Annotated in this window: 107 protein-coding genes, 1 pseudogene and 1 riboswitch (2 of these 109 running past the window's edge); of the genes and pseudogenes, 46 read left to right on the top strand and 62 right to left on the bottom strand. The window is 34.0% G+C overall.

The window, feature by feature from the left end; all coding sequences use genetic code 11:
- A protein-coding gene (locus FDY99_RS11880) for a LysR substrate-binding domain-containing protein (protein WP_074230344.1) crosses the window boundary here: on the bottom strand, positions 1-577 show its 5' portion. The gene continues 374 nt to the left of window position 1, outside the view; only the first 577 of its 951 coding nucleotides appear in the window; its start codon is at positions 575-577; the stop codon falls past the left edge of the window.
- A gap of 107 nt (positions 578-684) precedes the next feature.
- Here FDY99_RS11880 and FDY99_RS11875 point away from each other — a divergent pair, with 107 nt between their 5' ends.
- From FDY99_RS11875 to FDY99_RS11855, 5 genes are all read left to right on the top strand, one after another.
- A complete protein-coding gene (locus tag FDY99_RS11875) occupies positions 685-2,172 on the top strand; it encodes a catalase (protein WP_139421708.1) in 1,488 nt (495 codons plus the stop codon).
- Positions 2,173-2,273: 101 nt separating this feature from the next.
- Positions 2,274-3,041 carry an enoyl-CoA hydratase-related protein gene (locus FDY99_RS11870; RefSeq protein ID WP_139421706.1) on the top strand — a complete coding sequence of 256 codons (768 nt, stop codon included), beginning with the start codon at positions 2,274-2,276 and terminating at the stop codon, positions 3,039-3,041.
- Positions 3,042-3,073: 32 nt separating this feature from the next.
- Positions 3,074-3,505, top strand: coding sequence for a deoxycytidylate deaminase (locus tag FDY99_RS11865; protein WP_102978713.1), 432 nt, complete (start codon positions 3,074-3,076; stop codon positions 3,503-3,505).
- A 20-nt stretch (positions 3,506-3,525) separates the two neighbouring features.
- Entirely contained in the window at positions 3,526-4,437 is a 912-nt protein-coding gene (gene xerD / locus FDY99_RS11860; protein WP_139421704.1) for a site-specific tyrosine recombinase XerD, read from the top strand.
- Entirely contained in the window at positions 4,437-4,955 is a 519-nt protein-coding gene (locus FDY99_RS11855) for an NUDIX hydrolase (RefSeq protein ID WP_139421702.1), read from the top strand. Before xerD ends, FDY99_RS11855 begins: the two co-directional genes overlap by 1 nt.
- 9 nt (positions 4,956-4,964) lie before the next feature.
- Here the strand turns inward: FDY99_RS11855 and FDY99_RS11850 are convergent, their stop codons facing one another.
- The 9 genes from FDY99_RS11850 to FDY99_RS11810 all read right to left on the bottom strand — a co-directional run bounded on the left by FDY99_RS11850 (position 4,965) and on the right by FDY99_RS11810 (position 14,634).
- Positions 4,965-5,423, bottom strand: a complete 459-nt coding sequence (locus FDY99_RS11850; protein ID WP_139421700.1) for a heme-binding domain-containing protein — start codon at positions 5,421-5,423, stop codon at positions 4,965-4,967.
- Positions 5,423-7,198, bottom strand: coding sequence for an Ig-like domain-containing protein (locus FDY99_RS11845; protein ID WP_139421698.1), 1,776 nt, complete (start codon positions 7,196-7,198; stop codon positions 5,423-5,425). The genes FDY99_RS11850 and FDY99_RS11845 overlap by 1 nt, the downstream gene beginning before the upstream one ends.
- Before the next feature lie 25 nt (positions 7,199-7,223).
- Positions 7,224-8,486: a serine hydrolase domain-containing protein gene (locus FDY99_RS11840; protein ID WP_139421696.1), complete on the bottom strand. Its 1,263-nt coding sequence runs from the start codon at positions 8,484-8,486 to the stop codon at positions 7,224-7,226.
- A gap of 127 nt (positions 8,487-8,613) precedes the next feature.
- Positions 8,614-9,543 carry a 2-hydroxyacid dehydrogenase gene (locus tag FDY99_RS11835; protein ID WP_139421694.1) on the bottom strand — a complete coding sequence of 310 codons (930 nt, stop codon included), beginning with the start codon at positions 9,541-9,543 and terminating at the stop codon, positions 8,614-8,616.
- 47 nt (positions 9,544-9,590) lie between these two features.
- On the bottom strand, positions 9,591-9,983 hold the full coding sequence (locus FDY99_RS11830; protein ID WP_228448783.1) for a GxxExxY protein: 393 nt from the start codon (positions 9,981-9,983) through the stop codon (positions 9,591-9,593).
- Positions 9,984-10,150: 167 nt separating this feature from the next.
- Entirely contained in the window at positions 10,151-10,675 is a 525-nt protein-coding gene (locus tag FDY99_RS11825) for an acyl-CoA thioesterase (protein WP_139421692.1), read from the bottom strand.
- Positions 10,676-10,681: 6 nt separating this feature from the next.
- Positions 10,682-11,425: an HU domain-containing protein gene (locus FDY99_RS11820; protein ID WP_139421690.1), complete on the bottom strand. Its 744-nt coding sequence runs from the start codon at positions 11,423-11,425 to the stop codon at positions 10,682-10,684.
- A 171-nt stretch (positions 11,426-11,596) separates the two neighbouring features.
- Complete coding sequence (locus FDY99_RS11815; RefSeq protein WP_139421688.1) at positions 11,597-13,729, bottom strand: TonB-dependent receptor; 2,133 nt, start codon at positions 13,727-13,729, stop codon at positions 11,597-11,599.
- Positions 13,730-14,001: 272 nt separating this feature from the next.
- Positions 14,002-14,634: a WG repeat-containing protein gene (locus FDY99_RS11810; protein WP_228448782.1), complete on the bottom strand. Its 633-nt coding sequence runs from the start codon at positions 14,632-14,634 to the stop codon at positions 14,002-14,004.
- Positions 14,635-15,116: 482 nt separating this feature from the next.
- On the opposite strand from FDY99_RS11810, the gene FDY99_RS11805 reads away from it, so the two are divergent.
- A complete protein-coding gene (locus FDY99_RS11805; RefSeq protein WP_139421685.1) occupies positions 15,117-17,897 on the top strand; it encodes a bifunctional aconitate hydratase 2/2-methylisocitrate dehydratase in 2,781 nt (926 codons plus the stop codon).
- A gap of 307 nt (positions 17,898-18,204) precedes the next feature.
- Entirely contained in the window at positions 18,205-20,472 is a 2,268-nt protein-coding gene (locus FDY99_RS11800; RefSeq protein ID WP_074230357.1) for an aconitate hydratase, read from the top strand.
- 50 nt (positions 20,473-20,522) lie between these two features.
- On the opposite strand, the gene FDY99_RS11795 is transcribed toward FDY99_RS11800, so the two are convergent.
- From FDY99_RS11795 to FDY99_RS11785, 3 genes are all read right to left on the bottom strand, one after another.
- A complete protein-coding gene (locus FDY99_RS11795) occupies positions 20,523-21,206 on the bottom strand; it encodes a LytR/AlgR family response regulator transcription factor (protein ID WP_139421682.1) in 684 nt (227 codons plus the stop codon).
- Positions 21,193-21,939: a sensor histidine kinase gene (locus FDY99_RS11790; protein WP_228448781.1), complete on the bottom strand. Its 747-nt coding sequence runs from the start codon at positions 21,937-21,939 to the stop codon at positions 21,193-21,195. The genes FDY99_RS11795 and FDY99_RS11790 overlap by 14 nt, the downstream gene beginning before the upstream one ends.
- 266 nt (positions 21,940-22,205) lie before the next feature.
- Positions 22,206-22,553 carry a hypothetical protein gene (locus FDY99_RS11785; protein ID WP_139421678.1) on the bottom strand — a complete coding sequence of 116 codons (348 nt, stop codon included), beginning with the start codon at positions 22,551-22,553 and terminating at the stop codon, positions 22,206-22,208.
- A 166-nt stretch (positions 22,554-22,719) separates the two neighbouring features.
- On the opposite strand from FDY99_RS11785, the gene FDY99_RS11780 reads away from it, so the two are divergent.
- The 3 genes from FDY99_RS11780 (at position 22,720) to FDY99_RS11770 (ending at position 27,946) form a co-directional block, all read left to right on the top strand.
- Positions 22,720-23,553, top strand: a complete 834-nt coding sequence (locus tag FDY99_RS11780) for a DUF5694 domain-containing protein (protein WP_139421676.1) — start codon at positions 22,720-22,722, stop codon at positions 23,551-23,553.
- An 83-nt stretch (positions 23,554-23,636) separates the two neighbouring features.
- Positions 23,637-25,760 (top strand): outer membrane beta-barrel family protein, encoded by a 2,124-nt coding sequence (locus FDY99_RS11775; RefSeq protein ID WP_139421675.1) that lies wholly within the window; start codon positions 23,637-23,639, stop codon positions 25,758-25,760.
- A 56-nt stretch (positions 25,761-25,816) separates the two neighbouring features.
- On the top strand, positions 25,817-27,946 hold the full coding sequence (locus FDY99_RS11770; protein ID WP_139421673.1) for an outer membrane beta-barrel family protein: 2,130 nt from the start codon (positions 25,817-25,819) through the stop codon (positions 27,944-27,946).
- A gap of 235 nt (positions 27,947-28,181) precedes the next feature.
- Here the strand turns inward: FDY99_RS11770 and FDY99_RS11765 are convergent, their stop codons facing one another.
- The 11 genes from FDY99_RS11765 to FDY99_RS11715 form a co-directional block, all read right to left on the bottom strand.
- A complete protein-coding gene (locus tag FDY99_RS11765; protein ID WP_139421671.1) occupies positions 28,182-28,892 on the bottom strand; it encodes a HesA/MoeB/ThiF family protein in 711 nt (236 codons plus the stop codon).
- A 14-nt stretch (positions 28,893-28,906) separates the two neighbouring features.
- Positions 28,907-30,025: a 2-iminoacetate synthase ThiH gene (gene thiH / locus FDY99_RS11760; protein WP_139421670.1), complete on the bottom strand. Its 1,119-nt coding sequence runs from the start codon at positions 30,023-30,025 to the stop codon at positions 28,907-28,909.
- Positions 30,026-30,129: 104 nt separating this feature from the next.
- Positions 30,130-30,906, bottom strand: a complete 777-nt coding sequence (locus FDY99_RS11755) for a thiazole synthase (RefSeq protein ID WP_139421667.1) — start codon at positions 30,904-30,906, stop codon at positions 30,130-30,132.
- On the bottom strand, positions 30,903-31,517 hold the full coding sequence (thiE, locus tag FDY99_RS11750; RefSeq protein ID WP_139421665.1) for a thiamine phosphate synthase: 615 nt from the start codon (positions 31,515-31,517) through the stop codon (positions 30,903-30,905). Before thiE ends, FDY99_RS11755 begins: the two co-directional genes overlap by 4 nt.
- 19 nt (positions 31,518-31,536) lie before the next feature.
- The gene (locus FDY99_RS11745) at positions 31,537-32,121 is read right to left on the bottom strand and encodes a thiamine phosphate synthase (RefSeq protein WP_139421663.1); all 585 of its coding nucleotides are present in this window, start codon (positions 32,119-32,121) and stop codon (positions 31,537-31,539) included.
- Positions 32,118-33,929, bottom strand: coding sequence for a phosphomethylpyrimidine synthase ThiC (gene thiC, locus FDY99_RS11740; protein WP_139421662.1), 1,812 nt, complete (start codon positions 33,927-33,929; stop codon positions 32,118-32,120). The genes FDY99_RS11745 and thiC overlap by 4 nt, the downstream gene beginning before the upstream one ends.
- Positions 33,930-33,942: 13 nt before the next feature.
- The gene (gene thiS, locus FDY99_RS11735; protein ID WP_139421660.1) at positions 33,943-34,149 is read right to left on the bottom strand and encodes a sulfur carrier protein ThiS; all 207 of its coding nucleotides are present in this window, start codon (positions 34,147-34,149) and stop codon (positions 33,943-33,945) included.
- A gap of 57 nt (positions 34,150-34,206) precedes the next feature.
- A riboswitch (TPP riboswitch) is annotated at positions 34,207-34,307 on the bottom strand.
- A 426-nt stretch (positions 34,308-34,733) separates the two neighbouring features.
- Positions 34,734-35,411: an RluA family pseudouridine synthase gene (locus tag FDY99_RS11730; protein ID WP_076561984.1), complete on the bottom strand. Its 678-nt coding sequence runs from the start codon at positions 35,409-35,411 to the stop codon at positions 34,734-34,736.
- A gap of 6 nt (positions 35,412-35,417) precedes the next feature.
- A complete protein-coding gene (locus tag FDY99_RS11725) occupies positions 35,418-35,741 on the bottom strand; it encodes a hypothetical protein (RefSeq protein ID WP_139421658.1) in 324 nt (107 codons plus the stop codon).
- The gene (gene panB / locus FDY99_RS11720) at positions 35,741-36,556 is read right to left on the bottom strand and encodes a 3-methyl-2-oxobutanoate hydroxymethyltransferase (RefSeq protein WP_139421656.1); all 816 of its coding nucleotides are present in this window, start codon (positions 36,554-36,556) and stop codon (positions 35,741-35,743) included. The genes FDY99_RS11725 and panB overlap by 1 nt, the downstream gene beginning before the upstream one ends.
- Before the next feature lie 59 nt (positions 36,557-36,615).
- Positions 36,616-37,329, bottom strand: a complete 714-nt coding sequence (locus FDY99_RS11715; protein WP_074230373.1) for a Crp/Fnr family transcriptional regulator — start codon at positions 37,327-37,329, stop codon at positions 36,616-36,618.
- 90 nt (positions 37,330-37,419) lie between these two features.
- Here FDY99_RS11715 and FDY99_RS11710 point away from each other — a divergent pair, with 90 nt between their 5' ends.
- The 9 genes from FDY99_RS11710 (at position 37,420) to FDY99_RS11670 (ending at position 47,289) form a co-directional block, all read left to right on the top strand.
- On the top strand, positions 37,420-39,795 hold the full coding sequence (locus FDY99_RS11710; RefSeq protein ID WP_185148751.1) for a heavy metal translocating P-type ATPase: 2,376 nt from the start codon (positions 37,420-37,422) through the stop codon (positions 39,793-39,795).
- A gap of 109 nt (positions 39,796-39,904) precedes the next feature.
- The gene (gene ccoS, locus FDY99_RS11705; RefSeq protein WP_074230375.1) at positions 39,905-40,126 is read left to right on the top strand and encodes a cbb3-type cytochrome oxidase assembly protein CcoS; all 222 of its coding nucleotides are present in this window, start codon (positions 39,905-39,907) and stop codon (positions 40,124-40,126) included.
- A 5-nt stretch (positions 40,127-40,131) separates the two neighbouring features.
- Complete coding sequence (ccoN, locus tag FDY99_RS11700) at positions 40,132-42,390, top strand: cytochrome-c oxidase, cbb3-type subunit I (RefSeq protein WP_139421652.1); 2,259 nt, start codon at positions 40,132-40,134, stop codon at positions 42,388-42,390.
- Between the two features lie 18 nt (positions 42,391-42,408).
- Complete coding sequence (locus FDY99_RS11695) at positions 42,409-42,606, top strand: cbb3-type cytochrome oxidase subunit 3 (protein WP_066675109.1); 198 nt, start codon at positions 42,409-42,411, stop codon at positions 42,604-42,606.
- Positions 42,607-42,616: 10 nt separating this feature from the next.
- Complete coding sequence (locus tag FDY99_RS11690; RefSeq protein WP_139421649.1) at positions 42,617-43,495, top strand: cbb3-type cytochrome c oxidase N-terminal domain-containing protein; 879 nt, start codon at positions 42,617-42,619, stop codon at positions 43,493-43,495.
- Between the two features lie 94 nt (positions 43,496-43,589).
- On the top strand, positions 43,590-45,044 hold the full coding sequence (ccoG, locus tag FDY99_RS11685) for a cytochrome c oxidase accessory protein CcoG (protein ID WP_139421647.1): 1,455 nt from the start codon (positions 43,590-43,592) through the stop codon (positions 45,042-45,044).
- 11 nt (positions 45,045-45,055) lie between these two features.
- On the top strand, positions 45,056-45,508 hold the full coding sequence (locus FDY99_RS11680; protein WP_139421645.1) for a FixH family protein: 453 nt from the start codon (positions 45,056-45,058) through the stop codon (positions 45,506-45,508).
- Entirely contained in the window at positions 45,499-46,260 is a 762-nt protein-coding gene (locus FDY99_RS11675) for a sulfite exporter TauE/SafE family protein (protein ID WP_139421642.1), read from the top strand. The genes FDY99_RS11680 and FDY99_RS11675 overlap by 10 nt, the downstream gene beginning before the upstream one ends.
- A gap of 12 nt (positions 46,261-46,272) precedes the next feature.
- Complete coding sequence (locus FDY99_RS11670; protein WP_139421640.1) at positions 46,273-47,289, top strand: alpha/beta hydrolase fold domain-containing protein; 1,017 nt, start codon at positions 46,273-46,275, stop codon at positions 47,287-47,289.
- 236 nt (positions 47,290-47,525) lie between these two features.
- On the opposite strand, the gene FDY99_RS11665 is transcribed toward FDY99_RS11670, so the two are convergent.
- The 12 genes from FDY99_RS11665 to FDY99_RS11610 form a co-directional block, all read right to left on the bottom strand.
- A complete protein-coding gene (locus FDY99_RS11665; protein WP_139421638.1) occupies positions 47,526-48,425 on the bottom strand; it encodes a hypothetical protein in 900 nt (299 codons plus the stop codon).
- Between the two features lie 146 nt (positions 48,426-48,571).
- Positions 48,572-49,852 (bottom strand): serine--tRNA ligase, encoded by a 1,281-nt coding sequence (serS, locus tag FDY99_RS11660; RefSeq protein WP_102981237.1) that lies wholly within the window; start codon positions 49,850-49,852, stop codon positions 48,572-48,574.
- A 90-nt stretch (positions 49,853-49,942) separates the two neighbouring features.
- Positions 49,943-50,449, bottom strand: a complete 507-nt coding sequence (locus FDY99_RS11655; protein ID WP_139421636.1) for a hypothetical protein — start codon at positions 50,447-50,449, stop codon at positions 49,943-49,945.
- Between the two features lie 34 nt (positions 50,450-50,483).
- A complete protein-coding gene (gene asnB / locus FDY99_RS11650) occupies positions 50,484-52,385 on the bottom strand; it encodes an asparagine synthase (glutamine-hydrolyzing) (RefSeq protein ID WP_139421634.1) in 1,902 nt (633 codons plus the stop codon).
- A gap of 354 nt (positions 52,386-52,739) precedes the next feature.
- Entirely contained in the window at positions 52,740-54,002 is a 1,263-nt protein-coding gene (locus FDY99_RS11645; RefSeq protein WP_139421632.1) for an oligosaccharide flippase family protein, read from the bottom strand.
- Positions 53,999-55,141 carry a glycosyltransferase gene (locus tag FDY99_RS11640; RefSeq protein WP_139421630.1) on the bottom strand — a complete coding sequence of 381 codons (1,143 nt, stop codon included), beginning with the start codon at positions 55,139-55,141 and terminating at the stop codon, positions 53,999-54,001. Before FDY99_RS11640 ends, FDY99_RS11645 begins: the two co-directional genes overlap by 4 nt.
- A gap of 80 nt (positions 55,142-55,221) precedes the next feature.
- Positions 55,222-55,710, bottom strand: coding sequence for a hypothetical protein (locus tag FDY99_RS11635; RefSeq protein ID WP_076562001.1), 489 nt, complete (start codon positions 55,708-55,710; stop codon positions 55,222-55,224).
- Between the two features lie 24 nt (positions 55,711-55,734).
- The gene (locus FDY99_RS11630) at positions 55,735-56,865 is read right to left on the bottom strand and encodes a hypothetical protein (RefSeq protein ID WP_139421628.1); all 1,131 of its coding nucleotides are present in this window, start codon (positions 56,863-56,865) and stop codon (positions 55,735-55,737) included.
- Positions 56,866-56,898: 33 nt separating this feature from the next.
- Positions 56,899-57,684, bottom strand: coding sequence for a (Fe-S)-binding protein (locus tag FDY99_RS11625; RefSeq protein WP_074230390.1), 786 nt, complete (start codon positions 57,682-57,684; stop codon positions 56,899-56,901).
- Positions 57,685-57,767: 83 nt separating this feature from the next.
- Positions 57,768-59,099: a (Fe-S)-binding protein gene (locus FDY99_RS11620; protein WP_139421626.1), complete on the bottom strand. Its 1,332-nt coding sequence runs from the start codon at positions 59,097-59,099 to the stop codon at positions 57,768-57,770.
- Between the two features lie 11 nt (positions 59,100-59,110).
- Positions 59,111-60,061, bottom strand: coding sequence for an MlaD family protein (locus FDY99_RS11615; RefSeq protein ID WP_074230392.1), 951 nt, complete (start codon positions 60,059-60,061; stop codon positions 59,111-59,113).
- A 129-nt stretch (positions 60,062-60,190) separates the two neighbouring features.
- Entirely contained in the window at positions 60,191-62,332 is a 2,142-nt protein-coding gene (locus tag FDY99_RS11610; RefSeq protein ID WP_139421624.1) for a peptidylprolyl isomerase, read from the bottom strand.
- 258 nt (positions 62,333-62,590) lie between these two features.
- Here FDY99_RS11610 and lon point away from each other — a divergent pair, with 258 nt between their 5' ends.
- From lon to FDY99_RS11595, 3 genes are all read left to right on the top strand, one after another.
- A complete protein-coding gene (lon, locus tag FDY99_RS11605; protein ID WP_139421622.1) occupies positions 62,591-64,999 on the top strand; it encodes an endopeptidase La in 2,409 nt (802 codons plus the stop codon).
- 75 nt (positions 65,000-65,074) lie between these two features.
- Positions 65,075-66,187, top strand: a complete 1,113-nt coding sequence (locus FDY99_RS11600; RefSeq protein WP_139421620.1) for an AI-2E family transporter — start codon at positions 65,075-65,077, stop codon at positions 66,185-66,187.
- A 109-nt stretch (positions 66,188-66,296) separates the two neighbouring features.
- Positions 66,297-66,674, top strand: a complete 378-nt coding sequence (locus FDY99_RS11595; RefSeq protein WP_139421618.1) for a MauE/DoxX family redox-associated membrane protein — start codon at positions 66,297-66,299, stop codon at positions 66,672-66,674.
- 88 nt (positions 66,675-66,762) lie between these two features.
- Here the strand turns inward: FDY99_RS11595 and FDY99_RS11590 are convergent, their stop codons facing one another.
- Positions 66,763-68,121, bottom strand: coding sequence for an acyl-CoA dehydrogenase family protein (locus FDY99_RS11590; protein ID WP_139421617.1), 1,359 nt, complete (start codon positions 68,119-68,121; stop codon positions 66,763-66,765).
- A gap of 202 nt (positions 68,122-68,323) precedes the next feature.
- On the opposite strand from FDY99_RS11590, the gene FDY99_RS11585 reads away from it, so the two are divergent.
- The 10 genes from FDY99_RS11585 to FDY99_RS11540 all read left to right on the top strand — a co-directional run bounded on the left by FDY99_RS11585 (position 68,324) and on the right by FDY99_RS11540 (position 76,774).
- Positions 68,324-69,235 carry a DUF4349 domain-containing protein gene (locus FDY99_RS11585; RefSeq protein WP_139421615.1) on the top strand — a complete coding sequence of 304 codons (912 nt, stop codon included), beginning with the start codon at positions 68,324-68,326 and terminating at the stop codon, positions 69,233-69,235.
- Positions 69,236-69,425: 190 nt separating this feature from the next.
- A complete protein-coding gene (locus tag FDY99_RS11580; RefSeq protein ID WP_139421613.1) occupies positions 69,426-69,626 on the top strand; it encodes a hypothetical protein in 201 nt (66 codons plus the stop codon).
- Positions 69,627-69,644: 18 nt separating this feature from the next.
- Complete coding sequence (locus FDY99_RS11575) at positions 69,645-70,292, top strand: hypothetical protein (protein ID WP_139421611.1); 648 nt, start codon at positions 69,645-69,647, stop codon at positions 70,290-70,292.
- Between the two features lie 124 nt (positions 70,293-70,416).
- Positions 70,417-72,057, top strand: coding sequence for a glucose-6-phosphate isomerase (gene pgi, locus FDY99_RS11570; RefSeq protein ID WP_139421609.1), 1,641 nt, complete (start codon positions 70,417-70,419; stop codon positions 72,055-72,057).
- Positions 72,058-72,059: 2 nt separating this feature from the next.
- Positions 72,060-72,884, top strand: a complete 825-nt coding sequence (locus FDY99_RS11565; protein WP_139421607.1) for a class I SAM-dependent methyltransferase — start codon at positions 72,060-72,062, stop codon at positions 72,882-72,884.
- 19 nt (positions 72,885-72,903) lie between these two features.
- Positions 72,904-73,788, top strand: coding sequence for a bifunctional 5,10-methylenetetrahydrofolate dehydrogenase/5,10-methenyltetrahydrofolate cyclohydrolase (locus FDY99_RS11560; RefSeq protein ID WP_139421605.1), 885 nt, complete (start codon positions 72,904-72,906; stop codon positions 73,786-73,788).
- Between the two features lie 6 nt (positions 73,789-73,794).
- The gene (locus FDY99_RS11555; protein ID WP_139421602.1) at positions 73,795-74,424 is read left to right on the top strand and encodes a 7-carboxy-7-deazaguanine synthase QueE; all 630 of its coding nucleotides are present in this window, start codon (positions 73,795-73,797) and stop codon (positions 74,422-74,424) included.
- Positions 74,425-74,584: 160 nt separating this feature from the next.
- Positions 74,585-75,337: an MlaE family ABC transporter permease gene (locus FDY99_RS11550; RefSeq protein WP_074230404.1), complete on the top strand. Its 753-nt coding sequence runs from the start codon at positions 74,585-74,587 to the stop codon at positions 75,335-75,337.
- Entirely contained in the window at positions 75,337-76,152 is an 816-nt protein-coding gene (locus FDY99_RS11545; protein WP_074230405.1) for an ABC transporter ATP-binding protein, read from the top strand. The genes FDY99_RS11550 and FDY99_RS11545 overlap by 1 nt, the downstream gene beginning before the upstream one ends.
- A complete protein-coding gene (locus FDY99_RS11540; RefSeq protein WP_102978720.1) occupies positions 76,136-76,774 on the top strand; it encodes an outer membrane beta-barrel protein in 639 nt (212 codons plus the stop codon). Before FDY99_RS11545 ends, FDY99_RS11540 begins: the two co-directional genes overlap by 17 nt.
- Before the next feature lie 35 nt (positions 76,775-76,809).
- On the opposite strand, the gene FDY99_RS11535 is transcribed toward FDY99_RS11540, so the two are convergent.
- The gene (locus FDY99_RS11535) at positions 76,810-77,127 is read right to left on the bottom strand and encodes a hypothetical protein (protein ID WP_139421601.1); all 318 of its coding nucleotides are present in this window, start codon (positions 77,125-77,127) and stop codon (positions 76,810-76,812) included.
- Between the two features lie 101 nt (positions 77,128-77,228).
- Positions 77,229-78,035 carry a M48 family metallopeptidase gene (locus FDY99_RS11530; protein ID WP_074230408.1) on the bottom strand — a complete coding sequence of 269 codons (807 nt, stop codon included), beginning with the start codon at positions 78,033-78,035 and terminating at the stop codon, positions 77,229-77,231.
- Positions 78,036-78,138: 103 nt separating this feature from the next.
- Here FDY99_RS11530 and FDY99_RS11525 point away from each other — a divergent pair, with 103 nt between their 5' ends.
- On the top strand, positions 78,139-78,684 hold the full coding sequence (locus tag FDY99_RS11525) for a DUF4251 domain-containing protein (RefSeq protein WP_139421599.1): 546 nt from the start codon (positions 78,139-78,141) through the stop codon (positions 78,682-78,684).
- A 98-nt stretch (positions 78,685-78,782) separates the two neighbouring features.
- On the opposite strand, the gene meaB is transcribed toward FDY99_RS11525, so the two are convergent.
- Complete coding sequence (meaB, locus tag FDY99_RS11520) at positions 78,783-79,778, bottom strand: methylmalonyl Co-A mutase-associated GTPase MeaB (protein ID WP_139421597.1); 996 nt, start codon at positions 79,776-79,778, stop codon at positions 78,783-78,785.
- A 132-nt stretch (positions 79,779-79,910) separates the two neighbouring features.
- Here meaB and FDY99_RS11515 point away from each other — a divergent pair, with 132 nt between their 5' ends.
- Positions 79,911-80,204: a c-type cytochrome gene (locus FDY99_RS11515; RefSeq protein ID WP_139421595.1), complete on the top strand. Its 294-nt coding sequence runs from the start codon at positions 79,911-79,913 to the stop codon at positions 80,202-80,204.
- Positions 80,205-80,231: 27 nt separating this feature from the next.
- Entirely contained in the window at positions 80,232-80,519 is a 288-nt protein-coding gene (locus FDY99_RS11510) for a cytochrome C (RefSeq protein ID WP_139421593.1), read from the top strand.
- Between the two features lie 163 nt (positions 80,520-80,682).
- Here FDY99_RS11510 and FDY99_RS11505 read toward each other — a convergent pair whose 3' ends face one another.
- From FDY99_RS11505 to FDY99_RS11475, 7 genes are all read right to left on the bottom strand, one after another.
- Positions 80,683-81,675: an enolase C-terminal domain-like protein gene (locus FDY99_RS11505; RefSeq protein ID WP_139421591.1), complete on the bottom strand. Its 993-nt coding sequence runs from the start codon at positions 81,673-81,675 to the stop codon at positions 80,683-80,685.
- A gap of 4 nt (positions 81,676-81,679) precedes the next feature.
- Positions 81,680-82,303 (bottom strand): hypothetical protein, encoded by a 624-nt coding sequence (locus tag FDY99_RS11500; protein ID WP_139421589.1) that lies wholly within the window; start codon positions 82,301-82,303, stop codon positions 81,680-81,682.
- Positions 82,304-82,329: 26 nt separating this feature from the next.
- Positions 82,330-82,842: a tetratricopeptide repeat protein gene (locus FDY99_RS11495; protein ID WP_139421587.1), complete on the bottom strand. Its 513-nt coding sequence runs from the start codon at positions 82,840-82,842 to the stop codon at positions 82,330-82,332.
- A complete protein-coding gene (gene prfH / locus FDY99_RS11490; RefSeq protein ID WP_139421585.1) occupies positions 82,829-83,527 on the bottom strand; it encodes a peptide chain release factor H in 699 nt (232 codons plus the stop codon). Before prfH ends, FDY99_RS11495 begins: the two co-directional genes overlap by 14 nt.
- A 2-nt stretch (positions 83,528-83,529) precedes the next feature.
- The gene (locus FDY99_RS11485; protein ID WP_139421583.1) at positions 83,530-84,075 is read right to left on the bottom strand and encodes a nucleotidyltransferase family protein; all 546 of its coding nucleotides are present in this window, start codon (positions 84,073-84,075) and stop codon (positions 83,530-83,532) included.
- A gap of 86 nt (positions 84,076-84,161) precedes the next feature.
- Complete coding sequence (locus tag FDY99_RS11480; protein ID WP_139421581.1) at positions 84,162-85,553, bottom strand: RtcB family protein; 1,392 nt, start codon at positions 85,551-85,553, stop codon at positions 84,162-84,164.
- Between the two features lie 27 nt (positions 85,554-85,580).
- Positions 85,581-86,315, bottom strand: coding sequence for a hypothetical protein (locus FDY99_RS11475; protein ID WP_139421580.1), 735 nt, complete (start codon positions 86,313-86,315; stop codon positions 85,581-85,583).
- 873 nt (positions 86,316-87,188) lie between these two features.
- On the opposite strand from FDY99_RS11475, the gene FDY99_RS11470 reads away from it, so the two are divergent.
- The 3 genes from FDY99_RS11470 to FDY99_RS11460 are packed head-to-tail and all read left to right on the top strand — an operon-like array spanning position 87,189 to position 90,429.
- A complete protein-coding gene (locus FDY99_RS11470) occupies positions 87,189-88,622 on the top strand; it encodes a DUF4836 family protein (protein ID WP_139421578.1) in 1,434 nt (477 codons plus the stop codon).
- The gene (locus tag FDY99_RS11465) at positions 88,615-89,262 is read left to right on the top strand and encodes an ATP-binding cassette domain-containing protein (RefSeq protein ID WP_139421576.1); all 648 of its coding nucleotides are present in this window, start codon (positions 88,615-88,617) and stop codon (positions 89,260-89,262) included. Before FDY99_RS11470 ends, FDY99_RS11465 begins: the two co-directional genes overlap by 8 nt.
- A gap of 6 nt (positions 89,263-89,268) precedes the next feature.
- Positions 89,269-90,429: an FtsX-like permease family protein gene (locus FDY99_RS11460; RefSeq protein ID WP_139421574.1), complete on the top strand. Its 1,161-nt coding sequence runs from the start codon at positions 89,269-89,271 to the stop codon at positions 90,427-90,429.
- A gap of 50 nt (positions 90,430-90,479) precedes the next feature.
- Here FDY99_RS11460 and FDY99_RS11455 read toward each other — a convergent pair whose 3' ends face one another.
- From FDY99_RS11455 to FDY99_RS11435, 5 genes are all read right to left on the bottom strand, one after another.
- On the bottom strand, positions 90,480-90,980 hold the full coding sequence (locus FDY99_RS11455) for a hypothetical protein (RefSeq protein ID WP_139421572.1): 501 nt from the start codon (positions 90,978-90,980) through the stop codon (positions 90,480-90,482).
- 274 nt (positions 90,981-91,254) lie between these two features.
- Complete coding sequence (locus FDY99_RS11450) at positions 91,255-91,575, bottom strand: hypothetical protein (RefSeq protein WP_139421570.1); 321 nt, start codon at positions 91,573-91,575, stop codon at positions 91,255-91,257.
- Positions 91,576-91,579: 4 nt separating this feature from the next.
- Positions 91,580-93,697 carry a methylmalonyl-CoA mutase gene (gene scpA, locus FDY99_RS11445; RefSeq protein WP_139421568.1) on the bottom strand — a complete coding sequence of 706 codons (2,118 nt, stop codon included), beginning with the start codon at positions 93,695-93,697 and terminating at the stop codon, positions 91,580-91,582.
- Between the two features lie 364 nt (positions 93,698-94,061).
- Positions 94,062-96,173, bottom strand: coding sequence for a prolyl oligopeptidase family serine peptidase (locus FDY99_RS11440; RefSeq protein WP_074230424.1), 2,112 nt, complete (start codon positions 96,171-96,173; stop codon positions 94,062-94,064).
- Positions 96,174-96,342: 169 nt separating this feature from the next.
- Positions 96,343-97,293: an isopenicillin N synthase family dioxygenase gene (locus FDY99_RS11435; protein ID WP_102978746.1), complete on the bottom strand. Its 951-nt coding sequence runs from the start codon at positions 97,291-97,293 to the stop codon at positions 96,343-96,345.
- 175 nt (positions 97,294-97,468) lie between these two features.
- Here FDY99_RS11435 and menD point away from each other — a divergent pair, with 175 nt between their 5' ends.
- Positions 97,469-99,145, top strand: a complete 1,677-nt coding sequence (gene menD, locus FDY99_RS11430) for a 2-succinyl-5-enolpyruvyl-6-hydroxy-3-cyclohexene-1-carboxylic-acid synthase (protein WP_139421566.1) — start codon at positions 97,469-97,471, stop codon at positions 99,143-99,145.
- Positions 99,146-99,351: 206 nt separating this feature from the next.
- On the opposite strand, the gene FDY99_RS11425 is transcribed toward menD, so the two are convergent.
- Both FDY99_RS11425 and FDY99_RS11420 read right to left on the bottom strand, forming a co-directional pair.
- Positions 99,352-99,978: an aminotransferase class IV gene (locus tag FDY99_RS11425; protein WP_074230427.1), complete on the bottom strand. Its 627-nt coding sequence runs from the start codon at positions 99,976-99,978 to the stop codon at positions 99,352-99,354.
- A complete protein-coding gene (locus FDY99_RS11420) occupies positions 99,962-100,939 on the bottom strand; it encodes an aminodeoxychorismate synthase component I (protein WP_139423806.1) in 978 nt (325 codons plus the stop codon). The genes FDY99_RS11425 and FDY99_RS11420 overlap by 17 nt, the downstream gene beginning before the upstream one ends.
- A gap of 47 nt (positions 100,940-100,986) precedes the next feature.
- Here FDY99_RS11420 and FDY99_RS11415 point away from each other — a divergent pair, with 47 nt between their 5' ends.
- From FDY99_RS11415 to FDY99_RS11400, 4 genes are all read left to right on the top strand, one after another.
- Positions 100,987-101,721 carry a hypothetical protein gene (locus FDY99_RS11415; RefSeq protein WP_139421564.1) on the top strand — a complete coding sequence of 245 codons (735 nt, stop codon included), beginning with the start codon at positions 100,987-100,989 and terminating at the stop codon, positions 101,719-101,721.
- A 69-nt stretch (positions 101,722-101,790) separates the two neighbouring features.
- Positions 101,791-102,528 (top strand): beta-carotene 15,15'-monooxygenase, encoded by a 738-nt coding sequence (locus FDY99_RS11410; protein WP_139421562.1) that lies wholly within the window; start codon positions 101,791-101,793, stop codon positions 102,526-102,528.
- The gene (locus FDY99_RS11405; RefSeq protein ID WP_139421560.1) at positions 102,525-103,625 is read left to right on the top strand and encodes an AI-2E family transporter; all 1,101 of its coding nucleotides are present in this window, start codon (positions 102,525-102,527) and stop codon (positions 103,623-103,625) included. Before FDY99_RS11410 ends, FDY99_RS11405 begins: the two co-directional genes overlap by 4 nt.
- 16 nt (positions 103,626-103,641) lie before the next feature.
- Positions 103,642-103,896 carry a DUF3820 family protein gene (locus tag FDY99_RS11400; RefSeq protein ID WP_115950005.1) on the top strand — a complete coding sequence of 85 codons (255 nt, stop codon included), beginning with the start codon at positions 103,642-103,644 and terminating at the stop codon, positions 103,894-103,896.
- 66 nt (positions 103,897-103,962) lie between these two features.
- Here the strand turns inward: FDY99_RS11400 and FDY99_RS11395 are convergent, their stop codons facing one another.
- The 4 genes from FDY99_RS11395 to FDY99_RS11380 all read right to left on the bottom strand — a co-directional run bounded on the left by FDY99_RS11395 (position 103,963) and on the right by FDY99_RS11380 (position 108,681).
- Positions 103,963-104,337 (bottom strand): VOC family protein, encoded by a 375-nt coding sequence (locus FDY99_RS11395; protein ID WP_139421558.1) that lies wholly within the window; start codon positions 104,335-104,337, stop codon positions 103,963-103,965.
- A gap of 26 nt (positions 104,338-104,363) precedes the next feature.
- Entirely contained in the window at positions 104,364-106,355 is a 1,992-nt protein-coding gene (gene uvrB / locus FDY99_RS11390) for an excinuclease ABC subunit UvrB (protein ID WP_139421557.1), read from the bottom strand.
- A gap of 158 nt (positions 106,356-106,513) precedes the next feature.
- Positions 106,514-108,307 carry a M56 family metallopeptidase gene (locus FDY99_RS11385; RefSeq protein WP_139421555.1) on the bottom strand — a complete coding sequence of 598 codons (1,794 nt, stop codon included), beginning with the start codon at positions 108,305-108,307 and terminating at the stop codon, positions 106,514-106,516.
- Between the two features lie 5 nt (positions 108,308-108,312).
- Positions 108,313-108,681: a BlaI/MecI/CopY family transcriptional regulator gene (locus FDY99_RS11380; protein WP_102978754.1), complete on the bottom strand. Its 369-nt coding sequence runs from the start codon at positions 108,679-108,681 to the stop codon at positions 108,313-108,315.
- A gap of 111 nt (positions 108,682-108,792) precedes the next feature.
- On the opposite strand from FDY99_RS11380, the gene FDY99_RS11375 reads away from it, so the two are divergent.
- The gene (locus tag FDY99_RS11375) at positions 108,793-109,992 is read left to right on the top strand and encodes a PQQ-dependent sugar dehydrogenase (protein WP_139421553.1); all 1,200 of its coding nucleotides are present in this window, start codon (positions 108,793-108,795) and stop codon (positions 109,990-109,992) included.
- Positions 109,993-110,130: 138 nt separating this feature from the next.
- Here FDY99_RS11375 and FDY99_RS11370 read toward each other — a convergent pair whose 3' ends face one another.
- From FDY99_RS11370 to FDY99_RS11355, 4 genes are all read right to left on the bottom strand, one after another.
- Positions 110,131-111,507 carry a tryptophanase gene (locus FDY99_RS11370; RefSeq protein ID WP_139421551.1) on the bottom strand — a complete coding sequence of 459 codons (1,377 nt, stop codon included), beginning with the start codon at positions 111,505-111,507 and terminating at the stop codon, positions 110,131-110,133.
- 209 nt (positions 111,508-111,716) lie between these two features.
- On the bottom strand, positions 111,717-112,334 hold the full coding sequence (locus FDY99_RS11365) for a DUF502 domain-containing protein (RefSeq protein WP_066675318.1): 618 nt from the start codon (positions 112,332-112,334) through the stop codon (positions 111,717-111,719).
- A 7-nt stretch (positions 112,335-112,341) separates the two neighbouring features.
- The gene (gene miaE / locus FDY99_RS11360; protein WP_066675320.1) at positions 112,342-112,923 is read right to left on the bottom strand and encodes a tRNA-(ms[2]io[6]A)-hydroxylase; all 582 of its coding nucleotides are present in this window, start codon (positions 112,921-112,923) and stop codon (positions 112,342-112,344) included.
- A gap of 74 nt (positions 112,924-112,997) precedes the next feature.
- Positions 112,998-114,092 carry an acyltransferase family protein gene (locus FDY99_RS11355; protein WP_139421549.1) on the bottom strand — a complete coding sequence of 365 codons (1,095 nt, stop codon included), beginning with the start codon at positions 114,090-114,092 and terminating at the stop codon, positions 112,998-113,000.
- An 81-nt stretch (positions 114,093-114,173) separates the two neighbouring features.
- On the opposite strand from FDY99_RS11355, the gene FDY99_RS11350 reads away from it, so the two are divergent.
- Both FDY99_RS11350 and rplU read left to right on the top strand, forming a co-directional pair.
- A complete protein-coding gene (locus FDY99_RS11350) occupies positions 114,174-115,067 on the top strand; it encodes a GLPGLI family protein (RefSeq protein WP_139421548.1) in 894 nt (297 codons plus the stop codon).
- A 78-nt stretch (positions 115,068-115,145) separates the two neighbouring features.
- Positions 115,146-115,343, top strand: a pseudogene (rplU, locus tag FDY99_RS11345) (50S ribosomal protein L21) (its annotated part continues 180 nt past the right edge of the window); the annotation flags it as partial.

Raw genomic sequence — 115,343 nt, 5'->3', positions numbered from 1 at the left:
AAACTTTTTCTACATTCAGTTCTTCAGGAACAATAAATGTATTTTTCTTGTTTGCCTCAGTATCTGAACTGTAGATCATCAATTCTTCATTAAATAAAAAGTCCTGATAAAATTCGTTGGCGTTGTCATAAGGCGTAGAAATAATTCCGGCATCTAGTTCACCTGCTTTTAAAGCTTTAATGATGTTATCCGTCGTCATTTCCTTTACATTCATCTGAATTTTAGGATTATCCTGCAAGAAATGGAAAATTTCTGTTGGCAGAATGAACGAAGAAACTGTTGGAATAATTCCCAGATTAATAGTTCCTCCCAAAATATTATTTAATAAATTAGCCTTGTTTTTAAGCTCATTTACAGCCTCGATGATTACTTTAGCTTGGTCTATTATTTGCAGTCCTACGTCAGTGGTTCTGATTGGATGAGTTGTTCTATCAAAAACCTTTACATCCAGCTCATCTTCAAACTTCTGTATCATTGCACTTAATGTTGGCTGAGTAATAAAACACGCTTGAGCGGCTTTACCAAAATGCTTATACTTATCTACAGCGATAAGATATTCCAATTGCTGAATGTTCATTTGATTAATATTATCTATGACAAAGATATAACGTTTTTGGCAGAAGCCATTAAAAATTCAACTAAATTTGATTCTGAAAAATGGAATGAATCTCAAATCATAACTATATGGATAATAAAAAATTAACGACAAGCAGCGGAGCACCTTATTATGAACACCAGGATTCTCAAACAGTCGGAGCGCGTGGTCCGGTATTGTTACAAGATTTTATCTTACAGGAAAACCTTGCTCATTTTGTGAGAGAAAGAATTCCTGAAAGAATTGTTCATGCGAAAGGAAGCGGGGCTTACGGAAAATTTACAGTCACTCATGACATCTCGAAATATACAAAAGCTAAATTATTTTCTCAGGTAGGAAATGCTTGTAAAATGTTTGCCCGTTTCTCTACCGTGGGTGGCGAAAAAGGAAGTGCGGATACCGCAAGAGATCCGAGAGGATTTGCTTTAAAATTTTATACAGAAGACGGAAATTGGGATTTAGTAGGAAATAACACTCCAGTTTTCTTTATTAAAGACGCTAAAAAATTTCCGGATTTTATACATACTCAAAAAAGAGTTCCAAAAACCAACCTGAAAAGCGCAACCATGATGTGGGATTTCTGGAGTTTAAATCCCGAATCGCTGCACCAGGTTCTTATTCTAATGTCTGACAGAGGTACACCTTATGGTTTTAGACACATGCACGGTTTTGGCTCTCATACTTTTTCGATGATTAACAGTCAAAATGAAAGAGTTTGGGTGAAGTTCCATTTTAAAACAAAACAGGGAATTAAAAACTTTACCGACGACGAGGCTACAAAAATGGCAGGAGAAAATCCTGATTTTGCACAGGAAGATCTTTGTAATGCAATCGAAAACGGTGATTTCCCAAAATGGACGATGTACATGCAGGTAATGACCGAAGAACAGGCAAAAGAATTCAGATGGAATCCTTTTGACATCACTAAAGTTTGGTTTCAGGGAGATTTCCCTTTAATTGAAATTGGTGAAATGGAACTGAATGAAATTCCAGCAAATTATTTTGCTCATGTAGAACAGTCTACTTTCTCACCAAGTAATTTGATTAACGGAATCAGCTTTTCTCCAGATAAAATGCTTCAGGGAAGATTATTTTCTTACCCAGATGCACATCGATACAGAGTAGGTGTAAATTCTCATCAGCTTGAAGTAAACAGATGTCCGTTTGCAGTCAACAATTACCAAAGAGATGGTTTTATGGCTGATTCAAGTGAATATCAGGATAAGCCAAACTATCATCCAAATAGTTTTGATGACATCCAACCAGATTCGTCTTATAAAAATTTCGAATATGAGTTAGACAGTAATCATGTTGCTAATTTGAACAGAAATGAAAATGACGACGATCACTACACCCAACCCGGACTTTTATATACAAAAGCAATGAATCAGGAGGACAGAGAACACCTGGTAAACAACATCATAGGAAGTATGAAAGGAATTAACGGCCCCAAAAAAGATGAGATTATCAACCGTCAAATATGTCATTTTTTCAGGACAAATATTGAGCTTGGCATGAAAGTGGCATCAGGATTAAGTATCAATATAGACGCCAACATGATGAATCATTTTAAGTAAACTATTAAATAATAAACACTTAAAAGGGAAAAAAGTTAATTTTTTCCCTTTTTATTTGTAAAAAATTTTTAATTTGCAGGTTCTTAAAGATTAAGAAAATAATGACTTACGAAAATATACTGCTAAAGAAAGAAGAAAAAATGGCTGTAATTACAATCAACAGACCTGAAAGTTTAAATGCATTGAATGCACAAACTATAAAAGAAATCAGTGCTGCATTGGATCAATTACAATCTGATAATGAGGTAAGAGTAATTATTTTAACAGGAAGCGGAGAAAAATCGTTCGTTGCTGGTGCAGATATAAAAGAATTTAGTAACTTTAATCAGGAGAAAGCAGAAGAATTAGCAAGAAACGGACAAAATGTTCTTTTTGACAAAATAGAAAACCTGTCTAAACCGGTAATTGCTGCAGTAAATGGCTTCGCTTTAGGCGGAGGTTTAGAATTGGCAATGTCATGTCACATCAGATATGCATCTGAAAATGCTAAACTAGGTCTTCCTGAAGTAACTTTAGGTCTTATTCCGGGGTATGGAGGAACCCAAAGACTTCCAAAATTAGTAGGAAAAGGAATTGCAAATGAAATGATTTTTTCAGCAAAAATGATTCCTGCGCAAAAAGCAAAAGAAATTGGTTTGGTAAATGAAGTTTTCCCAATAGGTGAACTTCTTTCTAAAACAGAAGAATTGGCAAAAACAATTGCAAACAATTCTCCAATGGCAATTTCACGCGCTATTAAAGCAACCAATCTGTCTGATACTGATAAAGGTTTTGAAACCGAAATTAAATTTTTCGGTGAGCTTTTTGACTTAGAAGACAAAAAAGAAGGAGTTTCAGCTTTTATTGAAAAAAGAAAGCCTAACTTCTAATATACCAACACAAATTATTTCGAAAACAACCGATGCAGAAGTATAATAAGTTTGATAAAGCTTATCTAAAAATGGCTCAGGAATGGGCAAAACTTTCCTATTGCGAAAGGAAACAAGTAGGAGCTCTTATTGTAAAAGATAGGATGATTATTTCAGATGGGTACAATGGTACTCCGTCAGGATCTGAGAACTGCTGTGAAGACGAAACCGGGAAAACCCATTGGTACGTTTTACACGCAGAAGCAAATGCAATTTTGAAATTGGCAGGCTCTACACAATCTGCCCGTGGTGCGACACTGTACCTTACTTTATCGCCTTGTAAAGAGTGTAGCAAACTAATTTTACAGGCAGGGATTTCAAAACTAGTCTACATTAATGCTTACTCAGATGATGAGGGAATTGCTTTTTTAAAAGAACACCAAATTGAAATAATACAAGTTTCCGAAAATGAGTTAGAAATTTAATTTAAAAAAAACACAACACGATGACTTGGGATGAAAAAATTAAAGATTTCGAAATCTTTCTGCGCTTTGAAAGAAATTTTTCAGAAAACACACTCGACGCTTATATCCGCGACATTAAAAAACTTAAAGATTACGCAGTAGGCGACCTCGAAAATACAGGTCCTGAAAAGATTACGTATGATAATCTTCAGGAATATATTTTCAAACTATCTAAACAGAAATTCAGCGAACGATCACAAGCAAGATGGATTTCTTCCATTAAAGCTTTCTTCAGGTATTTACTGGAAGACGAAATTCGTCATGATAATCCTTCAACATTGTTGGAAGGACCTAAATTAGGTTTATATCTACCCGATACATTAAGCCTTGCTGATATTGAAAAAATCATCGAAGCTATCGAAAGAGGCTCAGACTTAGGCAAAAGAAATCATTGCATCATTGAAGTGCTTTATGGTTGTGGACTCAGAGTTTCTGAATTAATTGATATTAAAATATCTAATATCAATTTTAAAGAAAACTATATTAAAGTTATCGGGAAGGGCAACAAAACACGTTTTGTTCCTTTAGCACAATACACTGCAAAACTTTTGAAAGAATACATTACTGAAGTACGTTCTAAAAACAAAGCCAACAAAAAAAACGAAGACACTCTTTTCCTTAACAGTAGAGGAACTTCAATGTCTCGCGTGATTGTATTTATTATTATTAAAGAATTAACAGATAAAGCGGGAGTGAGTAAGAAAATCTCTCCGCACACATTCAGACATTCGTTTGCTACGCATTTGTTACAAAACGGAGCCGACTTACGTTATATTCAGGAAATGTTGGGACATTCAAGCATTACAACAACCGGAATTTATACCCATTTAAAAACAGAAGAACTTCGGGATGTGATACTAAATTATCACCCGAGAAACTCTAATATTGCTTAATGAAAATATTAAAATTTTGTCCGAATTGCGGAAATAAAACCCTCAATTGGGACGGAGAAAAAAAATGGAGCTGCGCTGAGTGCAGCTTCACTTTGTATAATAATGTTGCAGGAGCTGTTGCTGTAGTAATTCGCTGTGGAGATGAAATCTATTTAACACGAAGAAATCAGGAGCCTAAGAAAGGGAAACTTGATTTAGCCGGAGGATTTGTAGACCCGAAAGAAAGTGCAGAAAACACTTGTAAAAGGGAACTTTTTGAGGAACTTCAGCTTGAAATTGATATTAAAAATCTAAGATATCTAACGAGTCTTCCGAATGTATATCAATACAAAGAAATTGATTATAATACGATTGATTTGTTTTATGAATATCGTGTTTCTGAGAAGTTTGAAGTGAATATAGAATTGTCTGAGATTTCAGAAACCCAATGGATTCCAATTTCTGAAATTAACCTTGATGATATTGCTTTTGATTCTCAGAAGAAATTCTTCGAACAGTATTTAAAAGATTTTAATTAGAATTATTTTCTAGTATTTTTTAGAATCTAAAATTCCTTTAAAATAATTATTTAAAAGCAGCCTATCTTCTTTAGAAAGGTTGGCTTCTGGGTGATAAACAATATAAGCAGGCATTGGCATTACTTTGCTTTCAATAGTTTGTATCGAATGCTTAAGCATATTTTGCTTTAAATCTTTATTGTAACTCCCCCAAACAGAAAAATTCAGATGCTCTCTTCCGTCATTAACATGACTTTTCACCGACCAAGAGAACGGAGCTATATAAGCATATTTAGGATAAACCGTTTCATCGGAATGACAATCGTAGCAAGCATTTTTCAATAATGCAGCGACTTTGGGTGGCGTATTTTCAACCTTAACAAAATTTTTGTTTTGATCTACAGGTTTATTTACTTTATCAACCGGAATAAACTGAATCATTGCAAAACCTACCAAACACCAAAAAACGATTTTCTTAAACTTCTGCATTATCTTCTTAATTCAAGATTTCTATTCGTTCCTCTAGTTCCAGAATTGTTATTCTGAATTGAAGAATTATTTGTTGGGTTTGTTGTCGATTTATTCTCGTTAGACTGAGCTTTTGCAGCACTTGTGGCTGTTCCGAATTTACTGATATCAAGTACTTTTGTATCTTTCAGATCCCAGGTTTCTCTTGAAGTCCATAAAGGTCGAATAACTGCAGTTTTATAATAAGTATAAGAATCTTCTGCAAAAGTAGAAGTTTCAAAATCTGCAGGATCCCAATATCCGTTTTCATTATTATCTACCAAAATTCGGATAATATATTCTGCAGGTTTCAATACATCAAACGTAACCGAATTTCCGCTGGTATATACTTGATATATTGCTTTTTCTGAAGAATCTAAAAGTTGCAGCCAGTATTTTTTAGTCGGAGCATTTTGAAGTATCACTTCTAAAAGTCCGTAATTTTCAATCTTATCAATTTCAAAATCGAAACGTTTAGACTCAGAATTTTTTTCATAATAAGAAGAAATCGTAGTTTTTGGAATCGTTAACTGATATTTCTTTCCGGAAATGAAATCTGATGTTATTAAAATCTGATAAGGATTGGTCTCTGATATTTTCGCAGTAAATGGTTGTACCGTTGTACTGTCAATCTTTAAAGTCCACTTCTCTGGGTTAATTTTGTCGATGAGATAAGTGGATGAGATTTTGAAAGCAGTTTTCGGAGGCAATAAAGCCCCTCCATTTTCGCTAATAACATCCATTACGTTCTTCTTATTGTATTTATAAAAAGAAACAACAGTATCCTGCTTTGTTCCGGTGTCGTAGCTGAACTCTAATTTTTCGTTCACAGTTTGCCCAACATCACTTTTTACCGCATCAAACCAAATCTTCACAGAATCTGATTTTGGCTTATGAGTCACTTTGATGTCTTTTAGTTTTTCGCTTACCGAAAGTACTTTTACCTCTTCAGGATTCCCTTCAAAAGTCATCAAAATTCCTCCCGGCATTTCTTTTAACTCAGGGTTTTTAAACAGCTTTTTAGAAGGAAATAATTTTAAATTTAATCCGGAAATAGATTTTTCAACAACAACAGTGTCTTTTTGAAATGCTATTTTTTCTTTTCCAGGATTGTAAATAGAGTTCTCGTTATCGTCATCAAAGGCAATAATCTTGTATTTTCCTTTGGCAAGATAATTTAGTTCATAATATCCGTCATCATCTACTTTGGTGATGTAATATGGTTTCTGTTTATAATCCATACTGTCTTTCAACTGATAAAGACCAACCACCATTTTGTTATCAGAACTGCTTTTCTTTTTTAAAGCTAATGCATCTGTAACCACTCCACTGATGTACAGATCATCAAGCTTTTCGCCCGTAGAAAAAGCAAAATTATAATATCTCAATACATTACCTTCGCTGTTATCAACGATTGCATTTCCAAAATTGAAATTATACGTAGTATTTGCCTGTAAAGTATCTGTCCACTGAATCACCATATATTTATTGGCAATATTCGAAGGGAGAATTCTCTTAATATTCTTAATAGGTGGCGAAATATTAAGATTTTTATTAATATCCTTTAAAGTAATATATTCATTAAAATCAATACGAAGTTCTTTAATGTCTCTTCTTACATTGACTCTTGCAGAATCTATATTTGAACCTATAGCTTCAGGAGCCAAAGTATCTTTAAGACCTCCAATTGGTGAGCCTACTCTTGCACAAGACTGTACAAGAATTCCGATGATGAATAAAAGAAGAAATCTTTTCATGAAATTATTTGAGCAAAAATAAACATTATTCTCCAAAAACCTCAGTTCCTGTTTTTAAAGTGTCCTGATTATCATTCATAATGCTGTGAAGTTTATCTTTCTGAGGTGGAAAATCTTCGAAAAGACCCGACAAAGCTAAAGCTGAGTAAACTCTACCAGAATACTTGTTTCCTATAGCAATAATGGTCACTTTTGATTTTAAAAGATGGGCAAAAACAGAATTTGTACCGTGCCACCAACCGTTGTGATAGGTTAGCTTTTCTCCGTTATCAAAAATTTTCATTCTGAAACCTAAACCATAATTATTTTGACCTGCTTTTTCATTGCTGTAAGGCGCAAAAACCATTTGCATCAATTCCGGCTTTAAAAAATCTTTAGAAAACATTGCTTTCGAAAAATTAAAAAGATCTCTTGGTGTGGTATAAACATTTTTATCCCCGTAAATGAGGTCTAATCTGTCTAAAGGATACAGTTTATTTCCGCCAAAATAAAATGATTGTGATGCTGTAGGAATATCTTTTTCCTGAAAAATATACGTATTCGTCATTTTCAGCGGAGTGAAAACCATTTCCTTCATTGCTTGTGGAAAAGGAGTTTTAGTAATTTTCTCAATCAACAAAGCCAAAAGCGCATAATTGGTATTGCAATACATAAATCCTGTATCAGTATCTCTCGCCAATTCAGGTTTGTATTTGATGATCATATTCAAAACATCCTGATTTGTAATGTACGTTTTAGAAAGTTCTGCAGGAGCAGGTTGAATTTTAGTAATAAAATATTCGTATTTCGGCAGTCCGCTTCTTTGGTCTAATAAAGTCTGAACCGTCACATTAGGATAAGGAAATGCAGGGAAAAACTGTGTTAAATGGTCTGTTAATTTTATTTTTCCAGCTTCAATTAACTTCATCATTGCCATTGCCGTCAATGTTTTTGAAACTGAAGCAACATGCAATGCCATATTTTGATTTATAGGATTTTGATTTCCTTCTCGTGCAAAACCTCTGTAATTTTCATATAAAATCTGATCTCCCTGTGCGACCAAGAAACTTCCACTTAAATTACCTCTTTCCCAAACCTTTTTATAATACTGGTCGATATAATTTACGGCGTAATCTTTATCAAGAAGATTGAAATCTCCTGAAGCAAAAACTTTAGTTAAATCTACATTTCCATAGTTGGGAAGATTGGTCGTAGATTCTGCTGTTGCAGATTTGTTTTCAGATTTGTTTTTACAGGAAAATAGAAATAAAAATACGGTGGTAACAAGTACGAGGTTAAGCTTCTTCATGGGTTCAAAAAATGAACGGCAATTTAATAAAACTCCATTCAAATATGAAAAGGCGATTGTCAATTATGAATTATTTAACATAAAATTTCACACCCTAAATGAGTAATCTAATTCGTTGGTTTTTACATTAACAAAATGATGCAATAATTTTATCTACAATTACTTGTGCCAATTTCTCTTTGCTTTGATGAGTCCAGCCTGCAATATGAGGCGTTACGATTACTTTTTCTGAATTTAAAAGATAGCCTAAGTCGTCATTGTCTGTTTCTAGGTTTTCAAAAGAAGCTTTTTCATATTCTAAAACATCAAGACAAGCACCTTTCACTTTTCCGGCTTTTAAGGCTTCAACTAAATATCTCGTTTCAACATTCTTTCCTCTTGCGGTATTAACGAAATAGAAATCATTTTTCATTTCATTAATAAACGTTGAGTTAACCAAATAATGAGTTTCCTCCGTCATAGGAATATGCAAGCTTAAAACTTCCGCTTTTTCTTTTAATTCTTTCAAAGAAACCTGCGTTGCAAACTCATCTGAAAGATCAGGAAGAATATCATGAAAAATCACCGTACATCCAAAACCTGAAAGTCTTTTTGCAGTAGCTTTTCCCATGTTTCCATAACCGATAAGACCAACAGTTTTCCCCAATAATTCATCACCACGATTTTCTTCACGTAACCAAATTCCTTTTTTCACTTCATTTGAAGCAATGAAAAGACGGTTCATTAAAATCAGCAACATTCCAACTACATGTTCAGCAACGGAATCTCTGTTCCCTTCAGGAGAATTTATTAATTGAATCCCCTGTTTTTCAGCAACAGGAATATCAATATTTTCCATACCCGCTCCTACTCTTGCAATGAATTTCAGATTGCTTGCTTTTTCTAAGAAATTTTTGTCTAAAGGAATTCTGCTTCTGATAATTACTCCATCATAGTTTTGAATTTTACCACAAACCTCATCATACGAAGACGTAAAATCTTCTTCCAAAATAAAGTTCTTCGCTAAAAGTTGTTCGATAATAAGAGGGTGATTTTTATCTAATAATAAGATTCTCATGATTTTAAACACTAATTACACTAATATTTTTCACGAATGCCACTAATTTATAATATTCCGTTGATTACTCTTTTTACTCCATTTTTAAAATGAAGCGTATTAAAATTAATCAACATTCCCAATCTACAATTACTTAACCGTAAGTAAGTAAGAATTTGAGCCAGATGAATGTCATTTAAAGCTTCAACCGATTTTACTTCTACAATAAATTTATTTTCAATAAGTAAATCTAATCTGTAACCAACATCCATTTTTATTTGGTCATAAATTAAGGGCATTGGTTTTTGCTTTTCTACAAATAGTCCTTCTTTTTTCAGTTCATACAACATACATTCTTCATATGCACTTTCTAAAAGTCCAGGACCTAAAGTTTTATGAACTAAATAGCCGGATTCGTAAACAATTTTTGAAATTTCATTTTCTGAAATATTGGTTGTCATATTTGTGTTTTTATTTAAACACTAATATCACTAATTTTTCTCACAAATACCACAAACACAACTTGAAATATTTAAGTGCTATTCAGGATTTTCCAACACTAATCTTTCGCATAAATAAAAAAAATAATTTGTGGAAATTAGTGCAAAAACATTTGTGTTATTTGTGTTTAAACCGTTTCTCCTGCAAATAGCTTTTTCAATTCTACAGAATCTGTTGGCTTCATTCTTCCCGAAAGGATCAACGATAATTCTTTTCTTCTTAAAGCAGCTGCGAATCTTTCTTTTTCAAGCTCGGTTTCCGGCTCCATCTGAGGAATTGGGATTGGGCGGTTAAACTCATCAACCGCAACGAAAGTATAAATTCCTTTATTCGTTTGAATTTTTTTCTGGTTGATTGGATCATCTAACCAAACATCCACATAAATTTCCATCGAAGTTCCGAATGCACGTGAAACCTTAGATTCCATCACAACGATTCCTCCTTCCGGAATTGGATGATCAAAAGAAACGTGGTTCACAGAAGCTGTTACCACTCTTCTTTCGCAATGTCTGGTTGCAGAAATTGATGCGCAACGATCCATTCTAGCTAACAACTCACCTCCAAAAAGGTTTCTCAGTTGGTTGGTATCATTGGGAAGTACGATATTCGTCATTACCGTCAGAGATTCTGACGCCTTTTTTATTTTTGTCATTTTGATTTACTTTTTTTTGGAATTGGGTTTCCAAGTTTTTGCAGCCTGCTTTATTGAATCTTTTTTAAGAGAATCCACTTTAAAAGCTTTTACAGAATCTGCTCTTTTTATCTGTGCCGAATCTATTTTTACCGGCATTTTCTTTTCAATTCTCTTTGTTTTGGTCTGTACCGAAACATCATCAAAAGATTTTTTTCCAAAGAGAAGTTCCTGTTGAGTATATCCTAAATATAATATTCCTAAAACCGGAATGATAAAAAGGAAAATCCAAAGAATTGATTTATTAAATTTATAATCTTTCTCAGGGTTTATAGGGCTTTCGAAAGAGTCACCTTCATTGATATCGGAGAAACGAATTTCTTCCAAACCATAAAAATCAGGATGATCAGATTCTAAACGATTTCCGTTGAAATGAAGTTCTCCGTCTTCAAGAAAAATAGTTCCGAGATTCTGGATCTCCAAAGTATGCTCTGCCTGAAGTTTTTTCTTCCAAAAATCAGTCTGAATCTGCAATTCGCTTTCAGCCGCTTCTTTTGAAATTGATTTTTTATTGCTGATAAAATCTACCAAATCATCAGATGAAACCTGATAATCGGAATGGAATGCAATTTTTGAAGAAGGAGGAAGAATACTTCCGTTGTCTGAGTTGATGACCGCTTTAGAATTTTCCAGAGAAAATACACCAAACTTTGGAACAGTAACCGTTCCAAATTGTTTCAAATAGTCTAAAATGTAAGCTGAAATATTCATTTGGTGGCAAATTTATGACTTTTTCGTGACTTTTTGGAAGATTTATTTGTAATGTATAACAAGCAATACTTTCAAAAAATTAAAACTAAAAAAGACTGCCGAAACAGTCTTTAAAAAATTTAATCTGAACTAACTTGAAATATATTGATATGAAATGGTGTTGAAATTTAATTATTGAATTTTCCAGCTGATCCCAAACATAAAATTGGTTCCTGCCTGAGAAAAATAAACTGGACCGTTGTAAACATACCCGTTGTTTACATATTTTTGATTAAAAATATTATTCACCAAAAGCTTTAAAGCAACCTCATGTTTTGCGATTTTAAAATCATACTGGGCATTAAAATCTGTAAGTAAATAATCATCAAGTTGCAAACTCTGAGTTTCTGTATTATCTAAATATTGCTTTCCAACAAACTGATTCATCAAGGCAAAGTGGAAATTCTTAGTTGGATTGTATTTCAGGCTAAGATTGGCAATTAAATTAGGTGAAAAAGAAATTTCAGTATTCCCAAGCTCGGTAATCTCTTTTTTATTTTTAATTCTAAAATCAAGGTTTCTGTTTTGACTCACACTTACATTTGCTGAGATTTCCCATTGTTTTGAAAGTTTTGCCAAAGCTCCAATTTCTACACCTCTTCTGTAACTTTTCCCGGAATTGGTTCTGATAAACTCTCCGATATTACTGATCTGACCGTTTAAAACCAGCTGATTCAGGTAATACATATAATAAAGATTGGCTGTAAAAGCTACTTTTCCAAATTGCTTTTCAATTCCTGCTTCAAAATCATGAAGCTTTTCTGATTTCACATCATTGTTTGATATTAAATCATCACGATTGGGCTCACGTTGCGCATGAGCATAAGAAAAGAAAACTTTTCCGTTGCCTAATTTATAATTAACTCCCGCTTTTGGATTAAAAAACAGCCAGTTTTTATTAAGATTCGCACCTTCTCCATCGCCTTCCATTAAGATTTTTGTATCGTAATCGATATTTCTCAACTGAAGATCTCCAAAGAATTCAAAATCATTTACTTTAATTAATGCTTTGGCAAAAGCAGCAGCCTCAGTTTTCACCGAACGATTACGGTAATATTCATATTCATCAATATTTGGAAAATACACTCCGGTAACATTCCCATAATGTTTTCCGTAATACTGATTTCCTACTAAACCGAAATTCAAATCTAGATTTTCAAACTTTCCGTACAAGGTAGAAACCAAGCCGTAAAAATCATTATTCAACCATTTTTTCCTGATAAAATCAGTTTGATTTACCGGAGAACCGTTTAATTCAAACACCGGAAGATTGTAGTTGGAATAATGCGTTGCTTCCTCATCTTCTTCGTTCACTCTTACGTAATTTTCATAAAACCCTCTTCCTTTTGTGTAATGGAGAGTCGTTTCAAGATTCCAACGCTCGTTGATGTTTTGCTCCCATAAAAACTGATAATGATTTTGTCTGTAATTATCCGTTTCGTTATCATAAAACTTTTCCTCTCCTGTAAAAAGATCTGTATATTGACCGGAATAATTTAATCTAGGATTTGTTTCCCAAGTCTGCCTATCTATTCCGTTCCAGGCTTGATACGTTTTTTCTTTACCTCCAAAAGCCATCAAGCGAAGTTTTGTTTTCCCTTCCTCAAATAAAGCTGTGAAATTGTAAGAATTTAAATCTGAAAAAGCTCTGTCGATATATCCATCAGAATGAATATATGAATATCTTCCCATTACAGAAAGTCGATCTTTCCAGAATTTACCGGAACCTACCTCAGCTGAATATTTGTACGTATTAAATGATCCGTAGCTGTCATCTGTTTTGAAATAAAACTTTTCTTCAGGCTCTTTAGAAATAATATTAATACTTGCTCCAAAGGCAGAAACTCCGTTATTAGATGTCCCCACACCTCTTTGAATCACAATTTGTGAAGCCGAGCTCGTAAGATCCGGAACATTCACGAAGAAAGTTCCCTGACTTTCAGAATCGTTGAACGGAACGCCATTCATCATCACATTAATTCCTCTTCCGGCAACTCCACGAATTCTAAAACCGGTGTAACCAACACCATTTCCGGCATCAGAAGTTGAGATAATTGAGGTTTGATTTTTTAAGAGAATAGGTAAATCTTGTCCGAGATTTCTCCCGTCAAGATCTTTCTGAACATTGATGATTTCTTTGGCAACAGGAAGTCTTTTGGTAAAGTTGACAGCTTCAATTTCTCTGATTTTCAGAGAATCATTATTTAGAGTTTGTGCAAAACTCAGGGAACTTGCGGTAAGTCCTAAAAAAAACAATCCTTTCATTCTTATAAATTTTAAAAATTTAATGGAATAAAAGGGGCGATTAAAGTAATGTAACAATTTACTAATTTAACAGTCTAACAATGAAATTGGTAAATTTCTACACTGTTATATTGGTACATTTTCAAATTTCCCTAAACAGCATTACCCGTTCCAGGTTCATTGGGTATAATCTCAGCCCCGATTGGAGCACCCCTTTATTTCAGCGGCAAAATTACTAAAAATATGTGAATTAAAAATATTTTGAAATTGAGATTCAGATTTAACTATAAAACTTAGTAAGATCGGTTGTAAGAATCTATATAATAATAGTTTTTATCATCTTTTGTGACTTCAAACATTTTGCCCAATTTCCAGCTGTAATTCCTTTTTATATCTGAATATTCAAACGGAATGATAATCTTATTATTGATATCAATCACACCAAATTTATCATTATACGTTGCCACGATCATCGGATTTGCCAAATCATTGCCTTCCAAAATATAGAGATACTGATAACTTGGATAAATGGTAAACTGATTGCGATCTGATGGGTTTTTAAATTTCGAATCTTCAATAATTCCGTATTTTTTGTTTAAAATATAGGCATGAAATAATGCTTTTTTCAGTTCCAAACTACATTTTCCCAAATCAGCATCTTTATATTGATAAACTTTTTTGCCCGATCTATTAATTCTGAAGGTAATTTTATCTTTTTCTACAGTGGCAAAATCTCCGCCTCCAAACTTTCTGATTTTCTCGTTGGGAGAGTTTAAAAGGTTGCAATCTTCACCAAAAAACATCACCAAATCATACTCCGGCTGAATTACAAATTTTCCTTTTTGATTGACGAAGCCCGATTTTCCATTCTTTTTTTGCGGAATCAGCAATGGCACTTCTTCATTAACCACAGGAAGTTTCGACACATCATTTTTTACAATGTTTGACTTTACTGTATTTTTTGATCTATTTAAATTATTCTTTTTAAGAGTTTTAGATTGAGAAAAAGCAAAAACGGAACACGTTATTAAAAAACCCAGCTTCAATTTCCTTAGAATCATCTTATGTTTATTTTGTACCAAAAATAGAAAATATAAAATTCATATTTATAAAGAATCTAAATAATTTCAACCTTACAAAATAGTAAAATTTCGTAAATTTGGGAACATTTTCAAGTGTTTAACAACGGAAAACTAAATTTTGAAGGTTTTTTTGATAAATCTAAAATAACATCAGTTCTTATCTGTTAAATTTTTATTTCAGAAAAGATTTTCAATAAACGGCTTCAATTTCCGATAACAAACTTAGAAAGCTTTACGAATAAATCGTAGAACAATTGAAAGTGATGCGTATTAGGAATTTTATTAAATCCAAAAGCGCGTTTAAAAATGAAAAGACTTCTAGAATTATGAATATTTATCAGGATTACATCCAAGAAATCGAAGAAAGAAAAAACCAGGGACTCCACCCAAAACCAATTGACGGCGCAGATTTATTAAGCGCAATTATTGAGCAAATTAAAGATACAGCAAACGAATACAGAGCTGATTCTCTTAAATTTTTTATTTATAACACTTTACCGGGTACAACAAGTGCTGCAGGGGTAAAGGCTAAGTTTTTAAAGGAAATTATTCTTGGCGAATCTGTGGTTGAAGAAATTACTCCAGCTTACGCTTTCGAATTATTATCTCATATGAAAGGTGGACCTTCTATCGAAGTTCTTCTTGATTTAGCTTTAGGAAATGATGAAGCAACTGCAAAACCGGCTGCTGAAGTTCTTAAAACTCAGGTTTACTTATATGATGCTGATACAGCGCGTTTAAAAGAAGCTTTCGAATCTGGTAATGTAATCGCTAAAGATATTTTGGAAAGCTATGCAAAAGCAGAGTTTTTCACTAAACTTCCTGAAGTTGCAGAAGAAATCAAAGTAGTTACTTTCATCGCTGGTGAAGGTGATATTTCTACAGATTTATTGTCTCCTGGAAATCAGGCACACTCTCGTTCAGACAGAGAATTGCACGGTAAATGTATGATCACACCTGAAGCCCAGGACGAAATCAAGATGCTTCAAGCTCAACATCCTGATGCAAGTGTAATGCTTATCGCAGAAAAAGGAACAATGGGAGTTGGTTCTTCTCGTATGTCTGGTGTAAATAACGTTGCACTTTGGACTGGGAAACAAGCAAGTCCTTACGTACCTTTCGTAAACATCGCTCCGATCGTAGCAGGAACAAACGGTATTTCTCCAATCTTTTTAACGACTGTTGATGTAACCGGAGGTATCGGAATCGACCTTCAAAACTGGGTGAAAAAAGTTGACGAAAACGGAAACCCTGTTCGTAATGAAAATGGTGATATTGTTTTAGAAGAAAAATATTCTGTTGCTACTGGAACTGTTCTTACAATCAATACCAAAGAAAAGAAATTATACAACGGAGATGTTGAATTGAAAGATATTTCAAAATCATTTACTCCTCAAAAATTAGAATTTATCAAAGCGGGCGGATCTTACGCCATCGTTTTTGGTAAAAAAATTCAAACTTTTGCTGCAAAAACTTTAGGAATTACAGCTCCTACAGTTTTCGCACCTTCAAAAGAAATTTCTATTGAAGGACAAGGTTTAACGGCTGTTGAAAAGATCTTCAACAGAAATGCAGTGGGTGTTACTGATGGTAAATTATTACATGCAGGTTCAGACGTTCGTGTAGAAGTAAACATTGTTGGTTCTCAGGATACGACAGGTTTGATGACTTCTCAGGAATTGGAATCTATGGCTGCAACCGTGATCTCTCCAATCGTAGACGGAGCTTATCAGTCAGGTTGTCACACTGCTTCAGTTTGGGATAAAAAAGCTCAGGCTAACATTCCTAAATTAATGAAATTCATGAACGATTTCGGGGTTATCACAGCTCGTGACCCGAAAGGTGAATATCACGCAATGACAGACGTTATTCACAAAGTTCTTAACGATATTACGGTTGACGAATGGGCAATCATCATCGGAGGTGATTCTCACACAAGAATGTCTAAAGGTGTTGCTTTCGGAGCTGACTCTGGAACTGTAGCTTTAGCTTTGGCAACTGGTGAAGCATCAATGCCGATTCCTGAATCTGTAAAAGTGACTTTCAAAGGTGATATGAAAGAGCATATGGATTTCCGTGATGTAGTTCACGCAACTCAGGCTCAGATGTTGAAGCAATTTGACGGAGAAAACGTTTTCCAGGGTAGAATCATTGAGGTTCACATCGGAACTCTTCCTGCTGACCAAGCCTTTACATTTACAGACTGGACTGCAGAAATGAAAGCAAAAGCTTCTATCTGTATTTCTGAAGACGATACTTTGATTGAATCATTGGAAATTGCGAAAAGCAGGATCCAGATTATGATCAACAAAGGGATGGATAACCATAATCATGTTCTTCAAGGTTTAATTAACAAAGCAAACAAGAGAATCGAGGAAATCAGAACGGGTGACAAACCTGCTTTGACTCCGGATGCTAATGCAAAATATTACGCAGAAGTAGTTGTTGACCTAGACATTATTGTTGAGCCAATGATCGCTGACCCGGATGTAAACAATGACGACGTTTCTAAAAGATACACACACGATACCATCAGAGACCTTACTTTCTACGGCGGTGAGAAAAAAGTTGACCTTGGTTTCGTAGGTTCTTGTATGGTTCACAAAGGCGATTTGAAAATTGTTTCTCAGATGTTGAGAAATCTTGAACAGAAAAATGGTAAAGTAGAATTCAACGCACCATTGGTTGTTGCTGCTCCTACTTATAATATCATTGACGAACTAAAAGCTGAAGGTGACTGGGAATTATTAGAAAAATATTCAGGTTTTGAATTTAATGATAATGCTCCAAAAGGTGAAGCTCGTACTCAATATGAAAATATGATGTACCTAGAGCGTCCAGGTTGTAACCTTTGTATGGGTAACCAAGAGAAAGCTGAAAAAGGAGATACTGTTTTGGCAACTTCTACAAGACTTTTCCAAGGAAGAGTGGTTGAAGATTCTGAACGTAAAAAAGGTGAATCTTTATTAGCATCGACTCCAGTTGTTGTTTTGTCTGCGATTATTGGAAGAATTCCAAATATCGACGAATACAAAGAAGCTGTTGAAGGAATTGACTTAACGACTTTCGTTCCATCTATCAAAGAATTGGTTACCGTTGGTCACTAATAGATTTTAAATTAAAGTCGCAAAACTTTTTAAATATAAAATGGAAGATTTCTTTTTGAAGTCTTCCATTTTTTTGTTTAGAATCTTTCCATTTAAGAGCGACTGGAATTATTTTAACCTATGTCAATGATTCAAGATTTAATTTTTCTTAACTTCATAGATATAAAAAATAGTAGTTATTCATCTAATTAGTCCTATTTTATGAATGGTAGGAATAGTATTTGATGAACTTATTTTGAAAAAACTTCCGGCTTTAGTTTTAATTAAAAACCCGGAAAATTATTAGAAAAGAAAAATTAAAATAGATATGACTTTCGACATTGACATGATCAAAAAAGTGTACGAGCGTTATCCTGAAAGAATTGCTGCGGCAAGACAAATTACAGGAAAACCACTCACACTTTCAGAAAAAATCCTTTACACACACTTATGGGAAGGAAACGCAACACAAGAATATGAAAGAGGAAATTCTTATGTAGATTTCGCTCCGGATAGAGTTGCAATGCAGGATGCCACTGCGCAAATGGCACTTTTACAATTTATGCAGGCTGGAAAAGCCAAAGTAGCAGTTCCTTCAACGGCTCATGCTGATCACCTTATTCAGGCAAGAGTAGGTGCAGAAGCAGATCTGCAGGAAGGAATTAATAAAAACTCTGAAGTTTTCAACTTCTTAAGTTCGGTTTGTGATAAATACGGAATTGGTTTCTGGAAACCGGGAGCCGGAATCATTCACCAAGTTGTATTAGAAAACTACGCATTTCCAGGTGGAATGATGATCGGGACCGACTCTCATACAGTAAATGCAGGAGGTTTAGGAATGGTTGCCATCGGAGTTGGTGGAGCTGATGCGGTAGACGTAATGGCCGGAATGGCTTGGGAACTGAAAATGCCAAAATTGATAGGTGTTAAATTAACAGGAAAAATGTCTGGCTGGACTTCAGCAAAAGACGTTATTCTAAAAGTGGCAGGAATTCTTACCGTAAAAGGAGGAACGGGATGTATCGTAGAATATTTCGGAGAAGGAGCAGAATCTCTTTCAGCAACAGGGAAAGGAACGATCTGTAACATGGGTGCTGAAATCGGAGCTACAACTTCTACTTTCGGATATGATGATTCAATGAGAAGATATTTAGCAGCTACAGGAAGACAAGATGTTGTAGATGCTGCTGATAAAATTGCTGAACATTTAACAGGTGATGCTGAAGTGTATGCAAACCCTGAACAATATTTCGATCAATTAATAGAAATCAATCTTTCTGAATTAGCTCCTCATTTGAACGGACCTTTTACTCCAGATTTAGCGACTCCTGTTTCTGAATTCAGAGCTAAAGCTGAAGCAAACGGATGGCCTCTTGAAGTTGAATGGGCATTGATTGGCTCTTGTACGAACTCTTCTTATGAAGATCTATCGAGAGCAGCTTCTATTGTAGAAGATGCAGTTGCAAAAGGGGTAAAACCTAAAGCTATTTTAGGAATTAATCCTGGTTCTGAGCAGGTGAAATTTACTGCAGAAAGAGACGGCTTCTTAGATTCTTTCAGAAAATTTGAAAATGCAAGAATCTTTACCAATGCTTGCGGACCTTGTATCGGGCAATGGGACAGAGAAGGTGCTGAAAAAGGAGAGAAAAACTCGATTATTCACTCTTTCAACAGAAACTTTGCAAAAAGAGCCGACGGAAACCCAAATACACATGCTTTTGTAGCATCTCCGGAAATGGTTGCAGCAGTGGCGATCTCCGGAAGATTAGATTTCAATCCGATTACAGATACTTTAACCAACGAAGCTGGTGAACAAATTAAATTAGATGAGCCAAAAGGTTTTGAATTGCCTGCAAAAGGATTTGCTGTAGATGACAACGGATATCAAGCTCCTTCTGCAGACGGATCTAGTGTTCAGGTCAATGTAAGTCCAACTTCAGACAGACTTCAGTTATTGGAAGAGTTCCCAGCTTGGGATGGTAAAAATATTACCGGAGCAAAAGTTTTAATTAAAGCTTTCGGAAAATGTACCACCGACCACATTTCTATGGCTGGACCATGGTTGAAATACAGAGGTCACCTTGATAATATTTCAAACAACATGTTGATTGGAGCAGTCAATGCTTATAACATGGAAACCAATCACGTTAAGAATGAATTAACTGGTGAATACGGAGAAGTTCCGGCTGTACAAAGAGCTTACAAAGCTGCAGGTGTTCCGACTATTGTTGTAGGAGATCAAAACTACGGTGAAGGTTCTTCTAGAGAGCACGCTGCAATGGAACCTAGACATCTTGGTGTGAAAGCCGTTTTGGTAAAATCATTTGCAAGAATTCATGAAACGAACCTTAAAAAACAAGGAATGTTAGGAATTACTTTTGCCAATGAATCTGATTATGATAAAATTTTAGAAGACGACACGGTTAACTTCTTAGATCTTGATCAGTTTGCTCCAGGAAAACAATTGACTTTAGAATTTGTACATGCTGATGGAACGAAAGACATTATCTTAGCCAATCACACGTACAACGATCAGCAAATTGATTGGTTTAAAGCAGGTTCTGCTTTGAATTTAATTAAGCAACAGGAAAACTAAAATTTAGTTTTTATCATACATAAAAAGCAACTTCCATTGAAGTTGCTTTTTTATTTCAGTTTTTCCAAAAGATTAGATCTATATATTTCTCCCACAGAAATTTCATGTTCCGAAATCAAAATTACTTTTTTTGAATTTAGGCTTTTCACTTTATTTAAATTTAAAATAAAAGATTTGTGAATTCTCGTAAAGTTTGCCGGAAGCTGATTTTCGAGAGATTTCAGAGTATCTAAAACAATGTATTCTTGAGTTTCCGTTTTGATGTTGGCGTAATCTTTAATGCTTTCCACATAAAGAATTTCATCAAAATTAATGCGGTGTTGCTGACCCGAAGATTTCACGAAAAAATGTCCGGTTTCATTAGCTTCAGTTACAGGAAAACGTTCCTGAGCCTTCATAACGCTTTTGCTAAAACGATCAAAAGAAATTGGTTTTAAAAGATAATCGACCACATTGTGCTCATATCCTTCTAAAGCATATTCTGAATAAGCCGTAGTTAAAATATACTTCATTTTATCGCCGACGATTTTCATGAAGTTAATCCCCGTTAATTCCGGCATTTGAATATCTAAAAAGACAAGATCTGCATTGTTCTTCTGAATAAATTCTAAAGCTTCAATAGGGTTTTCAGTAGAAAAAATAAGCTCAAGAAACGGAATTTTCTCTACATAACTTCTGAGGAGTGATACTGCGAGCGGTTCGTCATCAACAATAATGCATTTAATTTTCTTCATTCTTCAAATCAATCTTTAAATCTACGGTAAAATTGGTTTCCGTTTCAATCATATTCAGCTCGTATTTTTTAGGATACAAAATTTCGAGTCTTTTCCTTACATTTTCAATCCCGATTCCGGAAACAGAATCCTTCATTTTCTCTTTTTTAAAATTTGAAAGATAAAAATGCAGAATTTTATTGTTATCTGAAATTTTCATATCAAAACCTTTGTTTCTAAAATCTCCGTGTTTAAAAGCATTTTCAACGAAAGGAACTAAAAGCATCGGCGAAATATTCAGCTTTGGATGCGACAGCTTTTTTTCCACATTTAATAATTCTGGATTTTTAATTCTCAATTTTTCTAAAGCAATTAAACTGTCTAGATAACCAATTTCTTTATCTAAAGTAATAAAATCTTTCTCAAGATCCTTTGTGCTGTATCTTAATAATTGTCCCAATTCTTCAATGGCAGGCAAAGCCTTATCTGAATTTTGATACACTAAAGAATAAATATTATTTAATGTATTAAAAATAAAATGCGGATTGATCTGAGTTTTCAAAGCTTTGAGTTCGGCAGATTTTTTTTCCTGAATCAATTGTTGGCGTTCTTCTTCTCTTTTAAAAAATATATTGAACAAAGCTAGTGCAGTACTGATGAACAATGTATTAGAACTATAAAAAACATTATCAAAATAATAAAACCAAAGCGAAGTACCTTCAGCATAATTACCATGTCCAATAAAAATCGGCATAATCAACTCTTCTGACAAATATCGAAAGATCACAAAACAGCCGACACTGATAAAAAAGCCAAAAATCGTTAAATACAGCTTTTTGATATTAAAGAAAAACGGAACTATATAAAAATAATTAATATAAAAAACGATAAAACTAACCATAAAAAATGTGGCATTCAATAAAGCGTGATCAGTTTTCCATATTAATATCGGTATCAAAATGGAAAAAGTAACATTAAGAATCCAATAAAATAGGTGTAAAAATAAAATCTGTTTTGCTTTCATCGTAATTCTTTATTATTAACTATAATTGGTTGAGAGGAGTAATAATGCAAATATATTGAAACAGGTTTTGTATTTCTGTTCTCAATCTTTAAACTGCTTTTTTTAGGTAATCTATATTTAAATTCAGACTTACCCAAAATTTCAGAAGGTATTTTCAGCTCAGAAACTAAAGCTATATTTTCATCTGAAAGATTTTTTATTTCTAAAGTTACTGGCGCTTTCACTTTATTAATAGTAATGCTTTCGTTCGGAGCTATTGTCATTGTTTTCCAAACATCTACTCTATGATTATTTACATCAGGATGCATAAAGACCAAACCTAAAAGGAGTATTATACTTTTCATTTACCAAAAATAGATACAATAAGTATATCTAAAACTTTCCAAATCTACAAACACCCGTTTTTTATCGACGAAAATATTTTGGTCGGATTTAAATTGGTTCAAATCTAAACGCTATTTCATAAAAAAAGCTTTGAAGATACATTTGTACCAATAAAAAATTAAATATATGAAATCTTTATTCACACTTATTCTGAGTCTTCTTTGTATCTATTGCTACAGTCAAAAAAAAATCAATGTCATTCTAGTAGGAACAATGCATTTTAATAACCCCGGTAAAGATGCTGTCAAATCAGAAGAAATTGATATTCTAAAAGATTACAGACAGAATAGCTTAGAAAAAATCACAAATAAAATTGCAAAAAAATATAAACCATCAAAAGTTTTTGTAGAATACCCAAGTAAAAACCAGAAAACACTTGAGAAATTTTACGATTTATACAAAGCTGGAAAACCTTACTTCCAAGAAGATACTCTTACAAAATCTTGGCAGAAAAGATATTTTGAAGAAGGCGAGATCTTCCAATTTGGTTTCAGACTTGCAAAAAAAGCTGAGAATACAAAGGTTTATGCGATGGATTACCCTGCTGAGATGAGATTCGATCTTTTTCAGCAAAAGGCAAAAGAAATGCAAACAATAGAAGAATCTGCATTTCAGGAAAAAATAAAAGAATCCAGTAATAAAAAGAACTCATGCTTTTCCAAAAGCGATTTAGCGAACATTTTAAAATGCTTTAATACAGAAGAAGAGCTACAACAAAATAAGGGTATATATATTAATCTATTCAACAGATTAAACAAAACACCTGATTTTTATGGGTCTGATCTTGTATCCGGTTGGTATAGAAGAAATCTAATAATGTACTCAACTATTCAAAACACAGTTTCCAATAATGATGAAAATATTGTCATCATCGTTGGTCAAGGTCACGCAGCAATGATGCAGGAGTTTATAAAACTGGACGACAGATTCAATCTGATTAAAATTTCTGAGGCACTGTAATTAAGAATTCCTGAGTTTTCTACACATAATTTATTCCTTTTCTTAAAACTATTAAGAATTTAATCTTAACCAAAACCAGAAGAATGAAAACAAAAAACTTACTGATTATATCTTTTTTTCCAATAGTTTTATTTTCGCAAAAGAAAAATGACAGCCTCAAAACTATAGAACAAGTTAATATTCTTGTGAAGAAAAAACTCCTTCTCGAAAGAAAAGCTGATCGTCTTATTTTTAATGTTGAAGCTTCTGTAGCTTCTCAAGGAATGGATGGTGCTGAAACATTGGCCAATGTTCCGATGTTGAAAGTAGATGATAATCTGGGAAGCATTTCTATTGCAGGAAAGAGCAGTGTAAATGTAATGGTCAACGGAAGAATACTGAATCTTTCGGGAACAAATCTTATTAATTATCTGAAAACAATACGCTCGGAAAACATAGCCAAAATAGAAGTAATCACTACTCCACCAGCAAAATATGAAGCTCAGGGAAATAGTGGATTGATCAATATTATTCTTAAAAAAAATCCAAACTTAGGCTGGAGCGGATCAGTGAATACAGGATTGAACCAAAGAACTTACTCAGGTGGAAATTCAACAGGATCATTAAATTATCAGACTGAAAAACTTAGCTTATCTTTAAAAACAAGTTATGCAGACGGAGCAAAGCGCTCAGAAGAAAACTACAGTATTTTAGGTGCTTCCCAAAACTACAGCCGTTCTGTAAGAAAAGATATGTGGAAAGAATTGACGCCTAACCTAAATCTTTCGTACAAGCTCAATAAAAACTCTGAGATCGGAATGGAATACATCTATGCTCATCAGAGATCTGGGATGGATATTGTAAACGAAACAAGAAATGTTGATACCGACTTATCCGTAGAAAACCTTTTAACAAAGACTTTTCACCGCGAAAAAACTCCAACTCATACTTTGAGTGCTTATTATGATTTAAAATTAGATTCATTGGGAAAAAAATTGAGTTTTGCAGGAAACTTTTTTAAAAATAATTCTGATACAGATGTTAACTTTTCAACATTGAAATTGAGTGATAATTCAATACAATATGTCAATACAAGATCAATTGTTGAGCCACAGGTTTTTTCTTTGCAAGGAGACTTGGAACTCCCGTTTTCTTTTGGCACCATTGAAACTGGACTTAAATTTAATCAGTTTAAAAACTCTACCGATTTGCAATATTTTAACATTATTAACAATCAATATATTCCTGATTTGCAAAGAGCCAATTTGTTTGAATATAAGGAAGAAAATTATGCTGCTTATTTTAGTTATGCTAAAAGTTTTGGGGAACATTGGGAAACCAAAGCAGGGCTTCGTTATGAAAACACTCAGGCTCAAAGCTTTACTCCATCAACAAACTTAGAAAACAAATACAATTACGGACAATGGTTTCCATCGGCTTTTGTTTCTTATAAAAAGGAAAAAAATGTCTTCAGCCTTTCTTATTCAAGAAGAATCAACCGTCCAAGTATGAGCAATCTTAATCCTTTCAGATGGTATGAGAACCCATATTCATATTCATCCGGAAATCCTTTGCTTAAGCCATCTTACATTAACAATCTGGAATTGGGATATACTTACAACAGCAAATTTTCTGCAAGCATTTATTATTTGAAACTTAAAAATGGTTTCGGGCAAGTTGCTTTAATCGATGGACTTTCTCAAATAGGAACTTATCTTAATTATTACGATAATAATTTTTACGGATTCAATGCTTCTTACACTGATCAGTTTTTCAAATTCTGGGAAACGAGTCTGTCTTTAAACGGATCACTTATGGATTCAAAAGTATATAATCTTGATGCAGAAACTCAAAATGGCCATTATATTAGCTACTCATTTAACAATACATTTACTGTAAACAAAAATAAAACAGTATTCTTTTTCTTAAACTACAGTCAGGATTTACCTTATAAAAATGTAAATTCTTCGTTTCATAATTTTTCTAACCTAACTTCAGGAATAAAAGTTTCATTGATGGAAAAGCAGTTACAGATCAATGCAACCGTAACTAATATTTTTGCACAAAGATACCGTGGTGATAAGTATTTCAAAGACAATAGTCAACATTTTAATAATTATTGGGACGGCAGAAGCTTCCGTTTAAACATAAATTACACATTAGGAAACAACAAAAAGAAACGAAGTACAAAAAGCATCAGTTTTGAAGAAAAAGACAGAGCGCAATAAAATTTTGTAACAAATTTATTTTTTTGTCGTCTAACTGAGTAGATTTAACTCACATTATGAAGAAAATACTACTTACTCTCTCAATTTTAGCTTCAACTTTAGGTTTTTCCCAGGAAACTAAAGACAATAAAGAAACCAAAGAAAAAGAAATTGAAGGTGTTATTATTACCAAAACTAAAAAAGCCGTTGAGCAGAAAGCCGACCGTACGATTTTTGATTTTTCTGAGCAACCAAGCTTAAATTCAGGCTCTTTGATGGAAGGGGTAAAAAAACTTCCAGGTTTAGTTGTTTCTGATATGGTGGGAATGATGTATCAGGGAAAACCTTTGGATGTTTATATGGACGGAAGACCGCTGAACATTTCAAGCAACGAGCTGAACGCTTTTCTGGAAGGAATGCCTGCAAATTCTGTTGAAAGGATCGAAATAATTACACAGCCCGGTGCAGAATTTCCTGCAACATCGGGAGGAGCAATATTAAATATTATTACAAGCAAATCAGCAAAAAATTATCTTACCGCGGTGTACAATGGAGGTTACCGTTTTTCAAGCTATGATAAATACAGAAGCAGATTTAATAATTCAATCGCCTTAAACTCAAGAAACAAATGGTTTGGATGGCAGGTCAATTTAGGTCAATACTACCGTGAAAGCTTATCGCTTTCTGAATTCGATGGGCTTACTAGAAACCACTCTAATTCTATGGGAAGAACCTATTATATGAATTCTGCTTTCACTTTCGAGCTTGGAAAAGACAGATTATTGTTGAACTACGACATCAATCACAATAATGGAGGTGCAGATGTTGTTGCTGACCAATTTATAGGTGGAGTTACCACATCCAATTATTCCAGTGATACAAAAGGATTAAGACAGGAAGTTGCTGCAACCTATCAGAAAAAATTTGAGGATAAAAATAAAAAACTTGATTTTAAAGCAGTTTACACCAATAGCGATTCAGAATTTAATCAATTTGGAAATCAATCATTAAATAACTCTTCTTTATTTAATCTATATAATTTCAGAGTAGATTATTCTCAGCCTCTGAAAATTTTAGATGAAGGAAAGGTAAGTTTTGGTGGATTGTATGATCAACAAAATTTTGAAACGAAAAACGGAAATCTCATTAATCTTGATTATACAAGACAAACTACCTCTGCCTATTTAGAATTTCAGGCAACTCTGAAAAAGTTTGATTTCATCGCCGGAGCGAGAGCTGAAAATTATGATATTACAGGAATTACACGATTCTATGATGATAACAATAATTTAAAGGAAAGCAATTTAAATCCGTTCAAAAAGTTTAAGGTCTTTCCAAATGCCAGTGTTCAGTACAATTTAATGAAACAGCTTTTCGTTAATGTTAACTACAACAAAAAAATAAGTTTGCCGAGTGTTTCTCTACTAAACCCGAATAACAATACACTTACAACGGAAACTGTTACATCAAACGGGAACCCAAATTTACAGCCAACGATTTATGATAATGCTGAAATCAAAATCAGCGCATTTGATTATGCTTACATTGGCTACAACACCAGTTGGGTGAAAAATCAGATCGTACAGAGAGTTTCGAGAGAAGGTAATTTTATTAAAAACGAACAGGTACAAGTAAACAGCATCAGAACGCATAACTTTAATTTTGGAATGCCTATTCCGTTTATGTTATTTACAACTCCTTTTAGCGAACTGATGAAATTCAATGTGAATCCTGATAAAATGAATTTATTATACGTTTATACTGGTTATCAGTTTCAGGAAATGCCCGATGTAAAAACAAAAGGTTTCTGGATTTTCAGCGTAATGGGACAATTTATTCTACCAAAAGACATCAGATTTCAGGCAAATTATAACGTAATACCAAAAGGAGGAAATTTCTATTATTTCCAAATTGACAAACCTTTAAATAATGCGTTTGATCTTACAATATCAAGAAAATTTATGAATGATCGTCTAAATCTTTCATTGTATGCAAGAGATGTATTTAATCAAAACAAGAGTGTAATTGTTGCCGTTTCTCCGGAAAGAAATGTATTTACATCTAATAAATACGACAGCAGAAGTTTCGGAATCACCGTAAATTATAAAATTCCAACCAAAAATAAGTTGGCAAAAGAAGATCCGAACATGATTAAATCAACCAATCAAAGCGACAGCAATGGTGGAATTTTGCAACAAGGACAATAATTTATAAAATAAAATTTATCCAAAATCTCAACCATTATATATTTCAATAGAAACGGGCTTTTTGCCCGTTTTTTTATGCCTGTTTTTTTCTACAGGCTTTAACCAAAATTTATTAAATGTGAAAAAATTAACTATTTACTTTTAAAATTGACAGTAGTAAAACCACCCCGCCAAAAATTTAAAGAATTTTCGCCACCCTCCAAAGGAGGGGAATTTTAGCTTGTGCACTCTAGGTTTAGAAATCAATTGTTTGGAATCTCCAGTTTAAAGTATCAATTAATGTGATTTGATTTAAATTTAATGGCAGGTCAGTTATTATCTTCAACACTTGGTTTGCCATCATGCTTCCTACAATTCCTGGCAAAGCACCTAAAACTCCGAGACTGTCACAATCCGGAAGATCTTCATTAAAAGGAGGTTCCGGGAAAATATCTCTTAAATTTTTGCTTCCATTATAATTGAAGATAGCAACTTGTCCGGAAAAACCGAGAATGCTTCCGTAAACTAAAGGCTTTTTAAGCTTTACACAAGTATCATTAACTAAATACCTCGTTTTAAAATTATCGGAACCGTCAATAATCATATCAAACTGAGAAAAAATTTCTTCAGCATTAGAATCATCAATCTTATTTTCAATTCCGATAAAATTGACTTGACGATTAAGGTTTTTCACAAAGTCTTCTGCACTTTTCACTTTTGATCTCCCTACAGAATTTTCATTATGAATGATTTGTCGGTTTAAATTGTGCAATTCAACCTCATCAAAATCTGCAACGCCCAAAGTTCCAATTCCGGCCGCAGCCAAATATTGAATGACAGGACTTCCCAAACCTCCTGCCCCAATCACCAAAACTTTAGCGTTCATTATTTTTCGCTGACCTTCCAAACCGATTTCTTCAATAAAGATCTGTCGGCTGTATCTTGAGAAAATATCTTCGTTTTTCATGAATCATTTTATAATTAAATTCCACTGTAAACAGCATCCCAATCTTTCATTATTGGGTCATAGCCTGCATTTTTAATAATATTTTTAATTTCCCCCATACTTCTTTCATCGCTGGTTTCAAATTGTTCCAACGACTCTTTATCCACCGCATAACCTCCCGGATTGGTTTTCGAAGCTGCACTCATTGCTGTTGCGCCTAAAGAAATGATATTATTTCTAAATTTTTCGCTCTCTCTTGTTGAAATAGAGATTTCCAAATCTTCATTCCAGATTCGGTAAGCACAGATCAATTGGAGTAGATCTTTATCAGACATAATAAAATTGGGTTCAATAATTCCTTCCGCTGGTCGAAGTCTTGGAAATGAAACTGAATATCTACTTTTCCAATATTGTTTTTGAAGATAATCAATATGAAGTGCGTTGAAAAAACTGTCAACCCGCCAATCTTCCAAACCAAGCAAAACACCCAATCCCATTTTATGAATTCCGGCTTTGCCAATTCTGTCGGGCGTTTCCAGACGAAAACTGAAATTTGATTTTTTCCCTTTTGGATGATATTCTTTATAAACTTCCTGATGATAAGTTTCCTGATAAACCAAAACAGCATTCACACCTGCATCATGAAGCTGCCGATATTCTTCTTCCGACAAAGGCTGAACTTCAATCGAAATATTCGCAAAATGCGGCTTCAACAGACGAACAGCATTCAAAAAATAATCAATTCCAACTGTTTTATTTGCTTCTCCACTTACCAGCAAAACATGATTCATTCCCATTGATCTTAAAACCGTAGCTTCGACCAACAATTCTGTATCAGAAAGTGTTTTCCTTTTGATCGAATTATCTAAACTGAAACCGCAATACGTACAAATGTTCTGACATTCATTACTCAGGTACAACGGCGCATACAACTGAATGGTTTTCCCGAACCGTTTCTGAGTAATTTGCTGCGTCATTTTCGCCATTAATTCTAACTTTTGAGCAGCAACAGGAGAAAGAAAGTTGAGGAAATCTTCTATCGTTTTATTCTTTTTCTGAAGACTATTTTCCACATCAGATAACGTCACTTTTTCAAGCTTTGCTTTTACCTCATCCCATTGGTATTTTTCAAAAAGATCTTTAAAACTTTTCATACATATTTGTATTAATCAAAATGATGCATTCAATAATATTTTTAAATAGGATTTCATCCTATCCTTTATTAAATCGTCCCTTCAGGACTCTTTTATTCATTGTTTTAATCAAACAAAAAAGAAGTCAGTGGGCTTGATGCTTCCGCATGGTTCCCGATAGCTCCTAAACCAGATTCAAAAGCTCTTCTTCCCGCAATTACGCCTTCTTTAAAAGCCAATGCCATATTTACAGGATTTCTTGCAACAGCAATTGCTGTATTTACCAAAACCGCATCAGCTCCCATTTCCATTGCTTTTGCCGCATCAGACGGTGCTCCAATTCCGGCATCAACAACAACAGGAACATTGCTTTGGGCGATAATAATTTCTAAAAAATCTAAAGTTCTTAAACCTTTATTCGTTCCAATCGGTGCTCCCAAAGGCATTACAACGGCTGTTCCTACATCTTCCAGACGTTTGCACAAAACCGGATCGGCATGAATATAAGGCATCACAACAAATCCTAATTTTGCCAATTCTTCTGTTGCATACAACGTTTCAATCGGATCGGGTAACAAATATTTTGGATCCGGATGAATTTCTAATTTCACCCAATTGGTTTCCAAAGCTTCTCTTGCCAATTGCGCTGCCAAAACCGCTTCTTTCGCTGTTCTTGCTCCTGAAGTATTCGGTAAAAGATGAGATCTTGTAGGTTTTAAAGCATTCAACAAGTCATCTTCTGAAGATTGCGAATCGATTCTTTTTAATGCCATTGTCACCAATTCACTTCCGGAAGCGATGATGGAATCCGTCATTTCTGAAAGATCTCCAAATTTTCCGGTTCCTAAAAATAATCTCGATTTAAAAGTTCTGTCTGCTATAATTAATGGTTGATTGTTCATTGCATTGCTATTTTAAATTCGTTGATAATAGATGGTTGATTGGTGATTTGCCCAGAAACGGCGACTCCATAAATTCCTATTTGTTGTAAGAGGTCGATGTCTTTCAAAACCACTCCACCAATGGCGAATATTTTTGGTATTTCTAATGATTTTGACTTTAATTCTTCAATAATCTTCTCATAACCTTCAAAACCAAGAATAGGACTTAGTTGTTCTTTAGTTGAAGTAAATCGAAGTGGTCCCAAACCGATGTAATCGCATGATTCATTCATTCTTTGCAAAACATCAGAAATGGAATTTGCCGTTCCACCGATAATTTTATTTTCTCCTAAAATCTGTCTTGCAATATCAATCGAAGTATCTTTTAAACCTAAATGAACACCGTCTGCATCGATATCTTTTGCAATCTGAACATGGTCATTAATGATACAAACTGATTGGTATTCTGAACACAGCAGTTTTGAATTTTCACAAAGCTTAATAAACTCATTTTCGGGAGCATTTTTCCAACGAATCTGAATCCATTTTATGCCGTTGTCTAAGGCCTTTTTTATATTTAGTTCCTGTTCGGATTTTGTAAAACCTTGAGAAATATATTGTAGTTTTTCCATTTTTAAATTTGAATACATCTTAATAAACTATATTCTGGCGGCATTTTCTGAAAACGTTTAAAGGTTCATCACTTTCCCATATTGCGCCTAACAAAGCCACTCCATCAACATTATTATCAAAAACGTGATGAATATTATTTTCGTTAATTCCTCCCAAAGCAATTAGTTTAACATTAGAATTGTCTCGTTTTTTAATATCATTTAAAATCGTTGAATTTTCCCCATATCCTTTTTTAGAAATACTTGGAAAAACCGGACTGATAAATGCATATTCCCACTCTTTATTCAATTGATTAAAAGTTTCAATATCATGAACAGACGTTGATTTTTTTTTATCTGTAAAAGATTGATACAAGCCATTTTTTCTGTCAATTTCTCTGAAATGAAATCTTGAGATGTTAAAGTTCTCAGCCAAATCGTAATGACTATGCAAAACCAATTGAGAGTAAAATTTTGAATCTATCTTTTGAATAAAATCCTTCATTTCATTTTGACCAATAAAAGGCTTTCTGATATGAAGCAAATCCAAACCTTCTCGAAATAGTTGATTGATGATCTCAGTTTCATTTTGAACAAGTTCTTCGGGAGAAATTACAATGATCATATATAAATTTCTTTTCCTTTTTCGATGAATTCCTGAGATTTATCAAACATTCCTTTTTCTGCAGATTCACGGATCTCCTGTGTGATCTTCATTGAACAGAATTTTGGTCCACACATTGAGCAGAAGTGCGCAATTTTTGCTCCGTCCGCAGGAAGTGTTTCATCATGATAAGATCTTGCCGTATCCGGATCAAGAGAAAGATTGAACTGATCTTCCCATCTGAATTCAAATCTTGCTTTACTCAACGCATTGTCTCTGTATTGCGAACCGGGATGACCTTTCGCCAGATCTGCAGCATGAGCAGCCAATTTATAGGTGATCACCCCAACTTTTACATCTTCTTTATTGGGGAGTCCCAAATGCTCTTTCGGAGTCACATAACACAACATCGCGCAACCGAACCAACCGATCATTGCTGCACCAATTCCTGAAGTGATGTGATCGTACCCCGGCGCAATATCCGTCGTTAAAGGACCTAATGTGTAAAACGGAGCTTCGTCACAAACTTCCAATTGCTTATCCATATTTTCTTTGATCATGTGCATCGGAACATGACCGGGACCTTCAATCATTACCTGAACATTGTGTTTCCAGGCAATTTTTGTTAGTTCACCTAAAGTTTCCAATTCAGCAAATTGCGCTTCATCATTGGCATCTGCAATTGAACCCGGGCGAAGACCGTCACCTAAAGAAAAGGCAACGTCATATTTTTTCATGATCTCGCAGATCTCCTCGAAATGAGTGTACAAAAAGTTTTCTTTATGATGAAACAAACACCATTTTGCCATGATAGAACCTCCTCTGGAAACAATTCCCGTCACCCGTTTTGCCGTTAAATGAATATATCTTAATAAAACTCCAGCGTGAATCGTGAAGTACGAAACTCCCTGTTCTGCCTGTTCAATCAAAGTATCTTTAAAAATTTCCCAAGTGAGATCTTCCGCAACACCTTTTACTTTTTCCAAAGCCTGATAAATTGGAACTGTGCCAATCGGAACCGGACTGTTTCTGATGATCCATTCTCTGGTTTCGTGGATGTTTTTTCCGGTTGACAGATCCATAATTGTATCTGCTCCCCATCTGCAAGCCCAAACTGCTTTTTCTACTTCTTCTTCAATACTCGATGAAACAGCACTATTTCCAATGTTCGCATTAATTTTAACCAAAAAATTTCGTCCGATGATCATCGGTTCGCTTTCCGGGTGATTGATATTGTTGGGAATAATTGCTCTTCCTGCTGCAATTTCGTCTCTTACAAACTCAGGAGTAATTTTGCTTTTCGGAGTTCTTGCCCCAAAATTATTTCCCTGATGTTGAAAAGCCATGTCTTTTGAAACAGAATCCAGTTGCTCGATTCTTTGATTTTCTCTGATGGCAATATATTCCATTTCGGGAGTGATAATGCCCTGTTTTGCGTAGTATAATTGAGTAACTTCCTGTCCTTCTTTTGCTACTTTCGGTTTGTGATTGTAAGAAAAACGCAACTCATCCAGTTTTGAATTGGCAAGACGTTTTTTCCCGTATTCTGAGGTAATTCCGTCTAAAACTTCGACATCATTTCTATGCAAAATCCATTGTTCACGAATTCTTGGAAGTCCTTTTTCGATATTAATTTCAGAATTTTCATCGGTGTAAGGTCCTGAAGTATCATACACTGTAACAGGTGGATTATGTTCTAATGTTCCGTTGGTAAGTTTTGTCGGACTTAGCTGTATTTCGCGCATCGCTACATTGATTGGATGAATTTTCCCTTCAACATAGATTTTTTTTGAGTTTGGAAACGGCGAACGTGTGATTTTATGAGCCATAAAAATATTTTTTTTAACCGCCTTGAGTAGCAGTGATAATTAAAATTGAATCTTGGTTGTTGAGAATGGTTTCCGCCCAGAATGCCTGCGGAATAATGCGATTGTTGAGCGCTACGGCAATCCCTTTTTTCTTTTCAGGTAATTCCATAGCGATAAGTGCTTCCAGCGTTTTGGGAAGTACATCAAAATTTCTTAGTGTGTGATTGATCGTGAGCTCCATTCCTAAATTTTTAAATACACTTTAGGAATGCCCATCATTGTACAATAGAATGTACAGCAAAGTCATCTCACTTTTTCCTACGCTAGTATGATCTAGAAATCAGGTTCAAAGGGTAAAGTCTCAGCCTGTTTTGTCAACAGACACCCCTAAAGTTGGGAGCGAAGTTAGACATTTTTTTAAAATGGGCAAAATTTTTTGAAGGAGAGGGAAGTTGGGGGAGGGAAGATGGAAGTTTTAAATGTTTGAAAATATTGTTTTTTTTATCTCGCTGATCTTGGAGATCACGCAGATGTCTTTTTATTTTATACTGGAAAGATTCGAGTTGAAATTCTTATAAGATGACAATCTTTATATTTGGTTTTCAAATATTTAAATAAATGACTTCCCATCTAGCCCCGATCGCAACGGCATCCTTTTGGGTTGCGGGGGAGCGAAGCGGAGCCGTAACCCAAAAGATATAGTGGAAAGCGGGAAAAAGCTCCTAAAAAGTAGAAAAGTAAATCTGAATTCTAGATTTGAAGAAAATAAAAATGGAAACCAGATTATCTCTAATTTCCATTTTATAACTTATTTCTAAATTAATATTATTCTTCGCAAGCTCTCCAAATCGCGTCATTCTGCGGAACAGGGGCAACGATTGTTACCTCCTCTTTTGTAACAGGATGTATAAACTGAAGTTTTCTGGCGTGAAGATTAATTCCTCCATCCGGATTTGAACGAGGCGCACCATATTTTAAATCACCTTTAATCGGAACTCCGGTTTTTGATAACTGTGCTCTGATTTGATGATGTCTTCCGGTTTCCAGATCAATTTCCAAAAGAAGATAATTATCCAGAGTTTTAATAATATTGTAGGTAAGAATTGCTTCTTTTGCCCCTTCGGTAACTTTCGTAAAAACGATCGCTTTATTATTTTTTTCGTTTTTCTGAAGATAATGAACCAATCTTTGGCTTTGCGGAATCATTTCTTTAGCTACAACCGCCCAATACGTTTTCTTAATTTCTCGGTTTTTAACCATTTGAGTCAATCTTGAAAGCGCTTTTGAGGTTTTAGCATAAATAACCAAACCAGAAGTTGGCCGATCGATACGATGTACCAAACCCAAAAAAACATTTCCGGGTTTATTATCTCTTTTTTTGATGAAATCTTTAATGGAATCGAGTAAAGGTTCGTCACCGGTTTTATCGCCCTGAACGAGTTGCCCTACTTTTTTATTGATAACTAAAAGGTGATTATCCTCAAAAACGATCTGTTCTTCCATACTACCTTAACGATTCTGTGATCTGCTCACAAAAGAAATAACCACTCCACCTAAAAGACCAATCGTTTTTATAACGTTAAGACTTGAATCCATTGGTAAAAATGCTCCGATGATACACAAACCTGCCGCAGCGTACATTGGGTACATAAACTTAGTATGCATCAACATTCTTCCCTGAACGATAAAACTGATTCCAATTAAAATATAAAATAATCTTGCTGAAAGAAGATAATTAATATTATCCGGGAAAATTCTAAACCAACCTGCAGCTAAACAAATGATTGCTAAAATTGATAAAATCCCCTGTGTTGCCTGTAAATTACTTTTCATTAATAGCTTTCATTTTGGTTAGGGAAATCAGCACTTTTCACGTCTTTCACGTATTGAGAAACTGCTCCCGTAATTTCTGTATATAAATCTAGGTATCTTCTTAAAAATTTTGGAGAGAAACCTTTGTTCATTCCCACCATATCATGATATACCAAAACCTGTCCGTCACAATGAGGCCCGGCTCCAATTCCGATTGTTGGAATCGAAATACTTTCCGTCACTCTTTTAGCCAAATCTGCAGGAATTTTTTCAAGAACAACCCCAAAACATCCTAATTCTTCAAGCAATTTTGCATCGTTGATTAATTTTTCAGCTTCAGCTTCTTCTTTAGCCCTCACTTTATAGGTTCCAAACTGATAAATAGACTGTGGTGTTAATCCCAAATGTCCCATAATAGGAATTCCGGCATTGATGATCTTTTTAATTGATTTTGAAATTTCTTTTCCACCCTCAATTTTAATCGCATGAGCACCCCCTTCTTTCATCATTCTAACTGCAGATTCAAGTGCGATATCAGGATTACTTTGGTAAGTTCCGAAAGGAAGATCTGCAATTACCAATGCTCTTTCTACCCCTCTCACCACACTTTGAGTGTGATAAATCATCTGATCTAATGTAATAGGAAGTGTTGTTTCAAAACCCGCCATTACATTCGCCGCAGAATCTCCGATAAGAATGGTATCAACACCACCGACGTCAACCATTTTTGCCGTTGTAAAATCGTAAGCGGTAAGCATTGTTATTTTCTCCTTGTCGAATTTCATTTTTCGCAAGGTTTCTGTAGTAACTCTTTTAATTTCGGAATGAACAGACATAATGTATATGATTGTTTAAAGTTAAAAAGTCGGCTTTCGCCGACTTATATATTTGGATTTTACAAAACTACGTGTCCTAGTTTCATTAATTTATCGTGGTTGAGAATTTTGATGTTTCTACCGTCTACTTCGATGAGACTGTCACCTTTAAATTCGGAGATCAATCGGATAGCACTTTCGGTAGCAGTTCCGATAATGTTGGCAATTTCTTCTCTTGTTAAAGAAATTTTGATAAAACCTTCAGGATCTGTCCCTAATTTTTGTTCTAAAAGAATAAGGATTTCTGCCAATCTTTCTCTTACTGTTTTTTGAGCCAAGAAAGTAATCGTGTTGGAAGACTCTCCCAATTCATAAGATATTTTCTGAAGCATTACAAAAGACAACTGTGGATCAACTTCTAATAAGTCCATAAAAATATCTGCAGGTAAGAATGTGCATTCAACATCAGTCATTGCTTCTGCCTTTGCCTGAAAATTTTCTCCACACAACAATGCACGATATCCTATAATATCACCTTCTTTTATAAATCTAAGAATTTGATCTTTACCAAAAGATCCTGATTTTGACAATTTAGCAGCCCCTTTTTCTATCACGTAAACCCCTTTCGGAGTTTCGCCATCGTCAAAGACGATATCGTGTTTTTGAAAAACGAGTTTCTTTTTTGCGTTGATATATCTTTCATAATCAGTATTGGAAAGTCTTTCTTTAAAGGATTTATCATTAAAAACCCTTGCGAATCTTTCTTCAATAGCAATCTGTTGTTCCTGCGACATTGTAATATGACATTTATCACAAAAATAGAACATTTAAACTCTATAAACAAAAAAAAATGTTATAATTTTGTAAGTCAATAATTTATGAAGGTGAGCGAGAACTGTTTTCATTGCGGACAAGGGATAGAAAAAGAACGAATTTCTTTTGACGAAAAAATTTTCTGTTGTACCGGCTGCAAATCTGTTTATGAAATTTTAAATACCAATAATCTCAGTAATTTTTACGAGCTAAACAAAAAAGCGGGCATCAGACCTGAAGAAAATTCTTCTCAGTTTGATTACCTCGACACCAAAGAAATTTTTGACAGAGTTACAGATTTTTCTGAAGGTAATACAAGTCTTGTCACATTCAGAATTCCGGTAATCCACTGTTCTTCTTGCATTTGGCTATTAGAAAGCCTTCATACCTTACATAAAGACATTCATTATTCTCAGGTAAACTTCACAAGAAAGACGTTACAGGTTTCTTTTAATCATAACGAATTAAAATTAAGCGAATTAGCTAAATTTTTAACCAATCTTGGATACAAACCAGCAATCAATCTTGAAACAGCCGAAAAAAACGAAGACAATTTAGATAAATCTTTATTGGTAAAACTTGCGATTGCAGGATTTGCTTTCGGTAACGGAATGTTTTTGGCCTTTCCGGAATATATCGGCGGCGAAGATTACTGGATGGAACATTACAAAGGTTTATTCCGAATTTTAATGTTCTTGCTTTCGGTTCCTGTTGTATTTTATTCTGCATCTGATTATTACAAATCTGCTTGGTATGGTTTAAAAAACAAAATTGTCAATATCGACGTTCCTATTGTTTTGGGAATTTTTGTGCTATTCGGAAGAAGTATCTACGAAATCGCCACCGATTACGGTCCGGGATATTTTGATACTTTGTGCGGACTTTTATTCTTCATGCTTTTAGGGAAAATCTTCCAGAAAAGAACGTACAGTTCGCTTTCTTATGACCGAGATTACAAATCATTCTACCCGATTGCAGTAACGAAAGTTGATTTTAATGGAAAGCAGGAAAATATTTTGCTTTCAGAAATTAAAATCGGTGACAGAATTTTAGTAAGAAACCACGAAATCATTCCTGTAGATGCTATTTTGATTAGCGGAAACGGAAATATCGACAATAGTTTTATTACAGGTGAAAGTGAAAGTATTTCTAAAAACCCAGGTGATAAAATCTTTGCCGGAGGAAAACAGATCGGTTCATCTTTGGAGCTTGAAGTCATTAAAAATGTCGACCAAAGTTACCTTACCCAACTCTGGAACAAAGAAGCTTTCAAAAAACACGAGACCGGACTTGATACTTTAATCAACGACATCAGTAAATATTTCACCTTTATTATTTTAGGAATTGCGCTTGTTGCAGGAATTTATTGGTATTTCATTGATTTGGAAACCATGTTCCAGGTTATTTCTGCTATTTTAATTATTGCCTGTCCTTGTGCTTTGGCATTGTCTTCTCCGTTTACTTTCGGTCACATTATGAGAATTTTAGGCCGAAATAAATTTTACGTAAAAGATACTTTAACGATTGAGAAAATTGCAAAAGTCGACACTTTAGTTTTCGATAAAACCGGAACAATTACTCACAGAAAAAAATCAAACATCAGATACGAAGGTTCTGAAATTCAGAAATTTGATTTATTAAATATTAAAAGTTTAGTTAAAAACTCAAATCATCCGCTTTCCAAATCTTTGTATGAAGTTCTGGAAATAAAAGATGACTATTTCCCTGTTGATAATTTTGAAGAAATCTCAGGAAAAGGTTACGAAGCAAGTGTACGAGGAAATATTTATAAAATAGGTTCTGCAAAATACAATAATCAGGAGTCTAAAAATCTTGAAACCGCAGTTTATATCAGCAAAAACAATGAGTTTATCGGTAAATTTATTTTTAAAAATGAGTACCGAGAAAACCTTAGAAATCTTTTCACAAAACTAATCAATTATAAGATTTTCATTCTAAGCGGAGACAATTCTTCTGAAGAAAATCAGCTTAAAGAAATCATCCCGAATTACAGCTCGATGGCGTTTAACCAAAACCCGGAAGACAAATTGAATTACATCAAGGATCTTCAGGATAAAGGTTTAAAAGTGATTATGCTTGGTGACGGTTTAAATGATGCCGGAGCTTTAAAACAAAGTAACGTAGGAATCGCAATTTCTGACGACAGCAACAGCTTTACGCCATCTTCGGACGTCATTATGAATGGAGAAAAAGTATCGCAACTTGATAATTATTTAAACGTTTGTAAAGGTTCGATCACGATTGTAAAACTGACCTTCCTGATTAGCTTTTTATACAATGTTGTTGGTTTAACCTTTGCTGTAACCGGAAATATGAGTCCGCTATTTGCAGCTTTAATTATGCCTGCAAGTTCGATTACTGTCATTTCTTTCACAACGATTTCCACCTGGATTCTTGGGAGAAACTATTTCAAAAAACAGCCTTAAAAGCCCTTATTTAGACTGATTTTAAATTAGCCAAACCTAGTATTTCGTGATAATTGTCATTATTTTTCACTAATTTTGAACCCCGAAAATAGGTTAATTTTGTTGTCAGATGGATATTCTATATTTAATGATCTTATGCAGCGTTTCTTTGGCTGTAGTTTTTCTGGTCGTATTTATAGTTTTCGCCAGAAAAGGGCAGTTTGAAGATGACGAATCTCCAGCTGTGAGAATACTTTTTGACTCCGATGAAATAAAGGAAAAAGAAGACACTGGCAACAACAACGATAAGAAAAAAGGAGATAATAATAAATTTGAAGAAAAAAGTGAATAGTTAATATGGAGACACAAAAGTTTAGTTATGACAACAGTATTGTTCGTGCATTCCTTTACGCGACCATAGTTTTTGGAATTATAGGTTTCGTGTTTGGACTTACGGCAGCATTGATGCTTTTCTATCCTGAGCTTCCTGAGTTTTTGTTTGGAACTGACGATACAACAATCAACAGTCTTGCATCAGGAAACATACAAGGGTTAATTAATACCAACGGTGCGTTAGGGTTTGGTAGAATAAGAATGCTACACACCAACACGGTAATCTTTGCATTCGTATGTAATATCGTTTATGTAGGGGTTTACTACTCTACCCAAAGATTATTAAAAACAAGAATGTACAGCGATACTTTATCGTGGATTCATTTCTGGACATGGCAATTTATGATTGTTGCTACGTTTATCACATTTTTTATGGGGATCAACACTTCAAAAGAATATGCTGAGCACGAGTGGCCAATCGATATATTAATCGCAGTTTCGTGGATCATTTTCGGAGCGAACATGATTTTAACGATTGCAAAAAGAAGAGTAAGACATCTTTACGTAGCTATTTGGTTCTATCTTGGAACTTGGGTTGCTGTAGCGATGCTTCACATATTCAACAACTTAGAAGTACCTTTAACGTTCTCTGGCTGGAAATCTTATTCAGCATATGCAGGAGCAAAAGATGCCATCGTACAATGGTGGTATGGTCACAATGCGGTAGCGTTCGTATTAACGACTCCGGTTTTAGGTTTAATGTATTATTTCTTACCTAAAGCGGCTGACAGACCTGTATTTTCATACAAACTATCAATCATTCACTTTTGGTCATTGATTTTCGTATATATCTGGGCTGGTCCTCACCACCTTCAGTATACAGCTTTACCGGCATGGGCTCAAGCAGTGGGAACTGGTTTCTCAATTATGCTTATCGCACCATCTTGGGGAGGGATGCTGAATGGTCTTCTTACTTTAAGAGGAGCTTGGGATAAGGTAAGAGAAAATCCTATTTTGAAATTCTTCGTCGTTGCAGTTACCTGTTATGGTATGGCAACTTTTGAAGGACCTCTTTTAGCAACAAAAAACATCAATAAAATTGGTCACTTTACAGACTGGGTAATTGGTCACGTACATTTAGGAGCATTAGGATGGAATGGTTTTATGGCATTCGGTGTAATCTATTATTTGGTACCGATCATGTGGAGAACCAAAATGTGGTCTGTAAAATTAGCAAACTGGCATTTCTGGTTGGGTACTTTAGGGATTATTTTCTACGCAGTACCAATGTATATCGCAGGATTTACTCAAGGTTTGATGTGGAAACAATTCAACCCAGACGGAACTTTATTGTGGAAAAACTGGCTTGATACCGTTACTGCAATTATTCCTTACTTTAAAATGAGATTCTTAGGTGGATTATTCTATCTTTCAGGAGGTCTTTTAATGGTAGTGAATGTTTACATGACAATCAAAAAAGGATCTTTCCAAAAAGAAGTTCCTGCAGAAGCACCTGCTTTGGCTAACATCAGCAACAGACGTAAAGAGGGAGAAGGTCTTCACCTTTGGTTAGAAAGAATGCCAATCTTGATGACAGTTTTAGCATTGCTTACAATTTCTGTAGGTAGTATGGTAGAAATTATTCCTACTTTATCATTAAAGAAAAGTGTACCTACAATTTCTGCGGTGAAACCTTATTCACCATTAGAATTAGAAGGTAGAGATCTATATATCCGTGAAGGTTGTAACGCTTGTCACTCACAAATGGTAAGACCATTCAGAGACGAGATTGTAAGATTTAACGGTAAAAACGGACAGTACTCTAAAGCTGGAGAATTTGTTTACGATAGACCTTTCCTTTGGGGATCTAAAAGAACTGGACCAGATTTGCATAGAGAAGGTGGTAAAAACCCAAGTTCTTGGCACTATAAGCATATGTACAACCCAAGACAAACGTCTGCTGGTTCTATTATGCCACGTTACCCTTGGTTGATTTCAAATAATCTTGACCGTTCTCAAATGGTAGACAAAATCAAGTTTATGAAAAACACCTACGATGTACCTTATACAAAGGCTCAGATTGATACTGCAGATAAATGGGCAGACAATCAGGCAGCGAAAATTGTAAAAGATATCTTCGTAGAAGCGGCTGACCTTAAAGAAGCTTATGCTAAAAAACCTCAGGGAGAATTAGAGAAAAAAGAGATTATCGCTCTTATCGCTTATCTTCAGAGATTGGGTACTGATATTAAAACGACAGAAATAAAAACAGCTAGTAACTAATAAAATTAAAAGTTTACTATGATTCCTCAAAACTTTAAAGATATATTATCCAATACTGAAAATGCAGGTTTGTATCAAACATTGGCTCTGATTTTCTTTATGTTGTTTTTCGTTGCTTTGATAATCTATGTTTTTAGCAGGCCTAAAAAATATTACAAAGAAGAAGAGCACGCTCCACTTGGGGATGACGAAGATGATTTTAATTTAAAAAATTAAACTATTTATTATGAGACAAAGAACACCGGTTGTTGTAAACATTTTAATAATAACAGTATTATTAGTAATATTTTATTATTTATTTGTTCAGAGCTACTCGTTTTTAGCTTCACCATATTTCTGGGGAACTGTTGTGATCAGTGCTATTTTAGCATACATTCACAGCGCTATCGGAGATTTGATTGAGAACAATAAATTTAAAAAATTAACGGTTGAAGAAAAGTCTGCTTACTTAGCTGAAAAGAAAATTCCTTTCTTGAGAAGACAGTATGATGCAGCTTTCAAAAAGCAATCAGACACTCACGAAAAAGATATTCTTATTGACCACGGTTTCGATGGAATTATGGAATTAGATAATCAATTACCAAAATGGTGGTTAGGTTTATTCTATTTCGGAACTGTATTCTGTATTGTTTATATCTGTGCTTATGCTTTTACAGATTTTGCGCACCCTATAAGCGAATACGATAAAGAATATAAAGCACAAGAAGCGGCTATTGGACAATACCTTAAAGATCAACCACCAGTAACAATAGAATCAGCAGTTTTCTCTGAAGACAATATTGCAGCAGGTGAAGAAGTTTTCAAAACCAACTGTGTATCTTGTCACTCAGACGGTGGTAAAGGAGGTATCGGTCCTAACTTGACAGATAATTTCTGGCACAACCAACCTGAGAAAACATTATTCAAAAACGTATTCCACGTAGTTGAAAATGGAGTTACAGGAACTGCAATGCAGGCTTGGGGAAAAAATGGAGTTTTAACAGGTACAGACATTCAGAATGTTGCAGCTTACGTTTACTCTATCAACCAGCTAAAAAAACCAATTACTCCTAAAGATGGAGGCGCGCCACCATACGGTGATGAAGCTCATTGGGAAAAACAGTAATTAAAAAAAATAGAAAGTATATGAAAAACATAATTTGTTATTAGATAAAAATAGTAACGAATTATGTTTTTTCGTTTTTTAAAACCTAGTAAAAATGTCAAAAATAGATGAAGACATCGCTCGCGGTGGACAAGGACAGGTCTTAGACCCTGAAACCTATAGAGATTCTATAGGCACAATGGAACAATCCGGTAAAAGAAAGTGGGTTTTTCCTAAAAAACCAAAAGGTAAATACACCAATTACAGAAATCTGGTAAGCTATATTTTGCTGGTTGTGTATTTTGCCGTTCCATTTATAAAAATCAATGGAAACCCTTTCTTTTTGTTTAACGTTATCGATAGAGAATTCTTTATTGCAGGACAGCCTTTTTATCCGCAAGATTTTTTCATCCTTACATTAGGCGCTATTGCATCTCTTATTTTCATTATTATTTTTACGATTGCATTCGGAAGAATTTTCTGCGGGTGGATTTGCCCTCAGACAATTTTTATGGAATCTGTCTTTCGTAAAATAGAATATCTGATTGAAGGAGACCGAAATAAGCAAATGAAGCTTGACAGACAGGAGTGGAATACAGAGAAAATCTGGAAAAGAAGTTTAAAGTGGTCGGTTTACGTTGTTATTTCCTTAATCATTACCCATTTTATGTTTATGTATATTGTGGGATACGAGCAGGTATTTAATATCATTTCTGAAGGACCATTTGCCAATCCTACCAACTTCATCGTAATGATTTTATTTACGGCAGCTTTTTACTTTGTATTCGCATGGTTTAGAGAGCAGGTTTGTACATTGGTTTGTCCGTACGGAAGATTGCAGGGAGTTTTAATTGATAAAGAAACCATCAACGTATTTTACGATTTTAAAAGAGGTGAAAACCGTTCTAAATGGAGAAAAGGTGAAGACCGAAAAGCCGCAGGAAAAGGAGATTGTATCGACTGTTATCAGTGTGTTGTAGTTTGCCCTACCGGAATTGATATCAGAGACGGACAACAGCTAGAATGTGTAAACTGTACTGCTTGTATTGATGCTTGTGACGAAGTAATGGAAAAAGTAGGCTTACCAAAAGGTTTGGTTCGTTACGCATCCGAAAAAGAAATAGAAACCGGAGCTCCGTATAAATTTACCGGAAGAATGAAAGGTTTCGCTGTCGTTTTGGTTTTATTGGTAGGATTCTTAGGATATTTACTTTCAAGCCGTGGCGAGATGGAAGCAAAATTCATTAAACCTGCAGGAAGTACATTCTTTGTAAGAGAAGGAAAAATCATCAATACCTACAACTATACTTTCCTAAATAAAACAAACGACAAAAAGATTGTTACCATTAAAGTAATAGAACCTGCGCATGCAGAAGTGGGTTACAGCGCATCAAGCAAAATTACTGTAGAACGTGACAAGATTTCTAAAGGTACCATCAACATCAGTTTCCCAGAAGCAGAAATGAATTTGTCGAAACAAAACATCACCATCGGCGTTTATGATATGAAAGGAAAGTTGATCGATTCTTATCAGACGTACTTCGAAGGACCTTTTAAATTACAGTTTTAAAATTTTAAATTATGAAAAATTTCACTTGGGGACACGGTATTTTTTTAGCTTTAGCCTCTTTCATTATATTTATTTTATCAATGGTTTTTCTTTTTCCAAACGGACAGAAAAACTCTGAAATGGTTACCGACAAATATTACGAAGAAGAACTTCTTTACCAATCTGTAATTGATGCCAAAAAGCGTGCAGATGAGCTTGCGGAAAAACCAGCTTATTCTCAATCCCCTGAAGGAATTAAACTAACTTTCCCGAAAGATATCAACAATTCAAATACTCTGGTAAGTTTTGTTTTAAACAGATCTGATGATCAGAATTTAGACGTTAAAAAAACGGTAAAACTAGATGTGAGCAATTCTTTTGTTATTCCTTCATCAGTTTTAAAAAACGGAAATTATACCTTAAGACTCCATTGGATTAAAGATAAAATCGACTACAGACTCGATTATGATGTGATATGGAAATAGCATTGATTATATCTGCAATTGGTTTAGGCTTCGCATCCGGTTTTCACTGTATCGGAATGTGCGGTCCCATTGCGTTATCAATGGGTTTGACCAAAAAGCAGGCTACCAATTACTATCTTCAAAATCTAACCTATCAATTTGGAAGAATTGCGACTTACGCTTTTTTAGGTGCGGTTTTGGGAATTGTAGGTCAAGGATTTGAAATGGCGGGTTTTCAGCAATATCTTACAATTGGAGTAGGAGTTTTGCTGATTATCATGGCATTATTTTCATTTGGCGGAAAAGATTTTGCTTCAAAAATTCCTTTTATCTCTAAATTCCTTTTTAAAGTTAAATCAAACCTCGGGAAACTGCTTCAGAGAGCAGATTACCGCTCAAGATTTACCACCGGTATTCTGAACGGATTTTTACCATGCGGAATGGTTTATATGGCTCTTACAGCAAGTCTTGCAAGTGGCGGAATTTGGCAGGGCGCTTCTTTTATGGCATTATTTGGATTAGGAACACTTCCATTTATGTTTACTGTTGTTTTGGTAGGAAATCTGATGAACCAGGCATTTAGAATTAAAGTATTAAAATTCGTTCCTGTTGTAATGATTATCCTTGGTGGATTGTTTATTCTAAGAGGTCTTGAACTTGGGATTCCTTTCATTTCTCCACCATCGGAAGCAATGAAGGTTTCTCCGGAACATGATGTGAATTGTCACAACACAGACCCGAACCATAAACATAATCCGGCAACCTGTCATTAATCAATCCTATTTATGAAGCTTAAAATTAGTTTTCTGTTTATCATTCTGTCTCAATTTTTTATCTCTCAACAGGGAAAAATAATTAATAATCAATCAACAGCTTTCAAACTTTTAGATAAGGAAGATCCTATAGAATTTATTGTTTATGACACTCAATTAAATCATAAAAAACCAGTCTTCCTATGGTGTCAAGGTTCACTTCCCTACCCGATTTATGTCAATTCAAAAGAAGAAGGACTTTGGATCATTGGTGGTGGAATTACCAATTTTGATGTAGAAAATATTGTGAAAAATTACCATTTAGTAATCATTTCAATGCCTAAAACACCTTTAATAGCTGATGAAAAAGATATTAACGAATCTTATTGGTATTACGGAAATTCTAAAAATGAAAATCAACCTACTTTAGACTTTCAAAAAGCAGATTATTTAGAAAACTATGTAAACCGTGCGCAGAAAGTTCTTAAATTTTTAAATAAACAAAAGTGGGTAGACCGTTCAAAATTGATTGTTGCAGGTTCATCACAAGGTTCAAAAGTGGCAACTAAAATCGCCATTGCTAATAAAAATGTTTCTAAACTAGGATTATTTTCAGCAAATCCATTTGGCAGAATTGATCAGAATATCCGAAATTATCGAAAAGATGCAGAGCAAAGAAAAATTACCTGGGAAGCTGCAAATAAAGGAATTGAAGACGAATACCAAATGTTCAGAGATGCATACAATCCGAAAAAGTTAGCACAAAAACCAGAACTCCTTGCTTGGAAATCCTTCTCAGTTCCATTATTTGATGATTGGTTACAATTTAAAAAACCAATTTATTTAGCGTATGGAACTCATGATATTGCAAGTGATTTGAATGACCTAGTTCCAATTTATTTCATCAGAGAAAACAATAATAATCTGACATTCAAAAGATATTTAAATCTTGAACATAATTTCTTTGAAGTAGAAAATGGAAAAGTCAATCATCAAAAACCACATTGGGAAGAAGTGATGAATGATTTTGTGGAGTGGACGCTGAAGTAAAAGTGAAAAATTTTAATGTGAAAAAAAAAATGCTTCTTTAAATCTTAGATTTTCGTTACAATTATTGTTTTGTCCAAAATTTTTAAATGAAATAAAAATTAATAAGAATAGAATCAATTCTTTTTTCATGACACTGGAGTTTGAATATATCTTTTAAATTAGAATCACAAATCCATCCATTTTTTTTCAAAAAAAACCACCTAAATCAGGTGGCTTTCATTATTATTTAATAATAATTAATACCTTCTTACCGGAAGTATAGTAGTTCCCATACTTTTAAGGGTTGATGATAAAATAACTTCAGGAGTAGGAACTCCGAATGTTTGATAAAAAATAGAATATGCCGAGTTTCCGTCAACTTGCGTAGAAGACCATGCACTCGAGCTTATGGAGATATTTCCCTTCTTTAGTTCTTTATAAAGTGTTAACAATTCCTGACTGGAAGGCAGGAACCAATCGGATTGTCCATTCAGAACAAGGTTATCACAAAGTTTCGCAGCACAGTTAGCACCAGAATTTGCACTAACAATAATATTCGTATTTTCAAGACCTTTTCCGAAATCAGAATAAGTACCGGAAATAAATGTCCCCATATTTCCCCATTGTCCTCCTACTCCACCGGAACTGTAATTAAGTGTTGTAGGATGAATTTCCATAAACCTCCATCCATTTACATATTCGCCTTTATCATAACCAACATATCCGCCTCCGGGTCCGAAATAACCTGTTGTTTTAAAACTTGTCTCTGCAGTGTATGTATAAATACCTTCACCTGTTTTTATGAATCCTCTCACATAATAGGTTGTATTGGGTTGTAACGTTCCAGACTTTACCTCAAAGTTTGTAGAACCTTGTGCAATAGTTGTCACAGAAGTATTGTTGATAACCGTAGGATTGGGTGTTGTACCATAAACAAATCCGGGAGTTTCACCTTGTCCATCTTGTTGTACAATATTAGCTCTGAATACTGCCGATGTAGGAAATATTTCTGTTGTTGTACGTAAACTGATTGTTTTCGGAGGTGTCGAAGGAATAGGATTTGGAATATTGATAAATGTAGAATCATCAGAATCACTTCCGCCACATGAATTAAGAATCATTACCATTAAGGTAAAAAATAAAAATTTGTATTTCATCATTAAAAATTTGCGACTAAAATACTTATTTTTTCAACAAAAAAAAGAATTATTTTTCAAGCTGAAAATCAATAATTTACAATTTACCAACAAAGATAAAACCACCGAATTTCGGTGGTTTCATTATATAAAATAAATTCTAAATTCTAATTGATCAATTCAAATCTCGCATATTCAGCGATCTTTTTAGGAAGCTTAATTCCTTCTTCAGTCTGATTATTTTCAAGCAATGCTGCCATAATTCTTGGTAATGCCATTGCAGAACCATTCAACGTATGCACCAATTGAGATTTTCCGTCTGCTTTGTAACGGCATTTCAATCTATTTGCCTGGAAAGTTTCAAAATTAGAAACAGAACTTACTTCAAGCCATTTTTCCTGAGCAGCACTCCAAACTTCAAAATCGTAAGTCATTGCAGAAGCAAAACCTGTGTCACCACCGCAAAGTCTCAACACTCTGTAAGGCAATTCAAGGTCTTCTAAAATTCCCTTGATATGCTCTACCATTTCTTCCAAAACAGCATACGAATTCTCAGGTTTTTCTAATCTTACAATTTCTACTTTTTCAAACTGATGAAGACGGTTCAATCCTCTTACATGAGCTCCATAACTTCCAGCTTCTCTTCTGTAACACTGAGAAAAAGCTGTATTCTTAATTGGAAGATCTTTTTCATCCAACAAAACATCACGATAAAGATTCGTCACCGGAACTTCCGCTGTAGGAATTAAAAACAATGTTTCCGCAGTTGTATTATTAGCAATTTCATACATTTGTCCTTCTTTATCCGGCAACTGCCCCGTTCCGTAACCTGAAGCTTCATTCACAACGTGTGGCGGATTTACTTCAAGATAACCAGCATCAGTATTTTTATCTAAAAAATATTGAACCAAAGCTCTCTGAAGTCTCGCTCCTTTGCCGAAGTACACAGGAAAACCAGCTCCGGCGATTTTTACACCCAATTCAAAATCAATCAGGTTGTATTTTTTTGCCAGTTCCCAGTGAGGAATTGCACCTTCACCTAAACCTTCCACATCATGAGACTGATAAATAATTTCGTTATCATCTGCAGAAACCCCTGCTTTTACCAATTCGTAAGGAACGTTTGGAATCTGATACAAAATTGTAAGCAAAGATTTCTCAACGTTTTCTAGCTGTGTCTGTAATTCTTTACTCGACTCTTTGAACTGTGCTGTTTTAGATTTGGATGCTTCAGCTTCTTCTCTTTTTCCTTCTTTCATTAAAATACCAATTTCTTTGGAAATTTTATTGATCTCGGAAAGTTGCGAATCTAATTCAAACTGAATTCTTTTTCTTTCTTCATCGGTAACGATAGCCTCGTCTACCAACTCAAGATTCTTGAATTGTCTTTTTTGAAGACCTTCTAAAACGCGTTCTTTATTGTCGCGCAAAAAATTAACCTGTAACATAAATGTTTAATGTTTAAAAGTTTAAGGTTTAAGGTTGAGTTACATTGAACTTTGAACCCTGAACTTTGAACCGTTCGTGCAAATTTAAGATTATTTTACGATTGTAGCCACATTTGGCTGATCGGGAACTTTTGTAAATATCAATTGATTATTATAAAGCACTCTCGAAACTTCGAAAACATTTGGGGAGGATCGATAAAATATTTCGAGCTTATCCTGAACTACAGGAGCATTCTGCGTTTCTGATATCTTTTTAGTCAAAGAAACCCGAATTTCCGATTTATAAATTTTACCTCCGTCAGAAGTGTCTTCTACAAACTGCCTTGTTGCTCCTGCAAGATACTCGAGATAATAAGTAGAATCAGCAAGCATTTTTCGGTTATAACTTACATTCACATTATCTTTTTCCGCCAATTGATCAGTAAAAGTAACTCCTGTGTAAGAACCAATTTCTGTAGGTTTCAAAAGGTCATTTCCGGATGAATCTTTAATGTAAAGATTAAAAAGCTGATCAATTTTCTGCAGAGAATCTTCATCACTTCCGCAACTGAGAAGCGTGAGACTGATAAGCGTTAAAACAAGAAATATTTTCTTCATTCCTACAAAGATAAAATATTAATGAAAAATAAGTTTATTGATTTTCAAAATATTTCTGATACCAAAGTTCAAAAGTCACCAATTGCCAGATTTTTACACAGTCGTATTCGTTTTTTTGGTTGTTCCACCATTCATTAATAACTTCTGGTTTGAAAAAATTTCTCTTTTTTAAGCTATTCAGATTTTCAAGAATAAATTCCCTTACTTTTGGTTCGGTTTTAATGAAATGAGCAAATGGAAAAGAAAATCCGCGCTTTGGCATTTTCAAAATTTCCGAAGGAAGATATTTTTCGGCAACTTTTCTTAAAAGCGGTTTATTCTGAACTCCATTATACCGTAATTTTTCAGGCAAAGAAGAAACATAATCGATCAAATCGTTACTCAGATAAGGATAACGAAATTCTACACCATATTTCATTGCACTCAAATCATCTCTGAAAACATGATGTGAAGACAGAGAATACTTCATATCATATTCAAAAAGCCCTTGATAATCTTTAGTTTCTGATAATTTTTTATCTTTTAAATTCGTTTTAACGGTATTAAAAACAGCCTCAGAAAAAACACTTTTAGCTTCAAAAGGCTTCATACCGACCTGACTTTGTCTGAAAAAATCAAGCATATCATCCTGAGAAAAATAATTTTTTACTTTTCTTGAAAAATCATCATTAGTGAAAATAAAATGACGGATAAAATTAAAATTCTTCCTCGAAAGCCATTTATTAAGCTTTAAAGAATGAGAATATCCCGCAAAAAGTTCATCAGCTCCATTTCCGCTTAAAACTACTTTAAAACCTTTATTTTTTGCAAATTCTGCAGCGTTCATCAAAACTTCAAGACTGCTGTAAGGTTCTTCAAAATGTTGAATATTTTCTTTTAATTGATTTAAGATCTCTTCATCGGAAACTTTTTTTACATTATGCTGAATATCAATTTTTTCAGCCATCAAAGCCGCATTTTTCACTTCACTTTCCGAAAACTGATAAGAAATAGTAAATGCATTGATGTCATTTTTGAATGGTTTAGCTTTCGCGGTAATCAGTGTAGAATCTATTCCGCCACTCATCATACTTGTTACGGGAACATCGGCAAAAAGCTGTTCTTTGACGCTCTCGGACAATAATTGATCAACTTTTTCAGCCGCTTCGTCTTCAGTTACATTTACTAATTTTTCAGTCGGGAAATTCCAATAAAACTGTTTTGAAAAGGTAAAATCATTTAAATCTAAAATTAAAAAAGAAGCAGGTTCTAACGAAAAAACATTTTGAAAACATGTTTCGGGTGTTAAAGTAGTCTGAAAAAGGAAATTGGTATAAACTCCATTCCAGTTGATTTCAGGCTTGATGTATTCATTTTTCAGAATAGATTTTATTTCGGAAGCCCAAATCAAAGCATTTTCATTTTTAAAATAAAACAAAGGCTTTAAACCAATCCTGTCTCTTCCAAGAATCAACTTTTGTTTTTCTAAATCGACCAAAGCAATCGCAAACATTCCGTCAAATCTGGGAAACATTTCCGTTCCCCATTCTTCGTATGATTTTAAAATAACTTCTGTATCTGAATTGCTTTTAAATAGATACCCTAAACTTTCAAGTTCTTTTCTGATTTTTTTAAAATTATAAATCTCTCCATTGAAGGTGATCGTAATTTTCTCATCATCTGAAAGCATGGGTTGATGTCCTTTTTCAGACAAATCTACAATTGAAAGTCGGCGAAAACCTAAAGCGATCTTCGAATTTGTTTCATTTAAAACAGGAAAAGTTTCTTTAACTTTTTTTGTAGAATCATTTCCGGAAAAAGATTCTCCTTTCGACCCATCAGAAATCCAGAAACCTTCATCATCCGGACCGCGATGACGGATTGTGCTATTCATCTCTAAAATATTTTCAGAAGAAATTTCGTTCTTAAATGAATAATAACCGCAGATGCCGCACATAAATTGTTGATAGTTTTTAGTTGACAGTTGATAGACTGAAATTCATTGTATTATAATTTGCTGTACATTTTGAACCTTGTCTTTCAAAAATAAGTGAAACGGCTTTGTTTACCTTTATTTTAGTAATTCTTAAAATTCATTGTATATCCTTGCGTTGTTTAATCGCTAAGAAAGACCAAGTTTTTTATAGAAATAATTATTTAGGATAAACAATGGCATTTCATTTATCAAAGAAATACAATTGATTAAATATTAATTTAAAGCATCTTCAAAATGCATAACAGGTTTTAACTTATCTTATTAAATTAATTGGTAAAAATAAGGATTTGGTATTAGATTTTAACCAGGAAAATTTCAATTGCTTTTTTTAGAAAAAGTTTTAATCAATGCATTAATTTCATCTTTAGAAATAATATAATCTTTAATTTTAAAATCTGTAGACTGATAAAATTTCCAAAATAATATCGCTGCAGAAACGACATAAGATAAGGTCGTTACAAAACAGGCGCCCCAAATTCCCCATTTTGGAATGGCAAAAAGCGAAAAAATAACCGTTATCAATAATCCTACAATCGATTTTATATTTAATACTTTCAACTCTTTAATTCCTGAAAAATAATAACCAATCATGTCACTTACTGCAATTGCCAAAATTCCGGGAGCTAATAAAAGCATAATGAGTTTGGTTTCACTAAATTCTTTTCCAAAAATAAATGGGTACACAAAATCCGGAATAATCAGAATTCCCAATACAAAAACAAGCATCAAAGAGAATGAAAGCTTAAGTGAAGATTTAGTTTTAACAATAGATTCTTCCCTACTTTCGCTATTTACGACATCAGAATAGAGAACGACTGCGATACTTCTTGTAATCGTCCATATTGCTTCTGAAAATGTGATTCCGATAGAAAATATCCCGACAACAGCAATTCCTTCAAAGTATTCTAAAAAATAAAAAGAAAGCCTATAATTCAAGAACTGAATAAATGCGCTTAACTGGGTTTTCCAACCGTATTCGAACATATTGATGAATACCGATTTTGAAAATGAAAACTCTGAAAATTTACATTTTTTCAGGATTAGAATAAGACTCGTCAGAAACAGCAATGCTAAGCAGAAAATCTGCGCTAAAAAGTAAACCGAAACATCTTTCAGTTTAACGATATAAATCAGAATTGCGATAAACAAAACATGAACAAGCTGCTGTAAAACAGTATAAATATTGAAAAAGCGAATGTTCTGCGTGCCAATAAACAGACTAATATTGGTCGATAATAATGATGAAAGAACAGAAATACCAATCAAATAATACAAAAATTCATTCTGAATGGCCGCAAAACTGAATATCAAAGGAACCGCAGTTCCTACAATGAGCGACCAAAGATAAGAGTAAACCAAAACCTGCTCTACCTTAAATTTTCTGGCAAAATAAGAGGTGCTGCTTCCCGAAAAAATACTGCTGAAAAAACTAACCAGAGCAACATTGGCAATCACAATTGAGATCGTGCCTTTTCCTTCACTTCCCCACATGTTGGTAGAAAAGATGACCAGACCAAAGCTCAATATCAAAATCAAGAACCTTGAAATAAAAGTCTGAACAACTTTAAGCTGCTTCATGGGTTGTTTTTTGGTAAAGAATTTTTGATAAAGTTAACAAAAGAATTCTTGATGACATTCCAATTGTAATTTTGCATAAACTCTTTTCTGGTATTGGTTGCATGAAGATGATACAGTTGCGGTTCGTTAAGATAGACTTCAATACGATCTGCAATTTTTTTAGAATTTTTCGGATTCACCAAATATCCAAAACTGGAAACATTCATATGTTTTCTTATTCCTTTCAAGCTTGAATAAATAATCGGTTTTCCCGCCCCCATGTAATAGAATAATTTGATAGGCAGCGAATGATGATTTTCAAAATTAAAAGCTCTCAGATCAAAACAAATATCGGCATCAGCAAAAGCTTTTGTAAATTCTTCGAAAGAAGTTGGTTTTCTTATCTCAATATTTTTCACCGAAGATTTGGCAAGAATATCCGAGAAATAAATTTCGTCCGCTTTTTTTCTCGCAGAACCGACAATCAGAATTTTGATATTTAAATGAGGATTTCTTTTATGAAGTTCTTCAACAGCATTGAAAAAATTCCCGATTCCTTTATCTTCTGAAATTGCGCCTGTGTAACAAAGTGTTATTTCATTTGGCTTTAATTCCTTAATGCTTTCAGAAACGAACCGTTCGTGAGGATAATAAGGCAGAATGATTTTATTTTTAAAAGGAAAAAAATAAGCCAATGGAAACTTTTTGGTCTCTTCACCAAAGATAAAATAAGTGCTTAAAAAACCTGCATACAACTGAACCAAGAAAAATTTTATTCCGTGAACCCATTTCATCAAAAAATTGTAATTCTGAAGCATCGACATCGCAGGATACCATTCTGTAATATCATAAACAACACTTACTTTTTTCGTTTTACGAAATTTGTTTGCTGCAAATACGGCAATAGGTTCAGAACAGATAATACAATCCGGCTGAAAAGAACTGCAGACTTTTATAAACTTTTGAATTTTTGTCTGTACAGATTGATTTAAAATATTAAAAGATTCTATCTCAATACCATCAATTCCGCCTTTAAATTCCGCTGTTAAACTACAAATTTTCACTTCAAAACCAGATGTAATCAATTCTTTTGCCTGATGAAAAAAGATTCTGTCATCATCAAAATTATGGGCAGTGGTTAAGAATAGAATTTTTGGCATAGAAGTGCTTATTCAAAAAATTCCTCATCAGTTTCTACGAATCAGAAACCAAGAGGAATTTTCATTATTTTATTAAGGAATTATTTTATGGTAACTGCCCAACTTTTACTGAAAGGCAATAAAAAGTTTCCTAAAAATTCTAAATACGTGTTTTTTGAGAAATCAAAAACTTCGATGTCTTTTGAAAGTTCTCCGCTTCTGATTTTATTTTTAAAATCGATAAGCTTTAAGGTCTTTACTTCTCCGTTTTCTACAAAGCTGGCTTTCATTCTGTCGAATAATCCCAATTGGTATTCTTCGTCAATCTCTCTCATTATTTTGCCTAAAGCATCGATGCTGCAGCCTGAAGCCATTTCTTTTTCTTCGTCTACACAGATAACGATAAACTGATTTTTTTCAATTTTAAAAGATGACGAAAGCGGTTTTCCGTGCGCTGCCCAACCTGCCAAGAAATCATATAATTTTTCGGTAATTACTTTGGCTTCTTTTGTAGTGAAAGGTCTTGATGCGGGATATATAATAACTCTGTAATCGTTTGCTTCAACAATATTAGATTCTTCAATTTTCATTCTGAATAAATTTAAAGAGTAAAATTACGGAATTTTCCTGAGTTGGAAACCATTGTACTTTTTGCTTAATGCATACAGAAGTACAATAAAAAGCAAAAGAACAAAACCTAAAAAGAATCTCAGATTAGCACTGTCCGGGAAAAATACAAACTTGATATAAATATTGATAAAGAATAATAAAGACAAGATTCTGATCCACCAATCTTTTGAAAAATAAAAAGTTAATGCCACTAAAATCAATGAAGCCAAGCTTATTTTTTTAAAGTTGATCAATTTAAATAGTAGAAAATCAAAATACTTCTGAAAAGTAAAATCTGCTTTTTCGGCCGAAATTATTGGTCTTCTGTAAAAGAAACTGTCGTAGAAAAGGTCTTTCCAGCCCGGATAATTGTAATATTTAATAATTGCTATATAGATTACAGCAATCAAAAACCCTTGAAGAATTAAACTATAATTGATCTGTTTATTTTCTTTAAAATATTTAAAAACGAAAACTATAAACAGATAACTCATTGCAAAAAGCACATAATCTGGTCTGATTAAAACACAGCAAAGAAGGAAAATAAATTGTAGTAATTCAGATTTTTTTTGAAGCAGGCTAATGATAAAAAGCATTAGAAAGACAAAAACGAACATATCCGGAGTTGGGTTTTGCGCCATATCTCTTACCGGAGGAAACCAGAAAACAAACAAGGAAAGTAGCGGTGCAATAAAATAATTTTGGGGAAACAATAGTTTTAAAATATAAAACATCAGTAAACCACAAATAAAATAGGAAAAAATATTGACCATAAGAACCGAAAGAGGTCCCGTAAATCCTAGTTTATAAAATACATAAACTGCGGCATTAAAGCCAAGTTTAATTTTATAATAGGGCAATTGCTCACCAAAGGCTTTATAATCTGCGTAGAAAACTTCATTGGCATGATTGTAATGAAGAATGTCGTCGAATTCTGTTTTTGAAGCTTCTTTTTCAATATCAGAATACACCTTTTCCTGTGCTTTTTTTGCATCATCAGGGAATTCCCAGGAATAAACACTGCCTAAATATCCAGGCATATCCCAATCATAAACCCTATTCTGATAGCAGGAAAAAGTAAGAAAACTTAAACCTATAATAAAAAAAAGAAAGGATAAACCCCATTTTAAATTCATAACTCAAGATTTATCCTTTCTGGAAATATATATTTACAAATCTTCAGCTTCAGCCAAAAGTTCTACGATATCTTTTACTTCAACTTCGTTATTTTTATTAAAATGTTTTACGCCATCCGTCAACATCGTGTTGCAGAAAGGGCAACCTGTTGCAATGATTTTAGGCTCGAAAGAAAGTGCTTCTTCTGTTCTTTCTACATTGATATCTTTTTTACCTTTTTCAGGTTCTTTAAACATCTGTGCTCCACCTGCGCCGCAACAAAGGCCATTGGTTTTGCAACGTTTCATTTCAACCAATTCGGCATCCAGCTTTTCTAAAAGCATTCTTGGAGCTTCATACTCATCATTGGCTCTTCCCAAATAACAAGGATCGTGGAATGTGATTTTTTTACCTTTAAAACTTCCGCCTTCAATCTTCAGTCTGCCTTCATTCATCAATTCTTTTAAGAATTGAGTATGATGAATTACTTCATAGTTTCCACCTAAATTAGGATATTCATTTTTAAGGGTATTGAAACAGTGCGGACAAGCCGTAACGATTTTTTTCACTTCATAAGCATTCAGAACTTCAATGTTCGTCATTGCCATCATCTGGAAAACAAACTCGTTTCCGGCACGTTTTGCGGGATCACCTGTACAGCTTTCTTCCTGTCCTAAAACAGCGAATTCAACACCTATTTTATTTAAAATTTTGCAGAATGCTTTGGTTATTTTTTTGGCTCTATCATCGAAACTTCCAGCGCAACCTACCCAGAAAAGAACTTCCGGAGATTTGCCTTCCATTGCGTAATCCGCCATTGTTTTTATATTGAAATCCATATCAGTTTCAAATTTATTAATATAACAGTGTAACAGTTTACCAGTGATTGTTACATCGTTACATTTTTACATTATTAGATTAATTAGTCTTTTGCCCAGTTCAGACGGTCTGCCTGATTGTATTGCCAAGGTGCGGCATTGTTTTCTACATTGGTCATCATCAGATTCAGTTCCTGTGGTGCTGCTGATTGCTCCATCACCAAGAATCTTCTCATTTCGAAAATAATAGAAAGCGGGTCAAGCAATACTGGACAAGCCTGTGTACAAGCATTACAAGTAGTACAAGCCCAAAGTTCTTCTTTCGTGATGTAGTCGTTCAACAATTTTTTACCATCATCTTTAAACTTTCCGTTTTTATCGATATTTCTACCAACTTCTTCCAAACGGTCTCTCGTTTTCATTAAAATAGCTCTCGGTGAAAGCTTTTTACCTGTAATATTTGCCGGACAAACAGAAGTACATCTTCCACATTCTGTACATGAATAAGCATTCAATAACTGAACCTGGTTCAAATCAAAAATATCTTCTGCACCAAATTTCGACGGAGCTTCTTCTGCACCTTCAGCTGGAGCTGCGTAAGGATCTGCATTCGGATCCATCATCAATTTGATCTCTTTGGTAACAGACTCAAGATTATTGAATTTTCCGTACAAATCAAGATTGGCGTACCAAGTACTTGGAAACGCAAGAATAATATGTAAATGTTTAGAATAATAAAGGTAATTCATAAAGAACAGAATCCCTATGAAGTGGAACCACCAAGCTCCTCTTTCAACAACTTCTAAAAAGATATTATCAAAACTGAAAATTTCCAGGAACGGAACCAAAGTCATTTCGCTAATTGGAAAGCTTCCATGTGCTGCTAAAACTCCTCTTTGCTGTAAAATAAAATCTGAAGAATTCATCGTGAAGAAAGCAAGCATTAAAGCAAATTCAATGATCAAAATCCAGTTGGCATCATTTTTTGGCCATCCGAAAAGTTCTTTCATCGTCAATCTTTTCACTCCGTAAAAATTTCTACGGATGAAGAAAAGAACAACTCCTACAATCACTAAAAGTGCTAAAACTTCTAATGTCGCCGTGAAAAAATTATAAAAAGTATGACCAAAAATTGTTGATAGAAAACGGTGAGTTCCGAAGATTCCGTCAACGATAATTTCGACTAATTCGATATTAATAATTACGAAACCGACGTAAACAAAAAGGTGCAAAACACCTGCAACAGGTCTTGCCGTCATTCTGCTTTGTCCCATCGCAACTCTTGCCATGGTTTCCCAACGCTCAGCTTTTCTGTCGCTGCGATTAATTTCTCGTCCTAATCTGATATTTCTATAGATCTTCAGAAGACTTTTTCCAAAAAGCCCGAAACCTGCAATAAGTAAAATCAGAAAAAATACATTATCAAGATACTGCATATTGTAGATTTTTAGTCTTTACTATTCTTACCGAAAACTGAGAAATTAATATATCTCTTAGGATTCGCTTTCATATCCTCGATTAAAGAGTTCAGATTGGTAGATGCAGAGTTCAGGTTGTTGTACAACTGATCATCTTTCATAATCTTCCCTAAACTACCTTCACCTCTGTCAATACCTGAAATCACACCGTTTAATTTTCCAACAGTTTGATCTAAATTAGCAATTGTCTGATTCAATTGTTTGGTATCGATGCTTTCCGCAAGATTTCCGTATTTGTCTAAAGTTGTTTTACCACTTTGCATGGTTAAACTTGCTTCATCAAGAACTTTCTGAAGTTTAGGATCATTGTTACCAACCAATTTGTTTACGTTTCCTGCTGTAGTTTCTAATGCACCTACAGTTTTGTTTAGGTTGTGAAGCAATATTCTGATTTCTTCTCTGTTTTGAGCATTCATTACCTGATTAGCATTTGCCATCAAAGAATCTACTCTATGCAAAACTGTTTGCAACTGGTCTTTCACAGGACCAACCTGAGAAGAAAGACTGTTCATCATTCCTAGCTTGAAAGCACCTTTCAAAGTATCTCCGTCTTTTGCAGTAGGACCACCATAAAAAAGATTCACTCTCATTTCTTTACCACCCATTAAGCTTGGCTCAAAAATCTCAAGATTTGAATTTTTTGAAAATTCAAAATTATCATCTACGGTAATCTTTACGACAAAATGAAGTTTACCATCTTTGCCTGTCTGAGGGATGATTTTATCAACCTGCCCTACTTTCAGACCATTGATGGAAACCGGAGAAGACTGTGCAAGACCTTCTACGTTATCATATTTTGCGTAAAATATATTGTCGGTAGTAAAAAGGCTTCTGCCTTTCATAAACTGAAATAAAATCACGAAGCCGACGATGGCTAAAAGCGCAATTAAACCAGCCTTTAATTCTTTACTGAATTTCACTTGTTAAATTTTTTCTAATGTAGCAAATATAGTACATTTTAAATTAATGTTTCTCTTTATTGCTCTGCGTTAAATACAAAAAAAGCGCCAAAATTACTTTGGCGCTTTTATATTTTTTAAATTAGAATCTTATTGTTGATTTCCTAATTTACTCCAGATTTCAATTCTGTAATCATCGATATCTGCATTGTCTTGTAAGCTCTTTAACCAAGCCTGACCAAACATTCCTGCATTTCTCTGGGTAACAGATTCTGTAAATTGTTTTACATCTCCTGGTTGTTTATTGATTGTTTCGTTCTTTTTAACGATAACATAAACACCAGTACCGCCTTCGATTGGATTTGAAACTTTTCCTTTTGCAATACCAAACGCAGCACCAGCAACTTTAGGCTCCATCGCTCCTGCTACAGAAGGATTAAGCATGTTAACCTGAGCCGATTGCTTAGTTGTTGCAAATTTTGTAGCCACCTGATCTAGGCTTCCTGCTTTTCCGATTTTCTCAGAAATTTGCTTAGCTGCCAATTTATTCTGAACTACTGTTTCTATCTGATCTCTTACGGATTCCGGATCTGCAAGACCTTTTTCTTGTTTTCCGTTTAAGTAAACAACTACTTTATCTCCTGTACCTTCTACAGTGAAGAATTCTGTATCACCTTTTTCTCTTTTCTTATCAAAAGCCCAAGCGATAATTTCACCGTCTTTATCAGTTCCTAAACCTTGAAGCTGACCGTCAAATCTTTTTGCAGATTTAGCGTTAGAATATTGGTAGTTTGATTTTTTAGCAATATTTACAAAATCATTGAATGATTTCCCTTGAATCTGCTGGATAAATCTTCTTGCTTTCTTATCAACTTCAGCCTCTGTAGCTTCAGAAGGCTTGATCGTTTTCACGATATGAGCAATTTTATAACCCATTGCCCCAGCTTTTTTATCTTCAATATTGATGATGTGATAACCGAAAGCTGTTTCTGCTAAACCTGTAGCGCCTTTAGGATTGTTTGCTAAAAATGCTAAATAACCTGGAGCGAACTGACTTTGAGGAGTCGTCCAACCCACACTTCCTTTTCTTTCAACAGCACCTGGTTCGTCAGAAAGCTTAAGACCTTCTGCAAATTTTGCAGGATTAGCTTTAATTCTAGCCATTAAACTGTCAGCAATTTTTTTAGCTTCTTCTTTAGTTCTTGTCGCTGTAGATCTTTCAGCTCCTTTGTAAGCGATCAAGATATGGTTTGACAACGTAGAATCTGAAGGTTTTTTGTCAATTAATTTAGACAATACATAAAGATTCTGTTCTTTGTAAGGTCCGAAAACCTGTCCGATTGCAGCCGCTTCAATTTTCCCTTGTAATCCTTGAGGCATTTGGTTTGCCTGAACATAAGCATTGTTGTAAGGCATATCTGAATTTGCCATTACAAACATAGAATCATTAGTCGTGTTCTGGAAGTTTTCTTTTCCATCGCTTGCATCAGTACCTCCAGAAAATATTTTGGTAATATCTTTTTGTACTGCAGCTTCATCTGCCGGACTTGGCTGAGAAGGGAAAAATGCAATTCCTAAATTTCTGCTTGGCTCAGTTTTAAACTGTACTGGATGTGCTTTGATATAATTAGCTAAATCCTCAGTTGTAACCTTGATCTTATTTTTCTGAAGATAAGAAGCGTAATCTACTTTTACAAAATCGATATCAGCAAGCTGATCTCTTTCTTTCATTAATTCTTCAGCTTCTTTTTTACCAGTAGTGATACCTGCAGAAACATTAGCAAAAACCTGTCTTGCCATAATTCTGTACTCAATGGTCTTTCTAGTTTTCAACCATTGATTGTATCCTTCAGGGTTTGTATTCTTTAGAGTTTCAATTTCTTTTTTTAATTCCTGAAGCTTGAAATTCCCTTTTTCGTCAAAAAGCTGTTGGTTTTGTGCAAACATTTGATCAAACTGAAGCTGATTCCAGAATAGATCATCTGTCATTTCGAAGCCCATTTTTTCAAATTGCTGTTTTACCAATTTCGACTGTACAAGTAGTTGCCAAGCTTGTTCTTCAAGTCCGTTTTTTGGTTGACCTTGCTGCTCTGCTTGTTGTTGTAATACGAAAAGCTGGTCATTATACTCTTCACGAGTAATTTTCTCACCATTTACTTTTCCTAAAACATCAGGGTTTTTACCAAAAACCTTATCAAGGCTTTCCGGGTTTACCAAAAACGCCAAAAGCGCCAATGCGATCATTCCCATCAAAAGCCAAGGTCTACTCCTAATCTGTCCTAAAATTGCCATTTTATAAATATAGTTTTTATATCAGTGTGCGAAAATACACATTTTTAAGAAATTACAGAAATATAAGTCGTGTTTTTAATTTTTAAAATTCAAATACTGTGAAAATGGAAATTTTGACCGTATTTTTTGACGATTATCAAATGGCATTAATATTGTCAATTTAATATACAGTTCATACATATTGCTTTCTCTAAGCAAATTGTGAAATATCATTATAACGACTTAAACTGAAAATGACAATTTGTCATTCGATTTATTATGACAGAATTTGAAGATATAAATTTTGATGATATTCTTGGCGATGGTTTTAACATAGTAGCCGAAGAAATCAACCTTTCTGACCTAAATATGGATAATGAGAAAAGCTCTGAGCAAAACATTTTCCCGATACTTCCGGTAAGAAACATGGTGATGTTCCCAAATGTGGTAATTCCTATCACTGCAGGAAGAAAGACCTCTATACAACTTCTTGAAGAAGCGCAACAAAACGGTGATTATATAGGAATTGTGAGTCAGAAAAACTCTGACATCGAGCAACCTACCGAAAAAGATCTTTATCACACAGGAACTTTAGCCAAAATCATTAAGATTATTAAGCTTCCGGAAGGAAACATCACTGCTATTACCAAAGGATTCCATCGATTTAAAGTAAAAAAAATCGTAGAATCTCAACCTTATTTTAAAGCTGAAATATCTAAATTAAAAGATACAAAAGCTAAAAACAAAGAGGAATACGAAGCATTACTGGAAAACATTAAAGATTTAGCTCTAAAAATTATTGAGCTTGATCCTAACATTCCGAATGCTGCCAATTTTGCTATAAAAAACATTAGTAACAATGAAGATTTATTGAATTTTGTGAGCACAAATGCCAATTTCCCTTACTTGGAAAAGCAAAAACTTTTGGAAGAAAAAAGCCTGATGGAAAGAGCCAAAAAGTGCTACGAAATGATGCACGAGGATTTCCGAAAGCTTGAATTGAGAAATCAAATTCATCAAAAAACTTCTAAAGATTTAGATAAGCAACAGAGAGAATATTTCCTGAATCAGCAAATCAGAACAATTCAGGATGAATTGGGAGGTGGTCCGGAAAGCGATGTTGAAGACTTGCTTAAAAAAGGACAAGATAAAAACTGGAAACCTGAAGTTGAAGAACATTTCCAGAAGGAAATAGGCCGACTACAGAGACAAAACCCTAATTCTCCGGATTATAATGTTCAGAGAAATTATTTAGATTTCTTTACAGATTTACCTTGGGAAACCTTCACAAAAGATACTTTTGATATTGAAAAAGCCGAAAAAGTTTTAGATAAAGCTCATTTTGGTTTAGAAGATATTAAGAAAAGAATTTTAGAACACATGGCTGTTTTAAAATTGAAAAATAACATGAAATCCCCTATCCTATTATTGGTAGGTCCTCCCGGAGTTGGTAAAACCTCTTTAGGAAAATCTGTTGCCGATGCTTTGGGAAGAAAATATGTGCGTGTTTCTTTGGGTGGACTTCATGACGAAAGCGAAATTCGTGGTCATAGAAAAACCTACATTGGTGCAATGGCAGGAAGAATTCTTCAATCCATTAAAAAATCTGGTACTTCCAACCCAGTAATTGTTTTAGACGAAATCGATAAAGTAGGAAAAGGAATGCACGGCGATCCTAGCTCAGCATTGCTTGAAGTTCTGGATCCTGAACAAAACAGCTCTTTCTACGACAACTTCCTAGAAATGGGTTATGATTTGTCTAAAGTAATGTTCTTGGCAACAGCAAACTCACTTTCCACAATCCAAACTCCGCTTTTAGACAGAATGGAGGTCATTCAAATCGCAGGTTATACTTTGGAGGAGAAAATTGAAATCGCTAAGAGGCATTTAATTAAAAAACAACAGGAAGAAAACGGTTTGACTGCAAAATCATTCAAACTTGGCAATCCTGAACTAAAACATATCATCGAAGCACATACTTCGGAAAGCGGCGTAAGAACTTTAGAAAAAAGAATTGCCGCAATTGCACGTTGGGTGGCTTTGCAGACTGCTTTAGTAAGAGAATATGATGCTAAAATTACGGTTGATAAAGTTGATGAAATCTTAGGCGTTCCAAGACCAAAAAGCTTATCTGAATTGACAGATGTTCCTGGAGTAGTAACCGGATTGGCGTGGACAAGCGTAGGTGGAGACATCTTATTCATCGAAAGCATCACAAGCAACGGAAAAGGAAATCTTACCATGACCGGAAATCTGGGAACGGTAATGAAAGAATCTGCAACCATTGCGTTGGAATACATTAAAGCCAAACATGAAGATCTGGGAATCAGTGAAGACGATCTGGAAAAGAAAAACATTCACGTTCACGTTCCTGAAGGAGCTACACCAAAAGACGGGCCTTCTGCAGGAATTGCAATGCTAACTTCTATGGTTTCTTCATTCAAAAACAAAAAAGTAAAACCTCATCTTGCAATGACCGGTGAAATTACTTTACGTGGAAAAGTACTTCCTGTAGGCGGAATTAAAGAAAAATTACTCGCTGCAACAAGAGCCGGAATCAAAGAAGTGATTCTCTGCGAAGCCAACAGAAAAGATGTGGAAGAAATAAAGCAGGATTACCTAAAAAACCTGAAAGTAAACTACGTAAGCTGGATGAAAGAAGTACTGGAACTGGCCATCGAAAAATAAATATTCAATAATAAACATAAAACCTCACCTGAAAACGGTGGGGTTTTATTATTTTTATACAGCAGATTTTTAATTATGAATTTTATCAAACTTCCATTTCTCCTGAAACTTGCATTAGCAGTTATTTCCATCATCGGAATCGGTTACCTTATCAAATTAGGACAGAGTATTTTGGCTCCGTTTTTTTTAGCATTTTTAATGGCGATGCTTTTTTTGCCGTTTGCTAATTTTATGGAACGAAAATTAAAATTCCCAAGATCTGTTTCTACAATTGTTTCGGTCATGATGATGTTGATTATTCTTACGGGAATGATTTATTTCTTCGGCTCCCAAATATCAAGCTTCAGCAGAGATCTTCCACATCTCAGCAAACAGTTTAATTTGGTTTTTCACAATCTGCAAAACTGGGTATCACATACTTTTAATGTAAAAATTGATGAACAGTTTGATTATTTAGACCAAGGTTTGGCTAAACTTTTATCTTCTTCGGGAGTAATTTTAGGATTTACTTTTGGAGTTTTTTCTTCAAGCTTAGGCTTTTTGGCTTTTTTCATCTTGTTTTTTGTCTTTATATTAAATTACAGAAGAATATTAAATAATTTCATCGTTAATGTTTTTAACGAAAAACATAAAGCCAGCGTGCAGGAAGTTGTTTCGGAGGTGAGAATAATGACCAAAAGATACATTATCGGGCTTTGTCTTCAGGTAATTATTGTTTCGGTACTTGCCACAATAGTTCTTACTATTTTAGGCGTAAAATACGCAATTTTATTGGGTGTTTTAACTGGACTATTAAATGTAATTCCTTACATCGGAATCGCTATTTCTTTATTAATTTCTTGTTTTATCGCATTTGCAACGGGCACTGTTTCTACTTGTGTTTATGTAGCAATCGGCTATGTTATTGTTCACGCTATCGACGGAAATATTGTACTGCCTTTTGTGGTAGGTTCAAAAGTAAAAATCAACGCATTATTTTCTTTCATCGGAATTCTTTTAGGTGAACATCTTTGGGGAATTTCCGGAATGTTTCTTTGTATTCCCGCAATTGCGATTATTAAAATTATTTTTGAAAGAGTAGATGGTTTAAAACCTTGGGGGAAATTATTGGGTGAGGAAGAAAAACCTCATAAAAAGAAAAAATCTTATAAAATTTCTAAAAACATCACCTTAAAAGAAATGGATTAAATATGAGTTATTAGCAATAAGCAATGAATAATTTCAGTTAAAATTAAATTTTCATTGATTTTTTCACAACGAAAAAGAATTTTATTTAATTTTAATAAAAAATCATCTCATGAAAATTATTAAACTTATTATCAGTCTTCTTTTCGGATTAATGTTTATCAATGCAGGTTTGGACAAATTTCTTCATTATATGCCCATGAAAAAACCAACTCCAGAGCAAATGGAACTTTTCACTGCATTTGATAAAATCTTTTGGTTGATGCCTTTAGTAGGAGCTGTAGAAATTATTGGCGGATTATTATTTATTTTCCCAAAAACTAGAGCTTTAGGAGCAATTGTTATTCTTCCCGTAATGGTTGGAATTGTTATTCATGTTTTCACGATGGATAAATCTCCAATGGGAATGTCAATAGCCGGTGTTTTATTCTTAATTAATCTTTGGATGATTATTGATAATAAAGAAAAATATAGAGCTTTGCTGAAATAATAATGTGAATGGTGAATGGTCAATTCGCTTTGCTTGTCAACTTCTAAAATTCACTTGCGAAGCAAGATTCACAATTCACCATTGACTTTTAAACAAATGCGCTGAACCCCGTAATCGATCTTCCAACAATCAGCGAATTGATTTCTTTCGTTCCCTCATAAGAATAAATCGCTTCGGCATCGGCAACAAACCTTGCCACATCATATTCGAGCAGAATTCCATTTCCGCCCATCACTTCTCGTGCTCTGGAAACAACATCTCTCGTACGCATAGTACAAAAAACTTTCGCTAAAGAAGCATGCTCGTCTTTCAGAATATCTTCGTCCTGCATTTCAGAAAGCCTGAAAACCATCGTTTGCATCGCCGTCAAATTTGACAACATTTCTACCAAATGTCCCTGAATCATTTGAAAAGAAGCAATTGGTTTCCCGAACTGTTCCCTTGTTCTTGTATAAGCTAAAGCACTTTCATACGCTCCTCTTGCACAACCTGTCGCCATCCATGCAACTCCGGCTCTTGTCATTCTCAAAACTTTTGCGGTGTCTTTAAAAGAATTGGCATTTTGAAGTCTGTTTTCTTCTGTAACTAAACAACCCTTCAATGTAATCAAACCATTCTGAACAATTCGAAGCGCCATTTTTCCTTTAATTTTCTCTACAGAATAACCAGGATTATCTTTTTCAACAATAAAACCTTTTACTTCGCCATCATCAAGATCTCTTGCCCAAATAATAATGACGTCTGCAAAAGTGGCATTTCCAATCCATTTTTTTTCACCATTTAAAACCCATCCTTCAGGTGTTTTTTTGCAAGTAGCCGTCAAACCTCCTGCTGCACCGGAACCCACTTCAGGTTCAGTTAAACCAAATGCACCAATTTTTTCAAACTTCTGCATTTGAGGAAGCCATTTTTGCTTTTGCTCTTCCGAACCGCAAATATAAATAGAGCCCATTGCTAAGCCAGATTGCACTCCGAAGAACGTAGCAATTGAAGCATCAATTCTCGCCATTTCCATTGCGATAACGCCCTCCATCAAAAAAGGCATTCCTTTGCAACCGTAACCTTCATATGTTACTCCGCAAATATCAAGCTTTTGAAATTTTGGAATCAGCTCATGTGGGAATTCGTCTCGCAACCAATAATGATTCACCAAAGGCTTTACTTCTTTTTCCATAAACGCTCTCACTTTAAGCTGAACTTCTCTTTGCTCGGGAGTCAAAGTATGATAAATATCGTAGAAATCGCCATCAATAGGCGGAAGTTCCTTTTTCTTTTTATTAGGATCAAGCATTTTCGATAAGCCCTGCAACTGTTTGTTATCTAATTTTGAAAAACTCTGCATCAGTTTTGGCAAATCCACCTTTTGAGAAATGGCAGTCAGCTGATCAAAATCTATTGATCGGAATAATTCTATAGCGTTTCTGATTTTGGAAAAAGTATTAGACATATTATTTGAGATTTAATTTGTAAAACATTAGCAAAAATCAATCCGAAGTACTAATCAAACAGAGCAATAAATTTTACAAAATACTGAATTTCAATAATTTAAATTTAATTAATTATTTACAAAATGTTTACCTACAATATTCAAACATTACAAGCGATTCTGCTGGAACTTTGAACTAAGTAAAACATTAAAAAATAAATATATGAAAACGACTTACATCAGATTAACCATCGCAACCGCACTTTTATTAGGAATTTATTCATGTAAAAAAAGCGAAGCTACCGTAAGCGATTATGAATTGTCAACAGCTGCAGATTCGGCTTCAGTGGAAAGTTCCGATAACATTTCTTCAGCAGCAACCATGTCTATAAAAGACAAACAGTTCATCAAAACTGCGAATGTAAACATGGAAGTGAAAGATGTTTACGGAGCAACCATATCGATCGAAAAATCGGTGCAGGAACTTGGTGGATTTGTTACGCACAGTAATTTACAGAGCAGAGTAATTTCGGAGGACACTTACAATACTTCTAATGAAGAAGCTATGCTGGTAAAAAAATATCAGACCGAAAACACAATGCAGGTAAGAGTTCCCACAGCAAAACTAGGTGAACTTTTAACCTTAATTAACGATAAAAAACTCTTCCTGAATTCCAGAATCATCAATGCCGAAGATGTGACTTCAAACATTAAATATGCAGAAATGGAAGGCAAAAGAATTAAAAAAACCAACGAGAATATTTCCGAACTCAAAACCACAAAAGACAAAGTAAAAATGAGCGATGAAAATATGTCTAAAGAAAACCAGCAACAGCTCGCAAATCTTGATATAACCGATAATCTAAAATACAGCACAGTTGATATTTACATTAAAGAACCTAAACTAAGAATTGCAGAAATTGCCATTACCAATTCTAAAAATATTGACAATAAATACAAATTCAATTTTATGTATGATGTGAAAAATGCTTTTGTGGAAGGTTTTTATTTAATTCAAAGAATTCTTGTAGGATTGGTAGCGATTTGGCCGATTGTAATTATTGCTGGTATTGCGTTTTACTTTTATAGAAAAAACAAATCTAATAAGAAACCAATTCAGGCTGATAAAGAATAAGCGTGGCATCCTAACCTTTTGGTTATTCATATATAAATATTATCTAACCTCTACATTTTGTGGAGGTTTTTATTTTTAAATCTATAATTTTTAATTTCGTTTTATTAAAAATAAATCTACACAAAGAGATTTTTTTTCTTACTTATTCAATAAAACTCAGGAAAGAGCGTTAATCATTCAAAATAAAAAAATGACCAAAATTTTTACTGCACTATTTTTTATTCTAAGCTTGTCAATTTTTTCTCAAAATAAAATCAAAATTTTAGATTCAGAAAATCAGAAGCCTATTCCTTATGCTAAACTTATTTTAAAAGACAAAAGTTACTACAAAAACACTGAAGAAAACGGCGAAGCAATTTTAGAGAAAGATGAAGAAATATCAGAAATTTAATCTTTTGGATATGAAAACTTGAAAGTTGAAAAATTCCAACAAACCTATTCATTAAAACCTCAGTTCAATGAAATTGAGGCAATAGAAATCACAAAACCAAAGTTTCAGAAATCATTTTCAGTAGGTTCAATTAAAAAAAGCAGCATGGGCTTTTCTGCTTTAAATATAAGCTGGATGGTCGTCGATTTATTTAAAAATGAAATTCCCGATGAAAAAGTTTACATTAAAAAGATAAAAATCCCAACGCAAGTTCATAATACGATAAAAGAAGCTACTTTTAACCTTATTTTTTATGAAAACATCAACGGTAAACCTTCCTTAGAAAAAACAAAAAATATTGTTGTTTCCTGTAAGTCTGGTAAACATCTTACTGAAATAGATCTATCAAAAAATCCTATTCCATTCCCTAAAGACGGTTTATTTATTGGTTTTGAGTGGATTGTAAATGAACAAAACACGTACTCTTACATCACCACTGTAAACCATCCGGACGGAACTAAAGAAAAAAATGTATTAAAGCATGGAACAGCTCCTTCTTTCAAGGCTTATGAATCAGTAAATTCAAATGTCATGGCGAATATTAATCTCGACTGGTATAACATTTTTAATACGAAAACAAGAAAAACGGTTTACAGTATTTCTATGCAATTAGAACTCACCAATTGATTTTTAATCCTCAATTAACATCATTGTACGAAAATTCCGTAAATTTGCAGATTGAAATTTAATAAATATGATTTAGCGAATTTTATTCAAAAAAAATTCTTACATCTTATAATCACTTCTACATATGTTATCAAAAATAAATCCTACACAAACAAATAGCTGGAAAGCTCTCGACGAACACTTTGGAAATAACGATTTTGAGCTGAGAACGCTTTTTCAATATAATCCAAACCGTTTTGACGAGTTTTCTATCAAAAAAGACAATTTCTTATTCGATTATTCTAAAAATTTAATCGATTCAAGAACAAAAGAGCTTCTTTTGAATCTTGCAGAAGAATGTCAATTGAAGGATGCTATTTCTAAAATGTTTTCGGGTGATAAAATCAACGAGACAGAAGGAAGAGCAGTTTTGCATACCGCTTTGAGGGATTTTTCTGATAAAGAAATTTTGGTTGATGGTGAAAACATTAAGCCTCAAATCAAAAGAGTTTTAGACCATATGAAATCTTTCTCTGAAAAAATTATTTCAGGAGACCACAAAGGTTTTAGCGGAAAAGAAATTACGGATGTTGTCAACATCGGAATTGGAGGTTCAGATTTGGGGCCTGTAATGGTTGTTTCGGCTTTAAAACATTTTAAAACAAGATTAAATGTTCATTTCGTTTCAAACGTAGACGGAAATCATATCGCTGAAGTGGTGAAGAATCTAAATCCTGAAACTACTTTATTCATCATTGCTTCGAAAACGTTTACGACTCAGGAGACAATGACGAATGCAAATTCGGCAAAAGACTGGTTTTTAAAAGCCGGAAAACAGGAAGATGTAGCAAAACATTTTGTTGCTTTATCTACTAATGTTCAATCAGTTAAAGACTTCGGAATAGCAGAAGACAACATCTTCGAATTCTGGGATTGGGTTGGTGGAAGATATTCATTGTGGAGCGCAATTGGCTTGAGCATTGTTCTTTCTGTTGGATATGAGAATTTTGAGCAATTATTAAAAGGTGCTGAAAATACAGACCAGCATTTCCAAACGGCAGATTTTTCAGAAAACGTTCCTGTTTTAATGGGACTTTTAGGAATCTGGTATCGTAATTTTTATGCTGCAACAAGTCACGCTGTTTTGCCTTACTCTCAATATTTAGACAGATTTGCAGCCTATCTTCAACAGGGAGACATGGAAAGTAACGGAAAATGCGTAGACAGAAACGGAGAATTTGTAGAATATGAAACAGGTCCGATTATTTGGGGAGAACCGGGAACAAATGGACAACATGCTTTCTATCAATTAATTCATCAGGGAACAGAATTGATTCCTGCAGATTTTATTGCCTATGCTAAAAGTCCAAACAAAGTTTCTGATCACCAAGATAAATTATTTGCTAATTTTTTCGCTCAGACTGAAGCTTTAGCTTTTGGTAAAGACGAAGAAGAAGTGGAAGAAGAATTACAAGCTTCAGGAAAATCTGAAGAAGAAATAGATTTCTTATTAAACTATAAAGTCTTCCACGGAAACACACCAACTAACTCACTATTAATTAAAGAATTAACTCCATTTTCATTAGGACAACTAATTGCATTATATGAGCACAAAATATTTGTTCAAGGAGTAATCTGGAATATTTTCAGTTTTGACCAGTTTGGGGTGGAGTTAGGAAAAGTTTTAGCAAATAAAATTTTACCTGAACTTGAAAGTAATGAGACCATTAGCTCTCACGACAGCTCAACAAACGGGTTGATTAATTATTATAAAGGAAACAAATAGAGATGTCGCTACTAAGATCATATTATTACAAATTACCTCCCGGTTTAAGAATTTTAGGAAGAAAAATTTATTATTTTCCTATTGATTTTTATGAAGGAATTACCGGAAAAAGATCGAAAAACGAGCCTAAAAAAGGAGATATCTATGTAGGAAGCAGTGATTTTCTTGCTCACGGAATTCGACAGACAAAAGTTTTACAAAAATATATTGATCTTAAAAGTAACGACCATATTTTAGATGTAGGATGTGGTATTGGAAGAACCGCCGTAGCATTAACGAATGTTATCAAAGAAGGTTCTTATGATGGTTTTGATGCCGTTGAAAAGGGAATTACTTGGTGTAACAAGAATATCAACAGGAAACATCAAAACTTTAATTTTAAATTTACTCCGATATATAATGATTTGTATAATTCTTTCAGTTTAAAAGCAGAAGAATTTACATTTCCTTACGAAGACAAAAAATTTGACAAAGTATTTTTATTTTCTGTTTTCACCCATATGCAGGTGGTCGAGATTAAAAGATATTTAAATGAAATCAGCCGTGTTTTAAAAAATGATGGTTTGTGTTTGTCAACTTTCTTCTTATACGACGATTCTAAAAAAGAAAGTGGGACAATGCATTTTCCTCATATTTATGATGGCTACAAACTAATGGACGACAAGGTAACCGCCGCAAATATTGCTATCAGTATCCCCTTATTGAATAAAATGGCAGCTGACGCTGACTTGACGGTTACAGAAATAAAAGGCGGATATTGGAGAAATGATGTAGAAAAAGAAGGAGCAGATGAGTTTCAGGATGTCGTAGTATTCAAAAAAATCTAATAAAGTAATAAAAGTAAAAATGGCAGAAATTCTTGACGGATTAAAAGTATCCAAAGAAATCAAAGCAGAAATCAAGGTTGAAGTTGACAAAATTATTGCAAGCAAAAGAAGAGCACCACATTTAGTAGCAATTCTTGTCGGGAACAACGGAGCAAGCAAGGCGTATGTAAATGCTAAAGTGAAAGACTGTGAAGAAGTAGGATTTCAATCTAGCTTAGTTAAATTTCCAAGCACCGTTTCTGAATCAGAATTGTTGGAAAAAATCGACGAACTGAATAAAGATAAATCTGTAGACGGTTTTATCGTTCAGTTACCTTTACCAGAGCAGGTTGATCAGGAGAAAATTATCAACGCTATCGATCCGAGAAAAGATGTTGATGGTTTCCACCCAACAAATTTTGGAAAAATGGCTTTGGAAATGGATACTTTCTTACCAGCAACTCCTTTTGGGATTTTAACATTATTGGAAAGATATAATATTGAAACAAAAGGTAAAGACTGTGTAATCATCGGAAGAAGTAAAATTGTGGGAAGACCAATGAGTATTTTGATGGGAAGAAAAGATTTTCCTGGGAACTCAACAGTTACTTTGACCCACTCTTATACAAAAGATATTGAAGAATATACTAAAAAAGCAGACATCGTAATTACCGCTTTAGGTGACCCTCACTTTTTGAAAGGTGAAATGATTAAAGATGGAGCAGTAATCGTTGACGTAGGAATTACAAGGGTTGATAACGATTCTCCAAAAGGATATTATTTAGCAGGTGACGTAGATTTTGACAGTTGTGCAGCAAAAGCAAGCTGGATTACGCCTGTTCCCGGAGGAGTAGGTCCTATGACAAGAGCGATGTTGATGAAAAATACCATCATTGCTTATAAGACTTCGGTCTATAACGACTAATTTGAAATGAATAAAGAAGAAGATATATTATTAAAAGAAGGTAAAATGCTCCCTGTGATGGAGCATTTTTACACTATTCAGGGAGAAGGCGCACATACAGGAAAAGCAGCTTATTTCATCAGACTGGGAGGTTGTGATGTTGGTTGCCATTGGTGTGATGTAAAGGAAAGTTGGGACCCAACGTTACATCCCTTGATGAATGCTGAAGAAATTGCAGAAACTGCCGCAAAACACTGTAAAATTATTGTTTTGACCGGTGGTGAACCGTTAATGTGGAATTTAGATATTTTGACTTCTAAATTAAAAGAATTAGGTTGCACCATCCATATCGAAACTTCAGGAGCATATCCTTTGAGCGGACAAATCGACTGGATTACGCTTTCACCAAAGAAAACAGGACTTCCGAAAGAAGAAATTTATGCTAAAGCTCACGAGCTTAAAATGATTGTTTTTAACAATAATGACTTTAAGTTTGCGGATGAACAAGCTGCAAAAGTTTCGGAAAATTGTAGGCTATATCTTCAGAGTGAATGGAGCAAAAGAGACGAAATGTATCCTAAGATTACCGATTTCATCCTTGCAAATCCGCGTTGGCAAGCATCAGTGCAAACTCACAAGTATCTGAATATCCCATAAAGAAAGCAAGTTCACTTATCTTTTAGTTTCTTTTTAAAAGAAATTAAAAATTCAACTTATCGGATAACTAATAATATTTTTATATTCTAGACATTAGTTTTTCGGTCTTAGTTTTGCTACTACTTTTCAAAGTTTTAAATAAATAGTCTAATTTAGCAGAATGTTAAAAAACTTTTTTACAGCCGTCGGAGAATACATGATTCTTATCGGTAAATCTCTTCAAAAGCCTCAGAAAATGAGAGTTTTTTGGAAGCTATTTATGCGAGAAATCAATGATTTGGGAGTCAACTCATTTGGGTTGGTTATTTTCACGTCTATCTTTGTCGGAGCCGTTGTTGCCATTCAGATGTTTAACAATTTTGATGCATCATCGTTCCCTATTCCTCCTGCATTTGTAGGTTATGCAACCAAAGCAGTTTTAGTATTGGAGTTTGCTCCTACAATTATCAGTTTAATTTTAGCAGGAAAAGTAGGTTCATATATCGCTTCCACCATTGGTACAATGCGTGTTTCGGAACAGATTGATGCTCTAGATATTATGGGAGTAAACTCTCCCAATTTTTTAATTTTACCTAAAATTATTGCCTGTCTTATTTTTAATCCGCTTTTAATTGCAATCAGTATTGTTTTTGGTATTGGTGGAGGTTATATTGCAGGGATACTTACCGGTAACTGGACGACTGCCGATTACATCACAGGAATACAAATGTACATGCCGAATCTTTTCATTTATTATGCATTTGCTAAGACCATTGTTTTTGCATTTGTAATTGCCACTGTACCTTCTTATTTTGGATATTTTGTGAAAGGTGGTTCATTGGAAGTAGGTAGAGCAAGTACACAAGCCGTGGTTTGGACGATGGTATTTATCATTATTTCCGAATTAATTTTAACACAATTAATATTAAGCTGATGATTGAGGTAAAAAATCTTAAAAAGAGTTTTGGTGATGTTGAAGTGCTTAAAGGAATTTCAACCACCTTCGAAAAAGGTAAAACAAACCTGATTATCGGACAAAGTGGATCAGGAAAAACCGTTTTTCTTAAAAGTTTATTAAATGTTTATCAGCCTTCATCAGGAGAAATCTTGTTTGATGGAAGAGATATCAATGTAATGAACCGCGAAGAAAAGCAGCATTTACGATCTGAGATCGGAACATTATTTCAGGGAAGTGCATTGTTTGATTCTTTAACTGTTGAAGAAAACATCATGTTTCCACTTGATATGTTTACCAATTTAACGTTCAGAGAAAAGAAAAGAAGGGTTTTTGAGGTAATCGGAAGAGTACATTTAGATAAAGCTAACAGAAAATTCCCATCAGAAATTTCCGGAGGGATGCAGAAACGTGTGGCAATTGCAAGAGCGATTGTAAATCACCCAAAATATCTTTTCTGTGATGAGCCAAACTCAGGATTAGATCCTTATACTTCTAATGTAATTGATGATTTGTTGCTTGAAATTACCAAAGAATACAACACCACAACCATTATCAATACTCACGATATGAACTCGGTGATGACCATTGGCGAGAAAATTGTATACCTGAGATTGGGCATAAAAGAATGGGAAGGTAATAAAGACATCCTGATTACTGCAGGCAATAAAAATCTAATCGATTTCGTTTATTCATCAGAATTATTTAAAGAATTGCGAGAATATCTTTTAGAGAATAATAAAACAATTGAGAATACTATTACAAAAATAGACGATAATGAAAAAATTAATTAGCGCAGCATTTATAGGCTTTTCAGTTTTTGCTTCGGCACAGATTTCACTAGCCGGAAAAGCAAATGTATTGATTCCAACAAGCTCAGCTTCTTGGAAAAACCTTAAAACAGCAGCTACAAATGCTGTAGAGCAAAAAGGAAAAAACATTACCGGATTTAATGTTGGTTTATCTTTAAAAATTGATTTACCAACTGCATTATACGTAATGCCGGAAATTTATTATACCAATTTCAGCAACGAAGTTACTGTACAAAATGATATAAATGCAGCTCAAACTACCATTAAAGCTAAAAACAGCAGAGTAGATATTCCTGTTTTGGTTGGGGTAAATGTATTGGGTAATTTATTAAGTGCTTATGCAGGACCTGTTGGAAGTTTCAACTTAGCTAAAAGCGACAATTTTGATAATTTCGTGCAAAAGGTTGATGCTAAAGAATTCACCGTAGGGTACCAATTGGGTGTACAAAGTGAAATTAAGAAGCTAATTCTTTCTGCAAGATATGAAGGCGCTTTTTCTAAAGATCAGAGAAAATTCATCAACAATGTTGCGGGATCAAGTCAGGAAATCAATTACGACAACAGATCAAGCTTATTTTTGTTAGGTTTAGGATATAAATTCTAATCAAACAAAAATTCAATCATAAAAAAATCCTCAAATTAAATTTGAGGATTTTTATTTATATTTTCTTTTTCAAGCTCAGCCTGACGTCTTTCAATTTCAATAGCTTGCTTTTCAAGTTCTTCTTTTTCTTTTTGAAGTTGTTTAAACTCCTTTCTTTTGGCTTCTTCTTTTATGGCACTCCCTTTACTTACATAACCAATCATTCCGCCGAATATCAAACCTATTCCAATTCCGGCCATAACTCCCATTACATGCGAAATTGTAATTTTCTCAACAGTAAAATCTGTTGTCAGATAAAAAAGTAAGGCAGATACTGCAAGAAGTATCATTCCTATAATCGAAATACTTTTCATAATAGTGTTTTTGATGGTGAATATTGACTTATAAATTTAAACTAAAATTTATAAATTCTTTCGGTTAATCCAATTAATTAAAAACTTAAAATTTTCTTTCATTAAACTTTTCCTCCTGCTCTTTTATAGTATTCTAAAGCCTTTGGTAAATCTTTCTGAATATCTCCAACTCTGGTTCCCGGACTTGGGTGAGTTGACAAAAACTCCGGTTGTCTTGCTCCTGAAGATGAAGCTTCCATCCTTTGCCAGAAAGGTATTGCTTGACGCGGATCATACCCTGCAATGGCCATTAAATTTAATCCCATTTCGTCTGCTTCAGACTCCTGAGTTCTTCCATATTTTAAAAGAGCTACTTGTGAACCAACAGGATAAACTTGTTGAAAAACACTAGACCATTGTGCATTTGAAATAGTACTTCCTAAAAGCGCTCCTCCATATTGTGCAACCATTGCCTGTGAAATTCTTTCGTTACCATGACCTGCCAAAGCGTGAGAAACTTCGTGCCCCATCACAACTGCAAGCCCGGTTTCATCTTTAGTAACCGGAAGAATTCCTGTATAAACAGCCACTTTTCCGCCCGGCATACACCATGCATTCACCTGATTATCCTGAAGAAGATTAAATTCCCACTGATAACCAGACAAATCTGCACTTCTACCGATACTTGCGTAATATTGTTCTGCTGCTATTTTTATTTTATTTCCTACTTTTTTAACCATCTGAGCCTGAGCTCCTGTTACAACTTTAGACTCTTTCAAAGTCTGCTGATATTGTTGCACAGCCGAAGAAGTTATCTGAGGATTAAGGGTTCCTATTTGTAGAGATTTTCTTCCTGTCATCGGATTTGTTGTACACGCTGCAACTGCAAAAGCGGCCGCTCCAATTCCTAATAAATGAGTAATTTTCATAATTGCCTATTATAATTGAACCTTAACAATTTCTATTCCAAAAAATATTCTGAAATTCGTTTTTGCATACATTTTGATGTATAAATTTACTAAATTTAATCTTATGAAAATTTATATAAAAATAATCTCAGTTTTTGCATTCATATTTCTTTTTCAGAATTGTGCATCGCAAAAAGTTGATCCACAAATAGTAAACAATCTGGTGAGTTCTGATGAATTTACTTTTCATGCTGAAAAAGCAAACCCGATGAATTACGATGTTATCAATGTGGTAAACTCAATCCCGAATGCCACTCAGCTTCGTACATTTCAGATTTCTGGTGAAAGCTACGGCATTGAATTTAAAAAAGGAGTGATGGAAGTTACGCTTCCTTATTTTGGAAGAGCTTTTACCTCAACGTACGGAACATCCGATAACAGTTACCGATTTACTTCAAAAGATTATGCCGTAACAAAAACTCAGAGTAAAAAAGGAAACTGGGTGTACAAAATCAAACCCAATGATGTAAAACATGTTTCTGATATTAATATTGAAATTTTTAAAAACGGAAAAGCATCAACATCAATAAGAAGCAACGATAGACAGCCGATTTCTTACGATGGATATATTTCTAAAAATGAAGAAACGAAAGAAAAGGAGAAGCTTTAGTCGTGGTTCGGGTTTGGTGATACGAGTTTTAAATCTTGTAAAATATACTTATTAAATATTCCACGAATCTTGAAAACTCGGATCTTGAAACTCGTAACTCAAATCTCAGATCTTGAATCTCTTAAAAACTTTTCTACAAATAACTTTGCTTCAGTACTTGGATTAGAAATCAGGTCTGAAGCATTTTTTTTATGCTGAATATAAGCTTCCTCCACAGAATTATCTTTTTTCATCATACTTAAAATATATTCCTGAACCCAATATTCAAAGCGTTTTTCAGATTGTTGAGTTCGAACTTCGTCAAAACGTTTCGAATTCTTTTTTAATGAAATAAAATCATTAATTTTCTGATAGACATCATTCAATCCTTCATTATGTAAAGCAGAACCCAACAAAACAGGAACTTTCCAGTCTTTTTCTTTTGCAGGAAGAAAATCTAATGCACGTTTTAGTTCAAGCTTGGTATTTTTGGCTTTTTGCAGATTACTTTCTTCTACTTTATTAATGAAAATAATATCGACCATTTCCATGATTCCGCGCTTTATTCCCTGAAGTTCGTCACCACCGCCAATAATTTTCAGAAACAAAAAAACATCGGTAATATCTGAAACCAAAACTTCAGACTGCCCTACTCCGACGGTTTCGATTAAAATATAATCGTATCCTGCAGCTTCGCAAATCATCATCGTTTCAAAAGTAGTATTGGCAACTCCGCCCAAAAATCCGGAACTTGGAGAAGGACGAATAAATGCATTTTCTTCTTTTGCCAACTCTTCCATTCTGGTTTTATCCCCCAAAATACTACCTTTATTAATCGCAGAACTGGGATCGATAGCTAAAACCGCAACTTTTTTATTATTTGAAATCGCTAATCTTCCAAAATTTTCTATAAAAGTAGATTTTCCGGCACCGGGAACTCCTGTGATTCCCACTCTGATTGAATTTCCTGTTAACGGAAGTATCTTTTTTAAAAGTTCTTCTGCCTGACTTCGATGTTCGGGTTTTGTGCTCTCAACTAAAGTAATGGCTTTTGCAATCAAACGCTTATTGCCTGATTTAATCCCATCTATAAAGTCTTCTGTTGAAATTTTCATTCATTCAAAAATATAAAAATAACCTGCAAAATCCGAGAAAAAGCTCATTAATTTTAATGCTTCTAAATTATATATCTAAACACCAATCACCTGCAAAATTCGCTATTTTTGTTTTAAACAATTAAAAAAAATATGAAAAGTCTATTTGCAGCAGCAACATTTGCCCTTATTTTATTAGCATCTTGTACTCCCAAAGCAACATCTGTAGCTGAAGCTCCAAAATCATCGACAAGTACCACAGAACAAATAGCACAGGGAAAAACAATCTTCGAAACTGCATGCAAAAGATGTCATGATTTGCCAGAACCCACCAAATTTACTTCTGTACAATGGGTAGGAATTATGAATTCTATGGCTCCAAAAGCGAAACTAACTGACGAACAACATCAATGGGTTTACGATTATGTGGTGTCTGTGAAAAAATAAAAGATTCAACCAACAAAAAATATCATCATGAAAAAATTAGTTTTAAATATGATTTTAGGGTCTGTTTTTATGGTTTCTTGCGGACCAAAAAGCACAGCCGTAACCGGTCCTAAATTTACCTCAGCTGAACATTTAGCACAGGGAAAAACAGTTTTTGAAAACTCATGCAACAGATGCCATAAACTACCGGATCCAGCAAAACACGACGATCAGGGATGGATAAAAACCTTAAGCAGAATGGCTCCAAAAGCGAAATTGAATGATGAACAACATCAAATGGTCTATGATTATTTGATTTCTGTAAATAAAAAATAGGCTTTCTTTTGAAAGTCTATTTTTGTTTAAATCTCCATTCAATTCGATACATTTCTCTTCATTTCATTATGAAAAATACTCAAACTGACGAATGTATAGCTTAGATTTACATTATAAAATTGACAAGTGAAACGAATTAACTATTCACAATTCACCGATTAATTCACTTTAAATCAATCCCTAAACCAGATTTTCCGGATAGAATAATTTTGCCATTTTCTACAAAATTCCCTGTGGCATAATCATTAGAAATAAGATTGGCGCCGTCTAAATCTACAAAATCTGCGACTCCGGTTAAAAGACATCCTGCAGAAATTCCGACTGTTGATTCTGTCATGCAGCCGATCATAATTTTATAGTTTAATTCTCTTGCTTTTTTTATCATTTCTAAAGCGGGAGTCAATCCTCCACATTTCATCAGTTTAATATTGATGCTTTTATAATACGGAATGAGTTCCTCAAGCGAATCAATATTCTGGCAATCTTCATCTGCCATCCAATTAGCAAAACTTTCTTTTTTTAAGATTCTATAATAGTCAATTGGCCGAGGTTGCTCCAAATATGAAAATTTTTGAACCTCACCATTTCCCTGAAGCCAAACACAATCTTCATCGGTAAAACTTGCATTAGAATCTAAAGCAATACTTTTATCTAATTGTAATAATTTTTCAACATTGCTTTTATTTAAACCTTTACATTTTACTTTAAATCGAGTCCATTCACTTTTCTGAATTTTATCGATTTGATTCTCAATATCTCCGATGGAAATCGTGATTGAACTTTCAACTAAATTATCTGTTGGAAGTTGATTTAATTCTAAAAAACTTTTATTTTCAAGTTTTCCAAACAGATCCCAATACGCGCAATCTAAAGCAGAAAGCAAAAACGAGTGAAGGTTTAAACTCAACAAAAACTTAAAAAAATCTTTAGGATGAATGATTTTCTGCGCTTCAATTTGATGCTGAATTTCTTTTAATTTTAAAACAAAATCGTGAAGATTAATCTGGTAATAATCAATCGCCACACATTCGCCATAACCTTTACAATTTTGATGGAAAAGCTCTATTAACAATGCATCACGATGATTGTAGTTTCCGTAAGCAATGGAAAACGTTTCTTTTAGCTGAAGCTTTTTGAGAGTAAACTTTATTTTCATAATACTAACTTACCCAAATATCATATGTTTTTAAAACCACCCATTTCCCATTCACTTTTTTATAAATCAAAGTTGAACCTCCACCGTAGAATGGTCCACAAGACATTGAATTTTGTACAAGGCAAACCGTTTTATTCTTATTAAAGAAAGGAACAGAAAAAGTTTGAATACATTTATCTCCATATTTTTTTTGAAACTGTTTCCAAAAATCCCGTTCATATTTTGCACTTAACTTCAAAATTTCGTCGGTTGTTATGAAATCTAATTTCTTTTTAATTTTACTTTTTTGGAGATTAAAATTTATTAAGTTTCTATCTTGATTTTTATAGTAAGATGAATCTTTTATTGCAAAAATGGAATCATATGAGAAATTTAACGCTAAAACAGGAGGCGGTGGCTCTTCGTTCTCATTTAATTCTTCAAAAAAAACTCTCTTAACTGCAATATTATAAATGTTATCATGTAAAGTACCATTAATGCTGTCTTCTCTAATTTGGTCAGTAATAAGCTGATTCAAAACTTCGTACTTCAAGTCCAAAGTTTCATCTTTCGGGGTTATTTCTTTTCTCGCTTCGTTCTTTTTGCAGGAAATCAATAGCAATAGAATCAAAAATAAATAGTGTTTCATAAATTAAATTTACAAAAAAAGGAGACTTATTTCGTCTCCTTCTTGTTTTTAGATTTTTTCTTGGGCATTTTAGATTTTATAAATTTCTTGCGCTCTTTTACAACATCCAAACTATGCGACGAGAAACAATATTTTTCAGCTTCAGTTAAAAATTTTAAAGCATTCGGAAAGCTTCCTCTTTTTTCGGAAAGCAGAGATCTGTAAAACCAGATAGTCGCTTTATCAATTCCTTTTATTTTCAAAGAATAGTTAATCAGCTTTTCAGCTTCCTGCAAATCTTCATTATCCAAAAGACATTTAATGTAATATTTTGGCGTATTAAGATTCGTAACATCACATTGCATCGCCTCTTCAAAATAGAGCTTTCCTTTTTCGTAATCGATGAGCATTTCGCTGTAGATTCTTCCCATCAGACAAAGGGAATCTGCATCTTCAGGATCGTAAGACAGCGCATAATTCAATGCTTCCAGACAATCCGGCAAGCTATAAGGATAATTATCCAAAGCTTCGAAATAATATTTACTTTTAGTTAAGGTCATTTCTGTAGTTTTTTAATTCATTTTTCAGTTGATTTCTTTCTTTTTTGAAAGATTTCTCCTGATAATTCTTTTTAAAATCCGTTCCCGAAAATGTTCGGATTGGGTTTCCTCTTTGCACCTGCAAATGATTATTCCAAGTTTCCTGCATTCTTTTTTGAAGCTGAATGATATTCTGTTCCAAAACTTTTTCTTTCAATCTTTCAATCGAAAGTTTTTTATTCTCCAATTGGGAACGCGTATCCTGTACAAAAACACTTTGCCCGGTCGGAATATGAGTTGCACGAACAGCCGTGTTGACTTTATTCACATTTTGTCCGCCACTTCCCTGACTTCTCGTCGTCTGAAACTGAATATCTTTTTCGTTGAAATTAATTTTCTCCAAACCCTCCAGTTCAAAAATCCCGATAAACCAATTGCTTCTTTTATGTAATTTTCGGAAGGTACTTTTCCCAATCCAGCAAATACTTCCTAACCAAGTTTTTAAAAATTCATTTACATTTTTTGATTTTAAAAGTAGCGTTACTGACTTAAAAGTCAGGTTTTCATCACCATTTTCACGGTGGATGATTTCGTAATCTATCTTGTTATGTTTTGTTTCCTCAAGAAAAGCCTTCAGAACTTTGGCAACTACCCATTGACATTCTAAAGGTCCTCTTCCTGAGGTTATTTGTATTAATTTGTCCATTGTTATTTTGGTATTTCACTTAATCTTGGATGACCGACAGGATCAATTCCTTTTTCCAATAAATCTTTTGCAGCCATCACTGCCCAACATTTATCGCTGGAATGAATGTTTCTGTAAAATGAAAGCAAAACATCAGGTTTTACAACAGTGAATCCGTTTGCTTCGACAGTTTCCAAATCACTTCTTTCAAAGAAATCGATTGTAATTCTGTGAAATTTTCCGTTTTCCATTTCGATTGTTTTCTCATATCTGCGAAAATTTTCTTCGCTTGGAAGATGATCATATCTTGTCCAGACTTTCTGAAAACCTTCCTGCTGAAGAATCATAACCACTTCAGCCACATTTTCTTTATTTACAAAAACATCAATATCCTTATGATCATGTGCATGTTTGTATTCCGTATGCCCTACTTCAGACATAAAATGCCACGCCCAACCTCCTGATAAAATGACTTTATTTTTTAATTTTTCTAATATTTCGAGTTCGTTTTGAATTCTAAATTCCGGCCAGACTTCACCGTATCTTTTTATATTATGTGGTGCTCCCATTTTACTAATTTTTGTTGTTTGTTGATGGTTGTCAGTTGATGGCGTTAAAAATTCTTACAACCATCAACTAAAAACTAACAACCATTTTACTTATCCATTCTCACAATTCGAGGCTGGAAAGTTCCCAGAATATCAACCAATTCACTTTGTGCATTCATCACTTCGTTGATGTCTTTGTACGCCATAGGTGCTTCTTCTGTATTTCCGCCCATCAAAGTGACATTTTTAATTTTTAATTCTTTTTTAATGTCATTTTGAGTGAAAAGATTTCTGCATTCTCCTCTAGAATGAGCTCTTCCGGCTCCGTGAGAAGCTGATTTCAAAGAATCCGGATTTCCTTTTCCACGAACGATAAAGCCTTTTGCAGTCATTGATCCGGGAATCATTCCCAATTCATTTTCGTTGGCTGGAGTTGCGCCTTTTCTGTGAACGATCACTTCTTTTCCGTTATGGATTTCTTTCCAAGCAAAATTGTGATGGTTTTCAATTCTGGCTTTTACCCTTCCTCCGACGGCTTTTACCAATCTTCGGTGAATGTCGTCGTGACAAGCCGAAGCGTAATCTCCCGCGAGATTCATCGCCGTCCAATATTCTAAACCGAGATGCGTATTCAAATCCAGCCACGCAAAGTTTTGCGCTTCTTTTGGTAACGGACATTGCTCTGTCGCCACTCTCGAATAATATTGAGCGATTTCTGCTCCCAATCCACGAGAGCCGCTGTGTGAAAGAATTCCGAGATATTTTCCTTTTGGAAGCCCGATTTGTTTGTCTTCTTCTGTGATTTCTACTTCTCCGAATTCTACAAAGTGATTTCCGCCGCCGGAACTTCCCATTTGTTTGATGGCTTTTCCTTTTAGTCTTCTTAAAATCGGAATTAAATCAAACGTATCTCTCTCGAAAATTTCGTGGCCAACGTGAGATTTATGTGTTTCGTACATTCCAAATTTGGTATGTTCAGCAAGAGCTTTTTCATATTTATCTCTCGCTCCGTCAAGATATGAAATAGGAGTATCCAAAATACTGAGCGACATTCTACAGCCAATATCCATCCCGACTCCGTAAGGAATTACGGCATTTTCTACCGCCAAAACTCCGCCGATCGGAAGTCCATAACCGCTGTGTGCATCGGGCATTAAAGCACCTTGCGTGGCAATTGGCAATTTCAATGCAGTGTACAACTGGTTTTTTGCTTCATCCGAAATATTGTTACCGAAAATCTGGAAAGATGCACGGTTTGTATTGAGCATTCTTTTTTCAGTTTTTTTGGATGAAAGTAAAGCTTCTGCAATCTGTCCGAAGGTTAAATCTTTTTCAAATTGTTCCGGATTTTGTTGAATTTCCTTTAAAAGAGATTTCACATAATGAATATTTTTGGTTGCAAAATTTCTTTTCATGACTTCTAAAGCGATGTTCACGCTCTGATTGTTTGGATAGCCTAATTTTAATATATCTTTTCCTTTAAGTTTTAAATTTCCCATTGTTTTTGTTTTAAACATTTATTGGACTTATTCGTCCATAAAATAGTCGGCAAACGCAGTTGCTGACATTTTGTAGCGAAAGTATTTTTCACTTTCGTTCAGATCAGATTCATATTTAATTTTCCATGAATTTGATTTACCATAAATTTTCTTCTGAATAATTCCCTGAACTTTATATTGCTTTACATAAAATTCTATTTCTGCATATTCTTTTTCCAAATCTGCATTTACAGGTTTGTAATGCGTAATCATATTGGGTTTTATTCTTAAAATAAACCTCCATGGTTCAATAAAATCGTAGTAATCGTAATCTATTTTGCGAAAAGGACAATATTCTTTTCTTTTTAAAAAGTATTGTTTTTCTCGTTCTGTAAGCTGCAACTTTGGGTTATTCCACTCATAAGATGAAAGAGACTTTAATTTCTGTTCTCTTTCTACATATATTCTCCTTCCAAATTTTTTTCTCTTTTTTAAAAAGTGTCGAATTTCTGAATACATGAATGTGTTTATTTTCTTCAGAATTCCTTCAAAAAAATCGGCATCTTTTGTGCGCATTACTTCTTCTGTTACAGCGAAGAATCTTACAAAACCTCTTTGATAAGGTTTTTCTAAAGGAATCCAAAGAATATCTCTTTTAATTTCCCAAAGTTCATTACTACGTTTATACTTTTTTCTGATCTGTTTTTCTACATCTTTTTTTATGCTTCTTTTTCTGCTTCTCAGACTTCGCAGTCGGTAAAACAGAAGGTTGTCTTTTTCCATTTATCAATTAGATTATTAGATGCAAGACGCCAGATTTCAGACTTTCTGAAGCTGCATTTTTGCATCAAATCTTTTATCAACTAAAATATTAGTTGATTTTAAATTACGTCATTTTTGTCAACGAAAAAAGAGATTCTTCCTTCGTCAGAATGACAATGCGGAGTTGTAATTCTTAGCCCCGATTGCAGCGACATCCTTTTTTTGCGGTGGCTTGAAAAAAGCGGTGGCAAAAAAGATATAGCGGAAAGCGGGATTAAGCTCCTAATTGTTAATATTTATTTTTTTCATTCTCAGAGATTGAACTTCTACGGAGTTCTTTCGTTGAATGATAAATTCACAGATATTGCTCCTATGGAGCAGAAAAATTTCACTGTGAACATTTAAAATAAAATGTAATACCATTTAATCTTAGAATAGACCTTTTTTTATTAAGTGCTCCAGAGGAGCAATATCTGTGTAGTAGAAAATTATACAGCACACAGTGGAACTCCGTAGGAGTTCAATCTATTTCTAGTAAATTTAAAATAGAAATGGTATAAAAGATTTCGGGGGAACTTGTTTTGAGTTTGAAATATTGCGCAATAAAAAACCCGAAAATCTTACGACTTCGGGTTTTGATATTTCAATATACTATTGTTCTATGAGTGTACCAAACCACGAAGCCTCGCCTTTGCAAAAGGCAATCCTACTGATGAATGTTGATTGTATTTGAACATTGCTTCGTTGTTTTTTTAATGGTTAAACTTGATTTTCAGTTGCAAAGATATTATTTTTTTTGAATTACAAAATAAAAAATCAGAAAATTATTTATCACTTATTAATGACTTCCATTAGATCGAAAATGCTATATTTGTTTTCTTAACCAAAAAATATATGAAAAACACATTAATGAAATCCCTGCTGTGCGCATTTGCATTCGTGATTCTATTTTCCTGTAATTCTAACAAGAATGACGACATTTTAAAATACACCACAGATACCACTTTAGGTTTATCGAGAGTGAATTTAAATTCTATTTCTGATAAAATTCCGGTTGAAAAGATTCTAAAGGAAAAGAAAAACCTAAACGATGAGGGAAGAGTTCTTTTGCAGTTGATCAGCAAACCAAAAGAATCGGGTATCGATATCAGCAAACCGCTTTACATCATGGTGGAGCCCGGAAAATCGAATTCAGATCCTGATGTGAAAGCATTTTTCTGGATCAGTGACAAGGCGAAATTCCAGAAAAGCATGTCTGATCTTACCAAAACTAAAATAACAATCGATAAAAAGGATTTTATTTTTGAAGACGGAAAGATTACAGGAAGCATCAAAGGTGATATGGCGATTATGTCGAGCGAGAAATCTTTTTCTTATTCAAGATATAATTCTATGGATGGCGTTGCAAAACTTAGCGAAAAATACTTTACTGATTTTTGGGCAAGAAAAGGAACTTCAAACAAAGTAATCATCGATCAGGTAAACGAATCTCTGGTAAGCGGAAAAGATGTAAGCGGATGGATGAATCTTGGAGCTGTTGCAAGCTACGTTTCTAAAGGATATATAGAAACTCTGGCTGTAAATAAGTTGATTAAAGATTCAGGAATTGGTTTCGATTTCAGCTTCGATAAAGGAAAAGTGGAAATGGATACCAAAACATTTTTCAACAGCGATATGAAAAAAATTGTTGAGAAATATTACAGCAAAAACAACATCAACTACGATCTTGTAAAAAATGTAGAACTCGACAATGCAAAGTCTTTTTCTATCGGTTATTTCAGTTTAGATTTTATGAGATATTTGATCAAGGAAGCTGGGTTTGAAGCTACAGTAAATCATTATTTAGCATCTACCAACACAACTTTAGAAGACATTACAACAACTTTCACGGGAGATTATGCGTATATGGATATGAAAGAAAATCCTGCAGATTCTTTGGAATATTATAGCAATAAAAGAGCAATGGTTTTAGGTTTTAATCCTAAGAAAAAAGATGTTCTTACCTCATTGCTTCAAGGTCCTTTGGGTGAAAGCAAAAAATATACTATTGTAGATAATCAGGTAATTTTCTCTGATGATCAAAGTGTGAATGCACAATTTCAGGCGAAGAAGGCTGCGAAAAATTCTAAACTGAGCAAAAAAACTGGTATAACAGCTTATTCTTGGTCTGACGGAAGCGACTATAACAGAAGAGAAACTGTACCTGCAAAAGTAATTGAGATCTCAAACGAGTCTAAAGAAAATGCCGGAAATTTAGTTTCTAAATCGCTTATCACCTTAGACAAGAAAGACGAAAATGCACTGTATTATTTTATAATGAATGACTAATTTAGTATTAGAAAACATTTTCCCTAAATATTTCACTCCCAGAAATATCGAACAGTCTGAAATCTGGAATAAAAACATTTCCTTCCAAAAAGGAAACAAGTTTCTGATTGTCGCACCTTCCGGGAGTGGAAAATCTACTTTGGCAACAGCCATGTTGGGTACTCATTTCCAATATGAAGGAAGTATAAAATATGACCAACAAGTTGTAAAAAAACTTCACCTCGAAGAAATTGTAAAAAACAGAAAAGATGGTGTAAGCTTGCTTTTTCAGGATGTAAGATTGATTAAAGATGTTACTATTTCTGAGAATATTCTGCTTCGTGTTTTTAATAAAGACCGAAAACAGTTCATTCCAAAAATGGAAGAATACGCCAAAAGATTAGGAATAGAAAACCTTCTGAATAAAAAAGCAGAAAACTGTTCTTATGGAGAACGCCAAAGAAGTGCCATTGTGAGAAGCCTCATCAATCCTACAGATTTTATTATTTATGATGAATGTTTCAGTCATTTGGACTTGAATAATAAAAAAATTGCCTTTTCATTAATTAATGAAGTTTCAAAAGAAAGCGGAAGTTCGGTGATCTTTTTTGAGCTGAACGAGTTTCCATTTGAGCATGATTATCAAATTCTTCATTTATAAAAGCTTATGAAGAAAATTTTTAATTCAATTATTTTATACGCAGGATTATTCATCGCCTTTATTTTGGTCTTGTCTTGTTTGCAACTGTACGAAAATGCGAACCGCCTTTTTGGAAGTAAAAGCAGCGACAGCAATTATTGGCTGACTTTTAGCAAAAAAATCACTCCGGATAATATCGGCAGAAAAGAACTTCTTGGTTTTAATGAAAGTGATATTTCAAAAATTAAAACCTGGAGTGAAGTAAAAGCCATTTATCCTTTTTCGGCAAATGAATTTAAAGCTTCTGCAAATGGCGGTGACTTTATTCCTTTTTATACTGATCTGTATTTTGAAGGTTTAGATTTAAAAGCAATTGATTCTGATTTGACAGACGAAGAGTTTCAGGTAAAAGGTGACGAAATTCCAATTATTATTTCAAGAGAATATCTCAATCTTTACAATTACGGATTTGCTTTAAACCAAGGTCTGCCGCAGATCTCAGAAGATTTTGCCAAGAAAATTGAAGTCAACATCAACATCACTGTCAATAAGCAGAATAAGACGTATAAAGGAAAAATGGTCGGTCTTTCAGACAGAATACATTCCGTCTTGATTCCGAAAAAGTTTCTTGATTCTCTGAATATGGCAGAAAAGCCTGAGCTTGCTACACAGCCCAAAATCTACAACAGAGTTTTGGTACAGGTAAAAGATTCTGGAGATGAAGGTTTGGTCTCTAAAATGAAAGAAAACGGCTACGAGTCTAATCAGGAAAGTCTCCGTTCGGCAAAAATAAAGTCAAAGCTATTTTTAGTTTTAAAAATAATTGCTGTTTTGGGAGTTTTCATCTTTGCCTTGTGTTTGTATATCATTGTAAGCTTTATAAAGATTCAGTTTTTAGAAAAGCAAGAAGAAGTTTCGATTAAAAATAGCTTAGGATATTCGCCAAAGAAAATGGTGAGCGATATCAGTAGGAAATTCAGTTTGAATTTAATGTTTGTATTAATTTTAAGCTTAGGACTGATCGCAGCTGGACAATATTTTATTGCAAAATCTGATGTTTCCAACGGTTTACTTTCGATGTATATTAATCCTTTACTTTGGTCAATGATTATCATCATTCCAATAATGGTTTATTTCTTCGTCAATATTCTTATCTACCGATGGCTGATTAAGTCCTGGAAAATATAACAAAACGACCATCATTTGATGGTCGTTTTTATTTTTTATAAAGCTGTTATTTAATCTTTCGATCCTTGACTATCCATTGTATCTCCCATTCCTCTGCTGTTTGGAGAATATACTCTTTCTTTATCTAAGAAATAAACATTATGCCTTGCCTTTGCGATAATTCCATTGTAAACATCTTCCGGCAAACCTGTCGACTCAGAATCACTCTGGTTAACAGAAGGTTTATTATAAATTTTTAATGCTCCATATTGATCCAAAACTTTTTTTGCGTTTTGTGCATCTGTAAGATTGGAAGCATAAACCACCAAATTGATTTTACCCACACTTTCCTTACTGTAAGCTGCTAAAATCTCGTTATCATTTACAAAAACATGATTCCAAAAACTTCTTGTTTTTTCATCATCTTCGTATTCATTCGTAGAAGACTCTTCATCAAATCTCGATTTAGAAACAATAATGTCTGCGTCGAGAAATCCTTTGTTTTTTAATTCTGATTTTATTTCCTCTGTATTCACAGTTTCCGGAAATACTGAAATTACTGTATAAGCCATATTAATTTATTTTTTGGTTATGGCTTACAGTACAAAAGCTGTGCAATTTGAAGTTTAATGAAATGTTAAATTACATTTCCGGGAAATTTATTTTAGCTTTTCGAAATTTGCAATCCAAATTTTTACCTCTTTTAAAACCGTTTCGTTAAAATTGCTAAAAGTGACATCTTGATAGTGGAAACTCATCTTAAAATCTTCTAAATCTCCCCATGAATAATATAATAAGTAAAACGGATAAACATTTTTTCATACTCTGATTCTACACAAATTCTGGCTAATTTTTCGAGGCAAGAAAGCACATCGTTCTCACCATTAACAATCTTCTGTATATAATAATAAGATCGACTTTGAACTGCTTTTTCCCTTCGAATGCTTCAATATTAAACTCTTTTAAAACTTTACTTACAAAAGGTTTAATTTCCCACGCATTGGTAGGTTTAGAAAATGCGGAAAGCATTTGAATGTTATTCGTCACAACTTCTTTTTGCATTAGATCTATCGCCCAATCTACACAAATATCATAATTAAATGAAGAAAACCCTTTATGTGACTGAACCAGCCACGTAACATCAGATTTCTCAATTAAAATATTCACTTGATTACGCTAAAAATCTATTCAAAATATCAACCGCACATTTAGGAAGATTTGTTCCAGGACCGAAGATGAAATCAGCTCCGTTTGCATATAAAAACTCGTAATCCTGTTGCGGAATAACTCCGCCTACAACAATTGTAATATCTTCTGCACCTAATTTCTTTAACTCTTCAACGACCTGTGGAACCAAAGTTTTGTGACCTGCTGCCAAAGATGAAACTCCCAAAATGTGAATATCATTTTCTACAGCCTGTTTTGCAACCTCTTCCGGAGTTTGAAATAACGGCGCAACATCCACGTCAAATCCCATATCTGCAAACGCAGTTGCTACCACTTTTGCACCACGATCATGACCATCCTGCCCCATTTTCGCCACCATAATTCTTGGGCGACGACCTTCTGCTTCTTCAAATTTTTGGGTAAGCTCAAGCGCTTTTCCAAAATATTCATTTTTACCTGCATTCATAGCGTAAACTCCTTGTATCGTTCTGATGTTGGCTTTGTAACGTCCGAAGCTTTCTTCCATTGCGTCACTCATTTCACCTAAAGTTACTCTTCTTCTTGCCGCTTCAATACACAATGCCAAAAGATTTCCGTTTCCTGTTTTTGCAGATTCACGAATTTCATTTAAAATTTGCTCAACAGATTCAGAATTTCGGCTTAATTTAATTGATTCTAATCTCTCAATTTGCTTTCTACGAACTTCAGTATTGTCGATATCTAAAATTTCAATTGGAGTCTGTTTTAAGGCAGATTTAAAAGAATTTACACCGATGATAAACTCTTCGCTGCTATCGATTTTGGCTTGTTTTCTTGCGGCAGCTTCTTCAATTCTCATTTTCGGAATTCCGGCTTCGATGGCTTTTGTCATTCCGCCTTCTTTTTCTACCTCATCAATGTATTTCATTGCCTCTTCGATCATTTGCTGAGTCAAAGATTCAACCAAATTACTTCCACCCATTGGATCGACAACATCACAAATTCCACTTTCCTGTTGAAGAATAATTTGAGTATTTCTAGCAATTTTTGCCGAATAATCTGTAGGTAAAGCAATTGCTTCATCCAAAGCGTTCGTGTGAAGAGATTGAGTTCCACCTAAAGCTGAAGACAATGCTTCAATCGCCGTTCTTGTGATATTATTGAAAGGTTCTTGTTCCGTTAAAGACCAACCTGAAGTTTGTGAATGCGTTCTTAACGCTAAAGATTTCGGATTTTGAGGGTTGAATTGTTTTAAAAGCGTTGCCCAAATATATCTTGCTGCACGCATTTTAGCAATTTCCATAAAATGATTCATTCCGATAGCCCAGAAAAATGATAATCTTGGGGCAAAATCATCGACATTCATTCCTGCTTTAATTCCGGTTCTTACATATTCCAAACCATCCGCTAAAGTATAAGCCATTTCTAAAACGGGAGTTGCTCCTGCTTCCTGCATGTGATATCCGGAAATCGAAATTGAGTTGAATTTCGGAATATTTCTTGAAGTATATTCAAAAATATCAGCAATAATTTTCATGGAAGGAGTTGGCGGATAAATGTAGGTATTACGCACCATAAATTCTTTCAAAATATCATTCTGAATGGTTCCCGAAAGCTTGTCCTGAGAAACGCCTTGCTCTTCTGCAGCCACAATATAAAATGAAAGAATTGGCAAAACCGCCCCATTCATCGTCATTGAAACCGATATTTCATCCAAAGGAATTTCATTGAATAAGATCTTCATGTCCTCAACAGAATCAATCGCAACACCGGCTTTACCAACATCTCCAACAACTCTTGCGTGATCTGAATCATATCCTCTGTGTGTTGCCAAATCAAAAGCTACCGAAAGTCCTTTTTGTCCGGCTGCTAAGTTTCTTCTGTAAAACGCATTAGATTCTTCGGCTGTCGAAAATCCTGCATATTGACGTATCGTCCAAGGTTTTTGAACATACATCGTAGAATAAGGACCTCTTAGGTAAGGAGCAATTCCCGGAGAACTGTCGCTAATGTCTTTATTTTTTACATCTTCTGCCGTGTATTTTGATTTCAGCTCAAGTCCATCCTTTTCAAATTGATAGATTTCCTGCTGATTTTCAGATATATTAAATTGAGGAATTTTGTTCTTTATTTCCCTTCTCATTTCTTCAGATTTAAGATTTTAAAAATAAGCATTTTTACGGGAATGTTTTGTGATTGATTTTCAGAAGGAAAAAGTAAGATTAAATGCTAAAAATTAGAAATTATTTGACACATTAGTCATAAAGAGTTTATTGCTCTTCTGAATAAAAGAACACATTCGTTTTTTAAAAATCTTTGAGTTTTAATTTGGTATAATTGTTTTTAAATTCAACTGAAAAATATGTTATTGTTAATATGTATGAATTAATAGGATTTTATCCTATTCTTCGTTAAATCATCCCTTCAGGACTTCTTAAAAATACAAAAGCGAGACTGTAATAATACAATCTCGCTTTTTATCTTAAACTCTTTAATGGTGTTTAAAATTATTTTCCAAGTTTTTTTATTCCCATTTCGTACAAAGCGAAAGAAATTAAATCTGCATTTTCGCTGATCACCTGATCTGTTGCTCTTCCTGCTCCGTGACCTGCATTTTTCTCAATTCTTAATAAAATAGGATTTGCACATTTTTGTTTTTCCTGTAATTCTGCACCAAATTTAAATGAATGCGCCGGAACTACTCTATCGTCGTGATCACTTGTAATAATCATTGTTGACGGATAACAAGTTCCTGCTTTTACGTTATGAACCGGTGAATATGATTTCAAATAATCAAACATTTCTTTGTTGTCTTCGGCAGTTCCGTAATCATAAGACCAACCTGCTCCAGCAGTAAATTTGTTGTATCTCAACATATCTAAAACTCCAACTCCAGGAAAGGCAACTTTAGCCAAATCAGGACGCATCGTCATTGTTGCTCCAACTAACAAACCTCCGTTTGATCTTCCAGAAAGCGCCATATATTCTTTTGAGGTATAACCTTTCGATTGTAAATATTCTCCAGCTGCAATGAAATCTTCAAATACATTTTTCTTCTGCATTTTCGTTCCTGCATCATGCCATTTTTTACCGTATTCACCACCACCACGGATGTTTGGAACGGCGTAAATCCCACCATTTTCCATCCATATTGCATTAACTACTGAGAAAGAAGGCTGCAAACTAACGTTGAAACCACCGTAAGAATAAAGAATTGTAGGATTTTTGCCATTCAGCTTTATTCCTTTTTTATAATTGATCATCATCGGAACTTTGGTTCCATCTTTTGATGTATAAAATACCTGCTCAGAAACATAATCTTCAGGATTAAATTTCACTTTCGGTTTCTGGTAAACTTCAGATTTTCCGGTATCTGCATTGAATTTATAAGTTGTTCCCGGAGTAATATAATTGCTGAAAGAATAATACAATTCTTTTTCTGTTTCTTTACCACCAAAACCACCTACATTTCCTTTTCCTGGCAACGAAATTTCTCTGATTAATTTTCCGGTTTTGTCAAACTGCTTCACCTGATCAATTGCATCGATCATATAAGTAGCAAAGAAATAACCGCCACCTCCGGAAATCCCCAACACATTTTCTGTTTCCGGAATAACGTCTTTCCAGGTTTCAGGAGACGGATTTTGAATGGTCGTTTTTACCAAACGCATATTTGGAGCATCTTTATCAGTAAAAATGAAAAGATTATCACCTTCTGTGTCAACAATATTTACATTGATATCAAAACCTTTGTTGATCTGAACGAAATCACCTCCTTTTTTTAGGTCTTTCACATACAATTCGTTTCCGTTGGTTGCATTCGCTGCAGAAATAATCAGATATCTCTGATCTTCAGAAACTCCTGCTCCCAAATATCTTCTCGGAGTTTTATCCCCACCAAAAATCAGCTGATCAGCAGATTGCTTTGTCCCTAATTTATGAAAATAAACTTTGTGTTTATCAGTCATTCCGGAAAGTACAGTTCCTTCTTTTGGCTTGTCGTAGCTTGAATAGTAGAAACCTTCATCACCCTGCCAAGAAATTCCGCTGAACTTTACATCAACAATTGTTTCATCAATTTGCTTTTTGGTAAGGGCGTCGATAATGATAATTTTATTCCAGTCGCTACCTCCTTCAGAAATAGAGTACGCTGCCAAGTTTCCTTTTTTGTTGAAAGACAAACTGGAAAGCGAAGTCGTTCCTTTATCTGAAAATTTATTAGGATCTAAAAATACTTCTGTGGTTTTTGTCTTATTATTGGTTCTGTACAAAACAGCTTGTGCCTGTAAACCATCGTTTTTATAATAATATGTAAAATCTCCTTCTTTGAAAGGTGCCCCTATTTTTTCGTAGTTCCAAATATCTGTTAACTGCTTTTTAATCTGCTCTCTAAATGGAATTTGTGATAAATATTTTTGGCTATAAGCAACTTCTTCATCTACCCATTTTTTGGTAGGTTCTGAATCATTTTCTAAATCTCTGTACGGATCTGCAACAGCAGTTCCGAAATAAGTATCAGTTTGATTTCCTTTGATCGCTTTAGGATAAGTCATTTTTTGAGCATAAACTGTAGCCGAAAACAAAACTCCGGCTGTTAATAACATAGGTTTAAAATTCATTGTGAAGGATTTTCTCAAAAATACGCAAAGTTGTGGGAATACAAAAGCCTACATTGTGTGACTTTTTTATGAACTTCTAAAGATAATTTGTACAAAGTTTAGAACACAAAAAAGACCTCTAAACAATAGAGGCCTTTCTTAATTATGTATTAGAATTTATAGATCAGGCTTACTTTTTTATTAATCCCAATTCAATTAATCTTTCGTGTAAAAACTCTCCGGCTGTTGTATCTTCATATAACTTTGGATTGTTTTCGTCAACACAGTTTTCTAAAGCATTCAGCGACATTTCGCTTACCGGATGCATAAAGAAAGGAATAGAATATCTTGAAGTTCCCCACAACTCTCTTGGCGGATTTACCACTCTGTGAATGGTAGATTTCAGTTTATTGTTGGTATGTCTCGAAAGCATATCTCCTACATTAATCATCAATTCATCTGGTTGTGCAATCGCATCGATCCATTCTCCTTTGTGATTTTGTACCTGAAGACCTTTTCCCTGAGAACCCATCAAAAGGGTAATTAAGTTGATGTCTCCGTGAGCTGCAGCTCTTACTGCATCATCCGGTTCCTGAGTAATTGGAGGATAGTGAATTGGTCTCAAAATAGAGTTTCCTTCTGCAATTTTATCGTCAAAATAAAATTCATCAAGACCAAGATACAATGCTAAAGCTCTCAAAACATATTTTCCTGTTTTTTCAAGCATCTGGTAAGTTTCTTTACCTACCTCATTAAATTGTGGAAGCTCATCTACGATGACGTTGTCAGGATATTCGCTTTTGTATTTTGAGTCATCCGAAACATATTGTCCGAAATGCCAAAATTCTTTCAAATCACCTTTTTTAAAACCTTTAGCCGTTTCTTTACCAAAACCAACATAACCTCTTTGCCCTCCAATTCCGGGGATCTCATACTTTTGCTTGGTTTCTGTTGGAAGTTCAAAGAAGTTTTTCACTTCTCCATAAAGATTGTCTACGAGTTTGTCATCAAGGAAATGTCCTTTTAAGGCTACAAAACCAATTTCTTCGTAAGCTTTTCCGATTTCATTTACAAATTTCTGTTTGCGTTCCGGGTTGTCCGAAAGGAAATCACGCAGGTCTACACTAGGTATTTTATCCATTTTATAGAAATTTTACGTGGGGCTAATTTACAGATTTTTTGAATTAAATGATTTTAGAATTCATTATTTATAAACTAAATTTGCTTTATGAAATTGCAAAAGGCTCAATTAGTAAATAAATACAAGAAAATTAAAGCGATTGCATTTGACTTAAAAAAACAATAGAAATTTTCAAATGAAAAAATATTCTTCTAAGAGAAGTATTCAGGTACTTGCTAATATTCTTCACCAATACGGAATTTTAGACGTTGTGATATCTCCGGGATCCAGAAATGCCCCTTTGGCGATACATTTTTCAGAGATGGATGATTTCAACTGTTTCAGCATTGTTGATGAAAGAAGTGCAGCTTTTGTTGCTCTCGGAATGGCAATGAGCGAGAAAAAACCTGTTGCAATTACCTGCACAAGTGGTTCTGCAGCAGCAAATTATTATCCTGCAGTTACAGAAGCTTTTTATCAGAATATTCCGTTGTTGATTTTAACGGCAGACCGACCAACAGATTATGTTGATCTTTTTGACGGACAGACAATCAGACAAAATAATCTTTTTCATCAGCATTCTTACGGAGATTTTCAGTTAGTTGAAGACAGCAAAGACGATGCAGAAAGCATCAATTCAGATCTTATAAAAAAGGCAGTCGAGCTTTGTTTTGAAAAACAAGGTCCGGTTCATATCAATATTCCTTTAGAAGAACCTTTGTATGATTTGGTTTCAGAACTTCCAACTTTTCCGGAGGTTGAGAAAACCATTAAAAAGAAAGAATACGAAATTCCTTCCAATTTAGTAGCAGACTGGAATACTTCACAGAGAATTATGATTCTGGTTGGGACAAAAGCTTACAGTCCTGAATTGGAAAACCAACTTACGCAATTGGTTAAAAATCATTCTGTTGTTGTTTTAAGCGAAGCGAATTCAAATTTATATCATGAGAAGTTTTTCAGACATATCGACCGATATATTTTTGCATTTACCGAAGATGATTTTAAAACTTACGCTCCAGATTTATTGATTACCGTTGGGCAAAATGTGGTTTCTAAAAAAGTAAAACAATTTTTAAGAAATGCACATCCGAAACAACATTGGCATTTGGATGAAGTTTGGCAACCCGACACTTATTTTTCTCTGACTCAGAAAATAGAAATAAAGCCTGAGCTATTCTTTTCTAAATTATTAAATTTCATCAACTTAGAACCTAGACCTTATTACAATCTTTGGGATGTTTTAAGAGACAAAAAAGATAAAAAGCATAACGATTTTTTAAACTTAACAGAATTTTCAGATTTCTATTTCTTTAATAAAGCTTCACAGAGCATTCCTGAGAATTACAATATACATTTCAGCAATTCATCAGCAATTCGTTATGCACAGTTATTTGATTTTGGAAAGAGAAAAATGTACTGCAACCGCGGAACAAGCGGAATCGACGGTTCTACTTCCACCGCAATGGGTTTTGCCATCAAGAACAAAAATCCTACCCTATTGATTACAGGAGACTTAAGCTTTTTCTATGACATCAATGGTCTGTGGAACCAATATATCCCACCTTTTACAAGAATTATCATTTTTAATAATGGAGAAGGAAATATTTTTAAAATAATTCCGGGTCCTGGAAATGCCAACTCAAATACCGTAGATGAATTTATTTCTACAAAGCATCATAAAAATGCAGAGTTTATGGCTAAACATTTTGGCTTTTCTTATGTAAAAGTTGAAGATGACGGAACTTTAGACCGCGTTTTTGAGAATTTCTTCAAACCAGATTCGCTTCCTAAAATAATGGAAGTCAACACACAAGGTAAAAATAATGCAGATACGCAGAAAGCTTATTTTAATTTTTTAAAGGAAAGCTAAGAAATACTGAACCATTAAGGAAAGTTAAGCAGTTAAGATAGGTTAAGAAATCTATAGATTTTTTAAGCATGAATTCTTACAGCGAAGCTAAATCTTAATGTTCTAAACTTCTTAAAAAATTTTAATGATAAAAAAAGCAGATTTATTTAATTATAAATCTGCTTTTCTATTTAATCTGCGAGAGAAAAATATTTTAAAGAAATTATTTAAATATCCAAATAATCATCATTCCCAGGAAGATTGGTGATTTTATGAATCGGATAAATAAACATATCATCAAAATCATTCATTGCATTAATCAATTGAAAATGTGAGAATTCCTTGATATTTTGCAAAGTAATTTCGGCTTCTTTTATTTTCTTTTTCTTCAAAAGATATTGTCTTTGCACTCCGTTTAAAAGATAAGTGGATGGCGTAAACCAATCTTTTCCTTTTTGGAATAATATATTTGAAAATGAAGTATCTGTGATGTGATTATTTTTTACGATAATAATTTCCTCAGCTTTAGACTTCATCTTCATTTTTTCAAGCTCTTTGCGGTCTTCAAACTTAAAAGAATAGTCATAACTGTTATTTTCAACCAACTGAAAATCCTGAATTTCAGGAATTGCATAAGGCATCATCATCGTTCTGAATTTTTTATCAAGGTCATAAACAAGTCGCAGTTTGTATAAACCGTCTTCGTCGTGTTGAAGATCTTTAAAAATCTTCTCCAAATCAATAGAACCTTCTTTCCCAAAATGGGCGAAAGTCTCATTCACGCGTTTCTGGTGAAACTCCAACAGGAACAATTCCTGATCTTCTACTTTAATACTTTCAATGAATTGGGACATAAATTTTATTTTTCATTTCCTGATACTCGTCTTCTAGCTTGCTCATGTGTGTAATTCCGCCACCACTTTTGAAATACAGCTGATCGCCTTCTTTATCTATAAAACGAATCATTACACAACTGTCTAAATCTTTTCCATCAAACCAACCGCAAACTCCGGTGTAAAAACCTCTGTCGAAACCCTCCGCTTCAAGGATAATTTCTAACGTTTTAGGTTTTGGTGCTCCTAAAATTGAACCTGCAGGTAAAAGTTTTTTCATGATACTTCCTACTTTTCCTTTAAACTCAGGTTTTAAATTTCCTGAAATTTCAGAACTCATCGCATACAGATCTTTCTGTTTTGTTTTCAGAAAATCAATATACTGGAATTTATCAACTTTCACATCATTTGCAACCATACTTAAATCATTTCTAAGCAAATCGACCACAGTATAATGCTCTGCCTTTTCTTTTTTATCATTCTTCAAAATTTCTGCAGCATTCTCCAAAGAAGCATCAATCGTACCTTTCATCGGATAGGTCTGAATTTTATCATCAACAATCTTTACGAAAGTTTCAGGAGAAAAAAATACGAAAAAATCTTTATATAAAACCTTGTATTTTGCAGAAGAATGATGAAAAATTTCTCCCAGGTTGAGATTTGTTTCAATTCTGGTTTTCCGGGTGTAGTTGGTAAGATAAGAATTTCCCTGACGAATATTTTTCTGAACGTGATCGAAGCCTTTTTTAAAGCTTTCCAGTGATTCGGGAAATGATTTTAATTCTATTTTCTTATCTAAATCTTCCTGTTTTTTCACATTAGAAAAACCTTGAAAATCAATCAATAAACCTTTTTTTTCAATTTCATTCTCTGTGAAGATTTCTACCTGATCAACCAGGAAGTCTATGATAAAGAAAAAGGGAACTTTCTGATGTGAAAGTTCATCCATTTCAATAAATTTTTGATGATTCGCTGAAAACATTCCGCAAAAGTAGTTATTGATGTTTACTTTTGCATAAAATTTTTTCAATGCAGGAGCAATATCCACAAAAACCGGGAATCGATTTTATTTTAAAACAAGCATTTTTTTACTGGAACAAAACGTTGGTTTACCAAATGATTTTTTCGGTTATTTATCTGGCTTTGTTTTCTACGGTTTTCTTATACTTTTCAGGTCGATACGGAATCATGGATCAGCTTTTGGGCGCCATGTCTGATTATATGAAAATAGGACCTGCAGGATTAGAAGCGTACAAAAATAATGTTTCCGCAATCATGATCAGTAAAGGTTTCCAAAACTTTTATCTTGGCTTGGTAGGAACTCTGATTTTTCTTTATCCGTTAAATTTAGGATTTTTTCAAATCTTTAGAAAAATTGATCTTAAAGAAAATGTTGAATTAAGAGATTTGTTTGCCGGATACAACGGTCTGAATTTCTTCAGATATGCAAGTTATTATATATTCTGGTATTTCTTGTACAGCTTTATTGCTCAAACCCTTATTCTTCCTGTTGTTTGGGTAATGATAACATTGTTTGTGGCTCCATTAATGTTTTTTCAGAACAAAACTATTTTTGAAGGAATTGCATTAAACTGGAAAGCTTTAAAAATGTATTTTATCGAAATATTAGTTTGTACAATGGTCGCTGTTTTATTTAAATACATCGGTTTCGGGATCTTTTTGATCGGTGGATTATTCACTTTCCCATTTTGGAATGCGATGATTTATTCATTGTATACAACTATTTTTACCGAGAAAGTCTGATTTTGAAAAATGTGTGATGTTTTTGTTCTCAAAAAAAATTAAATTTGAGAAACATTAAAAACAAACACCATGTCCGAATTTAACGAATTTGATCAGCAAGGCTCTGTACCTGAAAGAAATACCGGATCTATTATTTCTCATGCTTTCGAAATGTATAAAGGCGTTTTTCTTTATGCTTTGGTAACGATGATTGTTTATGTTATTGCAGATTCTATTATACAATCTATGACAGGATTAAAATGGTATTCCAATTACAGCAGTTTCAGAGACTTTGACGAAGACAATTACAGAAATATTTTGATAAACAGACCAGGGAGTTCTCTTTATTTTTCATTTTCGGGTTTACTGACTATTCTTTTGTCGCCTCTTTTTGTTGGTTTAATCTATATTACAAATAAATTCAACACAAAAGCTTCAATCGAGTTTTCCGATTTATTTATTGGTTACCGTCAAAATCTAGGAAATATTTTATTGTACAGCTTGATTACCAACATTATTTTATGGATTTCTATCGCCATGTGCTTTATTCCTGTATTTTTTGTTTATCCGTTGTTTCTTTTAGGCTACCCTATTTTATTGTTTGAAAATGCTAATGCGATGGATGCTATTTCAAAAACGTATAATATTGCCAAAGAAAATTACAGCATTTTTTTAGGAACTTCTTTTTTAGGAATAATAATTAGCGCCGCCGGAATCATTTTATGCTGTATTGGTCTAATTTTTACATTACCATTTATTTATATCGCAATGTATTCTATTTATTGCGCATATTTGGGAAAACCACGACAAATAACATATAATAAATGATACCACAAAATAAAGACAAACAAATCAGCAGCACAGCGATAAAACAAGTTTCTTTGCTTGCAATTATTTTGGTTTTAGCAGGTTTAATCTGTTTTAATCTTGCGCTTTTTATCCCTTCAGTTTTGGGAGCCATAACGATTTATGTCGTCTGCAGAAAATATAATTTTTACCTGCAGGAAGAACGAAAATGGAAACCGTGGGCTTCTGCCTTGGTTCTCATGTTGGCAAGTTTAATTATTATTATTCTTCCGGTATATTTTATTGCCGATTTATTGATTGAAAAGCTTGGAAATGCACAAGCTTATATGGATAAGTTTAATGTGTTTGTCGAAAAAATTCACTCTTTTATTTATAAAAAAACCAGCTTTGACATCATGAGTAAAGAGAACATGGTTAAGCTGAAAGAATTTGCCGGAAAATATTCCACATCAGCATTAAGCGGAACATTTAATACTTTGACGGTAGTAATGTCGATGTATTTTATTCTTTACTTCATGTTTGAAAAGCCAAGATTCTTCGAAAGAATTTTAGCTTCAGCAGCTCCCTTGAAAAGATCTAATGTCTCTTTGATCGGCGAAAAAATGCGTAAACTGATTATGGCAAATGCAATCGGTCTCCCTGTTGTTGCTTTGGGACAGGGAATAATCGCATTGATTGGTTATTTTATCTTTGGTGCACCAAGTCCTATTTTGTTATTTGCATTAACCGCAGCGGCATCAATGATTCCGGTTGTGGGAGCGGCAATTATTTATGTTCCGATTTGTATTTTTATGATTGCAGAAGGTCAAACCGGGCCGGGAATCGGTCTTGCTCTTTATTGTGTAATTGTTGTGGGATTAACAGATAACGTGCTTCGTTTTACTTTGCTTAAAAAACTGGAAGATATTCACCCTTTAAATACCGTTTTCGGAATTATCATGGGAATGAATCTTTTTGGATTTATGGGATTGATTTTCGGGCCTATTTTAGTGTCGTTCACACTCCTTCTTATTCAGGTGTACAGAAATGAATTTTCTGATGATGAAACTCCTGAACTTCAACTTTCAGAGAAAGACAAAAACGAAGATTTAGAAAATAAAATTGATTTAATAATTTAAAAAAATGGAGCAAGGAATAAATCCTGAAATTTTACAGGAAATATGTGTGGTAAAAATGCCTTTCGGAAAATATAAAGACACTATTTTAGCTGATCTTCCGATAAGTTATCTGGAATGGTTTCAGCGCCAAGGAATGCCCCCCGGAAAACTGGGAATGCAACTTTCTACGATTTACGAAATAAAACTAAATGGTTTGATGGATTTGCTTACGCCTCTTCGTGGTGGAAAAGTGAGTTATGAAAAACCTAAAACTAAGATTTATAAGTTTTAAATATTTTATAAAAGTTTTGGCGGCACCAAAGGTGCCGCCGAAACTTTTATTTATGTAAAGATTAAATTATTTAGGCTCCCACAATTCAACTTTATTTCCTTCCAAATCGAGAATGTGAACGAATTTCCCAAAATCGTAAACTTCAACTTCATCAAGAATAGTTACACCCTCTTTTTTTAATTCTTCAACTAAAGCTTCTAAATTTTCAACGGTATAATTAATCATAAACTCTCTTTTCGAAGGTTCAAAATACTCAGTTGTTTCTTTAGTCGGGCTCCATGTAAGGGAACCTTTTGCGTCAGAATCAGACATTTCTTTCCAGTCAAATGTTGCTCCGTAATCGTTAGTATAAATTCCAAGATGGGTTTTATACCATTCTTTCATTTTGATTGGATCTTTACATTTGAAGAAAATTCCTCCAATTCCTGTTACTCTTTTCATTGTATCGTTTTAGTTTATTTAAATGATCATCCTTTCAAAGCTACAATTTCGTCTCTCAGTTTTGCAGCTTTTATAAAATCAAGATTTTTTGCGGCAGCTTCCATTTCTTTTTGCTTTTGAGCGATTATTTTTTCAATATCCTCAGTAGCATAGGTAGCTTTTACTTCGGCAACTTTTTGGGTAATTTCCTTTTGAGTATATTTTTCGTCAGGGAAATCTTTACTTCTTCCGACAAGATTTTCAGATATTTTTTTGTTTAATGCGGTCGGAACTTTTCCATGCTCTTCATTGTACTGCATTTGTTTTGCACGACGATATTCGGTTTCATCTAAAGCTGCCTGCATCGATTTGGTAATTTTATCGGCATACATAATAGCTCTCCCATTTACATTTCTCGCAGCACGACCAACGGTTTGAATCATCGACCTTCTACTTCTCAACATTCCTTCTTTATCAGCATCTAAAATGGCAACCAATGAAACTTCAGGTAAATCAAGACCTTCTCTCAATAAATTGACTCCAATTAAAACATCAAAAACACCGAGACGCAGATCCTGCATGATCTGAATACGCTCTAAAGTTTCAACATCAGAGTGAATATACCTCGTTCTGATTCCGAATTTTGTGAAATATTTTGTGAGCTCTTCCGCCATTTTTTTAGTTAAAGTAGTCACTAAAACTCTTTCATCAATTTCAGCACGTTTATTTATTTCTTCCATTAAATCATCGATCTGATTTAACGATGGTCTTACTTCAATAATTGGGTCTAAAAGTCCTGTAGGACGGATGATCTGCTCAATATATTCACCACCGGTTTTCTCTAATTCATAGTCTGCCGGAGTTGCCGAAACATAAATGACTTGGTTTTGAATCGCTTCAAATTCTTCAAACTTTAAAGGTCTGTTATCCATCGCTGCAGGAAGTCGGAAACCATATTCCACCAAGGCTTCTTTACGGCTTCTGTCACCGCCATACATCGCATGAACCTGCGGAACCGTAACGTGGCTTTCATCAATTACCATTAAGAAATCTTTTGGAAAATAATCTAAAAGGCAGAAAGGACGAGATCCCGGAAGTCTTCCGTCAAGATAACGCGAATAATTTTCAATTCCTGAGCAATAACCAAGCTCTTTGATCATTTCAAGGTCTAATTCTGTTCTTTCCTGCAGTCTTTTTGATTCTAAAGGCTTTCCGATTTCTGCAAAAAAGTCGACCTGTTTTACCATATCATCCTGAATGTTTTTTATCGCACCATTCAAGGTTTCTTTTGTGGTTACAAAAAGATTGGCAGGATAGATCTGGATCTGATCAAAATTAGAAGTTACATTTCCGGAAACAGGATCAAAGCTTTGAATTTTTTCAATTTCATCGCCAAAAAACTGAATTCTTATTCCGTTATCTGCATACGCAGGAAATACATCAATTACATCTCCTTTTACACGAAACGTCCCACGCTGAAAATCAGCCAATGTTCTAGAGTACAACGCATTAACTAAAGAATGAAGCAATGCTGTTCGCGTTGTTTTTTCACCAATCTCAAGAGAAATTAATGATTTATGAAATTCAGCAGGGTTCCCAACACCATAAATACATGATACTGAGGCAACGATCAAAATATCTCTTCTTCCAGAAAGCAAACTTGCAATCGCAGAAAGACGCAATTTTTCTACCTCTTCATTGATGCTTAAGTCTTTTTCTATATAAGTTCCTGAGCTTGCAATATAAGCTTCGGGTTGATAGTAATCATAGTAACTCACGAAATATTCAACCGCATTTTCGGGATAGAATTCTTTAAATTCCATAAAAAGCTGAGCCGCCAAAGTTTTGTTATGCGCCAAAACCAAAGTCGGTTTCTGAACGTTATTCACAACATTGGCAACAGTAAATGTTTTTCCGGAACCCGTTACCCCAAGCAAAGTTTGATATTTTTCGCCGATCTCTATTCCGGCAGTCAATTTTTCAATTGCTTTAGGCTGATCTCCTGTAGGTTGATATTCTGATTGTAGATTGAATTTCATACTTCAAATTTAGGAAATAAAAAAATGCGGAGAAGAAGAGTGCGATCATAAATTGTAATTTCTCATTTGAAGATTTTCATTAAAAAATTATATAATAAAAAACCGCAAAGCATTAAACTTTACGGTTGAAATTGATATAGCTGAAAACGCTATTATATTTATTGTGCTTCTTGATAAACTTCAAAATTCATAGCGATAGGCATTTTATACTGAAATGCTACAGGTTTACCATCTTTTGTAGCAGGCTTCCAAGTTACATTGTCATTTGCCAGTTTTGTGACTCTATATATCTCATTGTTGATTTTTTCATTTTCACCAGATATTTTAATATCTCTTACCTTCCCGTTTTGATCAACAACAAAAGTTACAATAGATTTTACCATCCCTTCATTGCCCTTCATTACAGCGCTATTAAAACTTGTCTGAATCAAATCTCTTAATTTATTGGATCCTCCAGGGTATTCTGCCTGAATAAGATTAGCTGCTGTACCTTCAACAGCTTTAGAAATATCTTGTACTGTATTTTTTTCTAACCTGTTATCTGTATTTCTTTTAATAGGAATGGTATCTTTTCCTTTAATGAAAGCCTTTGCTTTAAAACCCATAAATATTTTTTCTTTTTCATTGCGGTAATCCTGAAAATACTGATTAGTCATTAAATTGACTTGATAAGGTTCCGGATTTTTTTTACTTATTGCATTAGGATATCTTTTACTTACAGACTCATGTGAGAAATCTTCCGGTTTATATTTTTTAAGATCCTGGTTATTGGTTTTCTTACCGTCAATCCACAAACCATATTTTTTTGAGTTCATAAAATCATCGAGTTGTTTTTGACTTACATTCACTTTTTCAGATTTTTTTACATCAAAAAAATATAAAGGCGTTTCATCTCTCTGCTCTTTTGTAAGTTGAAAATAAAGTTCTTTAAGTTTAGCACGATCCGACAAACTAATTACTTTATCAAACTCAGCATACTTTTTTTGCTCGACAAGATTGCCGTATTTTTTTATAATTCGGTTATATTCTGAAAAAGGATCGTTTGAAAACATATCAGAAACTACATTTTCTTTTTCCTGATTTAGGTTTTCAGTATTTTCTTTTGCGTATGTTTTTTCTGCGAAAATTATCGCTAAAACAGCAAATGCGGGAACAGCAAGATAGTTTTTCACTTTGGCAAATTTTGAATTTTTGGTGTTCATCATAATAAATCTTTTTTTGGTGTTATTAAAATTAAATTGATGGATTAAAGGAAGATTCTGTTGTTTTAAAATTTCCTGCAGAATGAGCTCCTGATAACTTTTTATGTTTTTATTCTTACTAATTACACTTTCGTCAGCAATAAACTCATGATTATCGACCATCGCTTTTTTATAGAAATAGATAAAAGGATTGATCCAGAAAACAGCTTTTAAAACTTCTACAAAAAGAATGTCTAAAGAATGTTTTTGTTTCACATGAATTTCTTCGTGTAGAAAAACAGAGTCTTCAATTTTAGAATCTTTAAAATAAGTTTCTGAAAGATAAATGGTACTCCAAAAACTGAAAGGAGCTAGGTCTTGCTTCAGAAGAAAAACAGTTCTGTTTTGATACTTAATTTTTCTTCCTTTTAATTTTTTAATCTTTATAATAGAATATCCAATTTTTAAAATTAAAATCCCTGAAACGATACAATAGCCAATTAAAAGAGCTTTTGTATAATCGAAACTTTCCTGTGGTGTCACAATTTGTGCTTCTATAGGTTGTTCATTTCCTTCTACAAAAACGGTTGCAGGAATTTCTTTTACAGCCTCTTTTGTTTCTATCGTCGCAAATGGAATACATAATGAAAATAGCAAAGCTGCAATCAGATAAAACCTATTGAATGTAAAAGTTTTTTCTTTCGCTAAAAACAAATGATACAAACCGAGTAAAATTCCCGAACACAGAATTATTTTTAAAACGATTAACATAATTATTATTTTATCTGTTGATCAATAATATCCCGAAGTTCTTTCAATTGTTTCTGTGACAGTTTAGAATTGGATGTAAAAAACGAAGCAAACTGCGTTACTGAACTGTTGAAAAAACGGTCAATCATAGAAGTCATTTCATCATTGAAATATTCTCCTTTTGCCACTTTTGGAAAGTATTCACGAGAGTTTCCAAAAAGTTTGAAGCCTACCAAATCTTTATTCTGCATTCTTTTAAGCACTGTTGCAACGGTAGTTGTTGCCGGTTTAGGATCAGGATATGATTCTAAAATATCTTTCAAAAATGCTTTTTCTTTTTCCCAAAGAATATCCATCAATATTTTTTCGGAGTTTGTGAGTTTTATTTCATTCATATTCTACAAAATTAAATCTTACTCTACAAATGTAGAATAAATTTTTAATTGTGCAACTTTTTTATGGCATTATTTTTCCTTTCATTTCAGAAATCAATCTAAATTTTAAATATGAAAAAACTTCTCTTACCCATTCTACTGGCTTCAGCAACCACAATCGTTTCTTGTCAGGGAAAAGGAAAACCAAGCGAACCTTCTGCAAAAGATGAAAAAGCCAATACCAATTACAAGCCCGCTTTTGAAGGGCAAACCCGCATTACTCCTGTAAAAACTACAACCCCTTATAATGTAGAAGTTCTAACTAAGGATTTAGGCAGACCATGGGGAATCATCAATTTACCTGACGGAAGATTCTTAATTACAGAAAAAACAGGCTTCATGAATGTTGTTTCAACTGATGGAAAACAAATTTCTAAAATTGAAGGATTCCCGAAGGTCGACGCAAAAGGACAAGGCGGAATGCTCGATGTTGCGCTTGATCCTGATTTTAAATCCAATAATATTATTTATTTCTGCTATTCTGAACCTTATGAAAGCGGAAATCATACTGCCGTTGCAAAAGGAAAACTTTCATCTGATTTAAAAAATATTTCTGACGTAAAAGTCATTTTCCGTGCAACTCCAACGTATGATGGTGATAAACATTACGGAAGCCGATTGGTTTTTGATAAAGACGGAAATCTTTTTGTGAGCACGGGTGAAAGATCAGATAAAGAAACTCGTGTTTATGCTCAAAAAACCGATAATTATTTAGGAAAAATTTTAAAAATAACCAAGGATGGAAAACCTGCTCCGGGAAATCCTTTTATCGGTAAAACCGGATACAAACCTGAAATTTATGCGTTCGGAATCAGAAGCCCGCAAGGTTTGGCTTTAGATGAAAAAGGTCAGCTTTGGGATATTGAAATGGGACCAAGAGGCGGAGATGAAATTAATTTAATTCAACCCGGAAAAAATTACGGTTGGGGTGATGTAACGTATGGAATTGAATATTCCGGAGAGAAAATAAACAACGGAACCACCCAAAAAGAAGGAACTGAGCAGCCTGTTTATTATTGGGATCCTGTAGTTTCACCAAGCGGTGTTACTTTCTACACCGGAAATATTGATGAATGGAAAAACAATTTATTCATCGCCTGTCTGAGCGGTCAACACATCAACAGGATTGTTTTAAAAGACAATAAAGTGGTTGGTGAAGAACGTCTTCTTTTAGATCAAAAAGAAAGATTCAGAGACGTTTTGAACGGTTCTGACGGAAATCTTTACGGAGTTACTGACAGCGGAAAACTGTATAAAATCTCTAAGAAATAAATTTAAAAAGGGAAAGTCCCAAAGGGACGATTTAACAAAGGATAGGATAAAATCCTATCAAAAAAATATTATCAAACATAGTTTGGGCGCAAAATCTTCGATTTTGCGCCCAAACTTTTATCAATTATTATAAAGAATTTAAGCTTCTTCCAAATGCACCGTAAAGTGTCTTAAAATTTCAGGTTCCCAAGTAATATTATACCCTTTTGAGATTTCATTTCTTCTTTCATATACATTTTTCACCGCAGCTGCGATATAATCCATATGATTATTAGTGTACGTTCTTCTAGGAATTGCCAAACGAACCAATTCTAATTTTGGGTAACGGTTTTCTCTCGTTTCAGGATCTCTGTCTGCTAATAAAGTTCCGATTTCCACCGTTCTGATTCCTGCTTCTTTGTAGATCTCAAGACCTAAAGTCTGCGCCGGATATTCTGCACGAGAAACGTTTGGTAAGAAATTTAATGAATCAATGAAAACAGCATGTCCGCCAATCGGTTTCTGTACAGGAATTCCGTATTCAATTAATTTGTTTCCAAGATATTCAACCTGAGAAATTCTGCTTTCCAAATAAGCAAATTCTGTTGCCTCATCAAGACCAACTGCCAAAGCAGCCATATCTCTTCCCGCCATTCCACCATAAGTAATGAAACCTTCATAAATAATTGTAAAGTTTGATGCTTTTCTGAAAACCTCTTCATTATTTAAAGCAATAAATCCTCCGATGTTTACCAAACCGTCTTTTTTAGAGCTCATCGTCATTCCTTCTCCGTAAGAGAACATTTCTTTACAGATATCTTTAATGCTTCTGTTTTCCTGACCCGCTTCTCTTTTTTTGATGAAGTAAGCATTTTCAGCAAATCTTGCAGAGTCAAAAAATACAGGAATTCCATATTTATCTGAAAGAGCTTTTACCGCTTTCATATTTTCAAGAGAAACAGGCTGTCCTCCTGAAGAATTACACGTAATGGTAACCAAACAGAAAGGAATCTGCTCTTTTGGATGAGACTGATAAACTGCTTCTAATTTTTCAAGATTGATATTTCCTTTGAAAGGATGAAGATCATTAATATCAAAAGCTTCATCAATTGTACAGTCAATTGCATGTGCCTTTCTGATTTCGATATGCCCTTTTGTAGTATCAAAATGCGAGTTTCCAGGAACTACATCTCCGTCTTTTACCAAAACTGAGAACAGAACGTTTTCAGCAGCTCTTCCTTGGTGCGTAGGTAATAAATATTTAAACCCTGTAATACTTTGTACAGTATTGTGTAATTGTTCGAACGAACGAGATCCGGCATAACTTTCGTCTCCCGTCATTAAAGCTCCCCATTGTCTGTCTGACATCGCTCCGGTTCCGGAATCTGTCAAAAGATCGATATAAACCTGCGAAGATCTTAGATTAAATAAATTGAACTTAGCATCTTTCAGCCATTTTTCTCTTTCTTCTCTTGTAGATTGACGGATTTCTTCCACCATTTTAATACGAAACGGTTCTGCGTATGGTAATTCCATGTGATATATTTTTTAGATTTATTAAAGAAAAATTTGTTTGAAACTAATTTCAAAACATCAGATGTATTTTTTGATACTGTTTTAATTTTAAATAGTAAGAAAATCAATGGTTTAAGATTGATTAAGAAAACATCAAAGATGTTCTTATAAAATACAATGCTTAAATATTCTTATTAAACCAAACAGTTTTTAAAGTGAGTAAAAGAAATCTACTCAGGAGCTTTAAATATATTTTCATCTGAATGAAAACCTGCTACACCGCCGCTTACCGCAAATTTCATTGCCGTAGCTGCAGACATTCCTACAACAGGTTTGATATTTTTTTCTTCAGTCACAATCACCCAACCAGAAATTGCATAAGAATGCGGAAGGTAAACTGCTACAAAATTGTGCTTGTGTACATCAGCCATTTCTCTTTGAGTAAGAAACCCTATTCTCCAGATTTCTGGATTTTCGTTGGTTTTTACCCAAACCGGATCGCTAAATTTCTTCTTATCCCCTACAAACGAAGACATCACATCTTTGGTAGGCGAATAAATATGTTTAATACCAGGAGTTTTTTCTAAAAGTCTGTCCACCGCATCTACAAAAAATCTTCCGACAACAAATTTGTTTCCTAAATAGCCCAACAAAGCAGTAATCAGCAAAGTAGAAACAAAAACCAACCCCGGAATTTCACTTGCAACAGACGGAATGATATTGTCAATCGACGTTATCACATACCAGATTACAAAAATGGTCAATCCGATAGGACCAATAATTAACAATCCCTGAAAGAAGTTTTTCAGAAAAAAATTAGTCAGGTTTTCAAAAGTCGGCTTTTTCAATTTGCTTTTATCCGTGTATAGTTTCTTTGTTTCCGTAAGATTTTATAATGCCTGCTTCATATTCCAGCCATTCTTCCCATCTTTTATTTACTTTTTCAGGGTCACCAAGCTGTCTTGCAAAACCGATAAATGTGGTATAATGATTGGCTTCAGAAATCATTAACTCTTTATAGAAAGTTTTTAGTTCTTCGTCTTTTATATTTTCTGTTAAAACTTTAAATCTTTCGCAGCTTCTCGCTTCAATCATTGCTGCAAAAAGCATTTTATCTACAATTAAAGTATCTCTGTGACCTCCTTTTTGGATAAAATTGACCAATTCGTTGACATAATCATCTTTTCTTGTACGTCCAAAAGTGTAGCCTCGTTTTGTGATAATCTCCAGAACCTGTCCGAAATGTTCCAGTTCTTCCTGAGCAATTGCCAAAAGTTCTTTTACAATATCCGGGCGTTCCGGAAGCATTGTGATCAATCCGATCGCATTGGTAGCGGCTTTTTGTTCGCACCACGCATGATCTGTTAAAATTTCTTGAATGTTATCCTCCGCAATATTTGCCCACCTTGGATCGGTAGGAAGTTTCAACTTAAACATAATTTAAAAATTTCTGTAAATTTAAAATAAATTGCGATAAGAATTATTGTTTTGTTTCAAATTCGATAGCAGATTTAGTTTTGAGCAGCCGTTTTCTTTCTTAAAAACTCCAAAATCTTCCAGCCAAAATCATCAAATTTCTTTAAACCAGCCGCAATGATAAACGCTAAGGCAACATTTATGACGTAAATAATGACCATTAAAATCCACCAAGGCATCAATTCTTTCATCGGAACAACGAGAAAATAAACCAACGATGAGCTGATTCCCTGACCGAAATAAAAGAAAATCGCATTTTTACCAATATAAGTGACGAAATTTTCTTTGGTGATCTTTAACCTGTTGTACAAAACAAACAAAGTCGTCAATGAAAATAGGGTCCAGATAATGTATGGCGTTTGCGGTGGAAACTTTTGCTTGTTGATTTTAAAAAATATTTCGTTTCCGAAGTACCAAAACATCCAAACCAAAGCCATTGCAACCAATCCGTAAAGAACAGGAATCATTTTTGTTGGAATTTTTTTACCCCTCATTCGGTTTCCAACAAGGAAAACCGTCATATAAAAAGCAACATACCCTACTTGTCCGCTCGGATAAATTTCCGGGAAAATATTAAACAATAAAGTTAAAGCAACACAAATTCCGATAAACCAATTGACGTGTTTTGGGAAAAATTTTAAAATTAAAACTCCGAAAACCGTTAAAATAAAGTAAACCTTAAGATACCAAAAGCTTCCCATCACTACCGGAAAAGTATCTGCATTTCTGTATTCGTGAAGATACCAATTTCCTAAATTCTGCCATTGCGGAGCTGTAGAAATACTCGTTGCTGAATATTTTGAGCCAAATGTAGAATAGAAGCTCTGTAGCCATTCGAGCGAAAAGAAGGTGAGCCCGAATATTTTAAAGAAATAATCTAAAAAGAACAGTAAAGTCACAAAGATCATGTACGTTATCTGCAATTTTAGTAAACGGTAAAGCGTTTTCTCAATATTATTCCCTGAAGTGATCCCGCTTAAAGCATAAAAAATCGCAACATCAAAAACCAAAGAAAACACTCGGATCTCCGGAATAATGTAAAACTGTCCCGACCAAAATGCAGTGTGAATAAATATAATGGAAAGCGTGGCTAAACCTTTCGCAAAATCAATGTAGAGATCTCTGTTCATCTAAATGTGGAATATTTTCCAAAAGTACAAATAAAACAGAAGCAATTTAATTTCTATATTTAGAGAATCAATCACAAAAATATGAAGTTTATATACAGTCTTATTTTGGCAATATTTGCCGTTCTCAATTTATCGGCTCAGGGAAATCGTTTTATTTATGAATATCAATTTAGAATTGATTCCACAAAAACAGACAGCCTGAAAAAAGAGTTTGTGAATCTTGATATTTTCCCGACCCAATCTTACTTTTATGGACAGGCAAAATTTGCAAGTGATTCTATCACCAACAATTCCATCATTGAACAAAGAAAGTCTACACCGAATAGTTTGAGTTATTCTTCCACCACAGAAGAGTGGAATATTTCTTATTTAATAGAAAAGTCATATCCGAGTTTTAAAACTACTTGGTTTACAAATATTGAGCAAACCAATATGATCGTAGAGGAAACTCCTGTGATAAAATGGCAGATTCTTCCAGAAACACAAAAAATTGAAAACTACAATTGTCAGAAAGCGACTGCAAATTTTGGCGGAAGAATCTGGGAAGCCTGGTTTTCTAAAGATCTGCCTTTTCCGGATGGTCCGTACAAGTTTCACGGTTTGCCAGGTTTGATTGTGAAATTAGAAGATAAAACCAAATCGCATCAGTTTTTATTAAAAGGAAGTAAAAAACTGAAAGCTGAAGACCATTCCTGGGATTATATTTCAGCATTGGAAAAAGAAGCTAAACATGAATTTGAGGGAGTAAAAGTAAATCCGGCTCAATACAAAAAGTTATTTATGACTTATAAAAATGATCCTGCAAAAGATATTAAACTAGACTTGGCTAATCCTAATAATTCTATGACTGTAACTACAGGAAATGGCAAAAAAATAACCAATAATGCAGAAATTATTAAATTCTTTGAAGAATCTATGGCTAAAAAATATAAATCAATTAATAATCAGCTGGAAATAAATCTACACAGAAAGTAGAAAATTTCTCAAAATCATATTGTTACTAAAAAAATAATCAGTACATTTGCACCTCGAATTAACTAAAATTTATAGACAATGTTTGCAATTGTAGAAATAGCAGGGCTTCAATACAAAGTTGAGCAAGACCAGAAGTTGTTTGTGAACCGTTTGAAAGGAGATAAAGGAGGAAAAGTATCTTTCGATAAAATCTTACTTACTGTAAACGGAGCAATCACTGTAGGCGCCCCAGCTGTAAGCGGTATCACTGTAGAGGCAGAGATCCTTGATCACGTA

The sequence above is a fragment of the Chryseobacterium mulctrae genome, from assembly GCF_006175945.1.
Classification (GTDB): Bacteria; Bacteroidota; Bacteroidia; order Flavobacteriales; family Weeksellaceae; genus Chryseobacterium; species Chryseobacterium mulctrae.
This window is presented reverse-complemented; position numbering and strand designations above follow the sequence as displayed.

Coding starts and splice junctions, on each gene's coding strand:
- FDY99_RS11565 (WP_139421607.1), top strand. CDS start 72,060: ATGTCGCTACTAAGATCATATTATTACAAATTACCTCCCGGTTTAAGA.
- FDY99_RS11440 (WP_074230424.1), bottom strand. CDS start 96,173: ATGAATTTTAAACCTATGTTATTAACAGCCGGAGTTTTGTTTTCGGCT.
- FDY99_RS11620 (WP_139421626.1), bottom strand. CDS start 59,099: ATGCAGTATCTTGATAATGTATTTTTTCTGATTTTACTTATTGCAGGT.
- FDY99_RS11515 (WP_139421595.1), top strand. CDS start 79,911: ATGAAAAGTCTATTTGCAGCAGCAACATTTGCCCTTATTTTATTAGCA.
- FDY99_RS11545 (WP_074230405.1), top strand. CDS start 75,337: ATGATTGAGGTAAAAAATCTTAAAAAGAGTTTTGGTGATGTTGAAGTG.
- FDY99_RS11690 (WP_139421649.1), top strand. CDS start 42,617: ATGAGACAAAGAACACCGGTTGTTGTAAACATTTTAATAATAACAGTA.
- FDY99_RS11470 (WP_139421578.1), top strand. CDS start 87,189: ATGAAAAACACATTAATGAAATCCCTGCTGTGCGCATTTGCATTCGTG.
- FDY99_RS11805 (WP_139421685.1), top strand. CDS start 15,117: ATGAATATTTATCAGGATTACATCCAAGAAATCGAAGAAAGAAAAAAC.
- panB (WP_139421656.1), bottom strand. CDS start 36,556: ATGTCTGTTCATTCCGAAATTAAAAGAGTTACTACAGAAACCTTGCGA.
- FDY99_RS11480 (WP_139421581.1), bottom strand. CDS start 85,553: ATGGGAAATTTAAAACTTAAAGGAAAAGATATATTAAAATTAGGCTAT.
- FDY99_RS11780 (WP_139421676.1), top strand. CDS start 22,720: ATGAAATCTTTATTCACACTTATTCTGAGTCTTCTTTGTATCTATTGC.
- FDY99_RS11540 (WP_102978720.1), top strand. CDS start 76,136: ATGAAAAAATTAATTAGCGCAGCATTTATAGGCTTTTCAGTTTTTGCT.
- pgi (WP_139421609.1), top strand. CDS start 70,417: ATGTTATCAAAAATAAATCCTACACAAACAAATAGCTGGAAAGCTCTC.
- FDY99_RS11645 (WP_139421632.1), bottom strand. CDS start 54,002: ATGAAGCAGCTTAAAGTTGTTCAGACTTTTATTTCAAGGTTCTTGATT.
- FDY99_RS11500 (WP_139421589.1), bottom strand. CDS start 82,303: ATGAAACACTATTTATTTTTGATTCTATTGCTATTGATTTCCTGCAAA.
- thiS (WP_139421660.1), bottom strand. CDS start 34,149: ATGGAGCTCACGATCAATCACACACTAAGAAATTTTGATGTACTTCCC.
- ccoS (WP_074230375.1), top strand. CDS start 39,905: ATGGATATTCTATATTTAATGATCTTATGCAGCGTTTCTTTGGCTGTA.
- uvrB (WP_139421557.1), bottom strand. CDS start 106,355: ATGAAATTCAATCTACAATCAGAATATCAACCTACAGGAGATCAGCCT.
- FDY99_RS11695 (WP_066675109.1), top strand. CDS start 42,409: ATGATTCCTCAAAACTTTAAAGATATATTATCCAATACTGAAAATGCA.
- ccoG (WP_139421647.1), top strand. CDS start 43,590: ATGTCAAAAATAGATGAAGACATCGCTCGCGGTGGACAAGGACAGGTC.
- FDY99_RS11640 (WP_139421630.1), bottom strand. CDS start 55,141: ATGCCAAAAATTCTATTCTTAACCACTGCCCATAATTTTGATGATGAC.
- FDY99_RS11495 (WP_139421587.1), bottom strand. CDS start 82,842: ATGACCTTAACTAAAAGTAAATATTATTTCGAAGCTTTGGATAATTAT.
- FDY99_RS11800 (WP_074230357.1), top strand. CDS start 18,205: ATGACTTTCGACATTGACATGATCAAAAAAGTGTACGAGCGTTATCCT.
- FDY99_RS11350 (WP_139421548.1), top strand. CDS start 114,174: ATGAAGTTTATATACAGTCTTATTTTGGCAATATTTGCCGTTCTCAAT.
- FDY99_RS11375 (WP_139421553.1), top strand. CDS start 108,793: ATGAAAAAACTTCTCTTACCCATTCTACTGGCTTCAGCAACCACAATC.
- FDY99_RS11865 (WP_102978713.1), top strand. CDS start 3,074: ATGCAGAAGTATAATAAGTTTGATAAAGCTTATCTAAAAATGGCTCAG.
- FDY99_RS11825 (WP_139421692.1), bottom strand. CDS start 10,675: ATGACAAAAATAAAAAAGGCGTCAGAATCTCTGACGGTAATGACGAAT.
- FDY99_RS11815 (WP_139421688.1), bottom strand. CDS start 13,729: ATGAAAGGATTGTTTTTTTTAGGACTTACCGCAAGTTCCCTGAGTTTT.
- FDY99_RS11745 (WP_139421663.1), bottom strand. CDS start 32,121: ATGATCATTGTAATTTCTCCCGAAGAACTTGTTCAAAATGAAACTGAG.
- thiE (WP_139421665.1), bottom strand. CDS start 31,517: ATGGAAAAACTACAATATATTTCTCAAGGTTTTACAAAATCCGAACAG.
- FDY99_RS11730 (WP_076561984.1), bottom strand. CDS start 35,411: ATGGAAGAACAGATCGTTTTTGAGGATAATCACCTTTTAGTTATCAAT.
- menD (WP_139421566.1), top strand. CDS start 97,469: ATGAAAAAATATTCTTCTAAGAGAAGTATTCAGGTACTTGCTAATATT.
- lon (WP_139421622.1), top strand. CDS start 62,591: ATGACAGAATTTGAAGATATAAATTTTGATGATATTCTTGGCGATGGT.
- FDY99_RS11820 (WP_139421690.1), bottom strand. CDS start 11,425: ATGAATATTTCAGCTTACATTTTAGACTATTTGAAACAATTTGGAACG.
- FDY99_RS11585 (WP_139421615.1), top strand. CDS start 68,324: ATGAAAACGACTTACATCAGATTAACCATCGCAACCGCACTTTTATTA.
- FDY99_RS11485 (WP_139421583.1), bottom strand. CDS start 84,075: ATGGGAGCACCACATAATATAAAAAGATACGGTGAAGTCTGGCCGGAA.
- FDY99_RS11600 (WP_139421620.1), top strand. CDS start 65,075: ATGAATTTTATCAAACTTCCATTTCTCCTGAAACTTGCATTAGCAGTT.
- FDY99_RS11850 (WP_139421700.1), bottom strand. CDS start 5,423: ATGCAGAAGTTTAAGAAAATCGTTTTTTGGTGTTTGGTAGGTTTTGCA.
- FDY99_RS11510 (WP_139421593.1), top strand. CDS start 80,232: ATGAAAAAATTAGTTTTAAATATGATTTTAGGGTCTGTTTTTATGGTT.
- FDY99_RS11665 (WP_139421638.1), bottom strand. CDS start 48,425: ATGAAATACAAATTTTTATTTTTTACCTTAATGGTAATGATTCTTAAT.
- meaB (WP_139421597.1), bottom strand. CDS start 79,778: ATGAAAATTTCAACAGAAGACTTTATAGATGGGATTAAATCAGGCAAT.
- FDY99_RS11840 (WP_139421696.1), bottom strand. CDS start 8,486: ATGAAGAAGCTTAACCTCGTACTTGTTACCACCGTATTTTTATTTCTA.
- FDY99_RS11380 (WP_102978754.1), bottom strand. CDS start 108,681: ATGAATGAAATAAAACTCACAAACTCCGAAAAAATATTGATGGATATT.
- xerD (WP_139421704.1), top strand. CDS start 3,526: ATGACTTGGGATGAAAAAATTAAAGATTTCGAAATCTTTCTGCGCTTT.
- serS (WP_102981237.1), bottom strand. CDS start 49,852: ATGTTACAGGTTAATTTTTTGCGCGACAATAAAGAACGCGTTTTAGAA.
- FDY99_RS11870 (WP_139421706.1), top strand. CDS start 2,274: ATGACTTACGAAAATATACTGCTAAAGAAAGAAGAAAAAATGGCTGTA.
- FDY99_RS11725 (WP_139421658.1), bottom strand. CDS start 35,741: ATGAAAAGTAATTTACAGGCAACACAGGGGATTTTATCAATTTTAGCA.
- FDY99_RS11790 (WP_228448781.1), bottom strand. CDS start 21,939: ATGCCGATTTTTATTGGACATGGTAATTATGCTGAAGGTACTTCGCTT.
- FDY99_RS11755 (WP_139421667.1), bottom strand. CDS start 30,906: ATGAACAATCAACCATTAATTATAGCAGACAGAACTTTTAAATCGAGA.
- FDY99_RS11775 (WP_139421675.1), top strand. CDS start 23,637: ATGAAAACAAAAAACTTACTGATTATATCTTTTTTTCCAATAGTTTTA.
- FDY99_RS11395 (WP_139421558.1), bottom strand. CDS start 104,337: ATGAAAAGAGTAACAGGAATTGGAGGAATTTTCTTCAAATGTAAAGAT.
- FDY99_RS11420 (WP_139423806.1), bottom strand. CDS start 100,939: ATGTTTTCAGCGAATCATCAAAAATTTATTGAAATGGATGAACTTTCA.
- FDY99_RS11610 (WP_139421624.1), bottom strand. CDS start 62,332: ATGGCAATTTTAGGACAGATTAGGAGTAGACCTTGGCTTTTGATGGGA.
- ccoN (WP_139421652.1), top strand. CDS start 40,132: ATGGAGACACAAAAGTTTAGTTATGACAACAGTATTGTTCGTGCATTC.
- FDY99_RS11770 (WP_139421673.1), top strand. CDS start 25,817: ATGAAGAAAATACTACTTACTCTCTCAATTTTAGCTTCAACTTTAGGT.
- FDY99_RS11670 (WP_139421640.1), top strand. CDS start 46,273: ATGAAGCTTAAAATTAGTTTTCTGTTTATCATTCTGTCTCAATTTTTT.
- FDY99_RS11475 (WP_139421580.1), bottom strand. CDS start 86,315: ATGGAAAAAGACAACCTTCTGTTTTACCGACTGCGAAGTCTGAGAAGC.
- FDY99_RS11385 (WP_139421555.1), bottom strand. CDS start 108,307: ATGTTAATCGTTTTAAAAATAATTCTGTGTTCGGGAATTTTACTCGGT.
- FDY99_RS11595 (WP_139421618.1), top strand. CDS start 66,297: ATGAAAATTATTAAACTTATTATCAGTCTTCTTTTCGGATTAATGTTT.
- FDY99_RS11555 (WP_139421602.1), top strand. CDS start 73,795: ATGAATAAAGAAGAAGATATATTATTAAAAGAAGGTAAAATGCTCCCT.
- FDY99_RS11855 (WP_139421702.1), top strand. CDS start 4,437: ATGAAAATATTAAAATTTTGTCCGAATTGCGGAAATAAAACCCTCAAT.
- scpA (WP_139421568.1), bottom strand. CDS start 93,697: ATGAGAAGGGAAATAAAGAACAAAATTCCTCAATTTAATATATCTGAA.
- FDY99_RS11875 (WP_139421708.1), top strand. CDS start 685: ATGGATAATAAAAAATTAACGACAAGCAGCGGAGCACCTTATTATGAA.
- FDY99_RS11835 (WP_139421694.1), bottom strand. CDS start 9,543: ATGAGAATCTTATTATTAGATAAAAATCACCCTCTTATTATCGAACAA.
- FDY99_RS11405 (WP_139421560.1), top strand. CDS start 102,525: ATGATACCACAAAATAAAGACAAACAAATCAGCAGCACAGCGATAAAA.
- thiH (WP_139421670.1), bottom strand. CDS start 30,025: ATGAAAAGTTTTAAAGATCTTTTTGAAAAATACCAATGGGATGAGGTA.
- FDY99_RS11370 (WP_139421551.1), bottom strand. CDS start 111,507: ATGGAATTACCATACGCAGAACCGTTTCGTATTAAAATGGTGGAAGAA.
- FDY99_RS11845 (WP_139421698.1), bottom strand. CDS start 7,198: ATGAAAAGATTTCTTCTTTTATTCATCATCGGAATTCTTGTACAGTCT.
- FDY99_RS11715 (WP_074230373.1), bottom strand. CDS start 37,329: ATGTCGCAGGAACAACAGATTGCTATTGAAGAAAGATTCGCAAGGGTT.
- FDY99_RS11415 (WP_139421564.1), top strand. CDS start 100,987: ATGCAGGAGCAATATCCACAAAAACCGGGAATCGATTTTATTTTAAAA.
- FDY99_RS11630 (WP_139421628.1), bottom strand. CDS start 56,865: ATGAATTTAAAATGGGGTTTATCCTTTCTTTTTTTTATTATAGGTTTA.
- miaE (WP_066675320.1), bottom strand. CDS start 112,923: ATGTTTAAGTTGAAACTTCCTACCGATCCAAGGTGGGCAAATATTGCG.
- FDY99_RS11535 (WP_139421601.1), bottom strand. CDS start 77,127: ATGAAAAGTATTTCGATTATAGGAATGATACTTCTTGCAGTATCTGCC.
- FDY99_RS11680 (WP_139421645.1), top strand. CDS start 45,056: ATGAAAAATTTCACTTGGGGACACGGTATTTTTTTAGCTTTAGCCTCT.
- asnB (WP_139421634.1), bottom strand. CDS start 52,385: ATGTGCGGCATCTGCGGTTATTATTCATTTAAGAACGAAATTTCTTCT.
- FDY99_RS11795 (WP_139421682.1), bottom strand. CDS start 21,206: ATGAAGAAAATTAAATGCATTATTGTTGATGACGAACCGCTCGCAGTA.
- FDY99_RS11435 (WP_102978746.1), bottom strand. CDS start 97,293: ATGGATAAAATACCTAGTGTAGACCTGCGTGATTTCCTTTCGGACAAC.
- FDY99_RS11460 (WP_139421574.1), top strand. CDS start 89,269: ATGAAGAAAATTTTTAATTCAATTATTTTATACGCAGGATTATTCATC.
- FDY99_RS11530 (WP_074230408.1), bottom strand. CDS start 78,035: ATGAAAATTACTCATTTATTAGGAATTGGAGCGGCCGCTTTTGCAGTT.
- FDY99_RS11425 (WP_074230427.1), bottom strand. CDS start 99,978: ATGTCCCAATTCATTGAAAGTATTAAAGTAGAAGATCAGGAATTGTTC.
- FDY99_RS11550 (WP_074230404.1), top strand. CDS start 74,585: ATGTTAAAAAACTTTTTTACAGCCGTCGGAGAATACATGATTCTTATC.
- FDY99_RS11580 (WP_139421613.1), top strand. CDS start 69,426: ATGACCAAAATTTTTACTGCACTATTTTTTATTCTAAGCTTGTCAATT.
- FDY99_RS11625 (WP_074230390.1), bottom strand. CDS start 57,684: ATGGATTTCAATATAAAAACAATGGCGGATTACGCAATGGAAGGCAAA.
- FDY99_RS11505 (WP_139421591.1), bottom strand. CDS start 81,675: ATGAAAATAAAGTTTACTCTCAAAAAGCTTCAGCTAAAAGAAACGTTT.
- FDY99_RS11465 (WP_139421576.1), top strand. CDS start 88,615: ATGACTAATTTAGTATTAGAAAACATTTTCCCTAAATATTTCACTCCC.
- prfH (WP_139421585.1), bottom strand. CDS start 83,527: ATGGACAAATTAATACAAATAACCTCAGGAAGAGGACCTTTAGAATGT.
- FDY99_RS11785 (WP_139421678.1), bottom strand. CDS start 22,553: ATGAAAAGTATAATACTCCTTTTAGGTTTGGTCTTTATGCATCCTGAT.
- FDY99_RS11675 (WP_139421642.1), top strand. CDS start 45,499: ATGGAAATAGCATTGATTATATCTGCAATTGGTTTAGGCTTCGCATCC.
- FDY99_RS11655 (WP_139421636.1), bottom strand. CDS start 50,449: ATGAAGAAAATATTTCTTGTTTTAACGCTTATCAGTCTCACGCTTCTC.
- FDY99_RS11455 (WP_139421572.1), bottom strand. CDS start 90,980: ATGGCTTATACAGTAATTTCAGTATTTCCGGAAACTGTGAATACAGAG.
- FDY99_RS11525 (WP_139421599.1), top strand. CDS start 78,139: ATGAAAATTTATATAAAAATAATCTCAGTTTTTGCATTCATATTTCTT.
- FDY99_RS11560 (WP_139421605.1), top strand. CDS start 72,904: ATGGCAGAAATTCTTGACGGATTAAAAGTATCCAAAGAAATCAAAGCA.
- thiC (WP_139421662.1), bottom strand. CDS start 33,929: ATGGCTCATAAAATCACACGTTCGCCGTTTCCAAACTCAAAAAAAATC.
- FDY99_RS11635 (WP_076562001.1), bottom strand. CDS start 55,710: ATGAAAATTGAAGAATCTAATATTGTTGAAGCAAACGATTACAGAGTT.
- FDY99_RS11765 (WP_139421671.1), bottom strand. CDS start 28,892: ATGAAAAACGAAGATATTTTCTCAAGATACAGCCGACAGATCTTTATT.
- FDY99_RS11355 (WP_139421549.1), bottom strand. CDS start 114,092: ATGAACAGAGATCTCTACATTGATTTTGCGAAAGGTTTAGCCACGCTT.
- FDY99_RS11830 (WP_228448783.1), bottom strand. CDS start 9,983: ATGACAACCAATATTTCAGAAAATGAAATTTCAAAAATTGTTTACGAA.
- FDY99_RS11410 (WP_139421562.1), top strand. CDS start 101,791: ATGTCCGAATTTAACGAATTTGATCAGCAAGGCTCTGTACCTGAAAGA.
- FDY99_RS11590 (WP_139421617.1), bottom strand. CDS start 68,121: ATGTCTAATACTTTTTCCAAAATCAGAAACGCTATAGAATTATTCCGA.